The sequence below is a fragment of the Mammaliicoccus sciuri genome (assembly GCF_025561425.1).
Taxonomy (GTDB): Bacteria; Bacillota; Bacilli; order Staphylococcales; family Staphylococcaceae; genus Mammaliicoccus; species Mammaliicoccus sciuri_A.
Window position 1 is genome coordinate 57,672 of the sequence record NZ_CP094824.1, and the last position, 115,343, is coordinate 173,014.

95 protein-coding genes, 1 tRNA gene and 5 pseudogenes (2 of these 101 cut by a window edge) are annotated in these 115,343 nt (G+C 31.7%); 60 read left to right on the plus strand and 41 right to left on the minus strand.

The window, feature by feature from the left end; genetic code table 11:
• Nucleotides 1-1,283, plus strand: partial view of a YSIRK-type signal peptide-containing protein gene (locus MUA60_RS00250; RefSeq protein WP_262649054.1) — the final stretch only. 4,369 nt of this gene lie to the left of the window's left edge; the window shows 1,283 of its 5,652 coding nt (coding positions 4,370-5,652); its start codon lies beyond the left edge, outside the window; it ends in the stop codon at nucleotides 1,281-1,283.
• A gap of 537 nt (nucleotides 1,284-1,820) precedes the next feature.
• Here MUA60_RS00250 and MUA60_RS00255 read toward each other — a convergent pair.
• The gene (locus tag MUA60_RS00255; protein ID WP_262648940.1) at nucleotides 1,821-2,495 is read right to left on the minus strand and encodes an IS6-like element IS257 family transposase; all 675 of its coding nucleotides are present in this window, start codon (nucleotides 2,493-2,495) and stop codon (nucleotides 1,821-1,823) included.
• Nucleotides 2,496-2,686: 191 nt separating this feature from the next.
• On the opposite strand from MUA60_RS00255, the gene MUA60_RS00260 reads away from it, so the two are divergent.
• On the plus strand, nucleotides 2,687-3,610 hold the full coding sequence (locus MUA60_RS00260; RefSeq protein ID WP_262649055.1) for a protein rep: 924 nt from the start codon (nucleotides 2,687-2,689) through the stop codon (nucleotides 3,608-3,610).
• Between the two features lie 390 nt (nucleotides 3,611-4,000).
• Here MUA60_RS00260 and MUA60_RS00265 read toward each other — a convergent pair whose 3' ends face one another.
• Entirely contained in the window at nucleotides 4,001-4,207 is a 207-nt protein-coding gene (locus MUA60_RS00265; RefSeq protein WP_262649056.1) for a hypothetical protein, read from the minus strand.
• Nucleotides 4,208-4,431: 224 nt separating this feature from the next.
• Entirely contained in the window at nucleotides 4,432-5,076 is a 645-nt protein-coding gene (locus MUA60_RS00270) for a hypothetical protein (protein WP_262649057.1), read from the minus strand.
• A 68-nt stretch (nucleotides 5,077-5,144) separates the two neighbouring features.
• Between MUA60_RS00270 and MUA60_RS00275 the strand changes: the two genes are divergently transcribed.
• Both MUA60_RS00275 and MUA60_RS00280 read left to right on the plus strand, forming a co-directional pair.
• Nucleotides 5,145-5,324, plus strand: a complete 180-nt coding sequence (locus MUA60_RS00275; protein ID WP_262649058.1) for a hypothetical protein — start codon at nucleotides 5,145-5,147, stop codon at nucleotides 5,322-5,324.
• Between the two features lie 1,105 nt (nucleotides 5,325-6,429).
• Nucleotides 6,430-6,987 carry a hypothetical protein gene (locus MUA60_RS00280; protein WP_262649059.1) on the plus strand — a complete coding sequence of 186 codons (558 nt, stop codon included), beginning with the start codon at nucleotides 6,430-6,432 and terminating at the stop codon, nucleotides 6,985-6,987.
• 133 nt (nucleotides 6,988-7,120) lie between these two features.
• Here MUA60_RS00280 and MUA60_RS00285 read toward each other — a convergent pair whose 3' ends face one another.
• Together MUA60_RS00285 and MUA60_RS00290 are read right to left on the minus strand one after the other, a co-directional pair.
• The gene (locus MUA60_RS00285) at nucleotides 7,121-7,795 is read right to left on the minus strand and encodes an IS6-like element IS257 family transposase (RefSeq protein ID WP_262648940.1); all 675 of its coding nucleotides are present in this window, start codon (nucleotides 7,793-7,795) and stop codon (nucleotides 7,121-7,123) included.
• 29 nt (nucleotides 7,796-7,824) lie between these two features.
• Nucleotides 7,825-7,974: a hypothetical protein gene (locus MUA60_RS00290; protein WP_262649060.1), complete on the minus strand. Its 150-nt coding sequence runs from the start codon at nucleotides 7,972-7,974 to the stop codon at nucleotides 7,825-7,827.
• A 154-nt stretch (nucleotides 7,975-8,128) separates the two neighbouring features.
• Between MUA60_RS00290 and MUA60_RS00295 the strand changes: the two genes are divergently transcribed.
• Together MUA60_RS00295 and MUA60_RS00300 are read left to right on the plus strand one after the other, a co-directional pair.
• A complete protein-coding gene (locus MUA60_RS00295; RefSeq protein WP_048540369.1) occupies nucleotides 8,129-8,554 on the plus strand; it encodes a MerR family transcriptional regulator in 426 nt (141 codons plus the stop codon).
• A gap of 61 nt (nucleotides 8,555-8,615) precedes the next feature.
• Complete coding sequence (locus tag MUA60_RS00300; RefSeq protein WP_262649061.1) at nucleotides 8,616-9,464, plus strand: aldo/keto reductase; 849 nt, start codon at nucleotides 8,616-8,618, stop codon at nucleotides 9,462-9,464.
• Nucleotides 9,465-9,608: 144 nt separating this feature from the next.
• On the opposite strand, the gene MUA60_RS00305 is transcribed toward MUA60_RS00300, so the two are convergent.
• A protein-coding gene (locus MUA60_RS00305) for an IS3 family transposase (RefSeq protein ID WP_262649062.1) occupies nucleotides 9,609-11,161 on the minus strand; the annotation gives its coding sequence in 2 pieces (ribosomal slippage) (nucleotides 9,609-10,484 and nucleotides 10,487-11,161; 1,551 coding nt in all).
• 184 nt (nucleotides 11,162-11,345) lie between these two features.
• Here MUA60_RS00305 and MUA60_RS00310 point away from each other — a divergent pair.
• The 3 genes from MUA60_RS00310 (at nucleotide 11,346) to MUA60_RS00320 (ending at nucleotide 12,356) form a co-directional block, all read left to right on the plus strand.
• On the plus strand, nucleotides 11,346-11,600 hold the full coding sequence (locus MUA60_RS00310; RefSeq protein WP_084756271.1) for a type II toxin-antitoxin system Phd/YefM family antitoxin: 255 nt from the start codon (nucleotides 11,346-11,348) through the stop codon (nucleotides 11,598-11,600).
• Nucleotides 11,593-11,859 (plus strand): Txe/YoeB family addiction module toxin, encoded by a 267-nt coding sequence (locus MUA60_RS00315; protein WP_262649063.1) that lies wholly within the window; start codon nucleotides 11,593-11,595, stop codon nucleotides 11,857-11,859. Before MUA60_RS00310 ends, MUA60_RS00315 begins: the two co-directional genes overlap by 8 nt.
• A gap of 158 nt (nucleotides 11,860-12,017) precedes the next feature.
• Nucleotides 12,018-12,356 (plus strand): hypothetical protein, encoded by a 339-nt coding sequence (locus tag MUA60_RS00320; RefSeq protein WP_048540373.1) that lies wholly within the window; start codon nucleotides 12,018-12,020, stop codon nucleotides 12,354-12,356.
• A 32-nt stretch (nucleotides 12,357-12,388) separates the two neighbouring features.
• Here the strand turns inward: MUA60_RS00320 and MUA60_RS00325 are convergent, their stop codons facing one another.
• From MUA60_RS00325 to MUA60_RS00340, 4 genes are all read right to left on the minus strand, one after another.
• Entirely contained in the window at nucleotides 12,389-13,279 is an 891-nt protein-coding gene (locus MUA60_RS00325; protein WP_262649065.1) for an ABC transporter permease subunit, read from the minus strand.
• On the minus strand, nucleotides 13,276-14,130 hold the full coding sequence (locus MUA60_RS00330; protein ID WP_107610253.1) for an ABC transporter permease family protein: 855 nt from the start codon (nucleotides 14,128-14,130) through the stop codon (nucleotides 13,276-13,278). Before MUA60_RS00330 ends, MUA60_RS00325 begins: the two co-directional genes overlap by 4 nt.
• Before the next feature lie 168 nt (nucleotides 14,131-14,298).
• The gene (locus MUA60_RS00335) at nucleotides 14,299-14,772 is read right to left on the minus strand and encodes a GNAT family N-acetyltransferase (protein ID WP_107610254.1); all 474 of its coding nucleotides are present in this window, start codon (nucleotides 14,770-14,772) and stop codon (nucleotides 14,299-14,301) included.
• 560 nt (nucleotides 14,773-15,332) lie between these two features.
• Nucleotides 15,333-15,896, minus strand: coding sequence for a phosphoglycerate mutase family protein (locus MUA60_RS00340; RefSeq protein ID WP_262649068.1), 564 nt, complete (start codon nucleotides 15,894-15,896; stop codon nucleotides 15,333-15,335).
• Nucleotides 15,897-16,195: 299 nt separating this feature from the next.
• On the opposite strand from MUA60_RS00340, the gene MUA60_RS00345 reads away from it, so the two are divergent.
• The 22 genes and pseudogenes from MUA60_RS00345 to MUA60_RS00450 all read left to right on the plus strand — a co-directional run bounded on the left by MUA60_RS00345 (nucleotide 16,196) and on the right by MUA60_RS00450 (nucleotide 48,765).
• Nucleotides 16,196-17,047, plus strand: a complete 852-nt coding sequence (locus tag MUA60_RS00345; protein WP_262649069.1) for a CPBP family glutamic-type intramembrane protease — start codon at nucleotides 16,196-16,198, stop codon at nucleotides 17,045-17,047.
• Nucleotides 17,048-17,479: 432 nt separating this feature from the next.
• Nucleotides 17,480-18,124, plus strand: a pseudogene (locus tag MUA60_RS00350) (SDR family NAD(P)-dependent oxidoreductase).
• 528 nt (nucleotides 18,125-18,652) lie between these two features.
• Nucleotides 18,653-19,387, plus strand: a complete 735-nt coding sequence (locus tag MUA60_RS00355; RefSeq protein ID WP_243476954.1) for a thioesterase II family protein — start codon at nucleotides 18,653-18,655, stop codon at nucleotides 19,385-19,387.
• On the plus strand, nucleotides 19,377-20,078 hold the full coding sequence (locus tag MUA60_RS00360) for a 4'-phosphopantetheinyl transferase family protein (protein ID WP_243476953.1): 702 nt from the start codon (nucleotides 19,377-19,379) through the stop codon (nucleotides 20,076-20,078). Before MUA60_RS00355 ends, MUA60_RS00360 begins: the two co-directional genes overlap by 11 nt.
• The gene (locus tag MUA60_RS00365; protein ID WP_243547831.1) at nucleotides 20,071-21,663 is read left to right on the plus strand and encodes a (2,3-dihydroxybenzoyl)adenylate synthase; all 1,593 of its coding nucleotides are present in this window, start codon (nucleotides 20,071-20,073) and stop codon (nucleotides 21,661-21,663) included. Before MUA60_RS00360 ends, MUA60_RS00365 begins: the two co-directional genes overlap by 8 nt.
• 17 nt (nucleotides 21,664-21,680) lie before the next feature.
• A complete protein-coding gene (locus tag MUA60_RS00370) occupies nucleotides 21,681-27,698 on the plus strand; it encodes a non-ribosomal peptide synthetase (protein WP_262649072.1) in 6,018 nt (2,005 codons plus the stop codon).
• 3 nt (nucleotides 27,699-27,701) lie between these two features.
• Nucleotides 27,702-29,816 carry a bifunctional Gfo/Idh/MocA family oxidoreductase/class I SAM-dependent methyltransferase gene (locus MUA60_RS00375; protein WP_262649073.1) on the plus strand — a complete coding sequence of 705 codons (2,115 nt, stop codon included), beginning with the start codon at nucleotides 27,702-27,704 and terminating at the stop codon, nucleotides 29,814-29,816.
• A gap of 2 nt (nucleotides 29,817-29,818) precedes the next feature.
• Complete coding sequence (locus MUA60_RS00380; protein ID WP_262649075.1) at nucleotides 29,819-30,511, plus strand: VOC family protein; 693 nt, start codon at nucleotides 29,819-29,821, stop codon at nucleotides 30,509-30,511.
• The gene (locus MUA60_RS00385) at nucleotides 30,508-33,273 is read left to right on the plus strand and encodes a condensation domain-containing protein (protein ID WP_262649077.1); all 2,766 of its coding nucleotides are present in this window, start codon (nucleotides 30,508-30,510) and stop codon (nucleotides 33,271-33,273) included. Before MUA60_RS00380 ends, MUA60_RS00385 begins: the two co-directional genes overlap by 4 nt.
• A 26-nt stretch (nucleotides 33,274-33,299) precedes the next feature.
• Nucleotides 33,300-33,878, plus strand: coding sequence for an MptD family putative ECF transporter S component (locus tag MUA60_RS00390; protein WP_232181759.1), 579 nt, complete (start codon nucleotides 33,300-33,302; stop codon nucleotides 33,876-33,878).
• Nucleotides 33,875-34,606 (plus strand): energy-coupling factor transporter transmembrane component T, encoded by a 732-nt coding sequence (locus tag MUA60_RS00395; RefSeq protein WP_088592671.1) that lies wholly within the window; start codon nucleotides 33,875-33,877, stop codon nucleotides 34,604-34,606. The genes MUA60_RS00390 and MUA60_RS00395 overlap by 4 nt, the downstream gene beginning before the upstream one ends.
• Nucleotides 34,599-36,053: an ABC transporter ATP-binding protein gene (locus tag MUA60_RS00400; RefSeq protein WP_262649080.1), complete on the plus strand. Its 1,455-nt coding sequence runs from the start codon at nucleotides 34,599-34,601 to the stop codon at nucleotides 36,051-36,053. The genes MUA60_RS00395 and MUA60_RS00400 overlap by 8 nt, the downstream gene beginning before the upstream one ends.
• Before the next feature lie 29 nt (nucleotides 36,054-36,082).
• Entirely contained in the window at nucleotides 36,083-37,837 is a 1,755-nt protein-coding gene (locus tag MUA60_RS00405; protein ID WP_262649081.1) for an ABC transporter ATP-binding protein, read from the plus strand.
• 34 nt (nucleotides 37,838-37,871) lie between these two features.
• Nucleotides 37,872-39,605, plus strand: a complete 1,734-nt coding sequence (locus MUA60_RS00410) for an ABC transporter ATP-binding protein (protein WP_262649083.1) — start codon at nucleotides 37,872-37,874, stop codon at nucleotides 39,603-39,605.
• 3 nt (nucleotides 39,606-39,608) lie between these two features.
• Nucleotides 39,609-40,652, plus strand: coding sequence for a saccharopine dehydrogenase NADP-binding domain-containing protein (locus MUA60_RS00415; RefSeq protein ID WP_262649085.1), 1,044 nt, complete (start codon nucleotides 39,609-39,611; stop codon nucleotides 40,650-40,652).
• Nucleotide 40,653: 1 nt separating this feature from the next.
• A complete protein-coding gene (locus MUA60_RS00420) occupies nucleotides 40,654-42,000 on the plus strand; it encodes a salicylate synthase (RefSeq protein ID WP_262650534.1) in 1,347 nt (448 codons plus the stop codon).
• 244 nt (nucleotides 42,001-42,244) lie between these two features.
• Nucleotides 42,245-42,811: a transposase gene (locus MUA60_RS00425; protein ID WP_262649087.1), complete on the plus strand. Its 567-nt coding sequence runs from the start codon at nucleotides 42,245-42,247 to the stop codon at nucleotides 42,809-42,811.
• 242 nt (nucleotides 42,812-43,053) lie between these two features.
• On the plus strand, nucleotides 43,054-44,175 hold the full coding sequence (locus tag MUA60_RS00430; RefSeq protein ID WP_048540382.1) for an NAD(P)/FAD-dependent oxidoreductase: 1,122 nt from the start codon (nucleotides 43,054-43,056) through the stop codon (nucleotides 44,173-44,175).
• The gene (locus MUA60_RS00435) at nucleotides 44,169-45,509 is read left to right on the plus strand and encodes a nucleoside recognition domain-containing protein (protein WP_262649088.1); all 1,341 of its coding nucleotides are present in this window, start codon (nucleotides 44,169-44,171) and stop codon (nucleotides 45,507-45,509) included. The genes MUA60_RS00430 and MUA60_RS00435 overlap by 7 nt, the downstream gene beginning before the upstream one ends.
• Nucleotides 45,510-46,046, plus strand: coding sequence for a dCTP deaminase (gene dcd, locus MUA60_RS00440; RefSeq protein WP_075578261.1), 537 nt, complete (start codon nucleotides 45,510-45,512; stop codon nucleotides 46,044-46,046).
• 13 nt (nucleotides 46,047-46,059) lie between these two features.
• Nucleotides 46,060-46,947, plus strand: a complete 888-nt coding sequence (locus MUA60_RS00445; protein ID WP_048540567.1) for a CobW family GTP-binding protein — start codon at nucleotides 46,060-46,062, stop codon at nucleotides 46,945-46,947.
• A gap of 265 nt (nucleotides 46,948-47,212) precedes the next feature.
• Nucleotides 47,213-48,765 (plus strand): IS3 family transposase gene (locus MUA60_RS00450; RefSeq protein ID WP_262649090.1). Its coding sequence is split into 2 segments (ribosomal slippage): nucleotides 47,213-47,887 and nucleotides 47,890-48,765, totalling 1,551 coding nucleotides; the frame shifts between segments, so codons are not numbered across the junction.
• Between the two features lie 37 nt (nucleotides 48,766-48,802).
• Here the strand turns inward: MUA60_RS00450 and nirB are convergent.
• The 3 genes and pseudogenes from nirB to MUA60_RS00465 all read right to left on the minus strand — a co-directional run.
• Nucleotides 48,803-50,596 (minus strand): annotated as a pseudogene (gene nirB, locus MUA60_RS00455) (nitrite reductase large subunit NirB); the annotation flags it as partial.
• A 61-nt stretch (nucleotides 50,597-50,657) separates the two neighbouring features.
• Nucleotides 50,658-51,050, minus strand: a complete 393-nt coding sequence (locus tag MUA60_RS00460) for a precorrin-2 dehydrogenase/sirohydrochlorin ferrochelatase family protein (RefSeq protein ID WP_262649092.1) — start codon at nucleotides 51,048-51,050, stop codon at nucleotides 50,658-50,660.
• Nucleotides 51,031-51,771: a sirohydrochlorin chelatase gene (locus MUA60_RS00465; RefSeq protein WP_262649094.1), complete on the minus strand. Its 741-nt coding sequence runs from the start codon at nucleotides 51,769-51,771 to the stop codon at nucleotides 51,031-51,033. The genes MUA60_RS00460 and MUA60_RS00465 overlap by 20 nt, the downstream gene beginning before the upstream one ends.
• Before the next feature lie 198 nt (nucleotides 51,772-51,969).
• Here MUA60_RS00465 and MUA60_RS00470 point away from each other — a divergent pair.
• Nucleotides 51,970-52,278: pseudogene (locus MUA60_RS00470) on the plus strand (hypothetical protein).
• A gap of 107 nt (nucleotides 52,279-52,385) precedes the next feature.
• Here the strand turns inward: MUA60_RS00470 and MUA60_RS00475 are convergent.
• Complete coding sequence (locus MUA60_RS00475; RefSeq protein ID WP_262649096.1) at nucleotides 52,386-53,480, minus strand: IS30 family transposase; 1,095 nt, start codon at nucleotides 53,478-53,480, stop codon at nucleotides 52,386-52,388.
• An 88-nt stretch (nucleotides 53,481-53,568) separates the two neighbouring features.
• Between MUA60_RS00475 and MUA60_RS00480 the strand changes: the two genes are divergently transcribed.
• Nucleotides 53,569-54,264: a TIGR00366 family protein gene (locus MUA60_RS00480; RefSeq protein WP_262649098.1), complete on the plus strand. Its 696-nt coding sequence runs from the start codon at nucleotides 53,569-53,571 to the stop codon at nucleotides 54,262-54,264.
• Nucleotides 54,265-54,580: 316 nt separating this feature from the next.
• On the opposite strand, the gene MUA60_RS00485 is transcribed toward MUA60_RS00480, so the two are convergent.
• Nucleotides 54,581-55,825 (minus strand): IS110 family RNA-guided transposase, encoded by a 1,245-nt coding sequence (locus MUA60_RS00485; protein ID WP_262649100.1) that lies wholly within the window; start codon nucleotides 55,823-55,825, stop codon nucleotides 54,581-54,583.
• 339 nt (nucleotides 55,826-56,164) lie between these two features.
• On the opposite strand from MUA60_RS00485, the gene rocD reads away from it, so the two are divergent.
• Both rocD and MUA60_RS00495 read left to right on the plus strand, forming a co-directional pair.
• Nucleotides 56,165-57,370, plus strand: coding sequence for an ornithine--oxo-acid transaminase (rocD, locus tag MUA60_RS00490; protein ID WP_262649101.1), 1,206 nt, complete (start codon nucleotides 56,165-56,167; stop codon nucleotides 57,368-57,370).
• Between the two features lie 116 nt (nucleotides 57,371-57,486).
• A complete protein-coding gene (locus tag MUA60_RS00495) occupies nucleotides 57,487-58,557 on the plus strand; it encodes an NAD/NADP octopine/nopaline dehydrogenase family protein (protein ID WP_262649103.1) in 1,071 nt (356 codons plus the stop codon).
• A gap of 42 nt (nucleotides 58,558-58,599) precedes the next feature.
• On the opposite strand, the gene MUA60_RS00500 is transcribed toward MUA60_RS00495, so the two are convergent.
• Nucleotides 58,600-59,760, minus strand: coding sequence for an MFS transporter (locus MUA60_RS00500; RefSeq protein WP_262649104.1), 1,161 nt, complete (start codon nucleotides 59,758-59,760; stop codon nucleotides 58,600-58,602).
• A 128-nt stretch (nucleotides 59,761-59,888) separates the two neighbouring features.
• Between MUA60_RS00500 and MUA60_RS00505 the strand changes: the two genes are divergently transcribed.
• On the plus strand, nucleotides 59,889-60,647 hold the full coding sequence (locus MUA60_RS00505; protein WP_262649105.1) for a nucleotidyltransferase domain-containing protein: 759 nt from the start codon (nucleotides 59,889-59,891) through the stop codon (nucleotides 60,645-60,647).
• Nucleotides 60,648-60,773: 126 nt separating this feature from the next.
• Nucleotides 60,774-61,703, plus strand: a complete 930-nt coding sequence (locus MUA60_RS00510; protein ID WP_262649106.1) for a VOC family protein — start codon at nucleotides 60,774-60,776, stop codon at nucleotides 61,701-61,703.
• Nucleotides 61,704-62,152: 449 nt separating this feature from the next.
• Here the strand turns inward: MUA60_RS00510 and MUA60_RS00515 are convergent, their stop codons facing one another.
• The 4 genes from MUA60_RS00515 to gltC all read right to left on the minus strand — a co-directional run bounded on the left by MUA60_RS00515 (nucleotide 62,153) and on the right by gltC (nucleotide 65,611).
• Nucleotides 62,153-62,911: a YibE/F family protein gene (locus MUA60_RS00515; RefSeq protein WP_048540293.1), complete on the minus strand. Its 759-nt coding sequence runs from the start codon at nucleotides 62,909-62,911 to the stop codon at nucleotides 62,153-62,155.
• Nucleotides 62,911-64,026, minus strand: a complete 1,116-nt coding sequence (locus MUA60_RS00520) for a YibE/F family protein (RefSeq protein WP_262649107.1) — start codon at nucleotides 64,024-64,026, stop codon at nucleotides 62,911-62,913. Before MUA60_RS00520 ends, MUA60_RS00515 begins: the two co-directional genes overlap by 1 nt.
• A 69-nt stretch (nucleotides 64,027-64,095) precedes the next feature.
• The gene (locus MUA60_RS00525; RefSeq protein WP_262649108.1) at nucleotides 64,096-64,707 is read right to left on the minus strand and encodes a DNA-3-methyladenine glycosylase; all 612 of its coding nucleotides are present in this window, start codon (nucleotides 64,705-64,707) and stop codon (nucleotides 64,096-64,098) included.
• Nucleotides 64,708-64,723: 16 nt separating this feature from the next.
• Nucleotides 64,724-65,611 carry a glutamate biosynthesis transcriptional regulator GltC gene (gene gltC, locus MUA60_RS00530; RefSeq protein ID WP_262649109.1) on the minus strand — a complete coding sequence of 296 codons (888 nt, stop codon included), beginning with the start codon at nucleotides 65,609-65,611 and terminating at the stop codon, nucleotides 64,724-64,726.
• A 142-nt stretch (nucleotides 65,612-65,753) separates the two neighbouring features.
• Between gltC and gltB the strand changes: the two genes are divergently transcribed.
• From gltB to MUA60_RS00560, 6 genes are all read left to right on the plus strand, one after another.
• Nucleotides 65,754-70,247 carry a glutamate synthase large subunit gene (gene gltB, locus MUA60_RS00535; RefSeq protein WP_262649110.1) on the plus strand — a complete coding sequence of 1,498 codons (4,494 nt, stop codon included), beginning with the start codon at nucleotides 65,754-65,756 and terminating at the stop codon, nucleotides 70,245-70,247.
• A gap of 15 nt (nucleotides 70,248-70,262) precedes the next feature.
• Entirely contained in the window at nucleotides 70,263-71,720 is a 1,458-nt protein-coding gene (locus MUA60_RS00540) for a glutamate synthase subunit beta (RefSeq protein ID WP_262649111.1), read from the plus strand.
• A 60-nt stretch (nucleotides 71,721-71,780) separates the two neighbouring features.
• Nucleotides 71,781-71,873 (plus strand) — tRNA-Ser (locus MUA60_RS00545).
• Between the two features lie 102 nt (nucleotides 71,874-71,975).
• Entirely contained in the window at nucleotides 71,976-72,527 is a 552-nt protein-coding gene (locus tag MUA60_RS00550; protein ID WP_025907016.1) for a helix-turn-helix domain-containing protein, read from the plus strand.
• Complete coding sequence (locus MUA60_RS00555; protein ID WP_262649112.1) at nucleotides 72,491-72,793, plus strand: IS3 family transposase; 303 nt, start codon at nucleotides 72,491-72,493, stop codon at nucleotides 72,791-72,793. Before MUA60_RS00550 ends, MUA60_RS00555 begins: the two co-directional genes overlap by 37 nt.
• A gap of 18 nt (nucleotides 72,794-72,811) precedes the next feature.
• A complete protein-coding gene (locus MUA60_RS00560) occupies nucleotides 72,812-73,354 on the plus strand; it encodes an IS3 family transposase (RefSeq protein WP_262648151.1) in 543 nt (180 codons plus the stop codon).
• Nucleotides 73,355-73,698: 344 nt separating this feature from the next.
• Here the strand turns inward: MUA60_RS00560 and MUA60_RS00565 are convergent, their stop codons facing one another.
• Nucleotides 73,699-74,865: an IS256 family transposase gene (locus tag MUA60_RS00565; RefSeq protein WP_107611145.1), complete on the minus strand. Its 1,167-nt coding sequence runs from the start codon at nucleotides 74,863-74,865 to the stop codon at nucleotides 73,699-73,701.
• 157 nt (nucleotides 74,866-75,022) lie between these two features.
• On the opposite strand from MUA60_RS00565, the gene MUA60_RS00570 reads away from it, so the two are divergent.
• From MUA60_RS00570 to MUA60_RS00580, 3 genes are read left to right on the plus strand one after another with little or no spacing between them, the layout of a single operon-like run.
• Nucleotides 75,023-78,784 (plus strand): DUF4011 domain-containing protein, encoded by a 3,762-nt coding sequence (locus MUA60_RS00570; protein WP_262649114.1) that lies wholly within the window; start codon nucleotides 75,023-75,025, stop codon nucleotides 78,782-78,784.
• 52 nt (nucleotides 78,785-78,836) lie between these two features.
• Nucleotides 78,837-79,436 (plus strand): hypothetical protein, encoded by a 600-nt coding sequence (locus tag MUA60_RS00575; protein WP_262650535.1) that lies wholly within the window; start codon nucleotides 78,837-78,839, stop codon nucleotides 79,434-79,436.
• A gap of 20 nt (nucleotides 79,437-79,456) precedes the next feature.
• On the plus strand, nucleotides 79,457-79,984 hold the full coding sequence (locus MUA60_RS00580; protein ID WP_262649115.1) for a DUF4064 domain-containing protein: 528 nt from the start codon (nucleotides 79,457-79,459) through the stop codon (nucleotides 79,982-79,984).
• 63 nt (nucleotides 79,985-80,047) lie between these two features.
• On the opposite strand, the pseudogene MUA60_RS00585 reads toward MUA60_RS00580, so the two are convergent.
• Nucleotides 80,048-82,807: pseudogene (locus MUA60_RS00585) on the minus strand (DUF3427 domain-containing protein); the annotation flags it as partial.
• Nucleotides 82,807-83,184 (minus strand): annotated as a pseudogene (locus MUA60_RS00590) ((deoxy)nucleoside triphosphate pyrophosphohydrolase); the annotation flags it as partial. The pseudogenes MUA60_RS00590 and MUA60_RS00585, both read right to left, overlap by 1 nt.
• Nucleotides 83,185-83,380: 196 nt before the next feature.
• Here MUA60_RS00590 and dcuS point away from each other — a divergent pair.
• The 6 genes from dcuS (at nucleotide 83,381) to MUA60_RS00620 (ending at nucleotide 89,478) form a co-directional block, all read left to right on the plus strand.
• Nucleotides 83,381-84,988 carry a DcuS/MalK family sensor histidine kinase gene (gene dcuS / locus MUA60_RS00595; protein ID WP_262649118.1) on the plus strand — a complete coding sequence of 536 codons (1,608 nt, stop codon included), beginning with the start codon at nucleotides 83,381-83,383 and terminating at the stop codon, nucleotides 84,986-84,988.
• A complete protein-coding gene (locus tag MUA60_RS00600) occupies nucleotides 84,982-85,695 on the plus strand; it encodes a response regulator (RefSeq protein ID WP_262649119.1) in 714 nt (237 codons plus the stop codon). The genes dcuS and MUA60_RS00600 overlap by 7 nt, the downstream gene beginning before the upstream one ends.
• Nucleotides 85,696-85,830: 135 nt before the next feature.
• Nucleotides 85,831-87,174, plus strand: a complete 1,344-nt coding sequence (locus tag MUA60_RS00605) for a 2-hydroxycarboxylate transporter family protein (RefSeq protein WP_262649120.1) — start codon at nucleotides 85,831-85,833, stop codon at nucleotides 87,172-87,174.
• Nucleotides 87,175-87,201: 27 nt separating this feature from the next.
• Nucleotides 87,202-88,383 carry an NAD(P)-dependent malic enzyme gene (locus MUA60_RS00610; RefSeq protein WP_262649121.1) on the plus strand — a complete coding sequence of 394 codons (1,182 nt, stop codon included), beginning with the start codon at nucleotides 87,202-87,204 and terminating at the stop codon, nucleotides 88,381-88,383.
• Nucleotides 88,384-88,521: 138 nt separating this feature from the next.
• Complete coding sequence (locus tag MUA60_RS00615; RefSeq protein WP_262649123.1) at nucleotides 88,522-89,121, plus strand: hypothetical protein; 600 nt, start codon at nucleotides 88,522-88,524, stop codon at nucleotides 89,119-89,121.
• A gap of 135 nt (nucleotides 89,122-89,256) precedes the next feature.
• Nucleotides 89,257-89,478: a putative immunity protein gene (locus tag MUA60_RS00620; RefSeq protein WP_262649125.1), complete on the plus strand. Its 222-nt coding sequence runs from the start codon at nucleotides 89,257-89,259 to the stop codon at nucleotides 89,476-89,478.
• A 118-nt stretch (nucleotides 89,479-89,596) separates the two neighbouring features.
• Here the strand turns inward: MUA60_RS00620 and MUA60_RS00625 are convergent, their stop codons facing one another.
• The 10 genes from MUA60_RS00625 to MUA60_RS00670 form a co-directional block, all read right to left on the minus strand.
• Nucleotides 89,597-90,421: an IS3 family transposase gene (locus MUA60_RS00625; RefSeq protein WP_316964791.1), complete on the minus strand. Its 825-nt coding sequence runs from the start codon at nucleotides 90,419-90,421 to the stop codon at nucleotides 89,597-89,599.
• 174 nt (nucleotides 90,422-90,595) lie between these two features.
• A complete protein-coding gene (locus MUA60_RS00630; RefSeq protein ID WP_316964792.1) occupies nucleotides 90,596-91,471 on the minus strand; it encodes an IS3 family transposase in 876 nt (291 codons plus the stop codon).
• Nucleotides 91,468-92,004 carry a transposase gene (locus MUA60_RS00635; RefSeq protein WP_262649127.1) on the minus strand — a complete coding sequence of 179 codons (537 nt, stop codon included), beginning with the start codon at nucleotides 92,002-92,004 and terminating at the stop codon, nucleotides 91,468-91,470. Before MUA60_RS00635 ends, MUA60_RS00630 begins: the two co-directional genes overlap by 4 nt.
• 263 nt (nucleotides 92,005-92,267) lie before the next feature.
• Nucleotides 92,268-93,251, minus strand: a complete 984-nt coding sequence (locus MUA60_RS00640) for a FecCD family ABC transporter permease (RefSeq protein WP_262649128.1) — start codon at nucleotides 93,249-93,251, stop codon at nucleotides 92,268-92,270.
• Nucleotides 93,248-94,246, minus strand: a complete 999-nt coding sequence (locus tag MUA60_RS00645) for a FecCD family ABC transporter permease (RefSeq protein WP_262649130.1) — start codon at nucleotides 94,244-94,246, stop codon at nucleotides 93,248-93,250. Before MUA60_RS00645 ends, MUA60_RS00640 begins: the two co-directional genes overlap by 4 nt.
• A complete protein-coding gene (locus MUA60_RS00650) occupies nucleotides 94,236-95,165 on the minus strand; it encodes an ABC transporter substrate-binding protein (RefSeq protein WP_262649132.1) in 930 nt (309 codons plus the stop codon). The genes MUA60_RS00645 and MUA60_RS00650 overlap by 11 nt, the downstream gene beginning before the upstream one ends.
• Before the next feature lie 118 nt (nucleotides 95,166-95,283).
• A complete protein-coding gene (locus MUA60_RS00655; protein ID WP_262649133.1) occupies nucleotides 95,284-96,408 on the minus strand; it encodes an alanine racemase in 1,125 nt (374 codons plus the stop codon).
• Nucleotides 96,395-97,561: an MFS transporter gene (locus tag MUA60_RS00660; protein ID WP_262649134.1), complete on the minus strand. Its 1,167-nt coding sequence runs from the start codon at nucleotides 97,559-97,561 to the stop codon at nucleotides 96,395-96,397. The genes MUA60_RS00655 and MUA60_RS00660 overlap by 14 nt, the downstream gene beginning before the upstream one ends.
• Nucleotides 97,545-99,230, minus strand: coding sequence for an IucA/IucC family protein (locus tag MUA60_RS00665; RefSeq protein WP_262649136.1), 1,686 nt, complete (start codon nucleotides 99,228-99,230; stop codon nucleotides 97,545-97,547). Before MUA60_RS00665 ends, MUA60_RS00660 begins: the two co-directional genes overlap by 17 nt.
• A gap of 1 nt (nucleotide 99,231) precedes the next feature.
• Nucleotides 99,232-100,794 carry an IucA/IucC family protein gene (locus tag MUA60_RS00670; protein ID WP_262649137.1) on the minus strand — a complete coding sequence of 521 codons (1,563 nt, stop codon included), beginning with the start codon at nucleotides 100,792-100,794 and terminating at the stop codon, nucleotides 99,232-99,234.
• A 275-nt stretch (nucleotides 100,795-101,069) separates the two neighbouring features.
• Here MUA60_RS00670 and MUA60_RS00675 point away from each other — a divergent pair, with 275 nt between their 5' ends.
• Together MUA60_RS00675 and MUA60_RS00680 are read left to right on the plus strand one after the other, a co-directional pair.
• Nucleotides 101,070-101,531: a MarR family transcriptional regulator gene (locus tag MUA60_RS00675; RefSeq protein ID WP_262649139.1), complete on the plus strand. Its 462-nt coding sequence runs from the start codon at nucleotides 101,070-101,072 to the stop codon at nucleotides 101,529-101,531.
• Between the two features lie 214 nt (nucleotides 101,532-101,745).
• Nucleotides 101,746-103,134, plus strand: coding sequence for a DHA2 family efflux MFS transporter permease subunit (locus tag MUA60_RS00680; protein ID WP_262649141.1), 1,389 nt, complete (start codon nucleotides 101,746-101,748; stop codon nucleotides 103,132-103,134).
• 42 nt (nucleotides 103,135-103,176) lie between these two features.
• Here MUA60_RS00680 and MUA60_RS00685 read toward each other — a convergent pair whose 3' ends face one another.
• Both MUA60_RS00685 and MUA60_RS00690 read right to left on the minus strand, forming a co-directional pair.
• Nucleotides 103,177-104,649 carry a trypsin-like serine protease gene (locus tag MUA60_RS00685; RefSeq protein WP_262649142.1) on the minus strand — a complete coding sequence of 491 codons (1,473 nt, stop codon included), beginning with the start codon at nucleotides 104,647-104,649 and terminating at the stop codon, nucleotides 103,177-103,179.
• Between the two features lie 213 nt (nucleotides 104,650-104,862).
• Nucleotides 104,863-105,483: an NAD(P)-dependent oxidoreductase gene (locus tag MUA60_RS00690; protein WP_262649144.1), complete on the minus strand. Its 621-nt coding sequence runs from the start codon at nucleotides 105,481-105,483 to the stop codon at nucleotides 104,863-104,865.
• 93 nt (nucleotides 105,484-105,576) lie between these two features.
• Between MUA60_RS00690 and MUA60_RS00695 the strand changes: the two genes are divergently transcribed.
• A complete protein-coding gene (locus MUA60_RS00695) occupies nucleotides 105,577-106,068 on the plus strand; it encodes a TspO/MBR family protein (RefSeq protein ID WP_262649146.1) in 492 nt (163 codons plus the stop codon).
• Between the two features lie 70 nt (nucleotides 106,069-106,138).
• Entirely contained in the window at nucleotides 106,139-107,242 is a 1,104-nt protein-coding gene (locus MUA60_RS00700; RefSeq protein WP_262649148.1) for a family 20 glycosylhydrolase, read from the plus strand.
• 56 nt (nucleotides 107,243-107,298) lie between these two features.
• Here the strand turns inward: MUA60_RS00700 and MUA60_RS00705 are convergent, their stop codons facing one another.
• The 3 genes from MUA60_RS00705 to MUA60_RS00715 form a co-directional block, all read right to left on the minus strand.
• A complete protein-coding gene (locus MUA60_RS00705) occupies nucleotides 107,299-107,466 on the minus strand; it encodes a hypothetical protein (protein ID WP_262642331.1) in 168 nt (55 codons plus the stop codon).
• A 263-nt stretch (nucleotides 107,467-107,729) separates the two neighbouring features.
• Nucleotides 107,730-107,972, minus strand: coding sequence for a hypothetical protein (locus MUA60_RS00710; protein WP_262649149.1), 243 nt, complete (start codon nucleotides 107,970-107,972; stop codon nucleotides 107,730-107,732).
• A gap of 47 nt (nucleotides 107,973-108,019) precedes the next feature.
• Nucleotides 108,020-108,301, minus strand: a complete 282-nt coding sequence (locus tag MUA60_RS00715) for a TetR/AcrR family transcriptional regulator (protein ID WP_262649150.1) — start codon at nucleotides 108,299-108,301, stop codon at nucleotides 108,020-108,022.
• A gap of 161 nt (nucleotides 108,302-108,462) precedes the next feature.
• Between MUA60_RS00715 and pgaC the strand changes: the two genes are divergently transcribed.
• From pgaC to MUA60_RS00730, 4 genes are read left to right on the plus strand one after another with little or no spacing between them, the layout of a single operon-like run.
• Nucleotides 108,463-109,695 carry a poly-beta-1,6-N-acetyl-D-glucosamine synthase gene (pgaC, locus tag MUA60_RS00720; protein ID WP_262649152.1) on the plus strand — a complete coding sequence of 411 codons (1,233 nt, stop codon included), beginning with the start codon at nucleotides 108,463-108,465 and terminating at the stop codon, nucleotides 109,693-109,695.
• Nucleotides 109,659-109,976 (plus strand): intracellular adhesion protein IcaD, encoded by a 318-nt coding sequence (gene icaD, locus MUA60_RS15480; RefSeq protein ID WP_049955591.1) that lies wholly within the window; start codon nucleotides 109,659-109,661, stop codon nucleotides 109,974-109,976. The genes pgaC and icaD overlap by 37 nt, the downstream gene beginning before the upstream one ends.
• Entirely contained in the window at nucleotides 109,963-110,829 is an 867-nt protein-coding gene (gene icaB / locus MUA60_RS00725; RefSeq protein ID WP_262649154.1) for an intercellular adhesin biosynthesis polysaccharide N-deacetylase, read from the plus strand. Before icaD ends, icaB begins: the two co-directional genes overlap by 14 nt.
• Nucleotides 110,822-111,862: an acyltransferase family protein gene (locus MUA60_RS00730; protein ID WP_262649155.1), complete on the plus strand. Its 1,041-nt coding sequence runs from the start codon at nucleotides 110,822-110,824 to the stop codon at nucleotides 111,860-111,862. The genes icaB and MUA60_RS00730 overlap by 8 nt, the downstream gene beginning before the upstream one ends.
• Before the next feature lie 57 nt (nucleotides 111,863-111,919).
• Here MUA60_RS00730 and brnQ read toward each other — a convergent pair whose 3' ends face one another.
• From brnQ to MUA60_RS00745, 3 genes are all read right to left on the minus strand, one after another.
• Nucleotides 111,920-113,278 (minus strand): branched-chain amino acid transport system II carrier protein, encoded by a 1,359-nt coding sequence (brnQ, locus tag MUA60_RS00735; RefSeq protein ID WP_262650540.1) that lies wholly within the window; start codon nucleotides 113,276-113,278, stop codon nucleotides 111,920-111,922.
• A 682-nt stretch (nucleotides 113,279-113,960) separates the two neighbouring features.
• Nucleotides 113,961-115,238: a hydroxymethylglutaryl-CoA reductase, degradative gene (locus MUA60_RS00740; protein WP_262649156.1), complete on the minus strand. Its 1,278-nt coding sequence runs from the start codon at nucleotides 115,236-115,238 to the stop codon at nucleotides 113,961-113,963.
• Nucleotides 115,238-115,343, minus strand: the 3' portion of a protein-coding gene (locus tag MUA60_RS00745; RefSeq protein ID WP_262649158.1) for a thiolase family protein. Its footprint extends 1,052 nt past the window's final position; only the last 106 of its 1,158 coding nucleotides appear in the window; its start codon lies beyond the right edge, outside the window; the stop codon is at nucleotides 115,238-115,240. Before MUA60_RS00745 ends, MUA60_RS00740 begins: the two co-directional genes overlap by 1 nt.

A 115,343-nucleotide genomic window follows, 5' to 3' on the forward strand; every position in this document is an offset into this window, starting at 1 on the left:
AAGATAACGACGGTGTATCAGATGTAGTAGATCCAGCAGATACAGATGGAGACGGCATCACAGATGATGTTGATACAGATGATGATAATGACGGCGTTAACGATAGTGATGAAGAAGCTTCTAACTTAGATCCGAAGAACAAAGATACCGACGGTAATGGCGTAACAGACGGAGAAGAAGATACAGATAATGATGGTTATACAAATGACGAAGAGTCAGATGATAAGTCATCAACAATCACAGATAAAGATAACGACGGTGTATCAGATGTAGTAGATCCAGCAGATACAGATGGAGACGGCATCACAGATGATGTTGATACAGATGATGATAATGACGGCGTTAACGATAGTGATGAAGAAGCTTCTAACTTAGATCCGAAGAACAAAGATACCGACGGTAATGGCGTAACAGACGGAGAAGAAGATACAGATAATGATGGTTATACAAATGACGAAGAGTCAGATGATAAGTCATCAACAATCACAGATAAAGATAACGACGGTGTATCAGATGTAGTAGATCCAGCAGATACAGATGGAGACGGCATCACAGATGATATTGATACAGATGATGATAATGACGGCGTTAACGATAGTGATGAAGAAGCTTCTAACTTAGATCCGAAGAACAAAGATACCGACGGTAATGGCGTAACAGACGGAGAAGAAGATACAGATAATGATGGTTATACAAATGACGAAGAGTCAGATGATAAGTCATCAACAATCACAGATAAAGATAACGACGGTGTATCAGATGTAGTAGATCCAGCAGATACAGATGGAGACGGCATCACAGATGATGTTGATACAGATGATGATAATGACGGCGTTAACGATAGTGATGAAGAAGCTTCTAACTTAGATCCGAAGAACAAAGATACCGACGGTAATGGCGTAACAGACGGAGAAGAAGATACAGATAATGATGGTTATACAAATGACGAAGAGTCAGATGATAAGTCATCAACAATCACAGATAAAGATAACGACGGTGTATCAGATGTAGTAGATCCAGCAGATACAGATGGAGACGGCATCACAGATGATGTTGATACAGATGATGATAATGCCTCTGCAGATTCAAGTAATCAAGTGCCAGATTTAAATGAAGGTAGTAGCACTTCAAATAATACTGATAACAAAGGTAATAATGAAGATAAGGCTTTACCTGAAACTGGTGAAAGTGATAGTAAGCAAGGTACTATTTTTGGAGCATTATTTGCGGGATTAGGATCATTATTATTATTCAGACGACGTAATAAAAAAGAAGAAAAGTAATAGTGAATATGAAGAGCTAGGCGATTTGCCTAGCTCTTCTTTTTACTTGTAAAATAATGGTTTTAAGAATGTAATGAAGTAGTGGTACTTAAAATTGTATGTTAGCATTTTTATTGCTTTTTATATGTCTTTTAATTAAATTATATAATATATTAGTTGTTTTATATACAATAATAAGGTGATTTGTTTAAGTATAAACCACACTTAAATAGATTTATCATAGCCAACCTTTGAGGTGGTTATTTTTACATGTAGATAGGGTTATATATACATATATGAAGAAATTTTTTCGTGTAAATAGCCCGTCAAGTTTTTGAAATTTTATGAGAGATAACAAAGTAAATCTATAAAGCATTCAAGTGTTTATATCAATATCTATTGTTTAAAATTAAAAAAATAATCATAAAAATAATTGCAAAAGTAATTAATTACATAATGATTAAAAACCGCACCACTAACCGATACGCAGAAGCGTATCGGTTCTGTTGCAAAGTAAAAAAATATAGCTAACCACTAATATGTCATGTCAGTGTTCGTTTAACTTGCTAGCATGATGCTAATTTCGTGGCATGGCGAAAATCCGTAGATCTGAAGAGACCTGCGGTTCTTTTTATATAGAGCGTAAATACATTCAATACCTTTTAAAGTATTCTTTGCCGTATTGATACTTTGATATCTTGTCTTTCTTACTTTAATATAACGGTGATCTTGCTCAATGAGATTATTCAGATATTTCGATGTACAATGACAGTCAGGTTTAAGTTTAAAAGCTTTAATGACTTTAGCCATTGCTACCTTCGTTGAAGGTGCCTGATCTGTAATCACTTTTTGAGGTTTACCAAATTGTTTAATGAGACGTTTGATAAATGCATATGCTGAATGATTATCTCGTTGCTTACGCAACCAAATATCTAATGTATGTCCCTCTGCATCAATGGCACGATATAAATAGTTCCATTTTCCTTTTATTTTGATGTACGTCTCATCAATACGCCATTTGTAATAAGCTTTTTTATGCTTTTTCTTCCAAATTTGATATAAAATCGGGGCATATTCTTGAACCCAACGGTAGACCGTTGAATGATGAACATTTACACCACGCTCCCTTAATATTTCAGATATATCACGATAACTCAATGCATATCTTAGATAGTAGCCAACGGCTAAAGTGATGACGTCCTTGTTAAATTGTTTATATCTGAAATAGTTCATACAGAAGACTCCTTTTTGTTAAAATTATACTATAAATTCAACTTTGCAACAGAACCAAAAAAGTTGCTTTTCCTTACCTAGTGATGTAATGTTTTAGGTGTCTAATCAAAAACTTTACAAGAAAGGGGAAAAAGCAACTTTTTTTATTATCATAGTTTGTGAGAAACTAGGTTGTTTTTAATATTAATAACATGGATAAGTATACTGAGAAGAAACTTAGAAATCAAGTATTTCAGAAATTTATAGAGCGACATGTAGGAGAAAATCAAATGACATTGGTACGGGAATGTAATACCTTTTTGTCTTTCGTGACAGATAAGTCGTTAGAAAAAAATAAGTTATATAAGGCTAATTCGTGTAAAAATCGATTTTGTCCGGTTTGTGCTTGGCGTAAAGCTAGAAAAGATGCGTTGGGTTTATCTTTGATGATGCAGCATGTACAAAAAGAACATAAAAAAGAATTTATATTTTTAACGTTAACGACACCTAATGTATTTAAAAATGGATTAGAAGATGAAATTAAGCATTATAATCAATCTTTTAGAAGATTGAGTAATAGAACGAAATTCAAGAAAGTTGTTAAGGGTTATGTAAGGAAATTAGAGATTACATACAACAAAGAGCGGGACGATTATAATCCCCATTTTCACGTTTTAATTGCAGTTAACAAATCTTATTTTACAGATAAAAATTATTATATTAGTCAGAAAGAATGGTTAAATTTATGGCGAGATGTGACAGGAATGCCAGAAATTACACAAGTTCATGTTGAGAAAGTTAAGGCTAATAATGACAAAGAACTTTATGAAATGGCTAAATATTCTGGTAAAGATAGTGATTATTTAAGTAATCAAAAAGTATTTGACGCGTATTATCGTTCTTTAAAAGGTAAGCAGGTATTAGTGTATTCGGGATTGTTTAAAGAGGCGAGAAAGTTATTAAAAAATGGCGATTTAGATTATTTAAAAGAGATTGATCCAACTGAATATATTTATCAAATTTTTTATATTTGGAAACAAAAAGAATATTTAGCGAGTGAACTGCATGATTTAACAGAACAAGAAAAAAGAGAATTAAATCATCAAATGATTGATGAAATTGAAGAAGAAACATAGAGTGTTGGTCTTAGACTGACACTTTTTTTATTGTTAAATATATGGTCGTCTGCCCCTGTGGGAACTATAAAAAATGTATGCAAATTAATTTGCATGTAGATGGGCAGTATTGAAATTAATACTGATAAGTTACAACGATATTAGGTTGATTTTAAAATTGTTGAACGTGTCCGATTTCTACAAGCTAAGATAAAAAACAGTAAAGGGTACATTTAAGGTACAAAAAAGGTTACATGTTTATTACGAGTTAATTGTATGTTAGATGTATGTTATTTGCTTCTCATTTGCCCTGTAAATGCATTTCTTAGTCTTGTTAATACTTAAAGAGGGGTTAAATATTAAAAGGGCTTAAATAGCCCTTAAAATTAAAAATAAGACTATTTAATAAATTCAAGTTCTATTTGTTTTATTTTCAGTTTGAATGTTTTCTTGATTTTTATTTTTTAATTCATTTACTTCTTTTTCTAGTTGTTTAATTTTAGAAAAATGATTTGTGATTAATTTTATAATATAAATAATTAAGATAACTAATAGAACATTAAGTATAGTGATTATAGTAGTTCCGCTTGAAAATGTTCCTAATATTAAGCTAAGCATACTTTACCTCCAAAATAATTTTTTAAAATGAATATTATAAATATTATACATTTTAATGAAAAAAGGACTTTTATGCCGAGAAAACTTTTTGAAAAAGAAAAGAACCCTAAAATAAACTTAAAGCGCAAGCGTTCGGATAGCGATAGCTATTAAACCGAACGATTGACACGCTTTGGGTTTTTAGGGTTCAAAGTTTCTGTTCAAAAAGGAAATTGGAATAAATATTATTTATATTTAACTTTTACGTATTTTGCATGTGTTTTTTTCGTTACGAAATTTACTGTCTTAATTTTAGTTCCTGCTTGATAGTATATTCTTTGTTTTTTAGTTAGTGTTACATCTTGATATCCTGCAAGTCTACTATATTTTTTTGAATTAGCTTTTATTGTAGTATTTACACCATATGTTTTACCAAATGATAAGTTGATTTTAACACCACCATATGTAGCACCTACACTGAATTTTAAAGATTTATTTCTAGGTATTGTGTATTTTGATGCTTTAGACCAATTTGGAGTCATATTAGAATAACCTGAGAATTTCATGTTATATCTTTTTTTAGATATTGTTTTTACTTTTTGTGATACTCCGACTGCCCTTGGTTGTATTGTACCTTGCTTATTTTGTTCATTTAAGTACATTTGTTTATCTTCTTCATTTTCGAAAAATATTTCATCACCATTTTCATCGATAGTAGAAATATTATTTTCGATCACACCTTCTTCAGACGTAGTTAATTCGTTATCGTCTGGAGTTTCTATAGTTTCTTGAGGTTCTTGTGTTTCTAGGTTTGCAAGTGCTGAGGTACTTAATAAAGTAAAACTGATTAAGCAAATAAATAAGTTTGATAATAAAACCTTGTTTTTCATTGTATTCCTCCGTTATTCTAATATTATGTTATTTAATTCTTATTATAACTTAGATATGGAGGAAGTATATGAAATTTTTTGATTTTTCTTTTACCTTTGCGATTGCTTTTCTTTTAGCTGATATAGGTATCATATATTGGGTTTATACTGGAGAGTTTAATTTATTATTATTTGTTATTCCTGTTTTTCTTTTGATTTTCTCATTAGTTTATTTGAGTGAATATAATAAAAAATATAGAGATAAATGATAAAAATTTTTATGAATATTAGTTAATCTACTTTGTAGATGTGTATTTGATACTAATTATTTAATCGGGTCTACTGAGTAGAGTAGTAGACCCGATTTTTTATTTTGAATATTTTTCGTAAATATAATTTGCTATTAAACTTGCTAAAACTGAATAAAGAAAGATAGTTAAACTCATGTAACCACTCCATTTTTTCGTTTGTTTCTAAATGGAGTGAATTTATGAACTCCATAATTTCAGAGTGTCTCCATGTCTACGTATAGACACGTATTTATTCCGAGAAAATTTATTGAGCATTTAGAAAAAACTCAATAAATTTACAGACGAATGTCGGCATAGCGTTACCTATTAAGACGATCATTCGATAAGTTTTGTGATTGTTAAGGGTTTCGAGGCTCAACGTCAATAAAGCAATTGGAATAAAATTTTATTATTTAACTACTTAATTCGAATTTTTAGAGTTTTTATATGTTAAAATTACTAGGAGTATTAAAAATAAAGGGAGTCCTCTAACTGAATATAGGAGGGGATTACATTAAAAAATAAATTGTGGTTTGCCTCTATTGTTCTAGTAACATGGAGGACGTATTTTGAAAGTGATAAGTCTACTTTTGTTATTCGCAGCGATACTAGCTAATAATTGGTTATTATGTATTGTTATTTTGGCAACTTTAGTTTTGATAGTTTTCATTCAATCTGGGATTGTGCAGATGTACATTGAACAGACTGAAAAAACTAAAAGGCGAAAGATGTCATTAGAGAATAAGACAAAAAAGGCAAAAAAAGACCACAAGATATTTTGATAGGTAGCTTGTGGGAAGATAGATAGTATTTTTTATTAAACTATTTTATTTCTAGAGGATTACCGTACTTATTTTAGCAAGCTAATACTCAAAAAATAGTTTGGCACTCTCGATTGGCGTCGAGGGTGTTTTTTTATTTATATATACATAATGACATTGTAATCATGTTGATTTCAATAAATAGAGTTTGAATAGATAGATTATTAAAGCAGTATTCAAAAACATTAAAAAGCTTTAAAATTATTTTAAAAATTAGTTTTTTGTTGTAAAATGTTTTTATAATGTTATTCGGAGGAGTTTTTATGAATCAATCTCAAAAAATTAGAGAAATTATTTTAAAGTTTTTTAAATCAAATAATGATAAGTCTTTGAAACAAGTATTTGAAGTAGATGGTGTAGAAAGAGAAGGAATCAAGTATATAGATTTAAAAAAGTTTTTATTGAGTTACGAAGAATATAATTTTTCAGAAGGTGCTGTTGTAGGTGCTTTGCAGACGTTGACGGGAAGATTAGAAAATATCTATAAAGTTAAAACTAGAAATGGTGTTTTCTTTTTTTATTCAGAAAAAGAAGATGTTTTTGATGAACACGATAATTCTGAGGCTACTATAATTGAGTCAGAAGATTTTAAAAGATTTGAAGATAAAGTTGAAGTTGTAAATGTTGCTATTGCTGATATTTTGAGAAATGTTAGTAAGGGTAAATATTTGAAAGTTAAAGATATCGATTTAAATTATTTGAGAGATTTATTGAAGTCTTCAGAGGAATTACAAAGCGTTTTAAGTAGATATAAAACTGAAAAAATGTTTGAAGAAATTGAAGAAAGTAAAAGTCAGTCTTTTGATGATTTACCTTTTTAATTTTGAACTTGAATTTGAAACGAGTGAAACGAGTTTCTTCTTTTCTTGATAATAAGGGTAACTATTACAGAGTGGGTTCTGTTGCAAAGTAAAAAAATATAGCTAACCACTAATATGTCATGTCAGTGTTCGTTTAACTTGCTAGCATGATGCTAATTTCGTGGCATGGCGAAAATCCGTAGATCTGAAGAGACCTGCGGTTCTTTTTATATAGAGCGTAAATACATTCAATACCTTTTAAAGTATTCTTTGCCGTATTGATACTTTGATATCTTGTCTTTCTTACTTTAATATAACGGTGATCTTGCTCAATGAGATTATTCAGATATTTCGATGTACAATGACAGTCAGGTTTAAGTTTAAAAGCTTTAATGACTTTAGCCATTGCTACCTTCGTTGAAGGTGCCTGATCTGTAATCACTTTTTGAGGTTTACCAAATTGTTTAATGAGACGTTTGATAAATGCATATGCTGAATGATTATCTCGTTGCTTACGCAACCAAATATCTAATGTATGTCCCTCTGCATCAATGGCACGATATAAATAGTTCCATTTTCCTTTTATTTTGATGTACGTCTCATCAATACGCCATTTGTAATAAGCTTTTTTATGCTTTTTCTTCCAAATTTGATATAAAATCGGGGCATATTCTTGAACCCAACGGTAGACCGTTGAATGATGAACATTTACACCACGCTCCCTTAATATTTCAGATATATCACGATAACTCAATGCATATCTTAGATAGTAGCCAACGGCTAAAGTGATGACGTCCTTGTTAAATTGTTTATATCTGAAATAGTTCATACAGAAGACTCCTTTTTGTTAAAATTATACTATAAATTCAACTTTGCAACAGAACCATCCATCTGAAGGTCGTTTGCGATTTTAACTGTACTTGTGAAAATAATAGAATTATCCATTAATATTAAGAAATAACTGAATAGAATAATTGGTAATACAATACCAAATGTGTGCTTCGACATAACACAGCTCCTTTTAATTAATAGAGGTATTGTAATGTATAGAGTTAACTCCAGTGCAAGAAATTTTTATAAAATTTTTTGAAAGTTTTACTTTGACATAAAATAAAGATAACTCTATAGTTTAAATAAAATTACACGAGAAAGGGTCGATATTTTGAAGACTAAAGAAGTTGTGGATTTATTGGAAGTATCACAAGATACACTTAGATATTATGAGAAGGTTGGCGTGATACCACCTGTAAAGCGGGATTCGAATGGTTACCGAGAATATCAAAATAATGATCTAAACTGGATTTACTTAGTGAAGAATTTGAGAAGAGCAGGCGTTGGTATCGAGTCGCTTATTGAATTTTGCAGATTAGCGCAATTACCGAAAGACGAATATATTAAAAATCAACAAAAAGAAATATTACAAAATCAATTAGAAGAATTGAATGAACAGCTCGATTTAATCCTAAATGCTCGAAACTTACTTCAATATAAAATCGATAACTACGATAACCATATTGCTAAAATTGATGCTGGTGAAGTAGATAATGAAAATGTTGAACGATTATGGGAAAAAACATTAAACAAATAAGTTGCTCTAGAGTGAACTCCATAGTTTATAGTGTAAACATACTTACTAAGGAGGAATCATAATGACTCATATTGAATTAAGTAAAGATGTTAACATTCCGGTTCTAGGATTTGGTGTTTATCAAATACCTAAAGAAGAAACAAAAGAAGCAGTGGTAAATGCGATTAAAGCAGGTTATAGACATATTGATACTGCTCAAGCATATATGAATGAAACAGAAGTAGGAGAAGGTATTAGAGCTTCAGGTGTTGATAGAAGCGAATTGTTTATCACAACAAAAGTTTGGGTGGAGAATATTCATTATGAAGGAACACTTCAATCAATCGAACGCTCATTAGAACGATTAGATCTGGAGTATATCGATTTAGTACTGATTCACCAACCATATAACGATATCTTTGGTTCATGGAGAGCACTAGAAGAACTGAAAGAAAGCGGTAAAATTAAATCAATAGGTGTATCAAACTTCGGTATTGATCGCATTGTTGATTTAGGTGCAAACAGTAAAGTTCAACCACAAGTTAATCAAATAGAAATCAATCCATTCCACCAACGAGAAGAACAAGTAACAGCCATGCAGAAAGAAAATGTCGTAGTAGAAGCATGGGCTCCATTTGCTGAAGGTAAAAATGGTTTGTTCCAAAATGAAGTGTTACAAGAAATTGGAGATAAATATCAAAAATCAATCGCACAAGTTATACTACGCTGGTTAGTAGAACGTGATATTGTGGTCTTAGCTAAGACGGTTAGTGCAGAAAGAATGGCAGAAAACTTAAATATCTTTGACTTTGAACTGACAGAAGAAGACAAACAGAAAATCGCAACATTAGACGAGAAAGATAGCCAATTCTTCTCACATCAAGATCCAGAAAGAATTAAAGAAATTTCAGCAAGAAAACTTAACGTATAAGATAGGTTGTTGGGATATAGATAAAAGCCGAGACGTGTTGCGCGCACGAAGACTGAAAGATATCGTGCAGTTGGGGCTAAAATAGGGCCGTATCGCACGAAGACTGTGAACATAACCCTGTCAAGTAGACACTAAAAAAAGTAATCAATATGTTGGCTGTGCTTTTATAAGCGCAGCCATTTTTAATGAAATTCTTTTAGAATTATAAAATTTTATATATTCATTTATTTGCTTTGTGGCGTGTTTTATATCATTGAATGTTTGAGATTTGTCTTTGAATACCTCTGATTTGAGTAACCCCCAAAAGCCTTCCATAGGACCATTATCAATACATCTACCTACACGAGACATGCTTTGCTTCATAGAAGCATTTTTAATCATCTCTCTAAATAGAACACTCGTATATTGGAATCCTCTGTCGCTATGAAATATAATGCCTTCGGTATTTCTTTTAATTATGGCTTTGTTAAAGGTATCGTATACAAGCTTATTATTGTTTTGAGATGAGACTACATGGCTGATGACTTTCTTAGCACCTAAATCATAAATAGCGCTTAAATACACTTTAGATCCATTTTTCAATTTAAATTCTGTCACATCTGTTAACCAGACCTTATTAACTTTACTTGTTGTAAATTTTCTGTTTAGGATATTTTGAGAAGTGATTTCTGGCTTACTAAGTTTATATTGCCTTCTCTTTTTTCTAATGACAGCTTTTAATCCATACTTCTTCATAATTCTATATACGCGTTTATGATTAACCTGGAATTTAGTATATAATCTCAGATAAATATAAATTCTTCGATATCCATATATGCCATCATGTTCATGATAAATCCTGAAAATCTCATCTTTTAATTCGTTATTGAATCTTTCAGATTCTGAAACCTCTCTGTTTTTCCATTTATAATAACTTGCTCTCGATATTTCAAGTGCGGCGCATATCCATTTGATTGGATACTTATCTTTTAATGCTTCGATTGTCTTGTATGCTGCTATTTGCTTGATTTTCGATTCATCAACTGCCTCTCTATTTCTTCCTGCTTTTTTAATACCTCATTCTCCATTTGGAGAAATTTATTTCTTTGTTCAAGTGCTTTTATTTTTAATTCAAGTTCTTCTTCTCTAGTTAAAGCTTCAACTGGTTTTCCTTTACCTCTACCATCTACTAAACCAATATCACCATGTTTTTCATACTTTTTTACCCAATTATAGACTTGTGAATAGTTAACTTGGTACTTTTCAGCTGTCTTATTAAAGTCTCTATTATTTTCAATACAATATTTAGCTATTTCAATTCTCTCTTCAAATGTTGTTTTTCTAGTATTCATAGTGTCTACCTCCAGATATGGAAAATAAGATTTATTTTCCTTTCCTTCAGTATACTTTTCCACCCAATTTTTTAAAGTAGCATGATGTGAAATATTGTAATAGGCTGCTAGATCTGAATACGTCTTATTAGTCTCTAGATATTCTTTAACAACTTTTTCTTTAAATTCGCGTGTATAGATTTTATTTCGATTCTTATTTATAAGTGCTGTTATACCATGTTGCTTATACACTTTATATTTAAATCGAATCACACTATCACTAATATCTAAATTTAACTTATCAATTACATTTTGAAAGGAATAACCCTTTTCATGCAAATCGAAGATTTCCTGATACAGTTTAACAGGTAGTCTAGTTTTATACATAAAAATACCCCCTATAGAGTTTTAGTTTTTTTTAATGTCTACTCTATAGGGAATAATACACTGAAAGATATCGTGCGTTATGGGCTAAAATCAGGCTGTATCGCACGAAGACTGAGAATTAGTTTTCCAGCTTGGATAATTGTACAGCATGTGGTACAATTAATGTGTTAAAGGAGGTTTTGGTATGACTGTAATAAGTTATTCAAACGCTCGTAAAAATTTTAGGAAATTGATTGATAAAGTAAATAATGATAGTGATACCGTAACGATTACTACTAATGAAAGTAATGCTGTTTTAATGGGTGAAGATGATTATAATTCAATTATGGAGACACTTTATTTACAACAATCACCTGCTAATGCTAAACACTTAGCAAAATCTATTGAAGAAGCGGAAGGAAATAATACTGTTGAGGTAGATATAGAATCCTATGAGTAAACGAAACATTATATTTACGCCTACCGCTTTTGAAGATTATGAGTATTGGCTAGCACAAGATAAAAAGTTATTAAAGAAGATTAACAGTCTAATAAAAAGTATTCAGCGCGATGGCCAATTAGAAGGAGAAGGTAAACCTGAACCACTAAAAGGCAATTTACAAGGCTACTGTAGTAGACGTATTAATCATGAACACAGACTAGTTTATATGGTTAAAGAAAATCACATTATCATTATAGGATGTAGATATCATTATTAAAAAAGACTCTAGTTTATTTTAGAGTCTTTTTATTTATCTTTTTCCTTTTCGGTTTGTATAAGAATAGTTGAAGCTGAGATACAATCTTAGTGACGCAACCTTATGATAAAATTATAGCTTGAGTTATGACCCTTATTTACTTTAAAGGAGGGATTTTATTGGAAAGTAATGAATACAAATTATTATTAGATGAAATTGAAAAGTTAAAATTTCACAACACTAGCTTATTAACACTTATCGGACTACTACATACTGAAGATATGAAAGAACCTACAATTCAGGAGACTGTAGTTTTGTTTGATTTATCTAAAAAAGACTTAAGAGAATTCTCTGCATTAGTAAAGAACTATAATGGTAATAATCTTGCTTTTGAACAAAAAGCTTTAAGAATTAATCCTATTTTTATAAGAAGAAACATAATTTCTATTTTAAAATCATTTATTGTTTCAGAAATGTTACTAGAAAAAAGTCGAGAAATACTAAATTCTTATGAATAATATTTAATTTAATATATTTCTTGGTTGTCACTTTACTTTTGTTCTATTTTCAATTCCAGCGACATCAAATTAATAATGATAAAAATATATAATATGCCAACTAATGGAGCGTAGAATGTCCACCAGTTTGTTGTTAGCTCGTTAGAGTGAAAGCCTAATAAACTGTTTAAGTCATTGATACTTGGTCGTTCTATAATTTCACATGCGGGTCCATAGCAAACTTTTGTGCCTCCGAAGAATATTTTGAAGAAGGCTAGGTGTGTCATGACGATCAAAGTTTGAAAACATATTCTCAAAAATATGATTAAATATTGAGTTTGTATGTTAGGTAATACATGTTTGATAAAAATATGTTTATCATTAGGACTAATGGTATAAGCAGTTTCGATATAGTCTTGATTTAATATATGCTGAGTTGATTCTTTTATCAGCATTGTTGTCGTTGGTGTCATTAAGATTGTCAGAATAATGATATTATAAATCATTCTAAATTGCATATTAGTCGTAAATCCATCTATTGTTTCATATAGTAAAGGTTGTAATAAGATATACGCCAATATAGATTGAGGAATATAAAATAAAGCATTAGAGAAGATACTGTAAATACTTGTTGTCTTGCGATTAAATGCTAAATAAGTTCCAATTACTACTGAACAAAGAACAGATAAACTTGATATGACGATGATAATCAGTATAGTGATACGATATCCTGATAACACTTCAAATAACATGTTTTTAGAAGCGGCATCCACACCAAATAATGCTTTAAAGCTAGGTGCAAATGGCGAGCTTTTCATAATATCCCCATTAGAATTGTATAGAAAATTCATAGGTTTAGGCGTGATGTTTAGTAAATCAAAATAAATCACACCAACTAGGGCTGGTAAGATAAGTAACGTTAATAGTATATAAAATTTCTTCATGATAACCCTCCCCGTACGCCAGTGATGGTAAATAATACTTTATGACTCATAAATATGGCGAGAGATATAGGTACATAAATCAATATAAACGTGACAAATAATACTTCTGGAGATCCGTAATCAAATATAAATGATGACAAACCGTGCATGTTAAAGATTCTTTCCAAGAGTAATAAGCTTGAAAGAGTTATCCAGATAATATGTTTGAAATTGATTAAATATGATGCAAACAAATTCCTTAATATGTGCTTAAAGTATAACTCTTTACTAGATAAACCCTTCGCTCTAGAAAATTCAATATAATCTGCACGAGATACATCATCTAAAATACTACTTAAAAATGTCACACTACTCACTAAAGGAATAATGGATAGCACCAAAATAGGGAATATTAAAGCTTTATCCTCGGAACTATTCGCTACATTAAACAATAGAATATCTGTATATCGATAAAATAATATCACCAATGAAATAGAAAAAGGTATATAAAAAATATCAGGAATAATAGATAGAACTGTATTAATTTTTAAATACCATTTTTTAATATGGTCATTAACATATAAAAGGTATGTAAATAATAAAGATACGATAAAAGCTAACAATAGAGCAGCAAATAAAATCACAATAGTATTTATCCAAGGTTCAATAAAGAACGGAAATAAACTACGTTCAACTTGTGATATTTTATTTGTAAATATAATATCTTGAGGATGAAATATGTATAAAAATGTCGACTTCAAGGCATTAAGATAATTCAAGAAACTAAAATGTTGATCATCGAATAAAGCAGGCAAACATGCTAATAATAAGAATGCAATTATCGCCATGATGAAATTGTATAATTTTCTCATAAGGCATTTACCTACTTTCTAAAGATAATATGTATTACTGCTAGTGTAAAATGATACTTATATTTAATTTACATATTTTTGAAGGTATTTACAAGGGTGTATAGAAAGTATTGTTGCTGAGAAATTAAATAAAAGCCACAACACAATTTGTCATGACTTTTGGTAATCCTATTTAGACTTTATATACCACGCATCCATTGCGGAGTGGTCAGAACCTGGGAGTGGTTCATTTAACAGTGTAAATCCAAATTTCTCATATAGGATACATGCTGCTTTTAATTCATGCATTGTTTCTAAATAACATTGTTCATAATGTTCAAAGGCAAAGGACAGAGCGGTTTCCATGAGTTTCTTGGAAAGTCCTAGTCCTTGTGCTTTTGGAATTAAATATAATTTTTGTAATTCGCAAACTTTACCATGTTCGTTAAACGGGGCTATTCCAACGCCACCCACAATTTCTTCTTCAATTTCAACTACCCAATAGTTCGCATGGTTTAAATTAGCATAATATTTGTGAAGATCGTTAAGTTGAGGATCATAATAAGCTGACCCAGGAATCGCAAGTCCAAGTGATTCTAATGAGCTTTGTATAATTTCTTTTACTTTTGCGTTATCTTCTTGTGTCATTTCTCGAATAATCATAAAAGAACTCCTTTGCTTTGGGCTTAATCAAGATTATATTAGATTAATTTATTTGAAATAATATTAGGACTCATTATATATGAACCCAATCATTTTGCCCAATTATTAGAAAAAATATCTAAATAACAAGATAACAAAAAAGCCATGACGTTATTTGTCACGGCTTTCTCGTACTTGAGTATTTCTTCTATTTATATAAAGAATGATAACGCCAACTATAACAAAGTAATAGACTAACATTGTATAAATATTTGCCCACCCAACTGCTTTTAGCAATATATAACCTAAAGTTACACTCATGAATATCGAGAGATTTATAAATAACTCTTTAATCCTTTGTCTTCGTGTTACATGTATTTGGCTCTCGTGAAATTGACATCTTAAATATATACCAATACTGTAGGCAAATAAACATATCATATATGAAATATCATTATGTGACATATAGACAATTACATCATAAATGACATTGATTAAAATAATCCCCAATACAACCAATAACTCGACCATCTTGTATCACCTAAATAAAAATTTTGAATTTGTTAAAACTAACTATTTTATTAATTAAAGCCTTTTAAAAAGTCTTGCTTGTTAAATTTAAATATATCATCATGTAACATCAATTCATGATTCGAATCTCGCTCAAGTTTGATGTTTTTATAATACGCCAATAAAGTTGCTATAACACCATCATGAGTTATGATTACATTATTTTTATCATCATCTATATATTCATCAATGAATTCTTTAAGGTGTGAAATAAATGCTTCTTCATTTAAATCATTTGGATGCGCTACGTCGGTTACACTTATAAAATCCAAACTTATATTATAATCACTTGGTATCATTTGATCACATGGATTTAAAGAAATTTTTTTATAAGGATAAATTCTAGGTGCTAATATATCAACAACTGTAATATCATTTTCATCACTTAATAATTGTGCGCTTTCTATAGCTCTGACAGTAGGACTAACCCAAAATCTTGAATCACTTCTAATTTCTTTTCTTAACTTTTTATAATCTTCTTTTCCTTGTAATGTTAACTTTGGATTCCTTATATTAAAACTATAAGGTTCATCTGTATTATGTTCAGCTTGACCATGTCTAATAATATAAATCATTATAGCTACCCCCATAATATTTATATATTTTATCATTATCATTAACCTGCTTGACTATTTTACAAAACTCTTTCTTGCTCGGGAAGGGGTTTGAATATCTATAAAGTCACTTCCTTAAATTTATACTATTATTATAACGTCCGTTTTAAATTAGTCATAACAACTCTGTTTTTGGTATGTTGAAGTTGAGGAATAAAAATTATAATTAAATAAAAAATGTATAAGGTTGAATTATAATATTTATTTGTTTAAGATAAGTATAAATATATATATAATATAAAGTTTGAGAGGTGAATGTTTTGCAACATAGAAGTTTTAGTATGAGAAGAATTATATTATACATATTACTGTGTACTGGAATTTTGATTTTTTCAGCAGTATTTAGTACATATTTACAACATGCCATCGACATACCAACCAAAATTCAGCAGCTTTTAAGTGGTCTAATATTTACAATAGGAACAGTTATAACACTTATCTTAATTAAAAGAAAACGTCCAAATATAATATCTGATTTGAATTTACAAGTACCTATAATAAACAAGTCATTTATTTTCGCAATATGTCTGCCACTTATATTAATGTTATTGGTATTTATAGTGACTGGGTTAGCTGGTATGTATGATCAAATACATATAAATTTAAATAGTAGAGTATGGTTAAGTTTTCTTTTTAATATCGTCTTTGCAATTTTGTATGAAGCATTTCCTGAAGAAGTGTTTATAAGAGGATTGATTTTGAATGAGTTGAAAAATAAGATGTCAGTTAAAAATACTTTAATCATACAGCCTATATGTTTTCTAATCATAGCCTGTTTAGCACAATTGCTTACGCCAATCTTTTTTGGGGAAAGAGGTCTGTTAGATATAAGTTATATTATCATTATTTTCACGTTTGGTATAACACTGCAATTGTATAGAGAATATGCACAATCGTTATGGGCAAATATGTTTTTCCATATTGTATATTTAGAAGCAATGAGAAATATTTTCCCGGGTAATAGTGAATCACTCATTATCTTTCAAGAACAATTACCAGGGTTTGTTGCACTTGTTGGAATAATGACATTATATTTAGGAAGTATTGTGATATTAGGTATATTGTTATGGAGAAGAAAGAATACAAGTTTAAATACGATGTCTCGCAGTTAACTTACATCATAAAACAAATAGGAGTAATTTAAAATCATGAAAAAATTCTTAGCATTTATATTAGTATCTTTAAACACAATTACTTTTGTTATAGGACTAGGATTTTTATTTGGAGAAGATGAAGAATCAAAGAAAAATGTGCATTAAATAGCTATAATAATACAACTTCAATTCATTTCCTAGGCAAAATTTTTCCATTAATAAAAAGATAATGATTTAAAATAAATAATTTTGAAAAATTCATATTTTATCTGAGTTACTTTGCAACAATTGTTTGAATTTACTTAATATGATATAAATAGTAAATATTATAGGAGTGATTCGGATTATTAAGTATAGTGAATTTGAAGGCAAAACAGTTTTGATTACGGCTGTGTCTTCAGGTATTGGTAAGGATACTGCTTTAAAATTTGCTGAAAATGGTGCAATATTGTGTTTGGTGATGTTGATGAACGTTCTGAACAAACGGTTCAAGAAATCAAAGACAAAAATAGTAATGCCATTTTTGTAGGAACAGATGTTTCACAACCTGACCAAGTGAAAAATTTAGTCGATATAGCAGTTGAAACAATTGGCAGTTTAGATCATGCATATAATAACGCAGGTATTCTAAATAAACCAAATAAATTTGCTGATATTGACGTAGATACTTTTGATAAAGTATTAGATGTAGTCGTTTAAGGCGTCTTCTTATCTATGGAATATGAAATTCAACAAATGCTTGAAAACGGTGGAACAATTGTAAACACAGCTTCTGTAGCTGGTTTGATTGCAGACCCAGAAATGGGACCATATGTTGCAGCTAAACATGCAGTAGTAGGAATGACGAAATCAGCAGGATTCGATTACGGTGAAAGTGGCGTTAGAATTAATGCAATTGCACCAGGATCAACAGAAATGACAAAATCTTGGAAAGAAGATCCAGAGAAATGGCAACAAATGATTTCAGGCGTACCAATGGCTAAAGCAGCACAACCAGAAGATATCGCAGAAATGGTATTATTCCTATCTTCAGACGCAGCCAAATTCATGACAGCCCAAGTTTATCTCGCAGACGGCGGACAAACAGCACACTAAATGATGTAGAATAGTTAATATAAATGATAGAAGTCTCGTTAAGAGGCTTCTGTTTTTTTGTGGATATTTATATAGAGAAATTACTAAGAAAATAATTAAAAGAATTGCAAAAGTGTAATTTGTATTAAAAAGTTTTAAATCATTTAAAGTACATGAACTTATTTGGATAAATATTACAAATTATTTTTCTATTGTAGTATTTGATGGTTACATTTCACGAAGAGAGTATTTAGAACAGAGAAAGGCTGAGTATTGCAAGCTATGAAACTGGAGAATACATAATCATTCATTAATTAAAACAAAAAATTTTTGATGCTATAGATATAAAATTTATATAATGATTAAAGCTATATCAATATAATCTATTAGTATATGTATATTATATGATAATTAAAGATTTAATTATTAATTTTTGTTGATTTGGAAATTTTTACATAGATGTCCATTGATAATGATTATCAGTTGATGTATCATAATCCTGTAAGATTCTAAAAATAATAACAAATGACACGAGGAGTGGATGTTTTATTGAATAAATATTTGATCGACAACCATAATGAATTTGATAAATCTATTATTTTATTTCCATTTGCAGGCGGTGGATCCAATATTTATAAGAATTGGACACCTTCTTTTAAGGATTTTAATGTGTTGCGTATTCTTTATCCAGGAAGAGAAAGTCGATTTGGAGAACGACCTATAACTAATATAGATACATTAGTTAGTGAAATTTATGAAGAAATGCTTGAAGAATATAATTTTGATAATGATTATTATCTATTTGGACATAGCATGGGTACTAAAGTAGTTTACGAACTGGCATTAAAAATTAAACATAATGAAGCATTACCTAATCCAAAAGGTATTATTATTTCAGCTGGCAAAGCACCTTGTTTCAAAGAAAAAAATCCGATTTATCATCTTGATGAAGAAGGTTTCATTGAAGGGTTAAAATCATATGGTGGAACACCTAAAGAAGTGTTAGAAAATAAAGATTTGATGGGTATGTTTTTACCAATGTTAAGAGCTGACTTTATTATCGACGAAGAATATCAAGATAAACTATTCGAAAAAGTAGAAAGTCCAATATTTGCTTTAATGGGTACACATGATGCACAAATTGAATTAGAAGAACTATTAGAATGGGAAAAGTATACAACTTGTAACTTTAAATATGATTATGTAGATGGTGGACATATGTTTGTTAATGATAATCCAGACGAAGTTATTTTTAAGGTTAAGGAATATTTGAATGATTTATAAAATGAATAAAGTTTCTAATATTGAATCATTTAATCCAGATAAGATATTAGATGACTTATTACAAGGGTATTCTTCTTTAGTGATTATTTTGACTGAAAAAATTGATCTTAATAAATTAGATTATATATTTTTAACGAATGAACAAATTCAACATTTAGAGAAGATAGTGGTACCCAATGATAAAGTAAATTATTTAATCAGCCACTCAATAGTAAATATATTTTATTGTAATTTAATGAAATGTAGTATTGAAGAGTTGAAATATTATTATAATTCTTATAGTAAACCATACATAAAAAATATGAGTCATATAAACTTTAATATCTCTCATACTTCTGGTTGTTCAGTAATTGCTTTTTCACATCTAAATATAGGGATAGATGTTGAAAACATTGAAAGAAAGATAAGTTTTGAAGATATAATAGATTACTATTTTTGCGATTATGAAAAAAATTATATTAATAGGGAATCTATTAAATTTTTTGAGTGTTGGGTTGCTAAAGAAGCATATCTTAAATGCACAGGATATGGTTTAGTTAAAGGATTAAAGAACGCGCATATAAATCTTATTAACTCAAATTATTTTGAAATTATTAATAAGGATACATATCTGAGTTATATCATATATCTTGAGTATATACACTTACGATATGTTATCGGCGTTACTACTTCGGAGGTTAAAGATGAATAATTTAAAAAGAACAGAACTAGAAACATTCTATGATCACAAGGCTTGGGGTCATAATACTCTAGACGAGTATTTAGAAGAAAAAGCTAAAAGGTATTCTAATAATGTCGCAATTATTGATGGAGATATTGAAATTACATATGAAACATTAATAAAAGAGATAAAAAATTATGCAGGTAAAATGGTTGCAGATGGCATAAAAGAAGGAGATAAAGTTGTTGTACAATTACCTAATTGCTTAGAATTTGTAATTGTAATATTTTCCCTATTTAAAATCGGTGCGAAACCAGTTCTAGCTTTGGCAAATCATAGAAAGATAGAAATTAAAGGTGTTATTAAGAATTCTCAAGCTGTTGCCTATATTGCTAAATCAGAGTATTTAGGTTTTTATTATGAAACATTTATTAAAGAAATAGAATCAGAAATGAATTATAAATTAAAAAAGTATATTCTTGGAAATACCAATGAATATAAAAAATTTTATAAAACAAAACGTAATGATTATGTTTATCAATTAAATTTTGAACAGGAAAGTAATCGTTATAAAGATATAGCTTTACTATTACTTTCTGGTGGTACAACTGGTATACCTAAATTAATACCAAGAAGACATTGTGATTATATATATGTTGCAGAACAAAGTGCGAAACGATGTTTATTAGATGAAAATACTATTTATTTAGCATCACTATCAATGGCACATAATTTTCCACTAGGGTGTCCTGGAATCATTGGAACTTTTTCAGTAGGTGGAACCGTAGTCATCTGTAATGTAACAAGTCCTGATGAAATATTTCCACTGATTGAAGAACACTCTGTTACTCATACAGCATTGGTTCCTTCAGTTGCTAAAATGTGTATAAATTTTTATAAATATAATTCAGATTATGATATTAGTTCGTTAAAGCTCATTCAGGTCGGCGGTGCATTGCTAGATGCATATACAGGTAAAGAGATTGTTGGATCATTAAATTGTATGTTGCAGCAAGTGTATGGCATAGCAGAAGGTTTAATATGTATGACATCTCCTAATGATGTAGATGAAATTATATATGAAACTCAAGGCACACCTATTTCAGAATATGATGAAATAAAAATTGTTGATGAAAATGGGAATGAAGTACCAGATGGAGAATTTGGTGAGCTTTATGTAAGGGGACCTTACACAATTTATAACTATTACAATGCTCCGAATATAAAATGTATTGACGAAAACATGTATTTTATGACTGGTGATAAAGTATGTAAACAACAAAATGGACGATATAAAATTGTCGGCCGAATAAAAGAAATGATAAATAAATCAGGTGAAAAAATATTACCTACTGAAATAGAAGATCTCTTATTAAAGCATAGTCAAATTGATGATGTAAAAGTTATTGGTATTGAAGATGAAACTGTAGGTGAGAAAATTTGTGTGTGTTTAAAAAACGAAAGCAATTTAGATATACATGAACTCAGAACGTATTTAAATAATCATGGGTTAGCAGACTTTAAGTTACCTGATTGTATAAAAACAGTAAATGACTGGCCATTAACTTCATTTGGAAAAATAGATATTAAAAAATTGAAGGCATTGATTAAATAAAAACGGGAGGTTTTAAGATGGATCAACCAGTAAATCAAGATAAAGCATTAGTTCAACTGAACAATTGGATCAATCAAAAACTAAACGACACTAATGTAGACCATAGTCAAAATTTAATTAATTTAGGTATTCAATCATTAGATGTAATGGAATTAGCGAGTATTTTAAGAAGAGAGGGTTTGAAAATTAAGTTTTCTCAATTAATTAAAGAACCTACTTTAAATCAGTGGATAGAGCTGATTAAGTCATCAAAAAGTTCAAAACAAAATACTCCTACTCATAATATAAGTGGAAATCAAAATGGAATGTCGTTTGAATTAACAGATGTCCAAAGTGCATATTTAATTGGTAGAGAAGATGACCAAGAACTAGGTGGTATAGGTTGTCACGCTTATTTTGAGTTTAAGGGTAAACAATTGGATATCAATAAGCTTGATCGTGCCTGGTATGAAGTGCAAATGAGACATCCCATGTTAAGAGCTAAATTTACTCGAGACGGTAAACAATATTTTATGCAACATCCTCACAAAAAGGAAATAAATGTTGTTTATTTAGATTCATTTAATAATGAAAATGTTCAAAAAGAATTGAACAATTATAGAGAGAAAATATCGCATTTAAAAAGGAATGTTACAGAAGGTGATGTTGCTGGTTTAACGGTATTCATATTACCAAATAATCAAATGTTGATAAGTATTGATATTGACTTACTTGTTGCGGATGTATTAAGTATTAGCATGATTATAAAAGAACTTTCTAATATTTATAGTGGAACAGACTCAGGAAATGTTGAGGTATATACATTTAAAGATTATATGGAAAATATTGAAATAGATGAGAAAAGTATTAATGAAAGCAAAAAATTCTGGCTAGATAAGATAGAAAACTTAAATATTAATCCGATTCAGCTACCGATCTTAAAAAAACCATCCAATGTTAAAGAGGTTAAAATTACACGACATTCAAGAAAAATAAATAAAAATTTATGGAACCAAATAAAAGAGAATGCGAAATCGTACAATACAACACCATCAATCGTCTTATTGACGTGTTACATGATTATTCTAGAAAAATATAGCAATCAAGATGCTTTTTATGTAAATGTGCCTTTATTTGATAGAAACCATAGTAATGCTCAAGTAAGCGATATAGTAGCAGACTTTACAAACTTACTATTAGTTGAACATATACCGACACCTGATGAAAAATTTTTGGAGACACTAGAAAGAGTTAAAGAAACCTTCATTCAGAATGTTACACATTCAGAATACAGTGGTGTAAATGTTCAAAGAGACATATCTAAACAAAACGGTACTCATATGAATGTTGCACCTGTAGTATTTGCCTGTAATGTAGATTATGAACTAGAAGATGAAACTACAAGAAATGTACTTGGAAATATGACTTATATGGTTTCTCAAACTCCTGGTGTATGGCTGGATTTTCAATCTTATATCAAAAATGATGAATTATTAATTTGTTGGGATAAAGTGGACGAATTATTGAGTGATGAAATGATAACAAGTATGTTAAATGATTATTGTAGTCTTCTTGAGTCTTTAGGAGAGAAGTCGAATTGGCATAAGATAGGTAATGTAATCCAAGAAAATCAGAATACATATGATATTCAAATAATGCCACCAAAAGAAAAATTATATGACGGTTTATTAAAGAATTTAAAAAAGCATCCTGAGAAAATTGCATTAATCGATACTGATACAAACACTAAAATTAGTTATAAAGAATTATTAAATCGAGCAATGGCTTTAAGTGAAACATTAAGAATTAGTGGCGTAAAAAAAGGTGATTATGTTGGTATTATTTTACCGAGAGGATATCACCAAATTATTTCGATACTCGCTATTCAATTTGTAGGTGCAGCATATGTACCAATCGGAATACAACAACCAAATGATAGAAGAAAGAAAATTTATAATCAAGTAGGTATTGATGTAATTATAAGTAATTCTAAATATATAAATAATAATAAGCTTAACGCAGATAATATGACTGTTTTGGATATTGAAGAAAAAGACAATGGCATGCTAACTGAGATAGTAGATATTTCTTCAGAAGAAACAGCATACGTCATTATGACTTCCGGTTCTACTGGTACACCTAAAGGAGTAGAGATATCTCATTATAATGCCTTGAATACTATATTAGATATAAATAAAAAATTTAATATCACTTCGACTGATAGTTTAATTATGGTGTCATCAATAGAATTTGATTTATCAGTTTATGATATTTTTGGCCTGTTAGGATGTGGAGGGACACTTATATTAACAAGTGAAGATAATTATAAAGATCCTACTCAATGGTTGTCGATGATAAAAGAACATAATGTGACAATTTGGAATTCAGTACCTATTCTTTTTGATATGTTAGTAACTCATGTCGAAGGCAAAAAAGATTATCTACCTTTAAATACAGTTCTATTATCAGGAGACTGGATAGACCTTAAGTTACCTAATAGATTTTATAATATTTCAAATGAACAAAGTAACGTAATAGCAATGGGAGGAGCTACTGAAGCATCAATATGGTCTAATTACATTAAAGTGCCTCGGACGATACCTAAATATTGGTCTTCTATACCTTATGGTGCTCCACTAAAAGGACAACTGTACAAAGTGGTTGATACATTTGGGAGAGAATGTCCTAAAAATGTTATAGGTGAATTACACATCGGTGGGATTGGTGTAGCACAAGGTTATATTGGCGATGTCGAATTAACAAGTAATAAATTTTATAAGGATAGCAACAATATAAAATGGTATAAGACAGGTGACAATGGAAGAATATGGGAAGATGGCACAATAGAATTCTTAGGTAGAATAGACAATCAAATTAAAGTTAAAGGACATAGAATTGAAATTGGAGAAATTGAGCATGCTATATCTGAAATAGATGGAATTGATAAAGTCAAAGTCATTGAAGCTAATAATAACCTGGCAGCATTTATAATACCTCATAGAAATGTAGAAAACGTGGAAATGTTACAGGTATCTAACAATACCGAAGAATATATATCAACTATGAATAAGTTGCTCTATCAATCTATATTAAATCTATTAACCTCAAATAATGCTATAAATAAAGATGATTTTATACCTATTCAGGAAATATTAATTCGATTAAATGTTAGTGAAAAATATGGAAAAATCGTACAAGGATGGCTAAATAGACTAGTGGATGAGGGATATCTTGAGATAAAAGATGACCAATATAGAGGGGAAAATGTTGGTAACGAAATTGTTATACCATTTGAAAAGTATGAATCTATCGAAAATTATATTAAGAAACTTGAGCAATATATTCCTAATATACTTACAAACGAGATAAATCCGTTGGACCTATTTTATAAAGAAGAGAAAAATCTATCTCCAACTTATTTAGCTTCATTAATGCCTTGGCAGGACATAGTGATAGAGTCAGTCATTAAACAATTATCTCATCTTAAAAAAGATAATATGAATATATTAGAATATGAGACAAGAAATGTTGACTTAAGTAATGTAATATACCAAGGCTTAGAACAACAAGTAGATAGTTATGATTATTTTGATACATCAATAAATAAAGATGATTATTCTGAAACTGATTATGGTATCAATTTCAAATCTTCGATTAATCAATTAGAGCAAAAAAAATATGATGCTATTTTAATGATTAATGCTTTACATAGAAGTCATGACTTAATTCAAACTTTAAATAATCTTAAAGATAAGCTTAAAGATGATGGTCAACTTATTATAGTAGAACCAAATATAAGTTTATTTATTGAACAATTTACTGTCGATATTCTAAATACTTATGTTGGTGAAGAAAAGGAAAAGCTAACTTATGATGAATGGATGGATATATTTACGACTCAAGAGTTGGAATGTAAATGGATCCAACACGTTGGTGAAGATACTATTTATTCGAATATTTTCTATATGGCTAAAGATACTATCAATAACACAATCATTAAACAGAAATTAAATCAATCATTACCTCAATATATGATTCCTTCAAACTTTACGATGTTAAACCAATTTCCATTAAATCAAAATGGAAAAATTGATAACAAACAATTAGCAAATTTAATTAAAAATGATGATTTAAAAACACATTCTTCAGAAACAGTGAAGTTAAATGATTTAGAGGAAAAAATATTACACATTTGGGAATCGGAATTTAACGAAAAAATATCAGATATCCATACTAATTTTTACACAAATGGTGGCGACTCTCTATTAGCTACACGTATTGCTTCAGAAATTGAACATACATTTAAAGTGAATTTCACAATAAAAGATGCAATGACTTGTACGACTATTAAATTACAAGCTGAAAAAGTAGCTGAAATGAGCAGTGACACTATTAATAGAACGCAAAATGAGTTTAAACAAGATGTTGAAAATATTAATAAACCATTCGAACTTACGGACGTCCAATATTCATACTTTGTTGGTAGAAAAAAGGAATTAAATGAACATAATGTTTCTACACATTGTTACTTTGAAATTGATGGAGAAAACTTAAATATAGAAAATCTTGAAAAGGCTTGGAATGTCTTAATTCAAAGACATGGCATGATGAGATCAATTATTACAGAAGATGGGATGCAAAAGATTCTAAAAGAAGTGCCTTATTATACATTCAAAATAAATGACTTGCGTAGCCAAAGTGGTCAAGTGCTAGAAAATAGTCTAATGAATATAAGGAAAAATTTATCTCATCAAGTTCTTAATATATACGAATGGCCAATATTTAATATAGATGTTTCTCTCATTACTGATGAAAAAATAAGAATTCATATTAGTTTTGACAATATGATTTTTGACGGTTGGAGTATGTTTGCGCTATTAGAACAATGGAATAAACTTTATTTTAACGAATCTATAGATGATCAAATAACTGATTTAAGTTTCAGAGATTATGTACTTTACTTGAATCAAGAGAAAAATAATAGTCGTTACGAAACCGATCAATCATATTGGCTGAAAAGAATATCAGGATTTTTAAAAGCACCACAAATTGAAAATGATTTAAAATCTACAATTCAGACTAATGTCTTCACAAGACGTTCATATCATGTTGAACATGAGGATTGGGAGAATCTAAAAATAATAGCTAAAGAAATGCAAATTACACCGACAACATTACTTATTGGAATCTATTCTGAAGCGATTAGACTCGTAAGTTCAAATGATAATTTCTCTTTAAACATCACGCAATTTAATAGATTACCTGTTAGTCCTGAAATTAATAAAGTAATCGGCGATTTTACAACATTAACTTTACTAGAAATCAACAATAGCTTTGAAAAACAACTAAGTAATCGATTCCAAAAAATACAATCTCAACTTATGGAAGATTTAGAACATAATAAATATTCAGGTGTTGAATTTCAAAGGGACTTAAGAAATTATTGTGAAATTGATGATTATATTTTAATGCCTTTTGTCTTTACAAGCGGATTAGGTATACATGCATTAAATAGTAGTAATCAATTTGGTGAAATTATTTACAATATTAGTCAAACACCGCAAGTTTGGTTAGACAACCAGGTTATTGAACGTGATGGTGGTTTGGATATCTATTGGGATAGTGTAGATAGTCAACTCGGTGTAGATAATTTAGATACAATGTTTAACCACTTCGTGAATACTTTATTAAAAATATCAAAAGACAAATCATTTTTATTTAAAGAAATTAAAAATAATAGTAATAAACAAGATATGTATTTTGAAACGATTGAAACAGTCGAACAAGATGATAGTGACAATGTGAATGAAATAAATGTGAATGAGGTTAAAGAAATGTTATCTCATATCGTTAATCACGATATTGCTAGTTCTTCCAGTAGATTTTTTGAAGTTGGTGGTGATTCGCTTAAAGCCATTGCACTAACTAATAAAATTAGAGAAGCATTTGATGTAGAACTTGAGCTGGCCTTTATTTTTTCAAATCCTACTATTAATGATATTTCAACAAAAATTGAAGAAGTTAAAAACACAAACGAAGAAGAAGGTGTCATATAAGATATGAAAAAATGTATAGTTTGTGGAAGTAGGTTCGGTCAATTTTATATAGAGGCATTGAAAAAGATACCAAACATTAACCTGCATGGGTTGCTTGCATCAGGAAGTGAAAGGTCGAATGATTGTGCAAATAACTATCAAATTCAGTTATACAATGATGTTGATGAATTACCTGACGATATTGATTTGGCTTGTATTGCTATCAAATCCGAAGTGCAAGGCGGAAAAGGCAATTTAATAGCAGAATCACTATTAAAAAGAGGTATTGATGTTATTTTTGAACACCCTCTTTCAGAAAAAGAGTATATATCACTATTTAAATTAGCAAAAAAAGAAAAAAGGTATTTTACTGTTTGTAATTTATACAGCCAACTACCTAGTGTACAAAACTTTATTCAGAACTTTAAATTTATAAAAAAAGAACAGTCTATAAAATATATCAATGTAGAATTTGCAACTCAGTTATCTTATCCAGTTGCACAGTTGTTATCATTACTAATTCCTGAAATTAAAAATATTGAATTTAGTATTTCTAAAAAAGAAGATGGTCCTTTTCAATTTTTATCTACAACTATAAATGAAACGCAATTAAACTTAATTGCCTATAATGAAGCGGTTGAAAATGAAATAGATAATTTTATGAGATTACTATTTAGTATAAAAATTGGTTTTGAAGGCGGAGAACTAAATTTATTAGATCCTCACGGAGATGTATTTTGGAGAGAATATATTAAATTTCCAAATCGTTATAGAATTCCATCTAGTTTTCTTGATGACCCACCTAAGGGAATGATACGAAAATATATAAAATTGCTTTATGATAATTCTGATTTAACTCAACAATCGATGTTTACAGAATTATGGCCAAAGACTATTTCCAAGGAAATATTTTTATATCTTGAAAAAGATCAGCAAGATAAACATTCTTTCAATGCATTAGCACAAAATCATATTAACAGTTCAATAATATGGCATAAATTAATGCAGTCTTTAGGCTACCCGACATTTGTGACTAAAGATAAATACACTATATATGATGTCGATCAACTTGTTCTGAATGAAAATACATCTATCAGTATTATCGATGAAATGGGTAAGCTAGAGCGTATTTGTGCTAAATCTATGCTCTGGGTACTAAGTAGACATTTTAATAATTCAATAGTCACATACGATTATCAAAGTATTATTAGATTCTTGAATGTTAAAGATAATTATAAAGATATTATTAAACGTTGGTTAAATTACTTAGCAAGAAATGATTACATTGTTGAAACGGAGACAGGCAATTATATATTTGATCAGCTAGATAAGTCTCAATTGGATATCTTATTTGAATGGCTTGAACTTGAAAATACGTGGCATAAAAATATTATGCCAATGTCTGTCATAAAATATTTTAAAGCTCATATTCAATATATGGATCAAATATTAAAAGGTGATAAATCCGTTAATATGTTGTTGTTTGATCAAGGCGAAAATGATATCGCAAACGATTTGTATAGTCAAACAGCCATTTCTATATTCATTAATGAACAGATTGGACAGTATATAAAGAGTTTATCGGAAAATGATTCATTATCAATTTTAGAATTAGGTGCTGGAACGGGTGCCACAACTCAAAAAGTATTGGATAAAGTATCTGAATCATTTACTGGACATTACGTCTTTACAGATATATCAAAGTATTTCTTAGTTTCTGCTGAAGAAATGTTTAGACATTATCAATTTATGCAATACAAGATTTTAGATATAGACAATATAGAAGATAACCCTATTTTTAATAAACAGAAATTTGATGTCATTGTTGCTGTTGGCGTTATAAATAATTCGAGAAATATAAAGAGCTTATTAAATAGATTAAATAAGATGTTAAACAAAAATGGGAAACTCATTATTGGGGAAGCATATGGTGAATCCGCAGTTATGCTAATATCTCAAGCCTTTATGATGATAGAGCCTGAAGATGAAAGGAAGTATAATAATTTGACCTTTTTACCGTTAAAAAGTTGGTATGAAATTTTTGATGAAACTGGATTTAATCTTCTAACAAAAACGCCACACCAAACTGATGAGTTGTCTTCATTTAATCAGGCGCTATTTATATTAGAAAAGAGGTAAGTATGTATAAAATTGGTCATTTGCAATATAAAGTTAAAAATCTTGAAAATGCTATGAAAAATTTTGAACAATTAGGTTTCGATGTTGAAAGAGCTAATGAAAAGTCAAAAAATGCTTTTATTTGGTTTGAAACTGGTCCATATATAGAACTCATAGAAATGAACAGTAATTTGGTCCCATTTGCTTATTTATTTAGATGGGTTTATGGAAAGGCTATGAAAGAAAGATGGAAGAAATGGTGTGGAAATGAAGAAGGATTTATTGATTTTGCAATAGAAACGATTGAGGATGAATATCGAAATATACAAAATTTCCCTAAAAATAAAACGATCTTAAAAGACTTTGGTATTGAATCTAATAAGGTAATAACGTGGAATAGAAAGAATTCAAAAAATGAAAAAATTTTATTTAGCTATTTACCTGTTATACCAGTTTCATTACCATTTGTAGTTTCGGATTATAGTATGAATCAACGTCCGAGTCATGTTTCGCACAAGAATAATATAGAGAAAATCGAACGAGTTAATTTTAAATGTCAGGAAAAAGAACATGAATTTTTGAAAAATATTTTGAAGAATGATGAACATTTGAAATTGGTCTTAGGGACAAATGCAGAAATTGATCAAGTACTTCTTAAAAATAAATATGGAAAGATATATAGATTAACGGACCATATGTCGATAGAAAGTGAGTGAGTAGCTTGGAAATAAAAAAAGAATTAATTAGGCTATATCAAAATGGTATAAATATTTGGCTTGAAAATGATCAATTACGTTATAAAAGCAAATTAGGAAAGTTGTCTCAAGGTGATTTAACTTTCTTAAAAGAAAATAAAAATAAAATTATTGAGCTATTTAAATCAAATAGCAAGTTTGAATCTTTTGAAGATGCTAATCAATTTCCATTAAAAGATATACAAAGTGCTTATATGATAGGCGAAAAAAGTGAGTTTGGATCAGTTTCTAGTCATGTCTATTTTGAAGTTACATTTCCAAGATTAGACAAAATAAAGACTAATCAAGTTTGGAATAAATTGATTTCTAAGCATGAGGCTTTAAGAACAGTTATTGACTCGTGGGATTCACAAAGAATATTAGATTCAGACTCTGATTATGAAGTTATGGTGAAAGAGGGTGAAGAAAGTTGTAATGAAACGCGAGATAAATTGATGAATAAATATTATGACCCTTCTGTTTGGCCGTTATTTGATATTGAAGTAACTCAAACATCTCAACACTCACTTTTACATTTATCATTTGATTTTTTAATTTTAGATTGGACAAGTATTTGGATTTTACTCAAAGAATTTGAAGATGAGTATTTTAAAGGTAACTTACAAGCAGAAAGGCATAAAACGCCATGTCTCAGGGATATTTATTTAAGTAGTGAATTAAAAAAAGCAACTTCTAAATATTTGAATGATGAATCATATTGGAAAGAAAAAATAGAAGCATTAGGAGATTATCCTAAGTTACCCGTTAAAATGAGTGAAATAAAAAATGAGTTTACTAGGAAATCATTCCTTCTTGATAAAAACAATTGGGATGATATTAAGAAACTTTCAAAAAAATTCGCTTTAACACATAATACAATGGCTTTAACGGCATTTGCATGTGTTTTGAAAAAATGGGTTGAGCAAGAGAAGTTTGTAGTAAATTTAACAACAATGAATAGAGAGTCAGAATTTGAAGATATACAGCATGTTGTAGGTGATTTTACTTCAACAAATTTATTAAATGTAGAAATTGATGAGCGTAAATCATTTATAGAAAATGCAGAAAAATTACAACGGCATTTATTAAAAGATTTAGAACATAATTATTTTACAGGTGTAGAAACAATAAGGGAAATTAGAAAATCAAAATCAAATTGTATATTTCCAATTGTCTTTACAAGTTCATTAGGTACCGGTGGTATGAATTATGACTATATGGAACTAGGGGATAAAGGTATTAGCCAATCTCCACAAGTATTTATGGATTGTCAAATCATGGAATTAAATGGCGCTTTATATATCAATATTGATTCAAGAAAAGGCATATTTGATGAAGCTTTTATAGAAGCATTTACAAAAGATTATCAACAGTTTCTGTTAGATGTCATAACTCATTCAATTAAAAATTCGACATTATTACCTTGGTATTCTAAAGAACGCAATCGAGATAGCTTTAAACAAATTAATGCCAATTGTGATGAGATTGATGAAACACTAGAAGCTAACGAAAATAATATTAAAAATCAATTATCAGATGAATTAATTCATGAGATTACTGAGCCATGTAAAGAGATATTAAAAGTAGATTCACTTGGTGATAATGATAATTTTTATGAATATGGTGCAGATTCATTAATTTTAGCAAGACTATCAACAAATATAATCAATATATGTAAAGAACATCAATTAGACGAAATTAATTTTGACGGGTTATTAAGAGTACTATTAGCTGAGCCAACTCTACTAAAAATACAACAAGAGATTAATAGTAAAAATATAGAGAGCAAGATAGAAAAGGCACACGAGAATACCTCTATAGGTAAATTAACGATGTTTAAAAAAGAAGGAGAAACACTCAAAGTATTCTTCCATGCAGGATTAGGAACAATGAATTGTTTGAGATATTTGCTTGATGAATTAAAAAATAACGATCGAGATGCTATTGCAGGTATTACAATTCAAGACCAAGAAAAATATTGTCATATAGAGAAACATCAACTCGTTAAGAAAATTAGTGAAGATTATGCAAATCTTATCGAAGAATCAGGATATAAATCTGTTCACTTAGTGGGTTACTGTTCGGGAGGTTTAATCGCTATGGAAGTAGCAAGTATGCTCATGCTTAGTGATGTAGATGTTGGCAATGTTACTTTAATTGATACTTCTCCATCACCGCTATCAGAAATAGATTATATGGTTTCTGAAATGGCATTTATCCAAAATCACTTTATCACGATTAAGGATGTATTACCAACCATTGATTATAACAAACTAAACGATAGTATTAGAGCCATGTATTCTAATATTGAAACTGATGCGGAATACGATTTATTGAATTTCATTATCAAACAGTACGGTGAAGAAGATGAATTAAAAACAGAATTAGAGCAATTTTTTAAATACAAATCTCTTAATGAACGATTTGAAAAATATACTGAAGTTATTGATTCTAAAAAGGATGGTGATAATACAGTCAATACAGATTTCTTAATTTCTTCTTATAAAACACAAATGGCAAGTTGGGAAGGGGCACATATGACACCTACTACTTATATAGGTGATGTAACTTATTTAAAAGCACAAGATAAGGATGGGTCTGATTTGTTACCAGCACAAGATAGTAATGAATTTTGGCAAAATTGTTGTATCGGTGATTTCACTGAAATACCTATACCTGGTAATCATTATAATTGTGTCGAAGACAAAGAGCATGCGTCATATGTTGCAAAATTATTAATATAAAATTTTAACAGACGGGGAGTTAGATTATGAATAAATTATCAGTTAAAGATTTAATTACAGTAGGTATTTTTACAGCGATTTATTTAGTAGTGTTCTTTGTTACTTTTATGATTGGTTATATACCATTTTTTATACCGTTTCTAGGGTTCATTTGTCCGATTGTATGCGGTATTCCGTTTATTTTATATGTTATGAAGATAGATAAATTTGGTATGGTGACATTGACTGGAACGATTTTAGGTATTGCTTTTACAGTGATGGGCAGTGGCTTAATTATGATTCCATTTGGTATTATCTTTGGTTTGATTGGTGACTTCATTATGAAATCTGGTGGATATAAAAAGTGGAAATCAATTGCGTGGGGCTATGCTATTTTCTCGCTTTGGATGATGGGATTTGTTGTAAGAATGTTTATTGCAAGAGATCAATACTTTAAAGAGGTCGGGAAGTCTTACGGTCAAGATTACGTAAATGTTTTGGAATCTATTACACCTTTATGGACATTACCTGTGATGTTTATTTTGACAGTGCTTGGTGGTCTTGTTGGTGCATGGTTAGGTAAGAAAATGTTTAGTAAACATTTTAAAAAGGCGGGACTTGTGTGAAGACGGTTGTTGGTTCATTAAGAGATCATAGGAATATTGTCGCAAAATTAGACCCTAGAACTAAGATCGCTTTAACGATCACGATAAGTACGATTTTAATATCAAGTGGTAGTTCACAAAGCATTTTAAGAGTATGTTTAACTTTATTTTCACTCGCATTATTATTATCTATTCATAAAATCAGTTTATTTATTAAATGTGCGGTTACTTTTTTGGTGCTGATAGGCATTCAATATTGGGTTATTCCTTATGCAGAAGGCATGATTAAATTTATTCTGCTCGCATTTATTGGGATATTTATGAATATGTTTCCTGGATTTATCGTTGGCTATTACACGTTATTCTCTACAAAAGTAAGTGAATTTATAGCAGCTATGGAAAAAATGAAATTACCTAGAAATATTATCATTCCAATATCTGTGATTTTTAGATTTTTCCCGACGATTGCTGAAGAATATCGAAATATTAATTATGCCATGAAAATGAGAGGTATTAACTTTTCGAATCATTTTTTTAAAATGATTGAATATAGAATGATTCCGCTTATTATATCTGTTGTTCAAATAGGGAATGATCTTTCTTTTACAGCGATGACAAGAGGGATTGATTCTCCATTTAAACGGACGAATGTATGCGTCGTGAAATTTAAACTACTTGATATATTGTTACTCATTGTCATGGTGATATTATGGATTATTTATTTTAAGGAGAAGTTGTTTAATGATTAAATTTGATAATGTAACGTTCAACTATGCTTCTTCAGAAGAACCAGCTATTCAAAATGTCTCACTTCAAATTAAACAAGGTGAATTAGTCGTGTTCTGTGGTAAATCAGGTAGCGGGAAGTCTACCGTTGCTAAATTGATAAATGGCTTAATTCCTAAAGTTCAACATGGTGACATAAGTGGGCATGTTTACTTGGATGGACGCAATATATCGGAAATTGAGATGTATCAATTATCACAAATGGTCGGTAGTGTATTTCAAAATCCGAAGACGCAATTTTATAACGTTGATACGACAAGTGAGCTTGCGTTTAATTTGGAAAATCAAGGTATTGATAAAACGGTCATCATTGAAAAGATTAAAAAAGTTATGAACCAGTTTAAGATTGAGCATTTATTGGATCGCAATATATTTGAGTTGTCAGGTGGCGAAAAACAAATTATTGCATGTGCGACAGTACTTATTACTAACCCAGATGTTGTCGTATTAGATGAGCCATCTTCAAATTTAGATATGTATAGCATTAAGAAATTAAAAGAAATGATTTGTTATTTGAAAGAACGTGGTAAAACGGTCGTGCTGATAGAACATCGTTTGGATTATATTATGGATGAGGCAGATAGCGTCTATTATATGGAAGACGGCTCGTTACATGCACATTATCCAATAGGTTCGTTTAAATCACTAGATCGTGACGAACTTGAAAGCATGGGTATTCGATACGGACAAGAGGAACGATTACAACATGAGCCACAGTTTGGTGATCATGTCATGGAAATGCATAATTTTAGTTATACGTATGACAAATTTAATAAAGAGAAACAATTAGATGTGAATGAAATAGCCATACCAAAAGGTGAAGTAGTCGCGATTATCGGCGATAACGGAAGTGGTAAATCGACCTTTGCTAAATGTTTATGTGGTTTGCTGAAGGATTTTAAAGGACATGTGACGTATGACGAGAAGCGACTCAAACAGAAACAATTATTAAAGCAGAGCTATATGGTTTTCCAAGATGTAAACACACAATTATTTACGGAAAGCTTGGAACAAGAATTACAGCTATTAAATGTTCAAGTAACAGAAACACAAGTTGATGACATGTTAACAAGTATGAATTTGTTAGATAAAAAGCATGAACATCCATTGTCACTTTCTGGTGGTGAAAAACAAAGAATGGCCATTGCTACGGCAATATTGAGTGGTAAGGAAATCATTATATTTGATGAACCTACTTCAGGGCTGGATTTATATCATATGAAAAAAGTCGCGAAAATGATTAACGACATCCATGATAAAGGAAAGCAAATCTTTATCATTACACATGATAAATCATTGGTATTAGAGATTTGTACATATGTCTTATATTTTGGAGATGGTCGTCTTATTAATCAGTTCGCATTGAATCATCAAGGAATCGATCAATTGAATCATTATTTCGATGTATAATTCGCATCAATGAGAGGAGTCAGTAAAGTATGAACACCGATGAACATTGGATAAAATCATTACTCGTATTTGGACAAGATGCTAAATGGAAGATTGTTTTATCTATTGTATTGTCTATTATTAGTGTGTTTTCAGGATTAGTGCCTTATTGGACGGTATATAAAATCATACTATTAATGATTGATGGAAATACAGAGATGAATCAAGTTATTTATTATATAAGTATCGCGGCAGGTGCTTATGTGATACAGGTTATTTGTTTCGGAAGTTCGACGATGTTATCACATGTGACGGCTTATGATATTTTATCTAACATTAGAAAGCAATTGGCACATAAATTAATGCGTTTACCTTTAGGTGTAGTAGAATCTAAAAAAATTGGTGAACTTAAAAGTATATTTGTCGATAAAGTAGAAACGATTGAATTACCGTTAGCGCATATTATTCCAGAAGTAGTAGGTAATTTATTACTGTCTATTTCTATATTTGTTTATATCGTAATTATCGATTGGCGTATGGCTTGTGCAATGTTGATTACGGTGCCGATCGCATTTTTTGCTTTCAAAAAATTAATGTCTGGATTTAATGAGACTTACGAAGAACAAATGGCATCGAATAATTACATGAACAGCTCAATTGTTGAATACATTGAAGGTATAGAAGTCATTAAAACATTTAATCAATCTCAAAATTCTTATAAAAAATATAAAGATGCTGTTAATGCATATAAGATACATACTTTAAATTGGTTTAAAAGCACATGGGGCTATATGAACTTAGGTGCAAGTATTCTTCCTTCGACTTTTCTAGGTGTGCTACCACTAGGTATGTATTTGATTTCAATTGACCAGTTGAACTATGCAGAATTTTTTATTTGCTTAGTACTGTCTTTAGGTGTTGTCGCACCAATCAAGAACTTTACGAATTATGTTAATCAATTAAAATCAATCCAATATGCGATTACAGAAGTACGCCAAGTATTGAATTTAGAAGAACTTGAAGTCTCGAAAGCTTTTAAAGAACCTAAAAATCATCAAATCACATTTAATGATGTTGGTTTCTCTTATTCAAATGACAAAGATAACTTAGTATTTAATCATTTGTCGTTTGATATTCCAGAGAAGACTTTTACAGCAATTGTTGGTGCATCTGGTAGTGGTAAGTCTACGATTGCGAAATTACTTTCAAGATTCTGGGATGTAACGTCCGGTGAAATTGATATTGGTGGCGTAAATATTAAAGATATTGAACCTAAGAAACTGAATGAATTAGTTGGTTTTGTAGGCCAAGATAACTTCTTATTAAATCTTACGTTTAAAGAAAATATTAAATTAGGTAATCCGGAAGCATCGGATGAAGCGGTTGAAGAAGCGGCTAAATTAGCGCAATGTCATGAATTTATTACGAAATTGCCAGAGGGCTATGATACGAATGTAGGTTCAGTTGGTGATAAATTATCGGGCGGTGAAAAACAACGTGTCACAATAGCGAGAATGATCTTGAAAGATGCACCGATTATTGTATTAGATGAAGCGACAGCTTATGTCGACCCAGATAATGAACAAAAAATTCAAGCTGCATTAAATGCTTTAACTCAAAATAAGACGCTCATTGTCATTGCCCATCGATTATCTACCATTAAACAAGCAGATCAAATTATTGTGTTAGGTCATCAACAAATTCTTGAAAAAGGTGACCATGCAAGACTACTGGATATGAACGGTCAATATAAACAAATGTGGGATATGCACATCGGTGCGAAAGATTGGGGGGTCTCTTCTTAATTTGTAATACATTCAAATATAAAGGAGGATTAATATGTTTCAGATTACATTTAAGATTTTAAAGTGGGCGACACCTTATAGATCAAGAATGATTTTAGGATTTGTAATGTCATTTATTAATTCTATTTTTATCGCCTCACCAATCTTCTTAGCTGCCCAAGTGTTTAACCGTGTGCTATCTCATAAACAAATTGAAATGTATGAAATTATGAGTGTGTTAGGCATCATGATTTTATTAGTATTAGCAAGATTTGTGACAGCTTATTTAAAGAATAGACTTCAAGAAAGTATCGCCTATGAAATGAGTGCGAAAGAACGTTTAAATATTGGTGATAAACTTAAGAACGTAAGACTAGGGTATTTTGAAGACCATCAAACAAATGAACTTGCAACGGTTGTTACAACAGATTTAACGTTCTTAGAAAATTATGCAATGAAGATGATCGATATTGTCGTAAACGGCTATATATTAATTACTGTATTAATTTTGTCGCTTTTAGTTGTGTCTTGGGAAGTGTCACTATTAGCACTTATTGGCGTAGTGCTCTCTTTACTTTGCATTCATTTATTAGAAAAGAAAAGCCATCAAAACGCGCCGCATTATCATCATGTTCAAAATCAACTTGTTGAGAAAGTGCTTGAAGTCGTTCGAGGTATTCAAGTTATTAAATCATTCTCAAAAGAAAATACGAGTCTTCAAAGTTTTAACAAAGCAGTAGATGAAAGTAAACGCGTGAATTCAAAAATTGAATTACAATACATACCGTTTAATTTATTGCATTTGTTGAGCTTAAAGATTGTTTCTATCGTCATAGTATTTATTGCATGCTTATTATATATCAATCAAAGCATTGATTTACCAACGCTTATTATGATTTCTATCTTTTCATTTGTGATATTTGAAAGTGTGGAGAATGTAAACAGTGCAGCACACGTGTTAGAAATGATTGATATGACGTTAAATGATATTGAAGAAATTAAGAACGCACCTATATTAGATGAAACAGGAAGAGATATCGAAATCGATAACTTTGATATTGAATTTGATCATGTAAGCTTCTCATACGGAGAGCACCGTGTGATTAATGATGTGAGCTTTAAAGTAGGGGCACAAACATCTACAGCAATCATAGGACCATCAGGAAGCGGTAAGTCTACCTTATGTAATTTGTTGTTAAGATTTTATGATGTAGACGAAGGTGCAATTCGAATAGGTGGCGTTGATATCCGAGATATGACACTAAGTACACTGATGTCTCATATTAGTGCGGTGTTTCAAAAGGTCTACTTATTTAATGATACAGTCGAAAATAATATTTTATACGGTAAGCCAGATGCAACTAAAGAAGAAGTTATCGCAGCTGCGAAACAAGCATGCTGTCATGACTTCATCATGTCACTACCGGATGGCTATCAAACAATGGTCAATGAGAAAGGGAATAATTTATCTGGTGGAGAAAAACAACGTATATCTATCGCAAGGGCGATATTAAAAGACGCACCTATCATCATTCTAGATGAAGCAACTGCGAGTATTGATCCAGAGAACGAACATCTCATACAAAGTGCAATTGATGAATTAAGCCAAGGCAAAACAGTTATCACAATCGCACATAAAATTGGAACAATTAAAAATGCCAATGAAATCATCGTATTAAACGAAGGAGAAATCATACAAAAAGGCGATCACGAAACACTCGTGAATCAATCAGGAACTTATCAGAACTTCATCCAAATCAAGACACAATCAGAAGGTTGGAGATTGTAGAGTATGAGTAAACAAATTGGCATTTTAGGTGGAAATGGTGCACTAGGTAGTAGGTTAACGAAGTTATTATCTGAACATAAAAATGTGCAAATTAAAGTTAGTACAAGAACTGAGAACTTTACCAAATTAGAACATCATCAAATTGAATATGTAACAGTAAGTTTAGATAGTGTAGACGATTTAAAACAATTTATTAACGGATGCGACATTGTTGTGAATTGTACAGGTTATTACAATAAATATATTATAGAGTGTTGTTCAGAATATCATGCACACTATGTTGATACTTCTGGTGAGTTAAATTTAGTTCATAGTGAATTGGAATTGGATGAACAATTGAAGAATAAACGGTTAAGTGCAGTTCAATTTGTTGGTGTAAATCCAGGATTAACAGAAGTGTTGATTGCATATTGTAAAGCGTGTTCGAATGTTGAGGAATTAGAATTATACTTTTCAGGTGTTGGTATATTATCAAAATCAGCGGTCCTTGAAATGATTGAAACATCGGAGCCGCCATATTCGTATAGTCAAATGTATATTAAAAACGGTAACCCTGAACGATTAGATTATATGATGAAAGAAGCTAACTTAATGGATAATGAACGACCATTTAATTGTGTGCCCATTATCAATCATCATTTTATCAATTGCATACAGCACAATAACATTTCAAAAGCGTACTTTTATAACGCATTTGCTGATAAAAATATTATATATAATATGGTGGAAGCAAAACTTCTGCATCAGAACAATCAATCAGAAAAAGCGATATCAATTTTAATGGATGCATTTAAGAACGACAATAGTGATTACGAAACATATACATTGATAAAACTCATCATCAATAATAAAGAAGATGTTATCATTCAAAGCAAATTAGATTGGAATGACTTAACAGCAATTTCAGTTTATTACACAGTGCATCTAATGATGAATGAACATATCAAAGAATATGGCATTAAAGCTTTATATGAAGCTATAGATGTAAATGAAATGGTGGATTTATTAAAAGAAAACCCAGAAATAATTATGGAAATTAATGAATGAGGTGAATTATTTGAAAAACACTTTATATAACTTATTTGATAAAATTCAATATAAAGAAGCGAGATATAATATCACTCCTTATAAACTGGAATCCTTGAAATATAATATTTGCAATTACTTAAAGAATATTCTAAATGAAGATTTTATTATGTATGAACTGAATGAAAAAACTTATATTGGTGTTGGGCAAGCAATTGAGTTCAAGATAACTAGTAAGAACTTTACTATTGAACGTAAGGAATCGAATTTAAAAATAAATAAAGAATTTAAATCATTATCAAATTTGTTACAAGAAATATATTCAATATTTGAAAGTAATAAAATAAGTGCTTTTGGTAATATTAACTTTAATTTAGCTAAATATTTACATTTATCTAATTATTGTAATGAAAATGATGAATTGTTGCATTTTTTTGTACCTTCTACAAAAGTGGAAATAAGAGAAGGGGAAATGCTAGTACAGTTTTTAGAAAGTAACCCATTTAGTAAATTAAGTGAAATCTATGAAGAAATAGAAATGATTCATGTCCCTCTTAAGAGTAATCCGGAAAGAATATTGCTAAACCAACAATCAGAAAGCTATAAAAAAAACGTAAGCAAAGCAATATCAGATATAAATAATGGTAAATACTCTAAAGTAATAATTTCTAGAAAAATTAACATTTCAGAATCGATAAATATGATAAAGAGTTATTTTTTAGGATTAAAATTTAATAATCCAGCGCGTTCATATTTATATAGTGTAAATGAAAAAGAGTTATTTGGATTTTCTCCTGAAACTATAGTTCAAGTAGATAATTATAATAAAGTATTTACATTTCCATTAGCAGGTACGAGAAAAAATGAAGAATCTCTTAAAAAAGAATTATTGACAGATATTAAAGAGGTAGGAGAACATGCTGTTTCTGTTAATCTAGCACTTAAAGAGTTAGGTGATGTGTGTATACCAAATTCTATCATAGTAGAAGAATTTATGAATATTTATGAAAGAGGATCTGTACAACACCTAGGTTCTAAAGTATCAGGTATACTTAAGAATAAAAATTATTGGGATGCTCTACTAGCCTTATACCCAGCTGTAACAGCATCTGGAATTCCAAAAAAAGAAAGTATTGAAGCTATAGAAAAGTATGAAGATATGCCTAGAAATTTATATAGTGGCGGAATATTTATTATAGATAAAGAAATAGGATTTGATGTGGCATTAATATTAAGAACGGTTTTTCAAGATAAAGACGAAACTTATCTTAGAGCTGGAGCTGGAATTGTAGAAAAATCTAATCCTGATCGAGAAATGGAAGAAACACGTGAAAAGTTAAAATCGGTAATTGAGTCGTTAAGTTTGTGAAATACTTTATATGCATTTATCTTTTCATGTAAAACAATAAGTAATTGGAAAGTGAAAATATAATTATGAGTTACTAATATATTAGTATGCTATAAAAATGTAATTGTTCAAGTTTGTTTAAAAACCAGTGAACATATCATCGAACATGGAAAAGCAATATACGTAGTGTAATGGTGAATTTATTATTAGATAACTCAGAAATAATTGTACAAATAAATGAAAGAGGTGAATAAAGAGTAAATATATGACAAATAATGATAGCATGCAACCTATAACAGATTTATCAGATTTAGAAGAGCGTATTCCGAAAAATGATGTAGCACGTATAGTGAAACTTATTGTTGATAGTATACCTGAAACAAGGCTTGATGGGTGTGAAGAGCGATTTGGTATGAGTGTCTATCACTCTAAAACAATGCTCAAAATTATTTTATATGCTTATACACAATCTAAATTCTCGGGTAAAGAAATTGAGTTTGCATTAAGGGACAGTTATCGAATGATGTGGTTAGCTGAGATGCATGTAACAACTTTTGATTTAATCAATTACTTTCGTAGTATCGATGAGATAAACAATTTGGTGCAAACTTTATACATTAATTTGAGGTCGAATTTAATTCAACAGCAAATAATTGACCCAAAAAGTGAATACATGGATATCATAAATCAAGATGCCAAAATTGATAAACAATCATTTATTTGGAATGAAAAATTTGAAGAAAACAATACTTACAATCAAGAATCAAAAGAAGTATATCAAGAATTGTTGAATACTAAAATTTTGCCATCAATCAAACACGAAACAGAATAGTAATAAGAAAACCAGTAGCATCTAAACACGAATAATGAAAACTTAATAAACAATATTTTCTAGGCGGCTTATTCTATATGATCTATAAAGGATAAGTCGCCTAATTTTAATTTAAATATTATTTACCATCATTATTATATTGGATTAATAATATAAATTTTCTAAACTTGCGTATTCATTTTAAAAATGGTACTTTATTTATATCGTTAAATAGTAATTATTACGATTTAGGAAGTGTTAAAATGGAAAAAACAAATAAAGTAGTGATTATTGGTGCGGGTCCTGCTGGTATAGGTATGGCTATTGCATTAATTGAAATGGGATTAGATGATATTCTTATATTAGATAAAGGACAAGTTGGTGAATCTTTTAAAAATTGGCCATTATCAACTCGCTTTATCACACCTTCGTTTACAACAAATGGGTTTGGAACACCAGATATTAACGCAATCACACCTCATAGTTCCCCTGCTTTTACTTTTAAGAAAGAACATATTTCAGGCAAAGAGTATGTTCAATATTTAGAAGCGCTTGTACAGATTTATAACTTGAAAGTTGACCAACATACAAATGTATTAGATGTATCCAATAATAGAGACAATGAAACATATAAAGTGTATACAGATCATGGGACTATTGATGCTGAATATATCTTTGTTGCGACAGGGAATTTTTCATATCCTTATAAACCGTTTAAACATGGTAGACATTATAGTGAGGTTGAAAAATTTTCAGATATAAATGGTGAACTGGCTGTCGTAATTGGTGGTAACGAAAGCGGATTTGATGCAGCGCTCAATTTAGCATTATCCGGTAAAATTGTCGATATTTATACTAATTCTACAAGTTATAAACAAGAAGATGCTGATCCAAGTATTCGACTTTCTCCTTATACACACCAACGATATGAAGAATTAAAGGAACTTGGTTATCCCATACGTATTCATACCGAACATGTGGTGAAAGAAATTGAGTATAAAAATGGTCAATATGTTATTCAATTTAACGGCGTACATGACGATGTAATAATTTCCGAAGAACCGATACTTGCTACTGGATTTAATCCTGTTCAACATAATCGACTAACTCGAATATTATTTGAAAATGATGGTACAAATTTTATGCTAACTGACGATGATGAATCAACAATTAATCCTAATGTCTTTATGATAGGAGATACGGTTAAACATCAAGATGTTATTCTTTGTTATATTTACAAATTTAGAACGCGTTTAGCTGTTCTAGCAAAATTAATATGTGACCGAGAAAGCTTTGAAGCAAATGAAGATGCTATAGAGTTCTATCAATCAAATCAAATGTTTTTAGATGATTATGATTGTTGTGATGTGAACTGTTCATGTTAAAAGTTGAATATAATATTAAAAATGGAACTTGTTCGCCGATACCAAACGGTGAACATTATATTGTGATTAAGCAGCTAAAAAAACTATCAACAGAGCAGAAATTACAGTTTAAAAGGTATATCATTCAAAAGCAATTAAAGCTCACACTAGATGAAAACTGTAAGCAAAAGATAGATGACCCTGACGAATCAAAATATATTATCTCTGAATTGAATATCTTAAGACAAGAACAAGCGAAACATGTTCCTAAAGTAAAAGACATGTTTTTAGCTTTTGCTTTAATCATATTAATGTTTATGTTGCCAATATATATTTCTTATTATTTATCTCAATATATTCAAAATCATTGGGTAGAGCAGTTTTTAGACTATGTAATACATACTGTTCAATTCGACGAAAAGGCTTTGAATGACTTACTATTTGGAGATTATGGGTTATTGTCACTCGGCATATATTCAATCATTTGGGCATTACCCGTTGTCGTTTTCATTAGTATTTCTACGAATATTATCAGTGAAAGTCATTTAAAATCTTATATCGTTTGGTCAATCGATCCAGTTATGACAAAAGTAGGATTAACTGGTTACGATATTGTACCAGTTATTGAAGGATTTGGTTGTAATTCCGCAGCAGTATTGCGTGCCAATCATGATTGTAGTGCTTGCACTAAAAATAACTGTATGAGTATGGTTAGCTTTGGATCATCATGTAGTTATCAAATTGGCGCGACACTTTCACTATTCAGTGTAATCAAAGCCCCATGGTTATTTATTCCTTATTTAATAATCGTATTTATCGGTGGTTTAATGCATATTAAACTATGGTCCTCAAAAAGCATGATACCAACTCATTATTTTGTGTTAGATAAAGTTAGAAAGCCTTCAATTATAGCTGTATGGAAAGAATCCAAACAGACTATTCTGTCATTCTTAGCTCAAGCTTTACCAATATTTATGATGATTTGTGTATGTGCGAGTATCCTTTCTATGACACCTATTTTACTGCGGGCTGCAAATGTCTTTAATCCAATTTTACAGTTGATGAATGCACCTCAAGAGATGTCAACGGGTATTCTATTCTCAATGATTAGAAAAGATGGTATGTTGTTGTTCAATGTGAATCAGGGCTCATTATTGCAAACGATGTCGTTAAAAAGTGTGTTCTTATTAGTATTATTTAGTTCAACATTTTCTGCATGTTCTGTAACAATCACTATGATAATTAAAAATTTAGGGTGGAAGCAAGGTCTAGGAATTGTCGTAAAACAAATGATTACAGCGACGATTTGCTTATGTGGAACTGTATTGATTATGAATTTATTTGGAGGGATTTAATTGATATTATCAGATCAAGATATTAAGCGGTTTATTAGTGAAGGTCAAGTAAGTGTCACACCTTATCGAGAACAACTTATAGAACCCGCTTCTATTGATTTAACATTAGGCAATCATTTTCTACTACCCATTTCACCAAAAGATAATGTGCAATCGTTGAAAGATCCTATTCAGTATGATGAAGTTGTTGCCAAAACTTTTACAATACCAGGTAAATCATTTGTATTAGCGACTACACAGGAATGTGTGAAACTTTCAAATATGATGACGGGTTTTGTAGAAGGGAGGAGTTCAATTGGCAGAGCGGGTTTATTTATACAGAATGCTGGTTGGGTAGATCCGGGGTTTGAAGGTCATATTACTTTAGAATTATTTAATGCGAATGATTTCTCATTAAAAATTGAAGAAAACCAACGGATATGTCAACTTGTAATAGCACGTACACATTTACCTGCTATTTCTGGGTACAATGGAAAGTACCAAGGACAACTCAACGCAACAGGTAGTAAAGTGTTTATGGATTTTGAGAAATATTAAAGGTGGATTTGGTATGGAAATTTTTATCATCACTGGATTTTTAGGGAGCGGGAAGACTTCTTTACTGAATCATTTAATTAAAGATGTCAATGAAGAAGGTAAACGTATCGCTGTCATTATGAATGAGTTTGGTAAGAGGACAGTTGACTCTGAATTAATTCAGTCTGATGTAACAGTAAATGAAATCATTAATGGCTGTATATGTTGTGAAATGAAAGATGATGTTGCACATCAATTGCATATGTTATATATTGAACAACAACCAGAAATAGTTTTAATTGAATGTAGTGGTATTGCACACCCATTAGAAGTACTTGATGCATGTTTGACACCTGTGCTTTCGCCATTTATAACAATAAGAAGTATCATCGGCATCATAGATATACCGGAATATCAAAAATTATCAACCTATTCAAAACAAACACAACAACTTATCGATGTTCAACTAAAGTATTGTCAGGATATTATAGTAAATAAGCTTGATTTAATCGATTCGTGTGAGGCAATCAATGTTATTAAATCTATACAAGAACAATATCCAAGAGCAGAAACATTTTCAACAACTTATGGAAAAGTAAGTTATCATCACTTATCTAAAAAAGTTAAAAACATCCCATTTAAGAATCAAAATCAAAATTTTCATAATCATATTTACCATAAATACTACTCAATTGATAAGCCAGTTCAAATTGAAAAATTCAAATTATGGTTACAGAATTTACCCCAAAAGGTATATCGTGTAAAAGGGTTTATAACATTCGAGAATAGTCCTAATAAATATTTAGTTCAAATTTCTAATAGTAATGTGCTTATTGAAAAGTATGATATAGACATAGATGATTATCTAATTTTAATTGGAGAAAAGATAGACGAAGAAAATATCTTTTTTAGTTTATATTGAGGAAGAGAGTACTCACAAAAAACACTTTTGTAGAAATTCACATTATGTGAATTTAACAAAAGTGTTTTTTATAAAATGGGCCTAACTCACTTAGAAACTTCAAAGCGACAGCTGTTTTTTTGATTAGATTATTTGAAAGTGCACGATATCTCGCAGTCTTCGTGCGCCAGGGCACTATTTCAGGGTATAACGCACGATATCTCAGATTGTATTATTCCCTATAGAGTAGACATTAAAAAACTAAAACTCTATAGGGGGTATTTTTATGTATAAAACTAGACTACCTGTTAAACTGTATCAGGAAATCTTCGATTTGCATGAAAAGGGTTATTCCTTTCAAAATGTAATTGATAAGTTAAATTTAGATATTAGTGATAGTGTGATTCGATTTAAATATAAAGTGTATAAGCAACATGGTATAACAGCACTTATAAATAAGAATCGAAATAAAATCTATACACGCGAATTTAAAGAAAAAGTTGTTAAAGAATATCTAGAGACTAATAAGACGTATTCAGATCTAGCAGCCTATTACAATATTTCACATCATGCTACTTTAAAAAATTGGGTGGAAAAGTATACTGAAGGAAAGGAAAATAAATCTTATTTTCCATATCTGGAGGTAGACACTATGAATACTAGAAAAACAACATTTGAAGAGAGAATTGAAATAGCTAAATATTGTATTGAAAATAATAGAGACTTTAATAAGACAGCTGAAAAGTACCAAGTTAACTATTCACAAGTCTATAATTGGGTAAAAAAGTATGAAAAACATGGTGATATTGGTTTAGTAGATGGTAGAGGTAAAGGAAAACCAGTTGAAGCTTTAACTAGAGAAGAAGAACTTGAATTAAAAATAAAAGCACTTGAACAAAGAAATAAATTTCTCCAAATGGAGAATGAGGTATTAAAAAAGCAGGAAGAAATAGAGAGGCAGTTGATGAATCGAAAATCAAGCAAATAGCAGCATACAAGACAATCGAAGCATTAAAAGATAAGTATCCAATCAAATGGATATGCGCCGCACTTGAAATATCGAGAGCAAGTTATTATAAATGGAAAAACAGAGAGGTTTCAGAATCTGAAAGATTCAATAACGAATTAAAAGATGAGATTTTCAGGATTTATCATGAACATGATGGCATATATGGATATCGAAGAATTTATATTTATCTGAGATTATATACTAAATTCCAGGTTAATCATAAACGCGTATATAGAATTATGAAGAAGTATGGATTAAAAGCTGTCATTAGAAAAAAGAGAAGGCAATATAAACTTAGTAAGCCAGAAATCACTTCTCAAAATATCCTAAACAGAAAATTTACAACAAGTAAAGTTAATAAGGTCTGGTTAACAGATGTGACAGAATTTAAATTGAAAAATGGATCTAAAGTGTATTTAAGCGCTATTTATGATTTAGGTGCTAAGAAAGTCATCAGCCATGTAGTCTCATCTCAAAACAATAATAAGCTTGTATACGATACCTTTAACAAAGCCATAATTAAAAGAAATACCGAAGGCATTATATTTCATAGCGACAGAGGATTCCAATATACGAGTATTCTATTTAGAGAGATGATTAAAAATGCTTCTATGAAGCAAAGCATGTCTCGTGTAGGTAGATGTATTGATAATGGTCCTATGGAAGGCTTTTGGGGGTTACTCAAATCAGAGTTATTCAAAGACAAATCTCAAACATTCAATGATATAAAACACGCCACAAAGCAAATAAATGAATATATAAAATTTTATAATTCTAAAAGAATTTCATTAAAAATGGCTGCGCTTATAAAAGCACAGCCAACATATTGATTACTTTTTTTAGTGTCTACTTGACAGGGTTATGTTCAATGCGCTGTGCACCCGTAATTTTGACTAATGGGATATGGTATTTCTTCGCTACTTCACCAAGACGAATGAGTTGATCTGCATCTGTTACACCGCCACGCATTTGTGGAATAACAGAGAATGTGCCGTCTTTTTGAATATTGGCATGGTAACGTTCGTTCGCAAAGCGTGAAGCTTTTTCATCTTCATGGTCATGAGGGTATACCATGTTTAAATAGTAGTTAATAGCAGGGCGGCATTTTGGACATCCACCTTTATCTTTAAAGTCTAATACGTGTCGAACTTCTTTAGATGTTTTTAAACCTTTAGCTCGAATTTGAGTAACGATTTGGTCTCTTGTAAGACTTGTACATGCACAAATACCTGTTGGCGCTGCAGCAACAAAGTCGTCACCAAGTGTATATTCTAAGAGCTCAGCGATTTGACCTTTACACTTACCACATGAGTTACCAGCTTTCGTCACACGTGTGACATCAGCTACGGACGTTAAACCTTGATCTTTAATCGCTTCTACGATGACACCTTTAGAAATGCCGTTACACCCGCAGATTGTTTCATCGTTATCCATTTCAGCAACGCTAATCGCATCAACTTCTCCTGCTTTATGAAGAATTGAAACAAGTGTATATTCATCGATTGTATCGCCTTTTTTCATCATATTATAAAAGCGATTGCCTTCTTCTGTATCACCATAAAGTACTGCACCGACAATCGTCTTATCTTTGACGAAGATTTTCTTATAAATGTTATCGACACCGTTAAAAGTTTCAATACCACGGACACCTTCACTTTCAGTAATCCAACCTGCACTAAATAAATCGCAGCCTGATACTTTTAAAGAAGTAAAGGTCGTTGATCCTTTGTAACCTTCAGTTGGAATGCCCGTAATATGATCTGCCAGGACTTTACCTTGGTCATATAGTGGGGCAACAAGACCGTATACTTTTGAACGGTGTTCTGCACATTCTCCAACTGCATAAATTTCTGGGTCACTTGTGCGCATGAAATCGTCTACTACGATACCGCGTCCAATTTCTAATCCAGCTGCACGTGCTTCTTTCTTTACTGGACGAATACCAACTGCCATCACGACCATGTCTGTTGCGATGACACGTCCATCTGATAATCGAATACCTTCAACATGACGTTCACCAATGATTTCTTGTGTATTGGCTTGTAGTTCAAATTTAATACCTTGCTTTTCAAGGTCTGCTTTTAAAAGTTCTCCTGCTTTACGATCTAGTTGAACTTCCATCAACCATTCTGCTAAATGTACAACTGTGACGTCCATACCTTGATCTACAAGTCCTCGTGCGCATTCTAGTCCCAGTAAACCGCCACCTATGACGATGGCACGTTTTTTAGTCTGAGCTGTTTCTATCATTTTTTCAGTATCATCGATGGTTCTGAAACCGACGACGCCTTCTAGACGAGAACCATCAATCGGTAGTATGAATGAATCAGAACCCGTCGCAATAATCATTTGGTCATATGATACTTTCACGCCATGTTCTGTTTCGACTTGTTTCAGTTCACGATCAATTTTTACAACTTTATCACCTGTTATTAATCGAATGTTATGTTCTTCATACCATTCATAAGGGTTCATAATCGTTTCTTCTTTTGTCATTTTATTTTGAAGAATGTTTGATAACATGATGCGGTTATAGTTTGGATAAGGTTCTTTACCGATGATTGTGATTTCAAAGCGGTCTGGATCGCGTTCTAGAATTTCTTCAATTGTACGGACACCAGCCATACCATTACCGATCATTAAAAGTTTTGTTTTACTCATGCATATCCTCCTTCGTTGAATCTAACCATGCTTTAATTTTCGCTGCATAGTGTTGTGTTCGTTAAATATCTTGGCCGTGTGAGCTAATGCTGATTGTTAGGCCATTATGTTCAATATCTAAGCTGTTATAAAAGTCGGATTGTTTGCGATCCCCGGTATGATTGACCCATTGAGAGGATAGGGCGTCTTGAGCAACTCGGTCATTCGTTTCGGGATGGTTCGTTGCGATAATAATTAAATCTGCATGGGCAATATGTTCTCGTTGATAGTCCGCTTGTATAAGGCGGATATGTTTGGTTGGTTGAATCGTATCAAAGTGCTCATGAAATTCACGTGCAATAACATCGATTGAGCAAGGTTCTGATTTCAATTTAGAGAACTTTCTCCATGCAATTTGGCCGCCACCAATGATTACGACATGTTTACCTTTAAGGTTAAGTTGAACTGGATACATCCGGTACCGCCTCACATTCAGCAATTCTTAAATGTACGATGTCTTTTAATAACGGATGAAAATTAATAGCCGTCGTATATGTGATAGGGTTCGGTAAACCTAGAGATTCTATTTGACGTTTCGACTTATTTACAAGGAAACCATCATAGAAGAAAAATGGAATAATTAATAATTTACGATGCTTTTTAGCGATTTTCGGTAACGTTTCTTTAAAGCGAAGTTCACCATAGACCATACTTGGGTAACATGGATTTTGAGCTGTTGATAGTTCGTGACAAATTCGTGTAAGTGCAACATCCGGTTCATCAAAGCGTGCATTACCGTGAGCAAGTACGACAATGCCAGTTTCATCATCAATGTCGTCTTTGTAAGCTTCAAGTTGAGAAGCAACCCAGTTTGTCATAATCGGGTGTGTGCCTAAAGGTTTACTTAATATAAACTGCACGTTCGGATTATTTTCTTGAAATGATTCATATAACGCTTCGATATCTTCGTAATAATGAGAAGCGGTAAACAATAATAACGGCACAAGATGAATACGTGAATAACCAGCATCAACCGTTTGTTGAATCACTTCATCTAATAAGATCTCTTCACTTTCTAAAAAGGCCACCTCATAATCAATCTCATCACTATTAAAAGTTTGATGAATAAAATTTAATAACGTTTCATTTAACTTTCCCTTTCTCATACCATGAACAACTAAAATCGTCTTTCGCATGACAATCCCTCCTACATCTTTATTCTAAAACAATATAACGAAAGTTTGTGAATTTTTTCTCAAAAAGAAGAAAAATAGGGAATTCCCTATATCATAACGTGAATAAATGAATCGTGCGTATAATTTTTTGTAATAACTGACAAAAAGGGTTTAATTGAAGCAGGAGAAATTGTCTTCTTTACACTTATCATCGGTGGGATGTTTATGGTGTTAAGACGTACAGGTATTATTGAAATTGGCGTGGATAAACTTGCACGTCAGTTTATAAATAAAAATATTTAGATTATTCCAGAATTAACAACAGTATTTGCGAGTATTGCTACATCTATTGCATTGTGTGGTACAGTATTCGGCTTCACGGTCGGTGTGTTGAACCCAATCAATACCGGGTTAGCACAAAAATTATCAGGTATTCCAACATTTTCAGGACTTGGATTACGTTTAGTTATTTTTGTGATTGTACTATTTGTAACGATATTATTTACGAGGATTTCAAGTTTAAGTTAGCCACCTATAATGACTGAGGTGTACACAAGGGTTAACCGTATTCGAACCTGTTGAGGATTGATTGGTTTTAATCAATTAATACTCAACAGGTAACCAAAGCTAAGACTTTAGCTTTGGAAAGATTCATACAGATTGAGGTGCTTTAAACTTTCTGCCATATTATGATGAGCTGTGTTGTAATTTAAAGTCTTTCTAGGATAGTCATTCATATATTGTTGTATGGCTTTTATGAAGCGTTTTTGAACATTGGATAAATCATGTGCTTTTGGAATAAAACGACGAATCATTTTATGTTGGTTTTCACTTGTCCCACGTTCATATGATGAGAATGGATGTGTGAAGTATATTTCTATCATATGGCCAAATTCTTCATACAGCGATGCAAATTCTGAACCATTGTCAGATGTGATAGATTTGAAGATTTTTGGTGCTTTTTCGCCTAAGGAGTCAAATAAGTTTTTCAATGCGTGAGACACCGCATCAGCACTTTTACTCTCTATTATTTCTAGTATTTCAAAACGCGTTTGTCTCTCAACAAGTGTTAAGATAACTGGCTTTGACTTGTCTTTAGTTCCTATTACGGTATCTATTTCCCAGTGACCAAAAGACTGACGTGATTCAATTTCACTAGGACGTGTCTCAATACTTGGACCGAGCACTCGACTGTGTGGATGATTATGGTAGCTATTCTGAGTAGAGTGACGTCTTTTTAATTTTTCTAGTAGATCAATATTCTTAGTTTCCATGATTTGTTGATCTATCCAAGCATATACTGTCGTTGTTGAAGGGATTTTTTCTCTTTCAAAACATTGTTCCTTGTGAGCATATGCCACGACTGCTTCAGGTGACCAGCGTTTCTTTTTCATGAGGTGATCTGCCCATGGAATAAATAATGGGTTCTTCTTCCATAAGGGCTGAGCACCACATTGTTGTCTGTTTTGTCGATAACGTTGTTGACCTAGTGAAGAAAAATAAATTTGCGTCTCATATTCATAGACTTTATGTTGTTGTTTTTGTCGTTTAATTTGACGTGTTGTTCCTCGATGAATTTCGTTATTGATTGTTTGAGGTGCACGTCCTAATTCACGCGCGATTGCACGATTTGAAAAACCTAAATTTTTAAGTGTTTCTATTTGAACACATTCTTCATAACTTAAGTGTGTTCCTTTATGGTTTGTCATGTTAGAATAAGTATGCGTCATGTGAATTCATTCCTTTATTGATTTGGTCTGGTAGCCTCAATAATAACATGAAATTCACGTGGCGTTTTTTTGTCTAAAGGTGGCTAAGTTGATTATAAAATCCACCACGATATTATTTATTATGAAATACGCTAAAAAAGTTAAAAAAGATCCTTCAATTAGTTTGGTTTATCATGATGATACTGAGAAGCGACATATGTACAAAGATATTACGAATCAAGAATCACTCGTTGCGACTAAACGACAAAAAATTGGTATCGGCGTCATGCTCTTATTCTTTATCATTCTTGTATACAGGGTTATTACACAAGGATGGTTTATGGTAGAAATGTCAGGTCTTTTCATAGTTATGGGTATTGTAGTAGGTCTCGCACGTTCAATCGCTGTTGTACTTGAGGATGGAAAAATTATGGACAGTATCGTTCGTGGATTAGGTTCTGTTATCGATGGAGCAACACCAACAGTAGTCGGCATGTATATCGTACAAGTGCTGATTAATTTTATTATTTCTTCAGGAAGCGGACAAGCCTTAGTGACAATGCCAATTATGGCACCGTTAGCAGATATGTTAGGTATTACTAGACAGACCCCAGTCTTAGCCTTCCAATTAGGAGACGGATTTACACATGTCTTCTATCCAACAAGCGGGTACTTTATGGCAGCATTAGCAATCGGAGGCGTATCATATACAAAATGGATCCGATTCTTCTTCCCACTCTTTATCGTATGGGGTGTCATTTCAATCATTTCATTAATCTTTGCACAGTTGATTGGTTGGTCGTAGGGAGAAGGACTTAGTGGTTAGGAATTATAAAAGGTAGGGAGCGGGACAGAAATCTAATTTATATAAAAAGATTTCGTAGTCCCGCCCCGGCAAGGATGACTAGAGTTGAAAAAAGCTTGGTACAAGCGCATTTCGGGTTCAGACATCTACTGCCAAGTTGTAAAAATAGACTGAAACATTACATTATGTCTCAGTCTCTATTTCCTACGATTTGTCAACTACTACGTAGTAAAATGTATTTAAAATTGGCATCACTAAATAAGTCTTTATTATTTAATAATTTTTTCAATATGTTATGATTTATTTGAATAGATTATCAGTGTGGAGACAAGTGATAATCATATTCTTTATTATTTATAACTAGATAATGAATGGTTTTAAGTAGCTTGTTAACGCAAGCTATTGAAGCAGTCTTGTGGCCTTTGCCATTAGGCTGCTTTTTTAATTTGTAATAATAGTCGATAATATGATTTTTAAATAACCTTTGACCCAACAGGAAATTTTTAATGATTAAGTAAAATAATGATCTAGCATGTTTGTTTCCACGTTTGTTAATTTTATCTTTAAAATGCGTTTTACCAGACTGATATCTTTTTATATCAATGCCTACATATGCATTCAATTGTTTATGAGAATCAAAGGATTTGATGTCACCTAATTCGCCAATAATCATTATGGCTGTTAAATCACCAATGCCAGGAATAGATTTAATTATTTTAAATTCTTCGAATTCCTCAGCTAACACTAATAACCTTTGTTTTATAGAAGCATGCCGTTTCATTAGATTTAATAAATCTTCAATCACATAAATTAATTTATCTGTTAAAAATGAATCTTTAGAAACAGAAGGATAACTGACCATAGAGAACTCTACGAGTTTTTTTTGCATATTGTGCTTTCTTTTTCTCTGATAGATTTTTTCTGTACAACTATTAATTGTATTTTTTAGTTCTTCAATTTCATTAGAATCAACAAAGTCAGGATGTGGGAACTTACTAGCTACTTGTAAAGCCAATTTTGAATATCTATCCTTAAATAGGTTTTGTAATTCTGGAAAAGTCATATCTAGTAACTGAATCAATTGGTTTTTTAAGTAATTTTGTTGATTGTTAATTTCTTCATAGTATCTTGTCAGTTCTCTCAGTTTTACGTATTTTTCTTCCATTAAATTTCTAGAAGGTTTTTTATTTATATTTTTAGCTAAAACGGCAAGTTTATGTGCATCAGATTTATCTGTTTTCCAATTTCTTAAAGAATTAGTTAGTAATTTTGCCTCAAGAGGGTTAATTACACAAAATGAAATGTTGTTAACTGTACAGAATTTCTCTAACACTTTTGAATATATACCAGTAGCTTCAAATAAAAAATATACTCCTGCGAAATCCTTTATATATTTGTTTAGTGACTCAAAACCATTATTATCGTGGGTAATTTCAAATTCTTTAACAAATTCATTGTTTGAATAATGTGCAATAAAACTCTTTCCTTTTCCAACATCTATACCAAAATATTCGATAAAAATCACTCCTAAGTTATTAAATTTAAGAAGCTTTAACTTCACTTAGCCTTACTTAGTTCATTTTCCTGTACACGATCTCAAGGGACCCAACATACTAAAATCGAATTCATAAGGAGAGTGAAGTTCTCCAGTTTTTGCTACGGGTTCTATGACCCTAGAGACCGATCGGAGTACTTCTCTCTTCTACTATTTCATATTCTTAAAATAAGTACCAACGGTATGAAAAAGAATATGAAAAAAGTAGCGAAGTTCATCTACCGTCGTAGATTACTTCGCTACTAATCTTAGTATGTTTTTTCTTTTGACTTATATACAAAACAAATGTATGATTATGAATATTAATACGAATTATAGTATATTTATTATAAAGGTGGGTACTCAATGAATCAGTTTATCGCATTAACAGAAAAGTATAGCCCGAATAATTATAGTCCATTAGATATTGTTTTGACTGAAGGTAAAGGTGCACATGTTAAAGATTCAGATGGCAATACATATATTGATTGTGTTTCTGGATTCTCGGTTCTAAACCAAGGGCATGGTCATCCTAAAATTATTCAAGCATTTTTAGATCAAAGTCAAAAGATTACAATGACTTCTAGAGCTTTGTATAGTGATAATTTAGGTGCTTGGGAAGAGAAGATTTGTAAGTTAGCCAATAAAAATAAAGTTTTACCTATGAATACTGGGACTGAAGCGGTAGAGACTGCCATCAAAGTAGCAACGAAATGGGGTCAAGATATCAAAGGTATCAATGCGCTTGATGCTGAAATTATTGCGATGGAAGGCAATTTTCATGGTCGAACAATTGGTTCGCTATCTCTATCATCAAACGATAGTTATAAAGAAGGCTTTGGTGTATTAGCAGGTAATATTAAATACAGTGAATTTGGCAATGCTGAAGAAATTGCTTCTCTTATCACACCAAATACAACAGCAATCATCTTAGAACTTATTCAAGGAGAAGGTGGCGTTCATATCCCACCTAAAAATTTCATTAAAGAAGTTAAAGCTTTGTGTGAACAACATCAGATTCTGTTGATTGCAGATGAAATCCAAGTAGGATTAGGTCGAACAGGCAAGATGTTTGCGATGGAATGGGAAGGTGTTGAACCTGATATTTATTTATTAGGAAAAGCTTTAGGCAGCGGTCTTTATCCTATTTCTGCGGTCGTAGCGAATGATGATGTCATGCAAGTATTGACGCCAGGTACACATGGTTCAACATTTGGAGGAAATCCTTTAGCATGTGCTGTTTCAATTGCAGCTTTGGATGTACTTATAGATGAGTCGCTTCCTGAACGTTCGCAAAAACTTGGTGAAAAATTATTAAATGGTTTGAAAAAAATAGATAGTCCAATTATAAAAGAAGTGAGAGGACGTGGGTTGTTTATCGGTATTGAACTTAATGAGCAAGCACAATCAATCGTATCAAGTATTAATGCACAAGGTGTCTTATGTAAAGAAACACAAGGCAATATTATACGTTTAGCACCACCACTCGTTATTGAAGAACAAGACATTGATACTATTGTTAATGTCATTACACAAACAATAGAAGAAAAATCAAAACAATATCAATCATAGAATTTTTATAAATTGTGAGTAAGGCATAAATCGATGTCTTATTCACTTTTCTTTTATGTTAAAATTTCCTGGGTATATATTTATATACACTCATTTTCAATGAAGGGAAGGATAATATGAAAATAGCAATAGTAGGTTCAGGTAATGGTGCCGTAACCGCTGCTCTAGACATGATATCTAAAGGACATGAAGTAAAATTATATTGTCGTAATCAATCTATTCATAAATTTGATAAAGCTTTTGAAAGAGGTGGCTTTGATTTTATAAATGAAGGTGACAAGACATTTGTTAAGTTTACGGACATAAGTGATGATATGTCGTATGTATTAAAAGATGCAGAAGTGATACAAATGATTATCCCTTCATCATTCATCGAACATTATGCGAAAACGATGGCGCCTCTTATTAACAATGATCAATTGCTCTTATTCAATATCGCAGCAGCTATGGGATCAATTAGGTTTATCAATGTGTTAGAGAAACAACATATTGAAACAATGCCAAAGTTTGCCGAATTGAATACATTAACGTACGGGACACGTGTAGATTATGATAAAGCAGAAGTGAATTTATCTCTTAACGTTCAGAAAGTACACTTCTCAACATATGATAAAAGCTATTTAACAGAAAGCTTTAAAACGATTAAAGAACTATATCCGTATATCGTTAAAGAAGAAAGTCTTTGGAAGACAAACTTAGAAAACGGGAATCCAGAAGTACATCCAGGTCCAACATTATTAAACGTAGGTAGAATAGACTATGCAGATGAATTTGCCTTATATAAAGAAGGTATTACACCTCATACTGTGAAGTTATTGCATGCAGTCGAATTGGAAAGATTATCACTAGGTAGAAAATTAGGTTTCGAACTTAATACAGCAAAAGGTGCACGAATAGAACGCGGTTATCTATCAAATGATGATGAAGACGAACCACTTAATAAATTATTTAATACAAGTCCAGTATTTTCACAAATCAATGGACCAAACGAAGTAGAAAATAGATACTTAACAGAAGATATCGCATATGGTTTAGTACTATGGTCAAGCTTAGGAAAAGTAATCGGCGTACCAACACCAAACATAGATGCCATAATCGTAATCGCTTCAACAATATTAGAGCGAGATTTCTATACAGAAGGTTTAACAGTAGAATCATTAGGATTAGAGAAATTAGGATTGGAATAAAAAACGCTTAGCTCATTCGCGAGCTAAGCGTTTTTCGATTTATTAAGCGACATTTTTAAATAATGATCTACTAATTATTGCGGCTATTACTGTTAATAAGAGTGTTAAGATGCCGATACCTATCCATGCGTATTGTACGAATACGTATCCGCCTAATATTGTTAATAAACTTGATCCTACATAATAACCTAATAAATATAAAGTTGAGGCGTGTGATTTGCTTGATTTAGTTAATGTGGCGATATAACTACTTTGAATGGAATGTGCGCCAAAGAATCCGAATGTCATTGCGGCGAGTCCTAATATATCAATTGGTAAGTATGTTATGAATGTAAGAATAATACCTACAATCATAATTGTTATGGCGATTGCATATGCTTTTTTTATACCAAGTTTATAACTGAGTTTTCCAAAGTTAATGGAGCTATACGTACCTATTAAATATAAAATAAATATAAAGGCAATCGTAAACTCACTAAGTGAGAATGGTGGATGTTCGAAACGTACCGTTATATAACTGTATATTGTGACAAAGGTACCCATTAATAAGAATGCTAGTGACATTGTTTTTAAAACGGCTGGGTTCTTTAATAGTTTTCCATATTTAATGAAATGTTGTTTCGGTGATACCCATTGTGGTGTTTGAACTGTTGAAGTTGGTAATAAAATAACCATTAATATTGCGAGTATTAAATTAAGGATGCTGAGCGATGCGATTGCAACTTGCCAATTCGCGATATCTGTTAGAATACCGACAACTACACGACCAGACATGCCTCCAAAGGTCGTTCCTGCTACATATAAACCCATTACTTTACTGACTCTATCTTTATGTACTTCATCAGCTATATATGCCATTGCGATAGAAGGCACACCACTTAAAGCTAATCCCATCAGACCACGAATGATGAGAAATATATGGAAGTTCGTTACGAAAACACTGATGATAGATAATACACTTACAAGTAATACAGAAATAGACATCATACGTTTCTTCTCAATATTGTTGAGCATTGGTACTAAAATTAAACCAATACCAAGCATAAAAGTAGAAACGGATAAAGTTAAACTGATATCTGATAGCGATACGTTAAAATATTGACTAACCCCATTAAATATCGGTTGCGTGACATAAAGGCTAGAAAAAATGATGAATCCTGCTAATAATAATGAAATAGATCTCTTTTTCTGTTCACTTGTCATATTGTATCTCTCCCTACAATAATAATCATAACGCTAAAAAAATCATTTTTCGAAAAATATGCATATATTATTCAATTATAATTGTGATATATTATAATAATCTGAATTTTTAAGTAAGGGGTGGGAATATGAGATACGAAATAGCTTTAGAGAAAATTGTACCTGCTTTGAAAAAAGTAAATGGAGTGTTATCAATATTCTTAAAGGGGTCTATTGCTAGAGGGGAAAATGATGCATATTCTGATTTAGATATTTATGTGATGTTAGAACGTGATGTACAAGTTGAAGAAGTATATGACAGTATTGTAGATGCACTAGAGCAATATCAACCGCTGTTATATAAAGAATTAGTGGAAATTATATGCCCTCAAATCGTTGGTGTATTTGAAGATATGTTACATATAGATTGTTATATTGTTCATGAACATGATTATCCTCAAACAGATGATATAAAAGTGATATATGACCCTAACGGTAGATTGAAGGAATATGATAAAAAAGATTTAAGTATAACTGAAGAAGTATTTATAGATTCAGCATTAGATAGTTGTTGGTTTATCTTTCAATATGATCACATAGTTGGAAGAGGACAATATTTATGGACGACTCAAATGATTGATAATGCACTTAATCATGCAATTAAAGTGTTGTTATATAAATATTATCCTGAGAAAGCAGTTCTAGGTAAAAAAGCTGCACATCACCTGCCTGCTGATATATATTCAAAGTTAAATCATATAAATGATTGTAATAATTCTATAAATCATAGAGAAGCGGTTGCTCAATATATGAATCTTTACCAAGACTATATTAAAGACATGGTTGAGGAATATTGGGTTGAAGGATTCGAAAAAATATATGACTATTTATATAAAAAATATGCATAACTAGACGTCAGTCATAGTGACGTCACTATGACTGACGTCTATATATTTACATGTGAGTATAATTTTTGTAATGATGAATCTGGTGCGCGTATAATGTAGTTAAATTAATTAATGGGAGGTACGATTATGATAGAAATTTTAGGGCACCACCATATTTCGATGCTTACGAAAGATGCTAAGTTAAATAAAGAATTTTATGTGGAAAAATTAGGACTACGTTTATATTTAAAAACAGTGAATCAAGATGACCCTTCTATGTATCATTTGTTCTATGGTGATGAGGTTGGTTCACCTGGTACTTCTTTAACATTTTTCGAACTTAAACCGATGGGACAAACTTATAAAGGTACGAACTCGATTTCAAGAATTGGCTTGTTAGTACCAAATGAAGAAAGCTTAAATTATTGGAAAGATCGTTTTGAAAAGCTTGATGTTGATCATGACGCTATTGGTATTTATAACGGTATGACAGCTTTACATTTTAGAGATCATGAAGGATTGGAAATGGTGTTATTACCTAATGGTGAACGTAAAGTGCCGCAAAGTTGGCGTCATAATAGATACACAGATGTACCAGAAGAACATCAAATTATAGGTATGGGTCCTGTAGAATTTAAAATTGATGATGTTTCAGAAATGAAAAATTTCCTGGAAAATGATTTGCATTTTGAGTTAGTAGATTCTGAAAGTGAGCTATTATATACGATTGATTTTGAAGGATTGTATAGCGATATTATATTGAAAGAAGTAGAAGGTGAAAGAGAAAGACCTGGTAAAGGAAGTATTCACCATCTTGCGTTATCCGTAGCAGACGAAAAAGAATTAAATAAAGTGAAAGAATTATTAGATGAAAAAGGCGTTGTACATTCTGGAATAGTGGATAGAGATTTCTTTAAAAGCTTATATTATAGACATTCACATATATTGATTGAATTTGCGACAGAAGGACCAGGTATGCCATATGATGATGTGTCACAACTTGGACAACAGCTAGACTTACCAGGATTTTTAGAATCAAGAAGAGCAGAAATTGAAAGTAATTTAGAACCTATTTAATAGAAGAATATAGGTTTTCTAACGCTCAAGAGTTAAAAACAAGATCGTTAGAAATTCTAACGCTCAAGAATCGCAAACAAGATCGTTAGCGGTCAAAGATTTACAAAAAATGAGTGGAAACTAGGCGCTAACGCTCAAGAGTGCAAAACAAGATCGTTAGAAATTCTAACGCTCAAGAATCGCAAACAAGATCGTTAGCGGTCAAAGTTTTTCAAAAAATGAGAGAAAACCTGGCGCTAACGCTCAAGAGTGCAAAACAAAATCGTTAGAAATTCTAACGTCCAAGAAACGCAAACAAGATCGTTAGCGGTCAAAGATTTACAAAAAATGAGTGGAAACCAGGCGCTAACGCTCAAGAGTTAAAAACAAGATCGTTAGAAATTCTAACGTCCAAGAAACGCAAACAAGATCGTTAGCGGTTCATATATACAAACAAAAGGTGCTTTCTTCTATATTTTATGTTGCTGTTTTTTTATTAATCTCACTGTGATAAACGAGGTGATTGGGATGGCGATACTTACAGCGATACCGCCTAATAATATGGTTATGATTTCAGCTGCAAATATTTTCGCATTGATTATTTCGCCAAATGTGTAATTTAATTTACCAAACCAGAAAAATAACGTGATTTGTCCGCCTATATAGGCGAAGTAAATTGTATTGGTTGTTGTTGATAGGATGTCTCTTCCTATTGTTAAGCCAGACTTGAATAGTTGTTGCAATGATATTTTTGGATGTGCTTCATATAGTTCGTACATTGGAGAACTAATGGATATTGTTAAATCAATCACTGCTGCGATTACGGCTAATACAACTGTAAATACCATGAGTTCAGCATAGTTTATACCTACATTCATTGAAAATATATACGTTTCATCTTGTTCTTCTTCAGTGAACCCTTGCAACATTGAAATATCTACAATGAAATAGATTAATCCTATTAAGATAAGTGTAGATATAATAGTCGCGAAAAAGGCAGCAACTGTCTTAGTATTATATGCATTAATATAGAACAAGTTAATACACGTAATAATTAAACAGAAGATGATTAATACGATGAATATAGGCGCTTTATAAATGATAAGTAATAACGCAATAAACAACGTCAATAAGTTTAGAAATAACGTTACAAACGATCTAAATCCTTTCTTTCCACCAACGATGATCATAAGAATGAGTAATATACTGGCTAAAATAAATGTCGTCATTATTTAGCCTCCTCTCGTTGCATGAACATCATCGCAACAAATATTGTGATAGGTATCGTAATCACAATACCAATGCCGCCCATGAGTGCTCTCGTAATTTCTAATGACCAATTCATGGATAAGGTATACGTGACTGTATTGCTATTTTTAAAGTAAAGAATAATCATCGGAATGCTACCAGATAAATAAGCGAAGAATAAGATATTCGTCATTGTACCCATAATATCTTTACCAATGTTTGTGCCTGATTGACGCAATTGTTTCAATGAAATTTCGGGATGTTGTGCTTTAATCTCATATAAGGAACTTGTTAACGTAATAGCAACATCCATAACCGCACCGAGCGAGCCTATTAGTACAGACGCAAGGAATATTTGTGTCGGTTGAATCGTTAAGAAACTCATCGTTTCATATTTAACACCGTCACCATTCGTAAACATCATGACGAGTTGAGCGATACCGATACTTAAAAATGTACCTAATAAAGTTGAAATTATCGCAACAAAAGTTCTCCGTTTAAAGCCACTAACGAGCAGTAAGGATACGATTGTTGAGAATATAACTGTTGCCGTCATTAATATAAAGAAGTGATGATTATGATGTTTCATGAAATAATCAATCATCAATAGTAGAACTGTGACATTAATAATGAGTGAAATAATGGAATATAGCCCTGATTTTCTACCGACGATAAGTAAAGTTAATAAGAATAAACCAGTCATTAATGTGACAGCGCCATCTCGTTTTAAGCCTTTTATAATAGCGGTGTCTTCTTTACCTTTATAGGATAAAAGGACTTGGTCGTTTACATGGTATTTCTCAGAATCCGTTAAAGAGTCCGTGTATTTATGAGGAACCGTAATGCGGTCTCCTTTATGCTGACCGTTCTGAATCTCTAAATGGATTTGTTCTTTATGTAACGTATCTTTATTTTTATTTTGGTCAATCGTTGTTTGTGAAGATTGATGTGTAATATCCGTAATTTGACCAATTGGTGTTTTGTAATATTGCGCATTGTGTTGGGTGAATATATAGGCTATTACAACGCATACAATAAATGTGAGTATCGCAACATTAAATGGTTTCGTTAATTGTTGTTTAATTTTGTCATTCATGTTTTGTCACCATCATTTTTCTTTGATTTGAACATACTATAGTATACGTACATAAGTGGTGTACTTCAATTATTTCCATGTTTCAGCACAAGGTAGTGAATCGCGTTTTCTAGCTTTTGAGACATAAGGATGTCCTGCTACTGTGAAACGTAAAGGTTTGTCAGTCCAGATGCCCTTATTTGGGACGCCGATTCTTGCTGAACGTTCGATATGTTTAGGGTATCTTCTATTTGTTGTATCAATTTTTAAGGAATTGTCATTGAGTTTAGTGCCGTCTAATGCTTTAGATATTTGCATCGCTTGCGTGAATTTGCCAGGTCCATTTGTTAATTCTATACCTGCTTTGGCGTTACGGTTCAGTGCCATTTGTTCAATACCATGTTCAGGTTCTATCGCTCTAATTAAGACACCTTGAGGTTCACCTTCAACTTGTGTAACAAAGTTAATCAGTAATTGTTTGTGCATAGAGTGTGCGTAGATCATTCCACCCTCGCAATACAAAGATTTCACGCTTTTAGTATTTCTGCCATTGAATGAATGGGCAGCTTGATCATGTTTGCCAATATAAGCTTCCGTTTCAACGATATAACCTGTATATACGATATCGTCTGTTTCGTGAATGATTTTGACACAAAGTAAGTCAGCAGCAATTTCTTCAGTCGTTCTATTGATAAAATCCATTTTGAAAATATCCTCCTTAATGATACGTTGCTTGTCTTTGTAATAAAGAACGTGTATGTTCAATAAAAGTCTTCAATTTATTGTTTTGATTATTGTCTTGATAAACAATGTTAATCGTTCTTTTAAGTTCGGTATGTGTTAACGGGATTTTTGTAAGTTGTTCATTTTCAATGCCATTACTTAAATAATCAGGCACGATGAGTACGCCTTTTTCAGAAAGTAATGTTTGTCGTAATAACGCAAAATTTGAAATTGGGTAAGTCTTCTGTGATGCATGTTTACGTATTAATTGTGATATTTGATCAGGTAATGTGTTGAAATGGTAAATGTATTGCTGGCTCAATTGTGATAAAGGCGGTTTAGGGTTCATTGATAAATCATTGTTATTATGAACGTATAAATTATATGTTTCTTCGAATAGTGTATGTTTAATAGTATGTTTATTGTTTGTAAGTTTCGGTGTAAGTTCGCATAACGCGACATCTATTTGATGAGATAATAAACCTTCTTCGATTTCAAGTGGTGTCATCATCATAGGTCTAACTTCTAATTTGAAATCTCGCTCGTAAGTCTTAATAATAGCCGGTAACGCTTGTGATACATAACTTTCTGTATAAGCGAGATTAATAGAACGTCGATCTGAATGTTCTTGATGTATAAATAAATCTTTCGTTTCTTCTATTAAGTTTAAAATTCTATTTGTCTGTGTAAGTAAGAGTTCACCACTGTCCGTTAATTTTACATTTCTACCTTCTCTTAAAAATAACGTCGTGTTTAATTCTTTTTCTAAATTTGCGATTTGTCTACTGACTGCAGATTGGGCAATCTCTAGCTCGAGCGCAGCCTCTGAAATATGCTCTCTTAAAGCAACTTTTCTAAAATAAATTAATTGTTTTATCTCCATATTCAACACCTCATTATTTATATTATCTAATTTTTAGATATATTTCATCTATTTTATATATTGTTAAGATAAGTCCTTGTAAAGTATGATATAGACTATCAATTATTGAAGATTCTGAAATTTATTGTTGAGGTGATGTCGTATGTCATTTAAGAAAGATAGAAGACAACTTGGCCTATATGATTCGATGGACGAGCATGATGCTTGCGGGATTGGCTTTTACGCCAATATGGACAACAAAAGGTCACATGAAATTGTACTAAAATCAATTGAAATGCTTTGTAGGTTAGATCATAGAGGTGGAGTTGGAGCTGACGGAATTACTGGTGATGGCGCTGGTATTATGACAGAAGTCCCTCACCTCTATTTTAAACAAAAATTAAAATTAAATTTACCTGAAGAAGAACATTACGCAGTAGGTATGTTCTTCACTGATGAAAAAATAGCTGGCAGTGAACATGAAAAGAAGTTTAATGCGTACTTTGAAGAAGAAGGATTAAAAGTTATTGGATACAGAGATGTTCCATTAGATACATCAGTATTGGCAGAACATGTCGAAGAGACAATGCCTTGTATTCAACAAGTGTTTGTTGAAAATCATTCAAGTGAACACTTTGATCGTTCGTTATTCATTGCGCGTAAACAAATTGAAAGATATGGCGATGAACAAGATTTAGATTTATACTTTGCAAGTTTATCTAGACGCACAATCGTATATAAAGGTTGGTTGCGTTCAGATCAAATTAAAGGTTTATATATTGATTTGTTAGATGAAGATTATGTTTCTAAATTTGGTTCTGTACATTCGAGATTTAGTACGAATACATTTCCAAGTTGGAAAAGAGCGCATCCAAATAGATTATTAATGCATAATGGTGAAATTAATACGATTAAAGGTAATGTTAACTGGATGCGTGCAAGACAAGACAGATTAATTGAAACAATCTTTGGTGATGTGAAAGATAAGATTGGAACAGTGCTAGATGAATCAGGAAGTGACTCATCAATCGTTGATAATGCACTAGAGTTCTTAAGTTTAAGCATTCCTCCTGAACAAGCAGCAATGTTATTGATACCTGAACCATGGTTATATAACGAAACACAAGATCCTAAAATTAGAGCATTCTATGAATATTACAGTTATTTAATGGAGCCTTGGGACGGTCCGACAATGATTAGTTTCTGTGATGGAGATAAACTTGGCGCATTAACAGACCGTAATGGTTTAAGACCTGGTCGTTACACAATTACAGATTCAAATGAAATTATATTTTCTTCAGAAGTAGGCGTTATTGACGTTGAAGAAGAACATGTTGTTTATAAAGGGCAACTCAACCCAGGTAAACTTTTATTAGTGGATTTTAAAGAGAATAAAGTTATCGAAAATGATGAATTAAAACAACGTATCGCAAGTGAATATCCTTATGATGAGTGGGTAAGTCATAAAGCGTTAAACGTAAATGATACAGTGGCGACACCTTCACATGTTGAAGAAGAAAAATTATTCCAATTACAACGTCGTTTCGGATATACAAAAGAAGAAATTAATAAATATATGTCAGAACTTGTGAGTGAGAAGAAAGATCCAATTGGTGCGATGGGCTTTGATACACCTGTTGCCGTGTTGAGTACGAGACCAGAATCATTGTTTAATTACTTTAAACAACATTTTGCACAAGTAACGAACCCACCAATTGACTCATATAGAGAGAAAATTGTTACAAGTGAATTGGTTTACTTAGGTAAAGAAGGTAACTTGCTACAACCGCATCAAGATAACACGAGAAGAATTCAATTAAATCACCCAGTATTATCGAAAGCGCAACTTGAACAAATCCAAGATAGTGAATTTAATGTTGCGGTGATTCCGACGACTTACACAGGTTCACTTAAAGAAGCTCTAGATGACTTAGGGCAAACTGTTTCAAAAGCCGTTAAAAATGGTGCTGAGATTATTGTCTTAGAAGATGAGTCTGTTGAGGATTTAGAAGCGGCGTTTGCAATGCCGATATTATTAGCGGTTAGTCACATTCATCAACACTTGATAAGAACGGGTCAACGTTTAGATACAAGTATTGTGGCATATTCTGGTGAGTGTCGTGAAGTGCATCATTTAGCTACATTAATAGGATATGGTGCTAATGCTGTTGTGCCATACTTAGCACATTATACGATTGAAGATTTAACTGCTGCGGGACGTCTTGAAGGTACAGTTGAACAAAATATTGATACGTTTAGTCAAACGTTATCAGCTGGTGTCATTAAAGTAATGGCTAAAATGGGTATTTCAACTGTTCAAAGTTATCAAGGTGCACAAATCTTTGAAGCAATTGGGTTAGGTAAAGATGTTATCGATCAATACTTTACAGGTACACCGTCTAAACTTTCTGGTATATCAATTGATACGATTGATAAAGAGAATAAAGCGAGACAATCTGAACAGATTAAATATTTAAATTCAGGTAGTACTTTCCAATGGCGTCAACAAGGTGAATATCATGCATTCAATCCTAAGACAATTCATTTATTACAACATGCATGTAGAGATAATAATTTTGAAATGTTTAAAGAATATTCTAAAGCTGCAGATAGTGAACGTATGAGTCACTTAAGAAACTTACTTGATTTTAAATCAGATCGCGCTATTGATTTAAAAGATGTAGAATCTGCTGACCAAATTGTGAAACGCTTTAAGACAGGTGCAATGAGCTTCGGTTCTATTTCTCAAGAAGCGCATCAAACTTTAGCAGAAGCAATGAATAGAATTGGTGGACGTAGTAATAGCGGTGAAGGTGGAGAAAATCCAGAACGCTATATTATTAAGCCGGATGGCACAAATTATATGAGTGCTATTAAGCAAGTCGCATCAGGTAGATTTGGTGTAACGAGCGATTACTTACAACATGCTAAAGAAATTCAAATTAAAGTCGCACAAGGTGCTAAACCCGGTGAAGGTGGACAATTACCTGGTACAAAAGTTTATCCATGGGTAGCTGAAGTACGTGGTTCAACACCGGGTGTAGGATTAATTTCACCACCACCTCACCATGATATATATTCTATTGAGGACTTAGCACAACTGATTCATGACTTAAAGAATGCAAATAGAAAAGCAGACATTAGTGTTAAGCTCGTTTCTAAATCTGGCGTAGGTACAATTGCAGCAGGTGTTGCAAAAGCTTTTGCCGATAAAATTGTCATCAGTGGATATGACGGTGGTACAGGTGCATCACCTAAGACGAGTATTCAACATGCCGGATTACCGTGGGAGATTGGTTTATCTGAAACACATCAAACGCTTATGTTAAACGGTCTTCGTTCACGTGTAACGTTAGAAACAGATGGTAAATTAATGACTGGTCGTGACGTTGCACTCGCTTGTGCGTTAGGTGCAGAAGAGTTTGCATTTGCGACAGCACCTTTAGTCGTGCTTGGCTGTATTATGATGAGAGTATGTCATAAAGATACATGCCCGGTTGGTATTGCGACTCAAAATGGTGACTTAAGAAAATTATATACAGGTAAAGCAGATCACATCGTAAATTTCATGTATTTTATTGCCGAGGAAATAAGAGAAATTCTAGCTTCATTAGGCTTAAAAACAATGGATGAACTTGTAGGTAGAACGGACTTGTTATCAGTATCAAACAGATATTACTCTCATCCTAAAGCGAGAGAACTTGATTTAGAGGCACTTTTATTTGTAAATGAAGGTGAAAGATACCGCTCTATGAATCAAAATCATCACCTTGATGTCGGATTCGACTTAACGAAATTATATGAAGATGCAAAAGCATCAATCGATCATGGTGAGAAATTTGTTGGTAGTTATAACGTTCGAAATACTGAAAGAGATGTTGGTGTTATTACAGGTAGTTATATTACAGAAGTGCATGGTGAACCTGGTTTACCAGAAGATACAATAAGTGTTAAGACATTCAAACATGCTGGACAAAGTTATGGTGCATTCACGCCTAAAGGTATGACGTTACATCATACTGGTGACGCTAACGATTACTTTGGTAAAGGTTTATCCGGAGGTAAATTAATCTTAAACGCACCTAACGAAGATAGAGAAGACAATATTATTGTCGGTAATGTTTGTTTCTACGGTGCGACAAGTGGAACATCTTATATTAACGGTCGAGCTGGTGAACGTTTCTGTGTAAGAAATAGTGGCGTTAACGTCGTTGTTGAAGGTGTCGGTGACCACGGATTAGAATACATGACTGGTGGACGTGTCGTCATTTTAGGTGATGTAGGACGTAACTTTGGTCAAGGTATGAGTGGTGGCGTATGTTACGCATTGCCAACAGATGTTGAAGCATTCAAAAAAGATAATGAACTTGACACTTTAGAGTTTGAAACATTAAAAGATCCAGATGAAATTGCGAATTTAAGACACATGTTAGAAGAACATGTTCGATATACAAATAGTAAAAATGCACAAGCAGTGCTAGCGTCATTTGACACAATTGTAGACAAAGTGGTTAAAGTGATTCCGAAAGACTACAAACTTATGATGCAGAAGATTTCACTACACAAATTAGAAAACGAAGAAGATGCACTGTTAAATGCATTCTTTGATGATCGAAAATCTATTGGTGATGAAGAAGAACTGGCTTCGGTATATTAAGAAGGAGGGCATATTATGGGTGAATTTAAAGGTTTTATGAAGTATCCTAAGCAACAACTTGATGAGTTGCCGTTAAAAGATAGAATTAAAGGATATGACGCATTCCAACAACGTTTTACTAAAGAAGATGCAGCTACACAAGGTGCGCGTTGTATGGATTGCGGAACACCATTTTGTCAAACAGGCTCATCATTCGGTAGAGATACAATAGGTTGTCCAATAGGTAACTATATACCAGAGTGGAACGACTTAGTGTACCGCAAAGATTATGAAGAAGCATATGCAAGATTATCAGAAACAAATAACTTTCCTGAATTTACAGGTCGAGTATGTCCAGCACCATGTGAATCTTCATGTGTCTTAGCGATTAATAATGATTCAGTTGCTATCAAAGGGATAGAACGTACAATAATAGATGAAGCGTATGATATGGGACTTGTGAAACCTAAGTTTCCTGAGTATCGCTTAGAAGAAAAAGTAGCCATTATCGGTAGTGGTCCAGCAGGCTTAACAGCTGCAGAAGAATTAAATTTACTTGGCTATAATGTGACTGTATATGAGCGTAACCATCGTCCGGGTGGTTTGCTTATGTACGGCATACCAAGTATGAAATTAGATAAAGAAGTTATCGAACGTCGTGTGAAATTAATGGAAGAAGCGGGTATCGTCTTCAAAACAGATGTTAATGTGGGGAAAGACATCACGAAAGAGGAACTAGATGAACAGTATGATGCAATTATTGTTTGTACAGGCTCACAAAAAGGACGAGACCTACCATTAGAAGGACGTATGAGCTTCGGTATACATTTTGCGATGGAATATTTAACAGAGCAAACACAATTACAAATGGGAGAAATTGACGAACCAACTATAACAGCAAAAGGTAAAAATGTGATTGTGATCGGTGCGGGTGATACAGGTGCTGACTGCGTAGCAACAGCATTAAGAGATGAGTGTAAATCAGTCGTTCAATTTAATAAATATGTAAGACTAACAGATAAAATGGAACAAAATACAGCATGGCCATTACCAATGCCAATTTTCAAGTTAGACTATGCGCATAAAGAATATCGTGAAAAATTCGGATTTGAACCAAGAGCATATGGTATTCAAACAATGCGTTACGATGTTGATGAAAATGGTAATATTCGCGGTCTTTATACGCAAGTATTAGAAGAAACTGAAGACGGAATGGTAATTGTCGAAGGTACAGAACGTCATTGGCCAGCAGATTTAGTCCTATTATCAATTGGTTTTGAAGGTACAGAACATTTAGTACCACATTCATTCAACTTAAAGACAGAACGAAATAAAATCGTAGCAAATGAAAAAGACTTTAGAACAAATCAAGATAAAGTATTTGTTGCTGGAGATGCAAGAAAAGGTCAAAGTTTAGTCGTTTGGGCAATAAAAGAAGGTCGTGCAGTTGCAAAAGCTGTAGATGAATACTTAAAGAAAAAAATTACAATTTAAATTTTGTGATTTTTGTTGACATCAGTAATGGCATGTTATAAGATAAATAATGTCTTATTTGGAGGAATACCCAAGTCCGGCTGAAGGGATCGGTCTTGAAAACCGACAGGGGCTTAACGGCTCGCGGGGGTTCGAATCCCTCTTCCTCCGCCATTATTTTTAAAATATCCAAGACTATATATAAAAAACACTGTCCATTTGGTACTGCACCCCTAAAGTTAGAGTAAAAAAACTAACTTTAGGGGGTGTTTTAATATGACAAAATATAGTGATGAATTTAAGTTGAAAGTTGTAAGAGATTATCTAGATGGCCATTATGGTTATCGAAAATTAGCTAAAAAATATAATATACCTGATAAAATTATTATACGAACATGGGTAAAAGCCTTTCAATCATTCGGTGTAGATGGCATTAAAAAGAAACAGAAAAAGACAGTTTATTCTGTTACATTCAAAATAAATGTATTAAACTATATGAAAAGAACAGGCGATTCCTTCCAAGATACAGCGATTAAATTTGGCCTAAATACCCCATCTATTATTGTGCGATGGAAAAAGATATATGACAAAGAAGGTGTGGAAGGACTCGAAAAGCCGAAAGGACGACCTCCCATGAAAAAGAAGAAACAGAAGAAATCTAATCAAAACCTATCACGAGAAAAAGAGTTAGAGCTAGAAAATGAAAATCTTCGATTAGAGAATGCTTATTTAAAAAAGTTGAACGCTTTTCGAGAGAATCCGAGTGCCTTTCTAGAAAAGCACAAGCAGCAGTGGCATTCGAACTCAAAGAAGAAGGATTCAAATTAAAAGATATCTTAGTAAAGGTTGGTATACCAGAAGCAACCTATCATTACCATGCCAAACAATTACAAAAGGAAGATTTAGATAAAGGTTGGAAGAAAAAGATCATTGAACTTTTTCAAAAACACAACGGTAAATACGGCTATCGTCGTATATATTTAGCTTTGAGAAATCAAGGTTATCTCATTAACCATAAGAAAGTACAACGAATTATGCGAGAACTAGGATTAAAATGTCAAAAATTCACACGTAAATCACGCTATCAATCATAGAAAGGTACAGTTGGTAAAGTGGCTGAAAATCGCTTGAATCGTAGATTCCATACATCTATTCGACTTCAAAAATTAGTGACAGATATCACTGAATTTAAATGTGCTGAAGAACAAAAATTATATCTCAGCCCTATTATGGATTTATACAATGGGGAAATCATTTCTTATGGTATATCCAGAAGACCAACATTAGACTTAGTACTTCAATCATTGGATAAAGCAGTTACAATCATTAAGCATGAAGCACCATATCGTACGACGATACATTCTGATCAAGGTTGGCATTATCAGCATAATGCATGGATTAGAAGATTATCGGAACAAAGGATTTATCAAAGTATGTCACGTAAAGCGACGTGTGCGGATAATGCTTCTATGGAGAATTTCTTTGGCATCATGAAGCAGGAAATGTATCATGGAGAAGAACTTGTTAACTATGAAACATTAAAAAGAAGAATTGAGGATTACATCTATTGGTATAACAATGAACGTTTGAAATTAAAATTGGCTGGACGAAGTCCAGTACAATACCGAACTCAATCCAGCCAATTAATAGCATAATGGAAACTCTAACTTTGGGGGGTCACTACCTTTTTGTGGGCAGTGTTTTTTTGTTGTGAAAAAATATTGTGGTTGGATGTGGAATTGGGCACGGAGTGGAGATTGAGTTGTAGGGTGGAATATTGCGGGTGGAAATATAATGGATATAGATATAATGGGGTTTGTTAGGGGCAGAATTCCGAGAAGTGTCCGTAAGAAGAGTCAAGTCCATATGTTTGTGTAATATCTTTAGAATGTAATCAACCTTTGGTTTTTTAATGAATCGAACAACTATATATGTTTTGAAGTTTAAACAGATATAGTTGTTTGATCACTACTTATTTTTTAAAAAATAAGTAGCTTAATTAAGCGATAAATGGTCTGTTAGACTTATCAAATCTTTCTTGAATATCCATAAGTACTGCGCCAATTAATCTAAAAGCTGAATCTAGATTAGGGAATGTTTTAACTATTTTTTCTCGTTTTCTGAGTTGCATATTAATATTTTCAACTGAATTAGTAGTTCTTAGATTTTTATGATGTTGAGCAGGAAATCTATAGAATTGTGAGGCATCTTCGAAGCCTTCATCCAATATTTTAATAGCTTCCACATACTTAGGATTACTTTCATATTGTGCAATGAATTCATCTTTGAGCTGAACAGCGTGACGATATGTTGGTGCTTGGAATATTGATTTAAGTAACATTCTAGCTTCTTTAGAGTTCTTTTTAGGAAATCTCTCTACAATATTTTTAAGAAAATGGAATGTACAACGTTGCCAAGATGAATCAATAAACTGTGACTTAATAGATTTAATAAGTCCAGAATGCGCATCAGAGATAATAAGTTCAGGTGTTGTTAAACCACGCATTCTTAAGTCTTCAAAAAACTCTGACCAAGCTAATTCTGACTCTTGATTAGAAATTTTAAAGCCAATAATGTCGCGTTTTCTATTTTCGTTGATACCCATAGCGATATAAACACCTTTAGAAACAATTTTATTATTCTCTCTTACCTTAATGTGCATAGCATCAACAAATACATACTTATACTGATGACTAACAATAGGTCTACCAGCCCATTCTTTAATTTCAGGATCTAGGTTTTTTATTACGCCTGAAACAGTTGATTTAGACACAGATTTTCCCGTTAGGGATTCCACAATTTTATTAACATTTCTAGTTGAAACACCATTAATGTATGCTTCTGTCATCGCTAAAATAAGCGATTGGTCAGAACGCGAATATTGATTAAATACTTCAGTTGTAAATTCACCGTCACGTGTTCTTGGAACTTTTAATGTCAGATTGCCAATAGGCATCAGGAAATCACGCTCATAATAGCCATTACGTTGTGCGTTTCTTCCTGAATTCTTTTGTTTATATCCAGCATTAACATACTTGTCTCTTTCCATTTCCATGTATGCATTTATGACAGTCATAGCTATTGTTTTCATAGACGCATTCATATCACTTCCAAAAATAGCACTTGCCAATTCTTCATAATCTAAGTTAACATTTAATTGAGTCATATATAGTCACCTCTACAATTTTTTCTTAGTCGATTACATTGTACCAAAGTGAGCTATATGTGGCTCTTTTTTTATTACACAATTATATGGACATATTCAATATAAAACAGGAACATGCCTAGATTTAGCATTTTTATTTGCAGCTTGTATAGAAGCGGTGGGTATTCATGCTTTAGTAATATTTACGCACGGACATGCATTTGTAGGTTACTGGTTATTAGAAAAATCATATACTGAACCTTTTATTTCAGATTATGCAGCTATTTCAAAAAGATTATCAGATGATATAAAAGATATAGACGTGGTAGAAGCAACTTCGATAGTAAATGGTAAAGATATTTCTTTTGAACAGTCTGTATATCTTGCTAAAAATCAATTGTTAACACCATATAATTTTGACGGTGCTGTTGATGTAAAGTGTTGTAGAAATTATGGTATTACCCCAATTTTAAGTAAAGAAAATAGATCTGATTATGTTATGGAAGCCTATGGAATACGTGAAACAGTTACGGATGCTCCAAACACAATAATTGAAAGAGCTGGAGATATAGAATTTAAGGTGAATGAAGTTGAAAAAACAGATATTTGGAGTAGAAATTTATTAGATTTAACACTTAGAAACCCTATGATAAATTTTAGAATGAATAAAAGTTCAGTTCAACTTATGGTATACAATGTTGCAACATTAGAAGATCAGCTATCAAGCCAAGAACAGTTTAAGATAATTGAAAAGCCGAAAGGTATAACATTCCAAGAATCTGATAATCATATTTTTAATGCAAAATTACTAGAAGCAGAATTTAAAAATATTATAGATGATGATTTTAAAGAAAACAGACTTAGAAGTTTTCTTACTGAGAACGCAATAGAAAAACAACTTAAATCTATATATAGAAAGGCTAAAGTTAATTTAGATGAAAATGGTGCTAATTCGCTATTTTTAGCGATTGGGTTTTTGAAATGGCGTAATTCTAATGACGAATACAGAGTATATCATGCACCTATACTTTTACTACCTTTATCTATGGAGAAAAAGAGTGCAGGAAGTAATATTGTAATTGAATTAAGTGATGAAGAGCCACAATTTAATATTACATTGGTTGAATATTTACGACAAAATTTCAATATTGATTTGAGACATCTAATTGATTTACCAAAAGACGATAAAGGAACCGATATTCCTTTACTTTTCTCTGCTATAAGAAAAGCAATTATGGATAAAAGTGGTTGGGATTTAGAAGAAATTGCTACAATAAGTAACTTCTCATTTAGTAAATTTGTAATGTGGAATGACTTGCAAAATAGAATAGAAGAAATTAAATCGAATTATAATATTCAAGCCTTAATAAATGGGAATTATAAAATTGATAGATCTTTAGAAGGCATTAATGCAAGAAATATTGAGAAAACGGATAAGCCACATGAATTAAGTATAGGTAGTTCGGTTGATGCCTCGCAATTAGAAGCTATAAAAGCAAGTGAAGAGAGCAGTTTTGTACTTCATGGTCCACCAGGTACAGGAAAATCACAGACAATAACTAATATGATTATCCATAATATTAATAAAGGTAAAAAAGTTTTGTTTGTGGCAGAGAAACAAGCAGCATTAAATGTTGTAAACGAGAGATTAACAAAATTAGGATTAGAAGATTTTACTTTAGAATTGCATTCCAATAAAACAAAAAAATCTAGATTTTTAGGAAAAATTGAAAAAAGTACAAGTAAAAATTATGAATCACAGCCATTTGAAGTGATTAGTAAATCAGAAGAACTTTTTAATTTGAAATATGAATTGAGTGAATTTGTAGAATCTTTACATAAGCGACAAAAAAGTGGTTATAGTTTGTATGACCTAATACAAATGCACGAACAGTATGAAGTTATACCTAAATATATGCATTTAAACTCAAATGTAATTGATAGCCTTGAATATGAAGATATAAGAAAAATTAAGGATTTAACATCGATTATTGATAAAACTGTAAATCAGCTAAAGTATACGATTTTTGGTCATCCTTTAAAAAATTTCAAAATAAATAAGTATAGTATTTCTAAGAAAGATAAATTATCAGGTATATTTGATGATATAAAAAGAACTATTAAAGAAATTGATGACATACTGTGTAATGATTTAGAATTTGAAAACCTAAATATAGTAAAAGACCTGTTCAAAACATATACAAACATGAATGTGTTAGATGGCTATACTTATAATGAGTCAATCAGTGATGAAATGTTTAGATTATATCAAAATATACCGTTAGATAAAGCATTTGAATATGCAAGTTCGTTATTAAGTAGGTATAGAAATACAGAAAGAGCTATATTAGATAAATATAATGAAAAAGTACTTAATATAAATGTAGAAGCAATTAGAAATGAATACAGTGAAATAAAAAGTAAACTTTTCAAAAGTAAAAAGCTGAAAAAATTATTTAGTAATTTAGAAGTAGAGTTACTTCAAAGTCATCAATTATCAGAGGAAGAGTTTAATAATGATGTTCAGTTAATGACAGATTACCAAAAGTATAGAAATGAATTACAAAGTAATAACGAAAACTTTATCCAGTCATTTGGTCATGGTTGGGAAGGTAAAAACACAGATTTAGAATTATTAAGTGAGCAAATAAAATTCATCAACAAAGTTAATATACATTCGATGAGTGAACCTAATAAAAATCAGATAAAGAATTTACTTGATATAAAAATCCATAATGTTGAAGTATATGAAAAGTTAAATGAATTACTTATGTTATTTGTACAGTCTTCAAACGTAATAGTTGAAGAATATCAGTATGATCAAAATAAATTTGAAAAACTAAAATTGATGGATATTAATAACTTAATAACTGAATGGCAAAAAGGTATTATTGACTTTAAAAATTGGACATTAGTTAACGAACATTTTGAATACTTGAATGACACTTTAAAAACGGATATTAGAGAGAGATTTATTGAATTAGAAGATAATAAATACAATACTCATCAATTGATTATGAAAGATTTGATTGAAATTCTTATTCATGAATACTTCACTTATAATGAAACTTTAGATTCGTTCAATAGTTTTGAACTTGAACAAAAAATAGAGCTATTAAAAGAAAAAGAAAAAGAGTTTAGCGCAGTGACAGTTGAAAACACTATTTTTAATATGCAACAAAATATAAATAGAAAACGTGATGATAAAAAGTTTGAAAAAGAATTTTTAGTTTTACAAAAAGCTGTAAGAAGTAGAGGTAGAGGCCAATCAATCCGAAATATATTTAATGATACCTCTAATATAATTCAAGATATATTTCCAATAATGTTAATGAGTCCGCTATCAATAGCACAATATATTGATCCGCAGTTTCCAAAATTTGATTTAGTTATATTTGATGAAGCCTCACAAATACCAACTTATGTTGCAATTGGAGCCATATCTAGAGCTAAAAATTGTATAGTTGTAGGTGATCCGAAACAAATGCCACCAACTTCATTCTTTACAACGAATAATATTGATGAAGATAATATTGAGTTAGAAGATTTGGAAAGTTTATTAGATGACTGTTTAGCAGCTAATTTTCCGGAAAAATATTTAAAATGGCACTATAGATCAAATCATGAAAGCTTAATTCATTACAGTAATTTAACTTACTATAATAGTTCATTATTTACTTATCCTTCATCTGAGACTACTTCTTCGAAAGTATTTTTTGAGAATGTTAATGGTATATATCGAAGAGGAAATTATAGACATAATGAAATAGAAGCAGAGTCGATAGTAAATATGCTCATTAATCATTTGGAAAGTAATAGTGAAGATTCCATTGGTGTAATAACATTCAATATACAGCAACAAAATCTTATAGAAGATTTGTTTAATTTAAAGTTAGTCGATTATCCAGAACTAGATCATAAAAATCGAAAATTCATCTGAACCTATTTTCATCAAGAATTTAGAAAATGTACAAGGGGATGAACGTGACATTATCTTATTTTCAACGACATTTGGTCCTGATGAAGATAACAAGATAACTATGAACTTTGGACCATTGAATAAAAGTGGTGGTTGGAGAAGATTAAATGTAGCGATTACACGCTCTAGAAAAGAAATGAGAGTAATAAGTTCCTTTAATCCGGAAGATATCGATCTTAATAGAACTAAATCTGAAGGTGTTAAAGGGCTTAAAGGATTCCTAGAATACGCTAGAGACGCTTTATCTTTACCAATAATACAAAACAGTATTAATGAGGAGAAAGATGTGATTTCAAGAATTCTACAAGAAAAACTATTAGAACATGGCATAAATTCAAAACTACATGTAGGGAATTCCGAGTATAAAATTGATTTAGCAATTCTTGATCCTAAATCGTCAAATGAATATATTTTAGCTGTATTGATTGATGGAGATAACTACTATAAAGCACATACATCTAATGATAGAAATATCATTCAACCTAACGTGTTAGAAAGCTTAGGATGGGATGTTCATAGAATATGGTCAATAGATTGGTATGAAGATAAGGAGAAAGAAATTAATCGCGTAATTTCAAAAATTAAAGAAAAACAACAAGTAGTAAAACAATAACTATTAGGAGTAGATAAAGTATGATAAATAGAACTATGGAACGTGTTTTAATATGGATTGGTATAGCTATTCAAATAATTATATTATTAATATTAGTACTAAGTTTGTATGTAGTTTTTTCAAGCAGTGAAGAAAATATAAGAACCATGATGCAAGAAGATGCAATGTCTTTAAATGAAGCGACTTCTGCACAGAATATTTTAAATGGATTTTTGATATTTGAAATTATCTGGAGCACTATATTGATGGGTATAGCCATAATTACTAATTTCTTGATAAAAAATAACTCAAAAGTAGCAGGTATTTTATTCATAGTTATAGGTATATTATCAATACTAAGTAACTGGATTGCTATGATTTTGTGGATAATAGCAGGTATTCTAATCCTTAACAAGAAAAAGAAAGTTTCTTTATATAATGATATTGAAGAAAAAGATGAAAATCCTTTTATATCAAATAAAGAAAAGAATATTAATGATGAAGTATCGACACATATAAAATCTAATCATAAAGAAGAAAATGATCTTGAAAATCCATATAAATTTTAAGTAGTTGTGTTATTGAATAGAAAAAAGTGCATTCTCATGATAAGTTTGCACTTTTTTCGTTTCCTACGCCTCTATGATATATCTATATATTTCGTCTTTTACAGGTGATTCCATAGATAATGTCATTGTGACGATATTTTGTTGTTTTGCATTTGGCATGAATGTTTGTTCTGCTGAATCTTTAATGTAGTGGGCTTTTCCCAGGTAATAAAATTCTTTCCCGTCTGCCACGTCTTCTTTCTTTACAAAGATATACATGTCTACATTATTTTCTTGATGTGCTAGGATTTTTTGGACTTCTTTTGATTCTAATGTACGATTACTTCTTGTAAACCATTTGAGTTCGTCGGGACTTAGAAATTCGTCTTCGTACTTTGTATTATCACTAATATCATCTTGTTTATGATATGTAATGAAAATTGGTAAAGTATTATTTCCGAATTTATAGCCGTTAATTGTCCCGGACTCATCAGATTTCCAGTTTAGTAATTTAACGAAGTCTTTTCTAGTATATTTGTTATACAGTAGTAGGCCGTTTTGGTTACCGTGATGTACCATATTATTGTATTTAGCTAATTCGATAATGTCATCAACATATGTTTTGAACACTGTTTTTTCTAGTGCTGCTGAAAATGTATCAGTCAGTCTAACTTCATCATCGATTATGTTGATAATAGGGTTACCATACGTTTTGTTTATTGTAACGCTAAAGAAACGATGGTCTAAAATTTTCAAGGTTGTTTGAATGTCATCGTTTGTAACATTTGAATCAATTTGTTGTGCGATTGGTAGTAGCTCATGTATTTTATGAGGTCTTCTCATAATAGCTTCTAAAATTGTATAATCAACGTTTTTTAATCCGGGTGCGATTTCTCGAGACAAGAACGTTAAGTTGAGACTTTCATTTTTAGTTAATGTGTCTTCAATTTTCTTAAATCTGACTAGGAATTCATGATAGTTATTATAAGTACTATCACTAGAATATATCACGCTAGGATCTATAGAGTTCTGTCTAATGAAATCCATTAATAATGGCGTTCGACCAATTCTTTGTTCAACTTCATTATAAGCCTGTTTAATGTGAGCGGCTGAACTCAAGTTGACTTGTTTCAGTGAATCATATATTTGTTTTTTAGCTACTTCTTCAAAGTTGATAGTAGAAACACCTGTTAATGCAGTATTATCCGCTATAAATCTTCTGTAATTATCTTTATTTTGTGATTGATCACCAGATAATGCGACTGGAATGAGGTAGTTTTTCTTATAGTTACCTATGAAATCAATAACCGTTAAATATTCTTTGTTTTCCGCTTTTCTTAAACCTCTACCAAGCTGCTGAATAAAGATAATACTTGATTCTGTCTCCCTTAACATGACAATTTGATTTACAGGTGCGATATCAATACCTTCGTTAAATAAGTTAACGGTAATAATGTAATTGATTTCTCCTGATTTTAGTTGTTCGATTGCTTCTTGTCGTTTATCCATATTATCTTCACCAGTTAATGCAAGGGAAGGTACGTTAAGAGCTGTTAATTTTTTAGCGAGTTCCCATGCTTCGTCTTTTCTACTTACGAAAATAAGTCCTTTAAGCGTATCGCCAGAATAGCCATAGTATTGAGTCTTTTCTAGAATATGTTTAACTCTTTCATCAGAAGTTAAATCTGCTAAACTACTGAAATCATCTGTAGAATGCCCATTATGAACGTAGTCTGTGACACCGAAATAATGGAAGGGACATAGTATTTCACTTTCTAGCGCTTTTTGTAACCTAATTTCATAAGCAATGTTGTAATCGAACATTTCAAATATATTTAAATTATCGGTTCTTTCAGGTGTTGCTGTCATACCAAGTACAAAATCAGGTGTAAAGTAATTGAATACCTTTTGATATGATGAGGCAGCAGAGCGATGCGCTTCATCGTAAACGATATAATCAAAGTATTTTTCATCAAACTGCCTAAAAACATCTTCTTTAGATAATGTTTGAATCGTTGCAAATAAATATTTAGCGTTAGTATGCTTTTGCTTTCCAGTTAGTAAGCCAAAGTCATCATCTTGTGCGAATGGTAGTACTTTTTTAAATTCTTGAATGGCTCTTTTTAAAATGCCTTCATTATGAACGATAAATAGAAATTGATTAGGATTGTAACTTCTCACATCTAATGCAGAGAGAATTGTTTTTCCTGTACCAGTAGCTGAAATAATCAGTGCTTTATCTTTATGCTCTTTTCTGAGTTCAGCTAATGAATGTAATGCTTCTTTTTGCATAATGTTAGGTTCGATTCTAACTGCTTCATCAATATTTTTTTGGATTTCATTTTGTTGCTCGGTAATACGATAGGCTTCTTTTAAATTACGCGCATCGTATGTCTTCTCATAATCTTGAATCCATTTATCAGATAGAGGCGTACTATTATGCCATAGTTCTTCAAATTGAGCTTTAACATTATAAACGAGATCACCATTCTTTTGAGTAGAAAGTAAGATATTATGTTCGTAGTTAACTTTTAAAGCGTTAGAAGTTAAATTAGAACTTCCGACAATCATGGACGAATAATGTTCATGGTCAAATACATATCCTTTAGCGTGAAATCCACTAACACCAGTTAATTTTACATCTACATTTTTAAGCTTTAATAGTTCTTTATACATTTTAGGCGTGTTGAACCCTAAATAATTCGAAGTAATAATTTTACCTCGAACACCTTTTTTGTCTAAATCATATAGATGCGATTTTAAACTTGCTAATCCGCCTTCTGTGATAAAAGCGACTGAAATCGTGAATGTCTTACATTTATGTAGTTCATTAATAATAGTTGAATGATTTTGACAGCAGGTATATCGGCTGGGGCCCATTCTAAAGTTTCAAGATCTTTAACATCAAGCCATTGAATACTTTTATGTTCAGTAAGTGTAGGCATTTTTTCTTTCAATTTACATTTATATGTATGAAGGTTAACAATTCCAAAGTCATATTCATATGAAGTAGAAGTAACTTTATCACCAACTTCAAGATCACATAACATTTCTTCACTGATCTCACGTTTTAAAGCTTCTATTTCAGATTCACCTTTTTCTATTTTACCGCCAGGGAATTCCCACATAAGAGGTAAACTCATATTTTCATTTCTTTGTGCACAAAGTACCTTATCATCATTAAAGATAATTGCACCTACAATTTCGATTTGCTTTTTCAAAATATTACCTCCAAAAATTATGATATTTGTCTATATTTTATCAAAAATTGTTCTCAAGGTTAATAAAATGTAAAATTACGATCTATAAAAATTCAACTTTAGATAATTTCCTGTGATTTATTATATGAAAACTAAGAATATGATATATTCTTAATAATTAATAACATTTGTAATGTTTACTAAAGGCGGTTATGTTTTGAGGAAGCAAAGATTAAAGTTGAGTACGCTTGTGATTATTGTGGTTTGTATTGTGGTGTTATTTTCTTTATTAATTACGTGTTTATTGATCAGTAATACGATTAAGGATACGATTCATAGAACGACTGAAGAGAAGGCGGAGGTTATTGGTAAGGCGATTGCGGGTTCTGAGGTTGTGCAGAAGTCTTTGGCTGAAGATAGTGATGATCATAAGATTCAAGATTATACGTCTAAGATTCAAAAAACAACGGACGTGAGTTTTATTGTTGTGATGGATATGAATGGCATTAGAAAGTCTCACCCGAATGAGAAGTTGATTGGTAAGCATTTTAAAGGTGGCGATGAAGGGGAGGTCTTACATGGTAAGTCTAGTTCTTCTATTGCGAAAGGTACGCTTGGTTTAACGATGCGTGCTTTTACGCCTATATATGCTGATGGTAAGCAAGTTGGTGCGGTATCGGTTGGTGTGCCTATGCAGACGGTTTACGAGGCTTTGGCAGATGGCAATAAGAAAATTATTATTGGATCTGTGATTGGTTTAATTGTTGGAGCTATCGGTGCGTATTTATTATCGATTTATATTAAGCGTATTTTGTTAGGACTTGAACCTTCACATATCGCGAAAATTCTAGGTGAACGAAATACGATGTTACAGTCTGTTCATGAAGGGATTGTGGCAGTGGATAAAGAAGGTAAGATTAATCTAGTTAATAAGTCTGCAATGGATATTTTTAAGAAAGCAGGTCTTAAAGGTGATCCTATAGGTATGCCAATTAATGATTATATGGCTTCGACGCAATTGCCTAAAATTGTTGAGCTTGGAAAGCCTGAACTTGATAAAGAGCAAGATATTAATGGTGTGAAGATATTGGTGAATAGAGTACCGTTAATTGTGAATAATGACATTGTAGGTGCGATATCAACGTTCAGAGATAAGACAGAAGTGCATAAATTATCAGAGCAGTTGGTAGGTGTTCGGACGTATGCAGATACGTTAAGAGCCCAGTCGCATGAATTTAGTAATAGATTGCATGTGATTTCTGGTATGTTGCAGATGGAACATTACGATGATTTAAAACAGTACATACGTGAAATTGTTGAACTTGGTAGTCAAGAAAGTGGAGATATCACATCGAAGGTTAAAGATGCTGCACTAGCGGGTTTCTTAATTGGTAAGCTTAGTCTGGCACGCGAACAACAAATCAAGCTTTCTATAGTGAATCATGCTACGATACCAGAACCGAACGATTCACATGTTACGCATGAAGTTATTACCATTATCGGTAATTTAATTGATAATAGTATAGACTCATTAGTATCATCATCACTTAAAAAGAAAACAATTGACGTACACTTGAACTATAAACAAGATCAATTAATGATTGATGTGATAGATTCAGGCGTAGGGCTAAATCATGAACTAGATGAACATATATTTGAAAAAGGCTTTTCTTCTAAGGGAGAGAATAGAGGGTATGGTTTACACCTCGTTCAACAACGTGTTGAAAAGCTTGATGGTCAAATATCAATCAATGCGCATGAAGCAGGAAATGTACAGTTCTCAGTTGTTATAAACTATCCCAAAAAGGACGAAGATAAATGTTAAATATACTTATAGTTGAAGATGACCCAATGGTTGCGCAAATCAATCGTCAATTTATAGAAAAAGTAGATCCCGAAGCGTTAGTTGATTTTGCACAGAATGTAACAGAAGCAATGGAAGTCATTCAGTCGAAGACAATCGATTTATTATTGTTAGATATATACATGCCAGAAGAAAATGGCTTAACTTTTTTGAAGTATGTAAGAGAGCAGGGTTATCAAGTAGATGCGATATTGATAACAGCTGCTACTGATGCTGAAGATATTCAGACGGCGTTCAGATATGGTGCGGTAGATTATTTAATTAAACCATTTGAATTTGAACGATTTAAGAAGTCATTACTAAAATACAAACAAGGACAGACTTTCTTTAAAGATAATCATCAAATTAAACAAGCAGATATTGATGCAGAGTTCTTGAATAAACAAGTTGTTACAGATGATTCAGAACTGAAATTGCCAAAAGGCGTTACAAAAGAAATGTTGCAAAGTATCATTGAGAAGATGAATGACTTTGAAGATCATGCATTTTCAACAGATGATATTTCTAAAGCAGTTAATATTTCAAGAGTATCTGTAAGAAAATATTTAAAATTCTTAACCGATATTGAAGTGCTGGAAGAGTCTTTAACATATGGTATTGGCCGACCGATACACTTCTACAAGTTAAACAAAGACAACTTAAAATATTTACAAGGATATATGTCATGATATATCTAAATTAAAAACCAAACGATTCGGTTCGTTTGTTTTTTTTAATTACAAAAAGATAATTAAAATTTCATAAGCTATAATTTTTGGTTGCTTTTTCATAAAATAAATTTAAATCAATTAAGGGGGATAAAAATGAATACGAAGACCAATTTAGAAGCGGTTACCGAGAATGAGTTACCTATCCAAAATAATATAAAAAGCTTATGGGAAAAATTAATGAAAGCTAAAGTTGGTGTATTACCATTACCGTTATACATTGTCTTAGCTGCGATTATATTAACAGCATCTGTATACAATACATTACCAGCAGATATGATTGGTGGATTTGCTGTCATTATGATTTTAGGAATATTGCTTGGCGATTTAGGTCAGAGAATTCCTATATTAAAAGAAATAGGTGGACCAGCTATTTTAGCATTGCTCGTACCTTCTATTTTAGTATTTTTAAATGTGATTAATACATCTTCAATGGAAGCCGTTACGACTTTGATGAAGACATCTAATTTCTTGTATTTCTATATTTCTTGTTTAGTAGTCGGTAGTATTTTAGGCATGAATAGAAAAATGTTAATTCAAGGTTTCACACGCATGTTTGTGCCTTTAATAGTGGGTACAGTCTTAGCTGTCGTAGTAGGTATGTTAGTTGGATTATTGTTTGGATATGATTTACAACATACTTTCTTCTATATCGTTGTTCCAATTATCGGTGGCGGTATTGGTGAAGGGATACTTCCATTATCTATTGCATATTCATCTATTTTAGGTGGATCAGCAGAATCATTCGTATCTCAAATGATTCCAGCAGCTGTTATTGGAAATATTTTCGCAGTTGTCAGTGCTGGCCTTATGATGCGTTTAGGTGAAAAGAAAAAGCATCTTTCAGGAAATGGGAAGTTAGTAAAATCAGAAGATGGTAATGAAGTTCCTGAAGAGAAAGAGAAAGTCATTGATTTCTCACTAATGGGTGCAGGGTTACTCATTGCTTGTACATTCTTTATTGTTGGTACACTTGGTCAGAAATTCATTGGTGTCCCAGGACCGGTTATTATGATTTTATTTGCGACATTAATTAAATGTCTTAAAGTGATGCCACATAAAATGGAAGACGGAGCGCATAATTTATACAAATTTGTATCAACAAGTTTAACTTGGCCGTTAATGGTCGGTCTCGGTATGCTTTATATTCCATTAGAGGATGTTGTGAAGATTGTGACACCAGCCTACGTTATCGTATGTGCGTCAGTTGTATTCATCATGATGTTATCTGGATATTTCGTAGGAAAATTAATGAAGATGTATCCTGTTGATGCAGCCATCGTAACAGGTTGTCATAGTGGATTAGGCGGTACAGGAGATGTTGCGATATTATCAGCGTCTAAACGTATGGCATTAATGCCGTTTGCACAAGTTGCTACTAGAATCGGTGGTGTATCTACCGTAATCTTAGCATCACTTTTATTAAAATTATTAAGCTAAATATAAATAAATAAGGAGTAATTAAAAATGACTGAAAGTAATGAATACGGTGAATCTATAAATTTACATCAAGAACGCGCAGGTAAAATTGAAATCACGAGCAAAGTAGATGTGACTTCAGAAGAAGACTTAAGTGTTGTTTATACACCAGGTGTTTCGGCAGTATGTAGAGCAATTGCTGAAGATGAAACAAAAGTAAATACATTGACTGCAAGAGGTAACATGATTGCAGTTATTACAGACGGAACAGCTGTACTTGGTTTAGGTGATATCGGTCCAAAAGCAGCCATTCCTGTTATGGAAGGTAAGAGTATTCTCTTTAAAAAACTTGCGAATGTAGATGCTTTTCCAATTTCATTAGACACGAAAGATACTGAAGAAATCATTTCAATTATTAAAGCGTTACAACCTAATTTTTCAGGTATCAATTTAGAAGATATTTCAGCACCTCGTTGCTTTGAAATAGAGAAGCGTTTAATAGAAGAATTAGATATACCTGTATTTCATGACGATCAACACGGAACAGCAATCGTCGTACTTGCAGCATTAATCAATGCACTTAAAGTTGTAGATAAAGCGGATAAAGATGCCAAAATCATTATAAATGGCGCAGGTTCAGCAGGTATTGCGATTGCGAAATTATTGTTAGAAGCGGGTTATCAAAACATTACGCTCGTCAGTCTAGAAGGCGTCTTAAATAAATCAGAAGAATGGTTGAATGATGCACAAAGAGAAATTGCTGAATATACAAATCTTGATAATATCCATGGAACTTTAGAAGATGTTATTAAAGATGCTGATGTATTTATCGGTGTATCAGGTCCAAAAGCTTTATCAAAAGAACATGTTCAATCAATGAACAACGACCCAATTATCTTTGCATTAGCAAATCCAACACCAGAAATATATCCGGAAGAAGCGTATGAAGCGGGTGCAGCAATCGTTGGAACAGGTCGTTCAGACTATCCAAATCAAATTAATAATCTGTTAGCATTCCCTGGTATATTTAGAGGTGTATTAGACGCCAAGACACAGCATATCACAACTGAAATGAAAATAGCAGCAGCAAAAGCCATAGCAGCAACCATTCATAAAGATGAACTCAATGCGAATTATGTTATTCCAAATTCATTAGAAAAAAGAGTCGTCGATCAAGTAGCATCATCAGTCCAACAATGCGTAGAAAATAAAACAGAAGTGTTGGTGTAAGGTATATTTCGAAATAGTTCAAAAAGAATAGAGAAATCTATTCTTTTTTTATTTAGGTTACTATAGAAAGTCATTTTGATATGAATTACAATACATTTATAAACTTTTTTATGAAAATGACAGTTCGGAGGAAGGAATTTGAAACAGATATTTTCGGGAATGATATTAATATTACTACTTTTAATCGTTGGTGTATTTGGTTTCATCGCGTATCAATTTATTGCTGGTGATAATCGTATTGAATTTTCTAGTAATCAACAAACAGATGATAAAGAACCGAGTAGTGAAGAAAGTCATGACAAAGAATCCAGTGATGAAACTGAGGAACCAGAAGGCGATCCTCCAAGCATCGATGTCCAAACGACTCAATTTAGCCAAGGCTTTATGAATGCTGATGTAAGAAGCGGATTCTATGGAGTAGGTATTGGATTGTCGCAAGATGCCATTGAAAAGAAATTCGGGAAGTCAGATGGCCGTATAGAAGCTGGACAATCTCACGCAGAAAAATATGGTAACGTAGCAGTAAAATATAATAGCAAAGATAAAGCAGAACATATATACATAGCGCCAACAAATGTAACAGTAGAAGCATTTAAATCCGTTCACGGAACACCAACGATAGAAAATAGCGATGGGTTAGTTTATGATGATAATCCAAACAATTCCTTCTCAATATTAATAACGACAAAGAATGGTAAAATAACAGCCATAGAAAATGCCGATCAAATACAAAGATAAGATAATGCCAGCTATGAAAATGTAGCTATAGGTAATGACGAAGACAAACATACAATTATTTTAGAAACTGAGCACAAATTACAACTTAGAAAAGAAGGGCAAATTAGTGCTTATGAACTTAGACAAGCTGGATTTTTGGCGAATCAATTATCACAAAGGTCACTAACAGAACAAAGTAAATTTGCTGCACGTGTATACGCACAAGCAATCGCAACAGAACATATGAGAGGACATGCAATTGTATCATCAGATTATGCTGTTAAAGTGATGAATGTAATATCTACCAATGATTTAAAGCTAGTGACTGAAGAAAGAAATAAACAAATCCATATAGCGAAAGATATTATGGAAAGATGAATATTGATTGAGTTGAGGGTTTAGTAAAGCCAAGAGAGCGCTGAAGTCATGGCTTAAGTAGTGAATAAAGCCAAGAGATTGCCCAAGTCTGTACTGAACCCAAAAATCTAAACCTTAATTAGTATATTATTTCAAAGGTTTGTCTCCTGTAATTTTTGGGAGATAAGCCTTTTAATTTTGATTTGATTCTTTCGTTATTATAAAAATCGATATATCGATGAATAGCTTGTTCAAGGTCCTGAAAATCTTTAAATTCTTGGCCATAATACATTTCTTGTTTAAGTAACCAAAAAAAGTTTTCCATAACTGAATTATCTAGACAATTACCTTTTCTAGACATACTCTGAAATATTTTATGGTCTTTTAATAATCTAGTGTATTGTGAATGTTGATAATGCCAGCCTTGATCTGAATGAATCGTTAAACGATGATCTAGGTTTGGACGACGCTTTATCATTTCTTTTAATGGATTGATGACTATATCTAATGTAGGACGACTTGAGATTTTAAAGCTGATAATCTCTGAACTATATAAGTCCATAAAAGGTGATAAATATAATTTCTGACCATTCATTAATTTGAACTCTGTAATATCTGTTACGACTTTTTGAAATGGGAGACTTGTTTTAAATCTACGATTTAATATATTTTGAGCTACTTTACCAACTTTACCTTTAAAGGAACGATACTTACGACCTCTATGTGTGAACTTTGTACAAGTTAGATTATGTTCTTTCATAATTCTTAGTACTTTTTTATGATTTACGATAAGACCTCTATTTCTTAGTGCTTGTGTAACACGACGATAACCATAGGTATGGTTTGATTCTTCACATATTTCTTTTATTACTTGAATCAATGTTTCATCTTTATCAGCTTTACTAAATTTATTTATCCAATAATAGTATACAGATTTAGCTATTTGAGCGACTTTAAATAAGATACTTAATCATATATTATATGTTTCATTTAGTTCCTTAATGACCTTTACTATTTCTGATTTTTGCTTCCGTAAATGTCGGTCAAGGCTTGTAACTTTTTTTGATAAGCTATACCTGCCTTTAACGTCTCATTTTCATTTCTAAGTCTGTACTGAACCCAAAAATCTAAACCTTAATTAGTATATTATTTCAAAGGTTTGTCTCCTGTAATTTTTGGGAGATAAGCCTTTTAATTTTGATTTGATTCTTTCGTTATTATAAAAATCGATATATCGATGAATAGCTTGTTCAAGGTCCTGAAAATCTTTAAATTCTTGGCCATAATACATTTCTTGTTTAAGTAACCCAAAAAAGTTTTCCATAACTGAATTATCTAGACAATTACCTTTTCTAGACATACTCTGAAATATTTTATGGTCTTTTAATAATCTAGTGTATTGTGAATGTTGATAATGCCAGCCTTGATCTGAATGAATCGTTAAACGATGATCTAGGTTTGGACGACGCTTTATCATTTCTTTTAATGGATTGATGACTATATCTAATGTAGGACGACTTGAGATTTTAAAGCTGATAATCTCTGAACTATATAAGTCCATAAAAGGTGATAAATATAATTTCTGACCATTCATTAATTTGAACTCTGTAATATCTGTTACGACTTTTTGAAATGGGAGACTTGTTTTAAATCTACGATTTAATATATTTTGAGCTACTTTACCAACTTTACCTTTAAAGGAACGATACTTACGACCTCTATGTGTGAACTTTGTACAAGTTAGATTATGTTCTTTCATAATTCTTAGTACTTTTTTATGATTTACGATAAGACCTCTATTTCTTAGTGCTTGTGTAATACGACGATAACCATAGGTATAGTTTGATTCTTCACATATTTCTTTTATTACTTGAATCAATGTTTCATCTTTATCAGCTTTACTAAATTTATTTATCCAATAATAGTATACAGATTTAGCTATTTGAGCGACTTTAAATAAGATACTTAATCGTATATTATATGTTTCATTTAGTTCCTTAATGACCTTTACTATTTCTGATTTTTGCTTCCGTAAATGTCGGTCAAGGCTTGTAACTTTTTTTGATAAGCTATACCTGCCTTTAACGTCTCATTTTCATTTCTAAGTCTTTCAAGTTCTTCACGTTCATTTTCATTTAAAGGTAAATTTTTATTATCTGATTTAGATCGTTTTTTAGTCATAGTGTGAGTTTGTCCCTTTTGTTTATTATCTATATCAAGACGACACTTTTCATCAAATTGATGTTGCCAATTGGCAATGATAATAGGATTAATAATTCTAAAGTGATTCGCAGTATCTTGATAAGACAACATATTTTCTTGTCTAAATTTTAAAACAGATAATTTAAATTCGCTAGTATAAACAGTATTTCTACTTTTTATTTCTAAACCTTCTTCTCCAAACTCTTTATATTGATTGACCCAAATCCGAAGGACAGACCAACTTGAAATACCATATTTTAAAGCAATTGTTCTATAACTTTGATGTCCTTCTAAATATTCTTTTACAAGTTTTAGTTTGAATTTAAATTCATATTTTTTCCTCATTAGAATGCACCCCAATATTTTGATTTGTTTAGTTCAAATATTTGGGTTCACATCAGTCATGGCTTAAGAGATGAATAAAGCCAAGAGATTGCCCAAGTCATGGCTTACACTCATACAACCCCAATATTTATTTAATTTCACCATCCTAAATACGACAAAAAGCAGGGTCATTTCTTGATGACCCTGCTTTTTCAATATTCTATCGTTATTTACTTTGATAGTGTTTCACGATTTCGTACAATACGCTAATACTATCAAATATATCATTTCCTACTCTTGATTAATAAATACATAAAGAATGGTGAACCGATGAGTGCGGTAAAGATTCCTGCTGGGATTTCTTTTGGTAAGAAGAGTGTTCTACCGATTAAATCACTTAATAATAGTATGATGGCGCCGATTATGGCACTATAAAATATTCGATTCCTAAATTGATGTGCACCGAGTTTAAGTGCGATGTGTGGTGCGATTAACCCAACAAATTGTATGCCACCTACATAACTCATAGATATACCAATTAAGATACTCATTGATATTAATGCAATGACTGATATGTGTTGATAAGGATTACCTAAAGCTAGTGATAAATTTCTACCTAGGTAATGAATATCAAATGATCTTGCATAATATGTTAGGACAAACATAACGATAAGTAAGATGCTTCCTACTATCATAACTTGTTGATATTCTGCTTGATGAACGGATCCTGTAATCCAAATTTGTGCTTGAGCACTGCGTTTATTTGAAGTTAATATTAAGAACATTATAATTGCTTGGCAAAGTATATTAAAGCTTATACCAATGAGTATGAGACGATCTCGTTTGTAACTTTTTCGCATTGTTAAATAATATAATAATGCCGTTACAATTATCGCACCAAGCATTGAAAAGATTGGCTGATAAGCTATTGGTAATAATAAAGCTTCGGTACTTGTTGTTAAGACAATAAGAAATACTAATGAACCAACATTAGCACCTTGTGATATACCAATCACATCAGGTGATGCTAGTGGATTCTTCGTAATAAATTGTAAGACACAACCTGCAATACCGAGTGCTGCACCCGTAACAATAGCTAACAAGACTCTCGGTAGTCTTAAAGTATTAATGACTAAGTTTGTATAAGGATCTCCAAGTTTAAATATGCCACTTAATACATTTTGAGGTGCGATAAAGCTATCACCTAACATGAGTGTGAGTAAAGTCGTTAACATGAGCATGATAATAAGTATGATAAATTTCTTCATTCTGTTAACTCCTTACGATTAAGAATTAAATAAATGAATATTGGTGCACCAATAAGAGCTGTTGTAATACCGACTGGCAATTCTCTCGGCATTAATAAATATCTGCTTAAAATGTCGCTTAGTAATAGAAGACAACCACCTAGAACACCTGATAAAGGTATGACGATGAAATGGTTATGAGATTTACATAACAATTTCGCAACATGAGGTGTAATCAGTCCTATAAAGGCAATCGGACCAGCTAATGCGACGGCTGCTCCACTTAATAGAACAACAGCAATCATCGTGAATACTTTAATGGATAATATTTTAGCACCGAGTCCTTTTAATGCGTCATCACTTAGCATATAAAGATTAAGCGGCTTGGCCATGTAAATAGATATGATTAAACCAACGATAATAAATGGCCATATGTACATTAAAATATTAATATGTTTATTAGCTACCGAACCATTTAACCAATATATTAATTCTTCTATAGCTGATTCGTTATAGATAAGTAGACCTTGAGTAATAGCCATACAAAAAGCACTAATACTTGCTCCAAATAAAGTTAATTCCATCGCATTGAATGGCTTAAAGGGTAATGTTGTCGCTAATATAATTAAAGTTGCAATGATGATGGTACCGATAAAAGCCATAACGGTTTGTTGAAATGCACCGTTCATACCAAACCCAACAGTCGCAATCACAACCATTAAACTAGCACCACTGTTAACACCCATAATACCAGGACTTGCGAAAGGGTTTCGTGTAATGGTTTGGATCATTACACCACTAATACCCATTAAAACACCGACAACCCCGCCCAAAATTGCGCGAGGTAGTCTTAATTGTGTCAGTACACGTTGATCTTTAATTGTTTCTCCTTGAATATAATGTTGCCATATATCTGACAAGGTAAAATGCTTATAACCAAGCATCATGCTTAATATGAATAGTACGACAAACATACCTGAAAATAGGAGGAATAACCAAAGATATTTATTTTTCATTCAATTTTTCCTTTAAATCATCAATCATCATATTGGCAGATAATACACCACCTGAAGTGTTCCAAACAGCATCATCTACTTTATAAACATGACCTTTTTTAGATGCATTTAATTCTTTAAAGGCAGGATCATTTACCCATTCTTTTTCTAATGCTGAAACTTTCTTATCATCTTCTTGGAAAGTAAAGTAGAAGATGTAATCTCCGTCCATCGCATCAATGCGTTCTTTTGTAACACCTTTTTCTGCAAAGTCGTTCTTATCTTGACCTTTAGGACGTTTAATACCAAGTTCGTCTAAGATAACACCTGAGAATGTATCTTTATGATAAATTCTTACATCACCTGGCATAAAGCGAACCATTGATACTTCTGAGTTTGCTTTATCTCCAATTTCTTCTTTTGCTTTTTTAACGTGATTATCGTAATTCTTTAAGACTTCATTTCCTTTATCTTCTTTATTTACAGCTTTCGCATATAATTTAAAGTTGTTTTTCCAGTCGCCACGTAGTTCTTTAGAGAATACAGTAGGTGCGATTTCAGAAAGTTTCTTGTATTGTGCTTCTTGTCTGAATTTATTACCGATAATTAAATCTGGTTTAAGTTTCGCAATTTTTTCTAAGTTGATTTCACTTTCTCCACCCACAGGTTCAATGTCTTTATACTTCTTCTCTAAATGTTTATACCATGGATCGCCAGCATATGAATTAGCAGCACCAACAGGTTTAACGCCCATTGAAACGAGTGCTTCTGTACCTTCATTTGTTAATACAACAACACGTTTAGGATTGTTAGGTACTTTAGTCGTTCCCATCGCATGTTTCACTTCATGCGTATCTTTGTCTGAAGATGCCTCTTGTTTATTACCACAAGCTGCAAGCATTACAACAAGTACTACTAAAACTGATAAAAGTTTTCTCATTTCTTTAACCTCTTTCTCAAGTTGAATTATGATAATGATTTTCAATTTCAATTATAAAATACTGCTTTTTTTTGTCAATATATTTTTGAAATATACTTTTAATTTAAATAAAATATATTTAAATATACTCAATAACTGGCAGTTCATGAGATAAAAATTGTAAATGGCTAATGTCATATCCATAACTTCCAGCATATTTAAAGACAACCCAATCCCCCGTCTGTATGCTTTCAATATCATAGGGGAGACCAAATACATCATTAGGTGTACATAGTTTTCCAGCTAATACGACCGTATCGTTGGTAATGGACTTTATTCTGTTAGATGTTGAATGCGAATGAATGATTTCAAACGGTTGATGATGTTGCCACGTTTTCGGAAACCTAAAATGATTTGTGCCACCGTTTAATAACACGAATGTTTGATCATGCATAGATTTAATATCGTAAACATGAGCGGCATAATAACCTATAGGACCTGTAATAAAACGCCCAAGTTCAAAAGTTAAGCGTGGTAAGTGATGGATACGTGTTGCAAAATAATCAAAATCAAAGCATGTTTGCTCCTCGTAGTCGATACCTACACCACCACCAACATTTATCGCGTAGTCTTCCGGTAAATGTGATTGATATTGTTGCGTAAATTCAAGCGCACTTTCTATAAATGTGACGTGCGCATCTTCATCTAAATTATTGCTCATAGCATGAAAGTGGAAACCTGTTAAAGTGATTTGTTCTGTGTCGTGACAGATTTGAATGGCTTCATCTAAATCATTGTAAGGCATACCAAATTGTGTCGCAACGCCTGCCATTTTTAATTTAGCTGTTGATTGAATGTTACTTAAATTAATGCGAATCATCACTTCGATTGTTTGTTGCTTGTCTTTAAGCAATGCTTGTAATGCATCTAACTCAAAGAGACTCTCTACTTGAATTGATTTCACATGTGCATCTAAAGCATATTCTAAATGCTGTTTCGTCTTTACAGGTCCACCATAAATGATTGGAATTTCTTTTGAAATAGATCGGACCTTTTCAATTTCTCCAGTAGAAGCAACTTCAAATCCAGAAACAAAAGGTGCGAGTGTTTCTAAAATTTTTATATTAGAGTTGGCTTTCACTGCATAGAAAATGTCGTGTTTCGTGACAGATCTAATCCAGTTGATGCGCTGTTTTAATTCGGTTAAATCATAAATATAATAATCGTGATTACTGTCTGTTAACACTTCTTTAATTCTTTCCATATTGATTCTCCTTATTTATCATAAACATGACACAGATGACCATGATGAGTAGTCCAACAACCATTGTTATATATACAATTTGCAAATTGAACTGTTCAAAGATAAAGCTTAGTAATATGCCACCAAGTGGAATGAAACCTTTATCCATCATTGAAATGGATAATACAGACCCTCTATATTTACCTTCAACAAGCTGTTGAACAAGTATTCGATTGGTCGTTCTAAACGCTTGTGATGCCAATCCCATTATTAATAAGACAGCTGCATATAAATATGTATCATGAATAAACATTAATAATATGATGGTTAACGTAAATATCATTGCCCATCGTTTCAAACTTTTCATCGTGTTCATATTTTTAGTGCGCATAAATATGACTAAAATCATAATCGAACCAGCAGCAATCATGGCAGTAAAGAGTGAATAAATCATTGTACGGCTGCCAAATTGTTCATCTACAATGCTAGGTAGAATAATCGTATACGAAAATCCAAAAAGCATCGATAAGACACTGGATAACATGAGCATGACAATAACAGGTTGTTGTCTTAAGTACGACCATATTTTATGACGTGTCTTCTTCTCGTGATGGACCTCTGGCAAAGTTTGATTGAATAACATAACCATCAAACTACCAATAATAGGTAGGGATAATACGATATTAGAATACAGTTGAGCTAATAACATCCCACCTATAAATGGTCCAGTTAGTCTAGCTATATTTAAAATTAAAGAATTTAAACTGATTGCTTTATGTAGCTTGTCTGGTGTTACAAAACTTTGTATAAGTGCATTTCTTTGAATTGTATCGATAGCTTGGAAAAATGAACGCACCATAATAATAGAAAGGATGATGTAGATATTCCATTTTTGCCAAAAAGCATAGACGACACATACTGTGAATAACATATTCGCACAATGGATGATGTACATGAGTTTGGTAGAGCTGACAGTATCGATGATTTTACCGATTACAAATGCAAATGCTAACTGTGGCATTAACCGTGCAAAATTAATATATGCAATATAAACAGCACTGCCAGTCATTTGTAACGTTATCCAATTTAATGCGATGATATCTACCCAATCGATTGTTCGAGCTATAAACTGAGAACTGACAAAACGATGATACGGATTAAACTTTAACTTCATCACTAATGAGAAGTGGGTTGGCTTTTGGGATATAAATATCTTGATCTTTATTAGATACGCGCATCGTTAATAATGCTTTCTCGTTTATAGTCTCTTTGTAAAAGGCTTTAATATCTGCCTCTGTATGTTCTATATCTTGTGATAGTAAATCTTCAAATACGGCTTTAAATTTACGGTTAATACGTAGCCATAATATGTTTGGATCGTATGCATAATCTTCGCTGAAATGATGCACAAGTGTATTGAGGTGATTACTCATTAATGTGTTTTGTACTTTTTCATACATACCTTCAGTCGTTGCATTTGTTAAAGCGTTGTTAAGTTCTAACCATTCAGGAACGCGAGAAGCATCTATTCGTAATCCGCCAAAGTCACGTACGTGTAATCGTGTAGGCATACCGTTCATAAATTCAAATGACATATTTTGTAGATGTGCTTCTAAACCGACACCGTATTTCGTCATGAGTGTCAACACGGTTTCAACAAGTAATGAAACATATTGGTCAAACCAAGCAATCGGTGTTGCTGTTGCACGAGCTGTTTCAATCATATCGACGTAAATTTTTTGATGATGTTCATTCAACTCGAACAAACATGTCGCTGTATATAATGATGCATGAGCAGGTATATATTGCGTATTATTTTCTCGCAATATGAATGACAGGTTACGCTGTTTATCTACTTTGTCATGAATGTAAGTCATTCCGCCATATTCTAAAACAGGTAAGCTAATTTCATTAAGACGGTCGTCAGTCTTATAAATATATTTGAAATATTCACCGATATTTTTAGAATTGATAATACTGTTGTTACTAATAGAACGAATTGTTGACGTCATTTGTGAATTGACGGGCAGTTTGATAATCGGTGTTATCGTATCTAAAGGACAAACGGTTCTAAATGATGATGTACTTTTTACGAGTCCACCAGTATGTTGAAGCGGTATAATATTTTGAGATTGAATCTCTACCGCATAAACTTGTGGTATCACATGTTCGAATTGAAACGGATGTACAGGTATCAAATCATAATCTTCAGGAATTTCTCCTAAATACCCACTAAAGTTAGCCAATGTTTTTATCTCAGAAGCTTCTAAATTGTTATATAGAAAGCCTTTTTTCACGAACAACCAGTTTAATTTAAATGCTTGATTATATTCAGGTGAATATTGCATCACTTCTTTGAAAGACAATCCTAACTTTGTCTTAGCACATGGATGAATGTTATGCCCAGTAATGACATATTGCTCACTATGTAACAATGGGTGATTGCTTTTAGGTGTGTAAGAACAATGAATAAAACTAATGGCTTGGTTGATGAGATGATTTTCAATTTCAACACGCAATTTGTGGTAATCATGATGTTCATCACTAAAATGATTGAGCCAATCTATTAATTCAAGTGGATCTTGTACAAAGCGAGTTGTCGTATCATCTGTAATTTGTACGCGATGGTTCGCTTTATCATAAGTGACAAATATAGAATCGGTAATATATAAAGTTGTGATTGTTTTAATGGATTCTACATGATGTATAGGAGGTGTTACTTCTTCATATAAGCATGTTAATAGTTTCTTGAATGTTGTATGAATACTGTCTTGAATACATTGCTCGATATAGTGTTGTTCGTATTTATCTGTATGTTGATATACCTCTTTAGTCCAACTCATTTTATTTGGCCTCCATATATAACGGGTTATTGATATTTGTATATTGGTAATCGTAACCTTCAGCGAAGATTCTCATTTTTAACAGTGATTTAATGTTAAAGGTTGGTTGTTCTAAAATATTGATGTCAGGCACACTATGAACGTGATGATCGGCTATCATATTTCGAATGATTTGATAACCTTTTGTGCTTTCATAGCCATATGTAGCCAACACTTGTATAAGCTGAAACAGATGATTGTATAACACTGCATGAGAGAATACAGATAATAAATCTTCAAATGAGTCAGTTATCAAACCTGTTGAATCATCAATATCTATATTTCTTTCATATAATCTCACGCCACCAAAGTCTCTTATATAAATAGAAATAGGCATGCCATCTTTAATGACGACTGTGCTATTTTGCATATGTGCTTCTAAGCTAATACATTCTTCAAGCAATAATCTATAAGTAGCTTCTAATAAATTATGTGTATACTCTGTTAAGAATAATTGAGTTGCAGAATCGAATGACATGTCTTGTGTTTGCATAATTGTTTCAATACATTCAATGAGTATAGGTTTTCTCGTAACAAAGCTATCAGTAATCAGACTGCCACATACTAATTGGTGAGTACCTTTCTGTTCAGGTAAACGGCTTCTTAACATAAAGCTACATTTATTAGCGTGTGCTTGATGGATGTTTAAATAACTGCCTGCTAAATCTTTTTGAATATAGCTATTATCATAACCATTTGAACGATAAATGCGTTCCACAACATTACTTAGAATAATGCCGTTACGAATAGAAGCGGGTGACACATTCCTTACTGCGCTAGTCGCTTGTGCATTGACAGCAGTCTTAACGATGCAATTTAATTCTTGGGCTTCTAAAGTTCTAAATGATAATAATGGATTACTTTCAACTGCTAAATCGTATAACGGAATCATGAACTGTTGTTCGAAACATGTTTCAAATTGTGGTAACAGAAAATGCTTCAATTGCCATTCATGAATAAACAGTAATGCATAGTTTTCAAATTTAATGCCATGGTCTTTACAATATGTATCAACTTTCTTTTTAAAAGTTTCTAATGTAGGTGATTGATAGATATTGATTTCATCTATAAAATCTTTATTGCACAATAGAGGAATGACATTCACCGTTTGTCTAAATTCTGGTGAAAACTTAATAACATCATCTATAGAGAATCCTAATTTCGTCTTAGTCATGGGATGAAAAGGATGTCCTTCAGTAACACTTTGTTCAAAAAAGACATCCGATATATTCTCTTGTTCAACAAACTCAAAAATATTTTGATAACGGTGACCATATTGTTGATGATCCCGTTCGAATTGAATATAGCTCAAAGTGAGATTACGAATAGAATCTTGAATTTCGTGTACTAAGCGTTCATCATCATAAATGACATCTTGATCAATATCTTCAAAATTTGATAATTGATCAATACGTCGCATGATTTCACGGTATGCTTTCTCGTATAAAGTAGTTATTTCTTCTTCAGAAAAATCTTGAAAATATTGACGTATTTCTTGTATCTGTTCGTTATATACGATTTCCAAAAAGATCAACTTCCTTTTCAAATAATTTATATAGTGAGAATCATTCTCAATTATAAGGGGGGTTGAAAGGTTTGTCAATGATAGAAAATAATAATAAATAATTATGATAAATTATATAAATTTATTATTTTAATACTTTAGTTAGTCTGAAAAGATTAGAATATGATAAGAACAATTGAATGAACTACTGATTTTTTAACATTTCTGTTACTATGAAGAAAAGTATGTGTATAGTGAAATATCATATATGAGATTGAATATAAGGGGATTTAGCGATGAATAAAGTAAAATCTTTAATGCAAAAAATGGGTCATGTACAAAATAGAATAGTCTGGCTAAATAAACCTAAAATGGAAAAAGCTTTATCTGGGTATACGTCCTCAGAAGTTCATTGTATAGAAGCTATCCATAATATAGAAAATCCAAATGTTAAAAAAATATCAGATGACTTATTTATGACACGAGGCGCAATTAGTAAATTAACGAAAAAACTCATTAAGAAAAATGCGATTACGGTATATCAAAAAGATGACAATAAAAAAGAAATATATTTTGAGTTAACAGCAGAAGGAAACCGAATATATAATAGACATTTAGCATTACATGATCAATTTTTAGAAAGAGACAAACCATTCTTTGATGACATAACAGAAGAAGAATTCGAAACTTTGAATCGATTTTTTGATAAATATAGTGACTACTTAGATCAAGTCATTGAGAAAGAAAAACGTGAATAGAAAGTAGATAAAAGCTGAGACATCCGTGTCTCAGCTTTTTTGGATGGTATCTTTAAGGGACACAATTCAGAATTCTGTCTCTAACGAGGGTTCTAAGGGACATTATTCAGAATTCTGTCTCTAACAGATTTCAACTCATAATCATTTTTGTTGAATAGGAAACAAAAATTTCTTATAATGTTTCTGTGGAAACAAAATATAAAGGAGTTTATTAATGTCTTCTCAACAATTAGAACGCATTCCTAAAAGCACAATGATAGCGGCATGGGCCATTGCTTTAGGTGCTATTATGCCCATGCTCGATTCAACAATGATCAATATTGCGATTAATGATTTAACGCAATACTTTGATACATCCCTTAATTTTATTCAATGGGGTGTTACAGGATATATTCTTGCTATGGCAGTTGCTGTGCCATTTTCTGGTTGGTTAATGGACCACTTTGATGGTAAACGTGTATATATAAGTGCTGTCATTACATTTGGTATTGTTTCAGTATTAACTGGATTAAGTCCAAATATCTTTTGGTTTATTCTATTTAGACTCATTCAAGGTTTTAGTGCAGGTATCATTTCAACGCTTATGGCTACACTGCTTGTTAAGACAACTGGACAAGATAAAATTGGTAGAGTTATGGCTATTGTAAGTATTCCTATGATACTTGGTCCTATATTAGGTCCAGTAGTTGGTGGGTTTATAATTCATTATGTCTCATGGCAATGGATATTTTATTTAAACATCATTGTCATGATCATTATCACACCAGTTATGATTAAACGATTACCGTCATATGAGCCTTTTAATAAAGGTAAGAAACTAGATTGGTTTGGCATAATTAATTTATCTTTAATCAGCATTACGTTAATTTACGGCATTACACATGCTACTGAAACAGCTTCGTTTACAAATATTGAAACTGTGCTCGTGCTATCTGCGAGTATGATACTTATCGTGATTTATTTGATATACAATCGAATTAAGGATTATCAAACCGTATTACCAACTAATTTGTTTAAAAGTCGTAACTATGCAGCTTCAAGTAGCGGCTTATTTCTAGCCAATTTAGCGATTATGGGACCGATGATTATTTTTCCGCTGTTCTTTCAAAATTTTAAAGAATTTAATACGATTGAAGCGGCTATTGCATTAATGCCTCAAGGTATCGGTATGTTATTAGCAAGACCTTTGATTGGTAAATTGACAGATCAGTATGGTACTAAAAAAGTGATATTGGTAAGCTTAATATTATCGATTGTTGCTTCAATACCTTTTGTATTTGTAGACGGTAACACATCTATCATCATCTTAAGTATGTTGCTTTTATTACGAGGTATAAGTGTTGGTGGGATACTACTACCATTTACGACAAACACTTATGCAGATTTAAAAGACGAACAATTACCGCAAGCAGGTATTACGATTAATATTGTAGAAAATATTGGGTCCAGCTTCGGTTCCGCATTGATTGCTACAGTCGTCGCAACAATATCTATCCACAATCATATAATGGCATTTTACATTGGATTTCTAGTCCCAGCAATTGTATTTATATTATTGTTTATATGTTGGGCGATGATTCCTTCTAAAAGTGTAAAAGCATAAAAAGAGATGTTTCATATGAAACATCTCTTAGGGGATATCTTATTATTTATCAGTTTTACGTTTTCTGAAGAACAATAAACTTCCTACCATTGCGAATAAGCTACCGAATAATGTTGTAGTTATCGCTTCATTTTCACCTGTTTTAGGTAATTGCTTTTCATCATGCTTAGCATTTGATTGAGCTTTATTCTGAGTGTGAGATGTAGATACTTGAATAGCAGTTACTTTCTTTTCAGTATTGTTAATTTGAGTAGCTTTGACTGCTTGTTTAGTATCATCTACTTTAGGTTGCTCAGCTGGCTTAGAAGGTTCGTCTACTTTAGGTTGTTCAGCCGGTTTAGTAGGCTCTTCTACTTTAGCGTCTTTATTAATAATAGACTGTATCCAATTATAAATTTCATGTGTGGTTGGTGTCATTAATGTACCGTATTTATTACCTGTTGTATCATAAGTAAATACACCAATAACATCATCTGTACCTTCAAGAACGATAGGACTTCCTGATTGTCCAGAATATCCATACATAGATAATTCAACTGTTCCTTTAGGTTGCTTTTGAATGATTGTACCATCAACCCAATATTGATCTATTGATTCTTCATTTAAATCAACTGGATAACCTTGTGATTCTATTTTTTTACCATGCATTTCTTTATTGAAAGGTTTAATGTTATAAGGATGTATTTCATCTATAGATTCAGGCATATCATCATGTGGTTCTACTTCAATAATACCTATATCATAACGTTGTAATGGAGATTCCATGTATTGTGGCATAACATGCATTGCTTTAATTTTGTATCGACCAAATTTTTCAAATTCACCATGTCTACCTGGTGAAACATACCCGCCAGTTAAATATCCTCTAGGGTAATTATTACTGTAAATTACATGACCTGCTGTTAAGATAAAGTTCTCTCCGATAACAGATCCAGTACCATTAGCATGTTTTAAGTTTTCAATTTGACCTTTATAATTGCCATTTTCCACATGAACATAAGCAGTTCTGTTACGAACTTCATAGTTTTCTAATTTTCTACGTGTATCCATTAAAGCACCATCCTCATCAAAGTGAGGGTCTTTTGAAGTATCATATCGGAAATTAGGATCTGTGAAATACGCATCTTCTTTTTCTTCTTCGGCAGTAAGTGCTTTCGGAGTAGGTTTTGCTGCTGCAGGTTGAGTCGCAGTATTATTGTCTGTTGCACTATTCTCAGTAGAAGTAGCAGTTGGCTCACTATTAGCTTCGTTAGCAGTAGCATTACTATCTGATTCTTTGTTTTCTTCAACTGAATTTGTCGCTTCATTTGTATTTGTTGAATTGTCTTTATTCTCTATATTATTTGATTCATTTGTAGTGTGATTTTCATCATGAGCTACAGCTGCATTTGACTCAGTTGATGCATTGTTCTCGCTGGCATGAGTGACAGTTGGATGAGATAAGAAAAATATACCTGCGATAATAACAGGTAACTTTACTAATCCCGTTCTAAAGTTGATAAAGTTTTTATTCATGTAAAACTTCCTTTCTTGGCTGATACCCATAATATACAAAATATTCCATGTAAGTTCAATATGAAAATGATTATTATTCTCATTTATTTTAGAAATATTTTACAGTTGTATATTGTTGAAAGCAAAAGTGAGTAAGGAAATTTATCAAGAGAGCCCCGAATATTGCAAGACGAGGATGACTAGCAACATTCGGGGGCATTGTTACACTCTATTTCAATATCCGATTCCAACGCGTGATTGAATAAATTCATTAGATGATATTTGATCGTAAACAAAGTCTGCTGTGTCTGGGACAGATATTTTCACAGCATGCTCTGGTAAGTAGTTTCGTTCGACTCTGTATTCTCCGATTCTTTCGCCATCTGGTAAATAGGTTGGGCATACGATTGTCCAATCTAACTCTGAATCTTTAAGCATTGTATAAACTTTATGATGTTCTTCTGCTGCACGTGTTGTTCGTCTTTTAGATTCATTAGATTGATAGCGCAGTAAATTCTCGTCAGTTCGGCTTTGTAATATGCCAGCAGTACCTACTGTAATGATGCGTTTAATGCCTTGTTGTGACATTGCTTCGATAATGAATGGCATAGCTTCTGATAAGGTAGTAGAGCCGTCTGTACTTAATGCACTTACAATCATGTCGTTATCTTCAGCTGCTTTTTGAATATCATTTGGATTTAGTACATTTCCTTCGATTAGTCTCACAGATTGATGATCGACGCTTAATTTATTTTTATCACGAACGAGCACGGTTACGTCATGACCGTCCGATAGCGCGTGTGTTAATACTTCTTGTCCAACTCTGCCTGTAGCACCTAAAATTAATATTTTCATTTGTATTGCTCCTTTTAAAAAAGTTCTTATTTTAATGATAGACAATTTCGGGTATATATACTAGACATCAAACTTTTGAAAAGGTGGTTCTGTATGAAAATAAGTAAAATAGTGAAATACGCTGGTATCATTTCAGCGCCGTTAGTTGGTGGTAGACTAATCGGTAAATATGCAGTTCAAAATGCAAGAAAAGATTACTCTAAAAATAAAAAAACACCATTCTCACCACCGGGTTATATATTCCCAATTGTATGGCCGATATTATATTTAAGCATGGGTATTGCTCATTCGATTATAACGAAAGAACGCGCAGCTAAATCAACACAGACAGCTTATTATAGTCAATTAGGATTGAATTATTTATGGTCAATTCTGTATTTCAAATATAAATTAAGAGGCACAGCACTGATTGAAAGTTATGTATTATTGAGCGCAGTCATATTAACAACTGTTCAATTTTATAAAGTGAATAAGACAGCAGGATTATTATTAATCCCATATGTTTGTTGGTCTGCTTATGCCTCATATTTAACAACAGGTAATTGGGCACTTAATAAAGATAACCCGAGATATACGGAGAAATAGGGAATACACCTAGTAGGAAAAATACAATTAAACATATATTTTAAGCGGGATTACTCAATAGAGTACCCGCTTGAAATATATCAATATACATATTAAACAGTTTGCATACTATACAGAAAAAGGTGACAACATGAAAAGTAAAATATTAATCGCTTTATCTGTTTTATTAAGTTTCCCTGTTTCAAACAATGAAGTACAAGCTGAAAATATACAAAAAGGTATTACCATAGACATCGCAAGAAAGTCATATTCTTTAGATACCTTAAAAACCATCGTTAAACAGATACATAATCATAAAGGACAATACCTTCAATTACATTTTTCAGATGATGAAAATTACGCAATTGAATCAGAATATTTTGATCGTAAAAATTTTTCTAATCCATATTATTTAACAAAAGAAGATGTGAAATCACTTATTGAGTATAGTAATGATTTAAATGTAATGATCGTTCCAGATATGGATTTTCCCGCTCATTCCAAAGCTTTTTTATCTTTGATTAAACAAAATGATGAATCGTTATATCATGAAATCATCAGTGACTATAGCGATAACACTTTAGATTTTTACTCAAATCATAAAGCAGTAGATGTTACGAATAGACAGATTGCTGAAATAACGGAGTTGTTTAAACAACCTCAATTTGCAGAACAACAACGCATTGTACTCGGTGGAGATGAAGTCGCTGGTGGAGGTGAGCATCAAAAAAGCTTTATAGAATATATGAATCAAATAGGGGATTATGCATTTCAACAAGGATATAAGCCACAAATGTGGAATGATATGGTCACACATGAAGGGGTAAAGTCTTTAAATAATCATTTTTCAATACTATATTGGAAGCAAAATGAAAACAGTAAATCTAATTTAACTGTTGAAGACTTTGATCAATATCAGTTTGATGTATATAACTATAATTATTATTCATTATATTTCTTACCCTCAAAAAAATTTAGCCAGGAAGATATTAATGAACAGGCTGACTATATAGGTTGGGCATATGCGTATAACAAGTTTTATTATATTAAGAATCCTTACAACGAAGTGAAACGTCAAAATGTTAAAGGTTCTGCTTTGTCATTTTGGGGTGAACATGCAACTGATATGACACAAGAAGAATTGATTAATCAAGAAGTACCTTTGATTAAAGCATATTTCAATATAAAAAAATAAAAATCATAACGATTGCCTTGATTGTCTGAGCAGTCGTTATGACGGTATATAGCGAATTATTCTGAAGATTGAGCCTCCAACTTTTCTAGGATGCCTTTAATAATTTCTTTCTCATCTGATAAATTAAACTCTTCAGATGAGATTTTTTGGCTAATAGACTGTGAAACATATAACAAATCATCACTAATATCTTCATAATAGCCTTTCCCGCTGTTATTAACCATGGTTCTACCTCTTTCTCTAGTATAGCTATATATGTAATACCCAAAAAATATAAAATAATAACAAAAAAAGTAATTAAAATATTGGATAAACAAAATGATAATTAATTTGTTTACTTACCGAAACGAATTACACACAAAAAGAATGGTTTTGAAAAAGAATTAAAGTTAATGTGTATTTTGATTTTGCGGAACTTTTTATAAATGATTAACCAATATAAAAAACACACCATATCCTAATTGATATGGCGCGTTATTATAAGTTTTTATGAATTATCAGCATTGGACTGATTCATTAATATTTTAATATGTTGATCAAATTCTTTTATGATATTCTCGGGTGTGACGTTATTTTGTACAAATGATTTTCTATAAAGCCATCCGTATACAAACATATTAATAAATAAAATAAAATCTTCACGATTTATATTGAATTCACTATTTTTATGGATATCTACTAATTTACTGTTAAATACGACTGCAAGTTCTTTATTATGCTCTAAAATCATCTCTGTAAAGTTAGATGGTGCAAATGATAATTGAATGTAGAACTTAACTAAATACTCTGAATCATAAATATATTCTTGAAAAACTTTGTGAGTTCTTCATGAGCATTATGAGGCTTTGTATCAATACTTTTGATTAATTTCATATCTTTATTCATACATCTTTCAATACATTGTTCATACAATTCATCTTTACTATTGAAATAGTTATATAAACTTGCTTTTTTAATACCTAATTCATTGGCAATATTATTTAGTGATGTTCCATAATAGCCCATTTCAGAAAAGGTTCTCATACTTATTTGAATGAGTTTCTCAGATGTATTATTCACTTCATTTGCCTCCTTTACTTCCTATGAATAACTATACAGTAAAATACACTAAAAATCACTCGTAAAAACGTTTACATTTAACACAATAAATTACACATTGCCTTTTTCTCTGAAAATGATATACTATTTTTACAAACTATCGTTCGTTAGGGAGAAAGATTATGGAAATTTTATTATTATTTTTTATCGTTTATCCAATAGCTATGTCAATTTTTTGGATAATCGGAACTTTGATTTACTATGTTTTTATTGAAAGAAAGTTGGAAGCTAAGCATATTAACTATCAACCGCAAGAAGGGATTTCATTTATTATCGCTTGTTACAACGAAGCGAGTACCATTGCAGACACGATTAAGAATTTAAATGACCTCTCATATCCGATTAAAGAAATTATTGCTGTTAATGATGGGAGTTCGGATCATACTAAGGCAGAATTATTAAGACTTAAACAAGTGTACAAAATTAAGTTTATTAATTTAGAGGAAAATAGGGGTAAAGCAAATGCGTTAAATGTTGCAGCTCAATATGCTCAATATCCATATTTGATGTGTGTGGATGCAGATACGATTATCGACGATGATGCACCGTATTATATGGTGGAAAGTTTGGTTGATGATCCAACAATTGGAGCAGTAACTGGGAACCCACGTATTAGAAATAAATCTACTTTACTAGGGAAAATTCAAACAATCGAATATGCAAGTATGATAGGCAGCATAAAGAGAGAACAAACGATTAACGGGTTTGTTAATACGATATCTGGTGTGTTTACGCTATTTAATAAAAAAGCACTAGAAAAGAATCAATATTGGGATACGGACATGATTACTGAAGATATTGCGGTGTCATGGAAGTTTCATTTATCAGGATACAAAATAAAATATGAACCGAGAGCGTTATGTTGGATGCTTGTTCCTGAAACATTTAAGGGGTTATGGAAACAAAGGGTAAGATGGTCCCAAGGTGGACATGAAGTGATTTTAAGAGATTTTAAGAACATGTTTAAAGTAAGAAACGTTTCATTATGGTTGTTATTTATTGAACAAATTCTTTCTGTAATATGGGTATATGGCATAGTTGTTATCTTATGTTACACACTACTTCGATTAAACTTCTTGGATTACTACTTCTATAATTATCAATTAAATATCTTTTTAATATCAGCATTCTTACTGACGTTTATTAACATTATTCAATTTACTATTTCTTTATTGATTGATAGTAGATATGAAAGAAAAAATAATTTATTTCTCATATTTTTAAGTTGGTATCCAACTTTTTATTGGTTAATCAATGCGATTGTCGTCGTAGTTGCATTTCCAAAAGCACTTAAAAGAAAAAAAGGAGAGTTTGCTACATGGACAAGTCCAGACAGAGGGAACATAAAAGAGTAGAATCAAATTTAAATATTTTTAGAGAGTCAATCGTATTTATAGCATCATCAATATTATGGCTATATTGCATAACAGTATTATTTGTAATGGTAGGTTCGTTATTACCGATTGACAATCATTTTATACAAATTGTAAGAGTAATATTGAATCTTGAGAAAGGTGACATTGTCTCGATTTTTAATTATTTTGTGATTGGGTCAATTATCATTGCAGTATATCTGATGATTACGTTTCTATTCAACGTTAGAAGAAAGAGAGCTGTACCACATGAGTATTATTAAGATTAGTCTTAAGTGGTTGATGACTCTAGCTTTATTATTATTCATGTTCATTTCTAGTGATCAATCAGCACTTGCTAAGAAACAAAAATCACTTGGTGGCGAGAAAAATGGATGTCTTGCATTAAACTATCACCGCGTACGAGAAGACACATGGATAGATAAATTGCTATCAGCATTTTCAAATAGTAAAGAATTAAAAATTTATAGTGTCACTGACACGCAATTCGAATCTCATATTAAATGGTTAAAAGAAAAAAATGCTCAATTTGTATCTTTAGATGAATTCATTCATTACAAAGAAAAAGGTAAGTTCCCTAAAAATTGTGTGTGGTTAAATTTTGATGATATGGATCAAAGTATTTATGAAAATGCCTTTCCAATTATGAAAAAATACGATGTCCAAGGAACTGGGTTTGTAATAACGGATCATGTAGGTGACCCTGACTTTCATAATATTCGTATGTCGCCTAAAAAAGAATTACTCAAAATGAAAAATAGTGGTCTATGGGATTTTGCCTCGCATACACATGATATGCATACTATGAAAAAAGAAAAATCAAAATTAGTATCATATGCTGAAAAGGGGAACATTAAACAGGATATCGATAAAAGTACGAACTATATTAAAGATGAACTAGATGGAAATGAACAAGCGATCGCATATCCGTACGGTCAAGCAAACGATAAATTAATTAAACAACTTGATCAAGATACATCAATCAAGTATGGATTTACATTGGAAGAAAAAGCAGTTGTTCCTGATAGTGATAATTTTTATATTCCAAGAGTTATGGTAAGTGATGATGCTTTTAACAAGCTTGTTAAGAAATGGGAAGGATTTAATCATGAGTAAAGGAAGATATATTGAATTTATATATTTAAGAACATTTTTATGTTTATTAATTGTACTAACACATGTTTTTACCGAGTTTACAAATACAAATGAACCTGATAATTTACAATTACAAGTCTTATATTGGCTCAGAATGATCTTTATTATCGGGACACCTTCATTTATTATATTGTCTCAACTATTAACGACGCTAAATTATAATGATAAATTAAAAACAGGCTATTTAAGAACAAGATTAAAATATATATTATTACCTTATTTAATTATGGGTGCATTCTATAGCTATTCTGAATCACTTAAATTAAATGATTCATTTATAGCGCAATACACAGAAAATGTTATTCAAGGTAATTGGTATGGCTACTTTATTGTAATCATTATTCAGTTCTTCTTGCTAAATTGGATTATCTATCGAATAAACGCAAAAATACTTTTTTCAAAATGGAGTCTTGTCATTTCGTTCATAATTAATACAATCTATTTGTATAGCTACCAAAATATTGAACCTGTTAGAGAATTTATAAGTCACTATTATCCATTTAGTCCTGAAACATTTATAATTGGTTGGTTATTTTATTACTTTTTAGGTTCATACGTAGGTCATAATTATCAAGCCATTAAAGCTTTCATATCGAAATACATCGCTTTAATTGTATTTTTAGCTATTGCTGCATACATAGCTTTTGTATTTGTAGGAGAACATGATTATTGGATGGTTAGTAGTATGGACTATCGTATTTTATTATATATCACTTTTGCATTTTTAATTTTAATTAACTTTAGCACACAGTTTGATGAATTTATGTTTAGTTCTGTTGAATTGATTAGTAGATATTCATTTTTCGTTTATTTATTACATCCGATTATATTGGAATATATGTTCCAATATACAAGTATATTTGAAGAACAGACATTCATCTTTATTCCAATATCTTTACTGTTTATTGTGGGATGTTGTCTCGGGATTGGTATTTTATTAAGAGAATTTCAAATTTTTAAATTCGTAATGGGCAGACAACCTTACAACAAATAAATATTTAAATAAAAAAGCAAGTTATCTCACAAACGAGGTAACTTGCTTTTATTTATATTATGCTGTTTTGTATGATGATTTTTTAAATTGATATACGATGAAGCCGATGATAAATCCGACAACTGCTGGTAACACCCAGCCCATTCCAATCGTGAAGAATGGTAAGAATTTTTCGCCAAAAGTGATAACTGCATGTGCAAAACCTGTATTTGCGATGAATCCAGGACTTGCTTTAATGCCATCAACAAATGAAGCGATCAGTGTAAAATATGTCGTAAATTGATAAACAATTTTTGAATGATTAAAGAATGAACTGAATAATGTTAGCAAAATAATTGTAATCGCTAATGGATATAAAAACATTAATACTGGTGTAGAGTATTCAATAATTTTTGTTAAACCAACATTAGCAAATATACATGAAATAATACTTACAACTGTTGCAAACATTAAATAATTTTGTTTTGGAAATAGTTCTGTGAATGTTTCTGAAAAGGCTGTGATTAAGCCTATAGCAGTCTTTAAACAAGCTACGATAATGATAAGTGATAGTAATATGATGCCGTAATCACCTAAATAATATCGTGCGATTTGAGCTAAAGCTATGCCACCATTTTCACTCGCTTTGAAATGACCTAAACTCATCGTACCCATAAATGCTAATAAACTATAAATAATACCCATTAAAATAATGCTAATTGTACCAGATTTAAATGTTTCTTTCGCAATATGATTTGGGTTTGTAATACCTAACTTTTTAATAGTGGATACGATAATAATACCGAATGCCAGTGCAGCTAAAGCATCAAGCGTATTATAACCATCAATGAAACCTTTTAATAACGCGCTATTTTCATAATCAGGACTAATATTAGCATTTGATACTTGTCCAATTGGATTAATAAACGCTAATAAAATCAATAAGCCTAAAAGGACTAAAAATACAGGATTTAAAAATTTACCGATATATTCTAGAATTTTTGAAGGTTTTTTTGAGAAAAACCAAGCAACTAAGAAGAATAAAATACTAAATATCGATAAATATAATGTGACAGATGAATCTGAAATAAACGGTGTAAATGCAATTTCAAACGATGTCGTCGCAAGTCTAGGTAACGCATAAAGCGGTCCAATTACAAGATAAAGTAATATTGTGAAGATATAAGCGTATTTGCGATTCACACGTGTCGTTACTTCAAAAATACCATGCGTCTTAGAAATACCAATTGCGATAATACCTAAGAACGGTAAACCAATCGCAGTAATTAAGAAACCAATATTGGCCGTTAAAACATTCGATCCCGCCAATTGACCTAAATGAATAGGGAAAATTAAATTACCCGCTCCAAAAAATAAGCCAAAAAGTAAGGATCCAATATATATATTTTCTTTAAAAGTCAGTTTGTTTTTCATGATGATAAATTTCTCCTATTTTTTTAATCAACTTCACTATCTTAATGCGTATTGTAAGAAGATGTCAAATGGGTATTGGGGATAAACAAAGAAAGAGCCTAGAACAACGATGAATGCTGTTCTAGGCTCTTTTATGATTTTATTGTGGCGCTAACGTTCAAGACTCAAAAACAAGATCGTTAGAAATTCTAACGTCCAAGAAAGCGAAACAAGATCGTTAGCGCACCGAATCGTAGGTGAAATAGTGTAAATATGCTCTAAATGAGCTGTCTAACGCTCAAGACTCAAAAACAAGATCGTTAGAAATTCTAACGTCCAAGAAAGCGAAACAAGATCGTTAGCGCGCCGAATCGCAGGTGAAACGGTGTAAATATACTCTAAATGAGCTATCTAACGCTCAAGACTCAAAAACAAGATCGTTAGAAATTCTAACGCTCAAGAAAGTGAAACAAGATCGTTAGCGCACCGAATCGCAGGCGAAATAGAGTAAATATACTCTAAATGAGCTATCTAACGCTCAAGACTCAAAAACAAGATCGTTAGAAATTCTAACGTCCAAGAAAGAGAAACAAGATCGTTAGCGCGCCGAAATGTAGGTGGAATAACGTAAAAATACACTAAATGAGCTATCTAACGATCAAGAAACGAAAACAAGATCGTTAGCGCACCGAATCTCACCAAATTTCTAGTTATTTCTCATCTCATACAGCAATCCTTGTGCGGCTTCTAAGTTTGGTTTATCCATATTTTTAAGTGCTTCTGTTATAAGTTGAATTTCATTACCTTTTGCACCGATTTTAATTGCTAATGATTTATAGTGTAGGTTCATATGACCTTGCTGTATACCTTCTGATACGAGTGCACGACATGCTGAAAAGTTCTGTGCTAGTCCTACTGCTGCTACAATATGTGCTAATTCTTGAGCTGTTTTAACGCCTAGCAAGTCTAATGTAACTTTAGATATTGGTAAGAGGTCTATGCTTCCGCCTATAATGCCAAGTGTTAATGGTAATTCTATTGCACCAATTAAGAATTGGTTATCTCTATCATATTTCCAAGTTGTTAAACTTCTATATTGTCCGTCTTTACTTGCATAAGCATGCGCACCTGCTTCTACGCTTCTCGTATCATTACCTGAAGCTAATACAACTGAGCTAATACCATTCATAACACCTTTATTATGTGTGACTGCTCTATATGGATCGATGTGCGCTAATACAGATGCTCTTTCCATACGGTGTGCGACTTCTGCACCACCTACATCACCTTTATCCAAATCTGAAACGGCAATTTTACCTTCAATGCGAATCACAGATGTTATTGAATAGTTTGAAAGGATACTCATTAATACGTTTGTATCACTTAATTGCGTTTCTAAATAATGTGCAATACCTTCAAGAATGGTATTGATAATATTAGCACCCATTGCATCACGTGTATCGATATGAACTTTTAAAGAAAGCATGCCTTCTTCAGGGAATTCATTCGTTTCGATTTTGCGATAGCCGCCACCTCTTTTAAGAATAGAAGGGTATATTTGATCAGCTACTTGGTGAATATCTGATTCTAAATTTAGTATATCCTTAGATAGTTGAGCAGTATCTGTAACATTATCAAATACGATTTGCCCTAATTTAATATTGTCACTTTGAACAACTTTAAGACCACCAGATTTGTTGAAAAGTTTAGAACCGAAACTTGCTGCTGCGACTACTGAAGGCTCTTCAACCATCATAGGGACAGCGTACGCTTTATCTTCTACTATAATTTCAGGTAAGACACCTACTGGTAAGGTACCTTGACCAATGACATTCTCGATTAAATTCTCTAAAAGTTCTTTATCTATTTCTGAATTATTGAGTAATATTTGTTCAGATTCTTCTTTAATCCAACCATGCTCTTTTAATTGTTTAATTTTCTCAAGTCGTGATAAGTGTCTGAAATCTTTCGTTAAAGGTTTCATTAAAGTCCTACTCCTTTTTCTATCATTAATGCTATGCCTAAGCCACCACCGATACAAGCAGTCGCGATACCTGTTTGTTTATCTTCTTGTTTTAAGGCATGTGCT

Coding starts and splice junctions, on each gene's coding strand:
- MUA60_RS00525 (WP_262649108.1), bottom strand. CDS start 64,707: ATGGATTTTATCAATAGAACGACTGAAGAAATTGCTGCTGACTTACTT.
- MUA60_RS00435 (WP_262649088.1), top strand. CDS start 44,169: ATGTTAAAAGTTGAATATAATATTAAAAATGGAACTTGTTCGCCGATA.
- MUA60_RS00415 (WP_262649085.1), top strand. CDS start 39,609: ATGAGTAAACAAATTGGCATTTTAGGTGGAAATGGTGCACTAGGTAGT.
- MUA60_RS00640 (WP_262649128.1), bottom strand. CDS start 93,251: ATGAAGAAATTTATCATACTTATTATCATGCTCATGTTAACGACTTTA.
- MUA60_RS00270 (WP_262649057.1), bottom strand. CDS start 5,076: ATGAAAAACAAGGTTTTATTATCAAACTTATTTATTTGCTTAATCAGT.
- MUA60_RS00475 (WP_262649096.1), bottom strand. CDS start 53,480: ATGACGCATACTTATTCTAACATGACAAACCATAAAGGAACACACTTA.
- pgaC (WP_262649152.1), top strand. CDS start 108,463: ATGGAAATTTTATTATTATTTTTTATCGTTTATCCAATAGCTATGTCA.
- MUA60_RS00330 (WP_107610253.1), bottom strand. CDS start 14,130: ATGAGAAAATTATACAATTTCATCATGGCGATAATTGCATTCTTATTA.
- MUA60_RS00730 (WP_262649155.1), top strand. CDS start 110,822: ATGAGTAAAGGAAGATATATTGAATTTATATATTTAAGAACATTTTTA.
- MUA60_RS00260 (WP_262649055.1), top strand. CDS start 2,687: ATGGATAAGTATACTGAGAAGAAACTTAGAAATCAAGTATTTCAGAAA.
- MUA60_RS00710 (WP_262649149.1), bottom strand. CDS start 107,972: ATGATTTTAGAGCATAATAAAGAACTTGCAGTCGTATTTAACAGTAAA.
- MUA60_RS00425 (WP_262649087.1), top strand. CDS start 42,245: ATGACAAATAATGATAGCATGCAACCTATAACAGATTTATCAGATTTA.
- MUA60_RS00380 (WP_262649075.1), top strand. CDS start 29,819: ATGTATAAAATTGGTCATTTGCAATATAAAGTTAAAAATCTTGAAAAT.
- MUA60_RS00360 (WP_243476953.1), top strand. CDS start 19,377: ATGATTTATAAAATGAATAAAGTTTCTAATATTGAATCATTTAATCCA.
- MUA60_RS00280 (WP_262649059.1), top strand. CDS start 6,430: ATGAATCAATCTCAAAAAATTAGAGAAATTATTTTAAAGTTTTTTAAA.
- MUA60_RS00465 (WP_262649094.1), bottom strand. CDS start 51,771: ATGCGAAAGACGATTTTAGTTGTTCATGGTATGAGAAAGGGAAAGTTA.
- MUA60_RS00550 (WP_025907016.1), top strand. CDS start 71,976: ATGACAAAATATAGTGATGAATTTAAGTTGAAAGTTGTAAGAGATTAT.
- MUA60_RS00505 (WP_262649105.1), top strand. CDS start 59,889: ATGAGATACGAAATAGCTTTAGAGAAAATTGTACCTGCTTTGAAAAAA.
- MUA60_RS00340 (WP_262649068.1), bottom strand. CDS start 15,896: ATGATTTATATTATTAGACATGGTCAAGCTGAACATAATACAGATGAA.
- MUA60_RS00660 (WP_262649134.1), bottom strand. CDS start 97,561: ATGAAGTTAAAGTTTAATCCGTATCATCGTTTTGTCAGTTCTCAGTTT.
- MUA60_RS00390 (WP_232181759.1), top strand. CDS start 33,300: ATGAATAAATTATCAGTTAAAGATTTAATTACAGTAGGTATTTTTACA.
- MUA60_RS00675 (WP_262649139.1), top strand. CDS start 101,070: ATGAATAAAGTAAAATCTTTAATGCAAAAAATGGGTCATGTACAAAAT.
- gltB (WP_262649110.1), top strand. CDS start 65,754: ATGTCATTTAAGAAAGATAGAAGACAACTTGGCCTATATGATTCGATG.
- MUA60_RS00565 (WP_107611145.1), bottom strand. CDS start 74,865: ATGACTCAATTAAATGTTAACTTAGATTATGAAGAATTGGCAAGTGCT.
- MUA60_RS00370 (WP_262649072.1), top strand. CDS start 21,681: ATGGATCAACCAGTAAATCAAGATAAAGCATTAGTTCAACTGAACAAT.
- MUA60_RS00685 (WP_262649142.1), bottom strand. CDS start 104,649: ATGAATAAAAACTTTATCAACTTTAGAACGGGATTAGTAAAGTTACCT.
- MUA60_RS00680 (WP_262649141.1), top strand. CDS start 101,746: ATGTCTTCTCAACAATTAGAACGCATTCCTAAAAGCACAATGATAGCG.
- icaB (WP_262649154.1), top strand. CDS start 109,963: ATGAGTATTATTAAGATTAGTCTTAAGTGGTTGATGACTCTAGCTTTA.
- MUA60_RS00540 (WP_262649111.1), top strand. CDS start 70,263: ATGGGTGAATTTAAAGGTTTTATGAAGTATCCTAAGCAACAACTTGAT.
- MUA60_RS00515 (WP_048540293.1), bottom strand. CDS start 62,911: ATGACGACATTTATTTTAGCCAGTATATTACTCATTCTTATGATCATC.
- MUA60_RS00410 (WP_262649083.1), top strand. CDS start 37,872: ATGTTTCAGATTACATTTAAGATTTTAAAGTGGGCGACACCTTATAGA.
- MUA60_RS00495 (WP_262649103.1), top strand. CDS start 57,487: ATGAAAATAGCAATAGTAGGTTCAGGTAATGGTGCCGTAACCGCTGCT.
- MUA60_RS00645 (WP_262649130.1), bottom strand. CDS start 94,246: ATGAAAAATAAATATCTTTGGTTATTCCTCCTATTTTCAGGTATGTTT.
- MUA60_RS00690 (WP_262649144.1), bottom strand. CDS start 105,483: ATGAAAATATTAATTTTAGGTGCTACAGGCAGAGTTGGACAAGAAGTA.
- MUA60_RS00400 (WP_262649080.1), top strand. CDS start 34,599: ATGATTAAATTTGATAATGTAACGTTCAACTATGCTTCTTCAGAAGAA.
- MUA60_RS00705 (WP_262642331.1), bottom strand. CDS start 107,466: ATGGTTAATAACAGCGGGAAAGGCTATTATGAAGATATTAGTGATGAT.
- MUA60_RS00285 (WP_262648940.1), bottom strand. CDS start 7,795: ATGAACTATTTCAGATATAAACAATTTAACAAGGACGTCATCACTTTA.
- MUA60_RS00290 (WP_262649060.1), bottom strand. CDS start 7,974: ATGTCGAAGCACACATTTGGTATTGTATTACCAATTATTCTATTCAGT.
- MUA60_RS00510 (WP_262649106.1), top strand. CDS start 60,774: ATGATAGAAATTTTAGGGCACCACCATATTTCGATGCTTACGAAAGAT.
- MUA60_RS00655 (WP_262649133.1), bottom strand. CDS start 96,408: ATGGAAAGAATTAAAGAAGTGTTAACAGACAGTAATCACGATTATTAT.
- MUA60_RS00695 (WP_262649146.1), top strand. CDS start 105,577: ATGAAAATAAGTAAAATAGTGAAATACGCTGGTATCATTTCAGCGCCG.
- MUA60_RS00740 (WP_262649156.1), bottom strand. CDS start 115,238: ATGAAACCTTTAACGAAAGATTTCAGACACTTATCACGACTTGAGAAA.
- MUA60_RS00255 (WP_262648940.1), bottom strand. CDS start 2,495: ATGAACTATTTCAGATATAAACAATTTAACAAGGACGTCATCACTTTA.
- MUA60_RS00315 (WP_262649063.1), top strand. CDS start 11,593: ATGAGTAAACGAAACATTATATTTACGCCTACCGCTTTTGAAGATTAT.
- MUA60_RS00325 (WP_262649065.1), bottom strand. CDS start 13,279: ATGAAGAAATTTTATATACTATTAACGTTACTTATCTTACCAGCCCTA.
- MUA60_RS00610 (WP_262649121.1), top strand. CDS start 87,202: ATGACTGAAAGTAATGAATACGGTGAATCTATAAATTTACATCAAGAA.
- MUA60_RS00365 (WP_243547831.1), top strand. CDS start 20,071: ATGAATAATTTAAAAAGAACAGAACTAGAAACATTCTATGATCACAAG.
- gltC (WP_262649109.1), bottom strand. CDS start 65,611: ATGGAGATAAAACAATTAATTTATTTTAGAAAAGTTGCTTTAAGAGAG.
- MUA60_RS00650 (WP_262649132.1), bottom strand. CDS start 95,165: ATGAGAAAACTTTTATCAGTTTTAGTAGTACTTGTTGTAATGCTTGCA.
- MUA60_RS00665 (WP_262649136.1), bottom strand. CDS start 99,230: ATGAGTTGGACTAAAGAGGTATATCAACATACAGATAAATACGAACAA.
- MUA60_RS00635 (WP_262649127.1), bottom strand. CDS start 92,004: ATGAGGAAAAAATATGAATTTAAATTCAAACTAAAACTTGTAAAAGAA.
- MUA60_RS00335 (WP_107610254.1), bottom strand. CDS start 14,772: ATGATTATTCGAGAAATGACACAAGAAGATAACGCAAAAGTAAAAGAA.
- MUA60_RS00460 (WP_262649092.1), bottom strand. CDS start 51,050: ATGTATCCAGTTCAACTTAACCTTAAAGGTAAACATGTCGTAATCATT.
- rocD (WP_262649101.1), top strand. CDS start 56,165: ATGAATCAGTTTATCGCATTAACAGAAAAGTATAGCCCGAATAATTAT.
- MUA60_RS00310 (WP_084756271.1), top strand. CDS start 11,346: ATGACTGTAATAAGTTATTCAAACGCTCGTAAAAATTTTAGGAAATTG.
- MUA60_RS00600 (WP_262649119.1), top strand. CDS start 84,982: ATGTTAAATATACTTATAGTTGAAGATGACCCAATGGTTGCGCAAATC.
- MUA60_RS00520 (WP_262649107.1), bottom strand. CDS start 64,026: ATGAATGACAAAATTAAACAACAATTAACGAAACCATTTAATGTTGCG.
- MUA60_RS00580 (WP_262649115.1), top strand. CDS start 79,457: ATGATAAATAGAACTATGGAACGTGTTTTAATATGGATTGGTATAGCT.
- MUA60_RS00500 (WP_262649104.1), bottom strand. CDS start 59,760: ATGACAAGTGAACAGAAAAAGAGATCTATTTCATTATTATTAGCAGGA.
- MUA60_RS00275 (WP_262649058.1), top strand. CDS start 5,145: ATGAAATTTTTTGATTTTTCTTTTACCTTTGCGATTGCTTTTCTTTTA.
- MUA60_RS00300 (WP_262649061.1), top strand. CDS start 8,616: ATGACTCATATTGAATTAAGTAAAGATGTTAACATTCCGGTTCTAGGA.
- icaD (WP_049955591.1), top strand. CDS start 109,659: ATGGACAAGTCCAGACAGAGGGAACATAAAAGAGTAGAATCAAATTTA.
- MUA60_RS00375 (WP_262649073.1), top strand. CDS start 27,702: ATGAAAAAATGTATAGTTTGTGGAAGTAGGTTCGGTCAATTTTATATA.
- MUA60_RS00445 (WP_048540567.1), top strand. CDS start 46,060: ATGGAAATTTTTATCATCACTGGATTTTTAGGGAGCGGGAAGACTTCT.
- MUA60_RS00405 (WP_262649081.1), top strand. CDS start 36,083: ATGAACACCGATGAACATTGGATAAAATCATTACTCGTATTTGGACAA.
- MUA60_RS00430 (WP_048540382.1), top strand. CDS start 43,054: ATGGAAAAAACAAATAAAGTAGTGATTATTGGTGCGGGTCCTGCTGGT.
- MUA60_RS00605 (WP_262649120.1), top strand. CDS start 85,831: ATGAATACGAAGACCAATTTAGAAGCGGTTACCGAGAATGAGTTACCT.
- MUA60_RS00265 (WP_262649056.1), bottom strand. CDS start 4,207: ATGCTTAGCTTAATATTAGGAACATTTTCAAGCGGAACTACTATAATC.